The 113,342-nt window shown below is 70.0% G+C and carries 111 protein-coding genes and 7 pseudogenes (1 of these 118 only partly in view); 70 read left to right on the forward strand and 48 right to left on the reverse strand.

The features are described from left to right. The 4 genes in view from I8N68_RS16965 to I8N68_RS16980 are tightly spaced (each overlapping or abutting the next) and all read left to right on the forward strand, a layout consistent with a single transcriptional unit that may run on beyond the window. On the forward strand, positions 1-782 hold the 3' portion of the coding sequence (locus I8N68_RS16965) for a lipopolysaccharide biosynthesis protein (RefSeq protein WP_200210970.1). It extends 562 nt beyond the left edge of the window; 782 of the gene's 1,344 nt are visible here — the last part of the coding sequence; its start codon lies off the left edge, out of view; its stop codon occupies positions 780-782. Then, a complete protein-coding gene (locus tag I8N68_RS16970) occupies positions 779-2,620 on the forward strand; it encodes a hypothetical protein (protein ID WP_200210971.1) in 1,842 nt (613 codons plus the stop codon). Before I8N68_RS16965 ends, I8N68_RS16970 begins: the two co-directional genes overlap by 4 nt. Next, positions 2,617-3,048, forward strand: a complete 432-nt coding sequence (locus I8N68_RS16975) for a hypothetical protein (protein WP_200210972.1) — start codon at positions 2,617-2,619, stop codon at positions 3,046-3,048. The genes I8N68_RS16970 and I8N68_RS16975 overlap by 4 nt, the downstream gene beginning before the upstream one ends. Then, the gene (locus tag I8N68_RS16980) at positions 3,045-3,257 is read left to right on the forward strand and encodes a hypothetical protein (RefSeq protein ID WP_200210973.1); all 213 of its coding nucleotides are present in this window, start codon (positions 3,045-3,047) and stop codon (positions 3,255-3,257) included. The genes I8N68_RS16975 and I8N68_RS16980 overlap by 4 nt, the downstream gene beginning before the upstream one ends. A 134-nt stretch (positions 3,258-3,391) precedes the next feature. Here the strand turns inward: I8N68_RS16980 and I8N68_RS16985 are convergent, their stop codons facing one another. After that, on the reverse strand, positions 3,392-4,222 hold the full coding sequence (locus I8N68_RS16985) for a trypsin-like serine protease (RefSeq protein ID WP_200210974.1): 831 nt from the start codon (positions 4,220-4,222) through the stop codon (positions 3,392-3,394). A gap of 243 nt (positions 4,223-4,465) precedes the next feature. Here I8N68_RS16985 and I8N68_RS16990 point away from each other — a divergent pair. The 3 genes and pseudogenes from I8N68_RS16990 to I8N68_RS34490 form a co-directional block, all read left to right on the forward strand. Then, positions 4,466-4,828: pseudogene (locus I8N68_RS16990) on the forward strand (pre-peptidase C-terminal domain-containing protein); the annotation flags it as partial. 375 nt (positions 4,829-5,203) lie between these two features. Continuing rightward, positions 5,204-6,142, forward strand: coding sequence for a cyclase family protein (locus tag I8N68_RS16995; protein WP_200210975.1), 939 nt, complete (start codon positions 5,204-5,206; stop codon positions 6,140-6,142). A gap of 455 nt (positions 6,143-6,597) precedes the next feature. Next, positions 6,598-6,777, forward strand: coding sequence for a DUF7662 domain-containing protein (locus tag I8N68_RS34490; protein ID WP_443673260.1), 180 nt, complete (start codon positions 6,598-6,600; stop codon positions 6,775-6,777). Positions 6,778-7,747: 970 nt separating this feature from the next. On the opposite strand, the pseudogene I8N68_RS32870 reads toward I8N68_RS34490, so the two are convergent. From I8N68_RS32870 to I8N68_RS17010, 3 genes and pseudogenes are all read right to left on the reverse strand, one after another. After that, a pseudogene (locus I8N68_RS32870) lies at positions 7,748-7,930 on the reverse strand (cold-shock protein); the annotation flags it as partial. Between the two features lie 242 nt (positions 7,931-8,172). After that, positions 8,173-8,355: a hypothetical protein gene (locus I8N68_RS17005; RefSeq protein WP_200211131.1), complete on the reverse strand. Its 183-nt coding sequence runs from the start codon at positions 8,353-8,355 to the stop codon at positions 8,173-8,175. 393 nt (positions 8,356-8,748) lie between these two features. Continuing rightward, positions 8,749-10,182, reverse strand: a complete 1,434-nt coding sequence (locus I8N68_RS17010) for an RNA-guided endonuclease InsQ/TnpB family protein (RefSeq protein WP_307812851.1) — start codon at positions 10,180-10,182, stop codon at positions 8,749-8,751. Between the two features lie 216 nt (positions 10,183-10,398). On the opposite strand from I8N68_RS17010, the gene I8N68_RS17015 reads away from it, so the two are divergent. Then, on the forward strand, positions 10,399-10,905 hold the full coding sequence (locus I8N68_RS17015; RefSeq protein ID WP_200210978.1) for a DUF2231 domain-containing protein: 507 nt from the start codon (positions 10,399-10,401) through the stop codon (positions 10,903-10,905). Between the two features lie 344 nt (positions 10,906-11,249). Here I8N68_RS17015 and I8N68_RS17020 read toward each other — a convergent pair whose 3' ends face one another. Continuing rightward, entirely contained in the window at positions 11,250-12,302 is a 1,053-nt protein-coding gene (locus tag I8N68_RS17020) for an FAD-dependent oxidoreductase (protein WP_200210979.1), read from the reverse strand. 339 nt (positions 12,303-12,641) lie between these two features. Here I8N68_RS17020 and I8N68_RS17025 point away from each other — a divergent pair, with 339 nt between their 5' ends. The 15 genes from I8N68_RS17025 to I8N68_RS17095 all read left to right on the forward strand — a co-directional run bounded on the left by I8N68_RS17025 (position 12,642) and on the right by I8N68_RS17095 (position 33,840). Next, a complete protein-coding gene (locus tag I8N68_RS17025; protein WP_200210980.1) occupies positions 12,642-14,456 on the forward strand; it encodes an MBL fold metallo-hydrolase in 1,815 nt (604 codons plus the stop codon). Then, positions 14,453-16,273, forward strand: coding sequence for an alpha-amylase family protein (locus tag I8N68_RS17030; protein ID WP_200210981.1), 1,821 nt, complete (start codon positions 14,453-14,455; stop codon positions 16,271-16,273). The genes I8N68_RS17025 and I8N68_RS17030 overlap by 4 nt, the downstream gene beginning before the upstream one ends. Beyond that, positions 16,257-17,375, forward strand: a complete 1,119-nt coding sequence (locus tag I8N68_RS17035; RefSeq protein ID WP_200210982.1) for a LacI family DNA-binding transcriptional regulator — start codon at positions 16,257-16,259, stop codon at positions 17,373-17,375. The genes I8N68_RS17030 and I8N68_RS17035 overlap by 17 nt, the downstream gene beginning before the upstream one ends. A gap of 228 nt (positions 17,376-17,603) precedes the next feature. Beyond that, on the forward strand, positions 17,604-18,953 hold the full coding sequence (locus I8N68_RS17040) for an ABC transporter substrate-binding protein (protein WP_200210983.1): 1,350 nt from the start codon (positions 17,604-17,606) through the stop codon (positions 18,951-18,953). Then, the gene (locus I8N68_RS17045; RefSeq protein ID WP_200210984.1) at positions 18,953-19,912 is read left to right on the forward strand and encodes a carbohydrate ABC transporter permease; all 960 of its coding nucleotides are present in this window, start codon (positions 18,953-18,955) and stop codon (positions 19,910-19,912) included. The genes I8N68_RS17040 and I8N68_RS17045 overlap by 1 nt, the downstream gene beginning before the upstream one ends. 2 nt (positions 19,913-19,914) lie before the next feature. Further along, entirely contained in the window at positions 19,915-20,850 is a 936-nt protein-coding gene (locus I8N68_RS17050) for a carbohydrate ABC transporter permease (protein WP_200210985.1), read from the forward strand. 7 nt (positions 20,851-20,857) lie between these two features. Continuing rightward, the gene (locus tag I8N68_RS17055; RefSeq protein ID WP_200210986.1) at positions 20,858-21,829 is read left to right on the forward strand and encodes an ROK family protein; all 972 of its coding nucleotides are present in this window, start codon (positions 20,858-20,860) and stop codon (positions 21,827-21,829) included. Next, positions 21,826-22,419 carry a D-sedoheptulose-7-phosphate isomerase gene (locus I8N68_RS17060; RefSeq protein WP_200210987.1) on the forward strand — a complete coding sequence of 198 codons (594 nt, stop codon included), beginning with the start codon at positions 21,826-21,828 and terminating at the stop codon, positions 22,417-22,419. Before I8N68_RS17055 ends, I8N68_RS17060 begins: the two co-directional genes overlap by 4 nt. Positions 22,420-22,557: 138 nt before the next feature. Continuing rightward, a complete protein-coding gene (locus I8N68_RS17065) occupies positions 22,558-25,020 on the forward strand; it encodes an alpha-mannosidase (RefSeq protein WP_200210988.1) in 2,463 nt (820 codons plus the stop codon). Continuing rightward, positions 25,017-27,554 carry a glycoside hydrolase family 2 protein gene (locus I8N68_RS17070; RefSeq protein WP_200210989.1) on the forward strand — a complete coding sequence of 846 codons (2,538 nt, stop codon included), beginning with the start codon at positions 25,017-25,019 and terminating at the stop codon, positions 27,552-27,554. The genes I8N68_RS17065 and I8N68_RS17070 overlap by 4 nt, the downstream gene beginning before the upstream one ends. Then, positions 27,554-29,434: a YyaL domain-containing protein gene (locus I8N68_RS17075; protein WP_200210990.1), complete on the forward strand. Its 1,881-nt coding sequence runs from the start codon at positions 27,554-27,556 to the stop codon at positions 29,432-29,434. Before I8N68_RS17070 ends, I8N68_RS17075 begins: the two co-directional genes overlap by 1 nt. Then, positions 29,431-30,789: a GH1 family beta-glucosidase gene (locus I8N68_RS17080; RefSeq protein ID WP_307812852.1), complete on the forward strand. Its 1,359-nt coding sequence runs from the start codon at positions 29,431-29,433 to the stop codon at positions 30,787-30,789. The genes I8N68_RS17075 and I8N68_RS17080 overlap by 4 nt, the downstream gene beginning before the upstream one ends. Beyond that, positions 30,786-32,045: a 6-phospho-beta-glucosidase gene (locus I8N68_RS17085; RefSeq protein WP_200210991.1), complete on the forward strand. Its 1,260-nt coding sequence runs from the start codon at positions 30,786-30,788 to the stop codon at positions 32,043-32,045. Before I8N68_RS17080 ends, I8N68_RS17085 begins: the two co-directional genes overlap by 4 nt. Next, positions 32,045-33,049 (forward strand): N-acetylglucosamine kinase, encoded by a 1,005-nt coding sequence (locus tag I8N68_RS17090; RefSeq protein WP_200210992.1) that lies wholly within the window; start codon positions 32,045-32,047, stop codon positions 33,047-33,049. The genes I8N68_RS17085 and I8N68_RS17090 overlap by 1 nt, the downstream gene beginning before the upstream one ends. Beyond that, on the forward strand, positions 33,046-33,840 hold the full coding sequence (locus I8N68_RS17095; protein ID WP_200210993.1) for a 6-phosphogluconolactonase: 795 nt from the start codon (positions 33,046-33,048) through the stop codon (positions 33,838-33,840). The genes I8N68_RS17090 and I8N68_RS17095 overlap by 4 nt, the downstream gene beginning before the upstream one ends. Here I8N68_RS17095 and I8N68_RS17100 read toward each other — a convergent pair. Genes I8N68_RS17100 through I8N68_RS17120 form a run of 5 tightly spaced genes read right to left on the reverse strand, consistent with a single transcriptional unit; the run spans position 33,830 to position 38,946 of the window. Continuing rightward, entirely contained in the window at positions 33,830-34,486 is a 657-nt protein-coding gene (locus I8N68_RS17100; RefSeq protein ID WP_200210994.1) for an aspartate/glutamate racemase family protein, read from the reverse strand. The two genes, I8N68_RS17095 and I8N68_RS17100, sit on opposite strands and share 11 nt — an antisense overlap. Next, the gene (locus I8N68_RS17105; protein ID WP_234039994.1) at positions 34,483-35,274 is read right to left on the reverse strand and encodes a hydroxypyruvate isomerase family protein; all 792 of its coding nucleotides are present in this window, start codon (positions 35,272-35,274) and stop codon (positions 34,483-34,485) included. Before I8N68_RS17105 ends, I8N68_RS17100 begins: the two co-directional genes overlap by 4 nt. Beyond that, positions 35,274-36,164 carry a hypothetical protein gene (locus I8N68_RS17110; RefSeq protein WP_200210996.1) on the reverse strand — a complete coding sequence of 297 codons (891 nt, stop codon included), beginning with the start codon at positions 36,162-36,164 and terminating at the stop codon, positions 35,274-35,276. Before I8N68_RS17110 ends, I8N68_RS17105 begins: the two co-directional genes overlap by 1 nt. After that, the gene (locus I8N68_RS17115; protein ID WP_200210997.1) at positions 36,161-37,624 is read right to left on the reverse strand and encodes an FGGY-family carbohydrate kinase; all 1,464 of its coding nucleotides are present in this window, start codon (positions 37,622-37,624) and stop codon (positions 36,161-36,163) included. Before I8N68_RS17115 ends, I8N68_RS17110 begins: the two co-directional genes overlap by 4 nt. Continuing rightward, positions 37,621-38,946 (reverse strand): four-carbon acid sugar kinase family protein, encoded by a 1,326-nt coding sequence (locus tag I8N68_RS17120; RefSeq protein WP_200210998.1) that lies wholly within the window; start codon positions 38,944-38,946, stop codon positions 37,621-37,623. The genes I8N68_RS17115 and I8N68_RS17120 overlap by 4 nt, the downstream gene beginning before the upstream one ends. A 133-nt stretch (positions 38,947-39,079) precedes the next feature. On the opposite strand from I8N68_RS17120, the gene I8N68_RS17125 reads away from it, so the two are divergent. Continuing rightward, a complete protein-coding gene (locus tag I8N68_RS17125) occupies positions 39,080-39,883 on the forward strand; it encodes a DeoR/GlpR family DNA-binding transcription regulator (RefSeq protein ID WP_200210999.1) in 804 nt (267 codons plus the stop codon). Here I8N68_RS17125 and I8N68_RS17130 read toward each other — a convergent pair. Then, positions 39,880-40,899 carry a class I mannose-6-phosphate isomerase gene (locus I8N68_RS17130; protein WP_200211000.1) on the reverse strand — a complete coding sequence of 340 codons (1,020 nt, stop codon included), beginning with the start codon at positions 40,897-40,899 and terminating at the stop codon, positions 39,880-39,882. The two genes, I8N68_RS17125 and I8N68_RS17130, sit on opposite strands and share 4 nt — an antisense overlap. A 174-nt stretch (positions 40,900-41,073) precedes the next feature. Here I8N68_RS17130 and I8N68_RS17135 point away from each other — a divergent pair. Continuing rightward, a pseudogene (locus tag I8N68_RS17135) lies at positions 41,074-41,238 on the forward strand (DDE-type integrase/transposase/recombinase); the annotation flags it as partial. A 235-nt stretch (positions 41,239-41,473) separates the two neighbouring features. Here the strand turns inward: I8N68_RS17135 and I8N68_RS17140 are convergent. The 3 genes from I8N68_RS17140 to I8N68_RS17150 form a co-directional block, all read right to left on the reverse strand. Beyond that, positions 41,474-41,809, reverse strand: a complete 336-nt coding sequence (locus I8N68_RS17140; protein ID WP_200211001.1) for a cupin domain-containing protein — start codon at positions 41,807-41,809, stop codon at positions 41,474-41,476. Between the two features lie 132 nt (positions 41,810-41,941). Continuing rightward, a complete protein-coding gene (locus I8N68_RS17145) occupies positions 41,942-42,376 on the reverse strand; it encodes a hypothetical protein (protein WP_200211002.1) in 435 nt (144 codons plus the stop codon). 41 nt (positions 42,377-42,417) lie between these two features. Continuing rightward, positions 42,418-43,206: a helix-turn-helix transcriptional regulator gene (locus I8N68_RS17150; protein ID WP_372433746.1), complete on the reverse strand. Its 789-nt coding sequence runs from the start codon at positions 43,204-43,206 to the stop codon at positions 42,418-42,420. A 49-nt stretch (positions 43,207-43,255) separates the two neighbouring features. Here I8N68_RS17150 and I8N68_RS17155 point away from each other — a divergent pair, with 49 nt between their 5' ends. The 5 genes from I8N68_RS17155 (at position 43,256) to I8N68_RS33635 (ending at position 47,364) form a co-directional block, all read left to right on the forward strand. After that, positions 43,256-44,059 (forward strand): DUF2249 domain-containing protein, encoded by an 804-nt coding sequence (locus I8N68_RS17155; RefSeq protein WP_200211004.1) that lies wholly within the window; start codon positions 43,256-43,258, stop codon positions 44,057-44,059. Positions 44,060-44,186: 127 nt separating this feature from the next. After that, on the forward strand, positions 44,187-44,486 hold the full coding sequence (locus I8N68_RS17160) for a hypothetical protein (RefSeq protein ID WP_200211005.1): 300 nt from the start codon (positions 44,187-44,189) through the stop codon (positions 44,484-44,486). A 182-nt stretch (positions 44,487-44,668) separates the two neighbouring features. Continuing rightward, complete coding sequence (locus tag I8N68_RS17165) at positions 44,669-45,724, forward strand: ATP-dependent DNA ligase (protein WP_307812853.1); 1,056 nt, start codon at positions 44,669-44,671, stop codon at positions 45,722-45,724. Positions 45,725-45,904: 180 nt separating this feature from the next. After that, positions 45,905-46,741, forward strand: a complete 837-nt coding sequence (locus tag I8N68_RS17170) for a DUF4352 domain-containing protein (protein ID WP_234039936.1) — start codon at positions 45,905-45,907, stop codon at positions 46,739-46,741. A gap of 488 nt (positions 46,742-47,229) precedes the next feature. After that, positions 47,230-47,364, forward strand: coding sequence for a hypothetical protein (locus I8N68_RS33635; RefSeq protein ID WP_267909600.1), 135 nt, complete (start codon positions 47,230-47,232; stop codon positions 47,362-47,364). A 19-nt stretch (positions 47,365-47,383) separates the two neighbouring features. On the opposite strand, the gene I8N68_RS34250 is transcribed toward I8N68_RS33635, so the two are convergent. The 4 genes from I8N68_RS34250 to I8N68_RS17185 form a co-directional block, all read right to left on the reverse strand. After that, positions 47,384-47,713: a transposase gene (locus tag I8N68_RS34250; RefSeq protein WP_372433747.1), complete on the reverse strand. Its 330-nt coding sequence runs from the start codon at positions 47,711-47,713 to the stop codon at positions 47,384-47,386. A gap of 78 nt (positions 47,714-47,791) precedes the next feature. Beyond that, positions 47,792-47,923 (reverse strand): hypothetical protein, encoded by a 132-nt coding sequence (locus I8N68_RS33640; RefSeq protein ID WP_260428364.1) that lies wholly within the window; start codon positions 47,921-47,923, stop codon positions 47,792-47,794. Between the two features lie 572 nt (positions 47,924-48,495). After that, positions 48,496-49,299 carry a sugar phosphate isomerase/epimerase family protein gene (locus I8N68_RS17180; protein WP_200211007.1) on the reverse strand — a complete coding sequence of 268 codons (804 nt, stop codon included), beginning with the start codon at positions 49,297-49,299 and terminating at the stop codon, positions 48,496-48,498. Then, positions 49,296-50,108 (reverse strand): DUF993 family protein, encoded by an 813-nt coding sequence (locus I8N68_RS17185; protein WP_200211103.1) that lies wholly within the window; start codon positions 50,106-50,108, stop codon positions 49,296-49,298. Before I8N68_RS17185 ends, I8N68_RS17180 begins: the two co-directional genes overlap by 4 nt. 17 nt (positions 50,109-50,125) lie before the next feature. Here I8N68_RS17185 and I8N68_RS32875 point away from each other — a divergent pair, with 17 nt between their 5' ends. After that, complete coding sequence (locus I8N68_RS32875; RefSeq protein ID WP_307812854.1) at positions 50,126-50,638, forward strand: LacI family DNA-binding transcriptional regulator; 513 nt, start codon at positions 50,126-50,128, stop codon at positions 50,636-50,638. Here the strand turns inward: I8N68_RS32875 and I8N68_RS17195 are convergent. From I8N68_RS17195 to I8N68_RS17225, 7 genes are read right to left on the reverse strand one after another with little or no spacing between them, the layout of a single operon-like run. After that, positions 50,610-51,539 carry an SMP-30/gluconolactonase/LRE family protein gene (locus I8N68_RS17195; protein ID WP_200211008.1) on the reverse strand — a complete coding sequence of 310 codons (930 nt, stop codon included), beginning with the start codon at positions 51,537-51,539 and terminating at the stop codon, positions 50,610-50,612. The genes I8N68_RS32875 and I8N68_RS17195 overlap by 29 nt on opposite strands. A 17-nt stretch (positions 51,540-51,556) precedes the next feature. Further along, entirely contained in the window at positions 51,557-52,498 is a 942-nt protein-coding gene (locus tag I8N68_RS17200; protein ID WP_200211009.1) for a sugar kinase, read from the reverse strand. Continuing rightward, positions 52,495-53,118: a bifunctional 4-hydroxy-2-oxoglutarate aldolase/2-dehydro-3-deoxy-phosphogluconate aldolase gene (locus I8N68_RS17205; RefSeq protein ID WP_200211010.1), complete on the reverse strand. Its 624-nt coding sequence runs from the start codon at positions 53,116-53,118 to the stop codon at positions 52,495-52,497. The genes I8N68_RS17200 and I8N68_RS17205 overlap by 4 nt, the downstream gene beginning before the upstream one ends. Beyond that, positions 53,115-53,999, reverse strand: a complete 885-nt coding sequence (locus tag I8N68_RS17210) for a hypothetical protein (RefSeq protein WP_200211011.1) — start codon at positions 53,997-53,999, stop codon at positions 53,115-53,117. The genes I8N68_RS17205 and I8N68_RS17210 overlap by 4 nt, the downstream gene beginning before the upstream one ends. Continuing rightward, positions 53,993-55,138, reverse strand: a complete 1,146-nt coding sequence (dgoD, locus tag I8N68_RS17215) for a galactonate dehydratase (protein ID WP_200211012.1) — start codon at positions 55,136-55,138, stop codon at positions 53,993-53,995. The genes I8N68_RS17210 and dgoD overlap by 7 nt, the downstream gene beginning before the upstream one ends. Beyond that, positions 55,135-55,845 carry a FadR/GntR family transcriptional regulator gene (locus tag I8N68_RS17220; protein WP_200211013.1) on the reverse strand — a complete coding sequence of 237 codons (711 nt, stop codon included), beginning with the start codon at positions 55,843-55,845 and terminating at the stop codon, positions 55,135-55,137. The genes dgoD and I8N68_RS17220 overlap by 4 nt, the downstream gene beginning before the upstream one ends. Positions 55,846-55,879: 34 nt before the next feature. After that, positions 55,880-56,626 (reverse strand): SDR family NAD(P)-dependent oxidoreductase, encoded by a 747-nt coding sequence (locus I8N68_RS17225; protein WP_200211014.1) that lies wholly within the window; start codon positions 56,624-56,626, stop codon positions 55,880-55,882. 160 nt (positions 56,627-56,786) lie between these two features. Here I8N68_RS17225 and I8N68_RS17230 point away from each other — a divergent pair, with 160 nt between their 5' ends. The 4 genes from I8N68_RS17230 to I8N68_RS17245 are packed head-to-tail and all read left to right on the forward strand — an operon-like array spanning position 56,787 to position 61,985. Continuing rightward, entirely contained in the window at positions 56,787-58,079 is a 1,293-nt protein-coding gene (locus I8N68_RS17230; protein ID WP_200211015.1) for an ABC transporter substrate-binding protein, read from the forward strand. Beyond that, positions 58,079-59,014 (forward strand): carbohydrate ABC transporter permease, encoded by a 936-nt coding sequence (locus I8N68_RS17235; RefSeq protein WP_200211016.1) that lies wholly within the window; start codon positions 58,079-58,081, stop codon positions 59,012-59,014. Before I8N68_RS17230 ends, I8N68_RS17235 begins: the two co-directional genes overlap by 1 nt. Then, positions 59,011-59,835, forward strand: a complete 825-nt coding sequence (locus I8N68_RS17240; RefSeq protein WP_234039938.1) for a carbohydrate ABC transporter permease — start codon at positions 59,011-59,013, stop codon at positions 59,833-59,835. The genes I8N68_RS17235 and I8N68_RS17240 overlap by 4 nt, the downstream gene beginning before the upstream one ends. Continuing rightward, positions 59,832-61,985 (forward strand): alpha-galactosidase, encoded by a 2,154-nt coding sequence (locus I8N68_RS17245; RefSeq protein WP_307812855.1) that lies wholly within the window; start codon positions 59,832-59,834, stop codon positions 61,983-61,985. Before I8N68_RS17240 ends, I8N68_RS17245 begins: the two co-directional genes overlap by 4 nt. A 247-nt stretch (positions 61,986-62,232) precedes the next feature. Here the strand turns inward: I8N68_RS17245 and I8N68_RS17250 are convergent, their stop codons facing one another. Both I8N68_RS17250 and I8N68_RS32880 read right to left on the reverse strand, forming a co-directional pair. After that, on the reverse strand, positions 62,233-64,464 hold the full coding sequence (locus tag I8N68_RS17250) for an NPCBM/NEW2 domain-containing protein (protein WP_200211017.1): 2,232 nt from the start codon (positions 64,462-64,464) through the stop codon (positions 62,233-62,235). Between the two features lie 884 nt (positions 64,465-65,348). Then, on the reverse strand, positions 65,349-66,959 hold the full coding sequence (locus I8N68_RS32880; protein ID WP_234039942.1) for a ricin-type beta-trefoil lectin domain protein: 1,611 nt from the start codon (positions 66,957-66,959) through the stop codon (positions 65,349-65,351). A gap of 357 nt (positions 66,960-67,316) precedes the next feature. Here I8N68_RS32880 and I8N68_RS17265 point away from each other — a divergent pair, with 357 nt between their 5' ends. From I8N68_RS17265 to I8N68_RS17280, 5 genes are all read left to right on the forward strand, one after another. After that, on the forward strand, positions 67,317-68,372 hold the full coding sequence (locus I8N68_RS17265) for a CapA family protein (RefSeq protein WP_200211018.1): 1,056 nt from the start codon (positions 67,317-67,319) through the stop codon (positions 68,370-68,372). Between the two features lie 95 nt (positions 68,373-68,467). Further along, entirely contained in the window at positions 68,468-69,121 is a 654-nt protein-coding gene (locus tag I8N68_RS17270) for a hypothetical protein (RefSeq protein ID WP_200211019.1), read from the forward strand. Between the two features lie 203 nt (positions 69,122-69,324). Continuing rightward, positions 69,325-69,489, forward strand: coding sequence for a hypothetical protein (locus tag I8N68_RS17275; RefSeq protein WP_200211020.1), 165 nt, complete (start codon positions 69,325-69,327; stop codon positions 69,487-69,489). Positions 69,490-69,538: 49 nt separating this feature from the next. Continuing rightward, positions 69,539-69,817 (forward strand): zinc finger domain-containing protein, encoded by a 279-nt coding sequence (locus I8N68_RS34495; RefSeq protein ID WP_428833252.1) that lies wholly within the window; start codon positions 69,539-69,541, stop codon positions 69,815-69,817. Between the two features lie 903 nt (positions 69,818-70,720). Next, positions 70,721-71,188 (forward strand): SAM-dependent methyltransferase, encoded by a 468-nt coding sequence (locus I8N68_RS17280; protein ID WP_200211021.1) that lies wholly within the window; start codon positions 70,721-70,723, stop codon positions 71,186-71,188. Positions 71,189-71,343: 155 nt separating this feature from the next. Here I8N68_RS17280 and I8N68_RS17285 read toward each other — a convergent pair whose 3' ends face one another. Next, positions 71,344-71,841, reverse strand: a complete 498-nt coding sequence (locus I8N68_RS17285) for a YcxB family protein (protein ID WP_200211022.1) — start codon at positions 71,839-71,841, stop codon at positions 71,344-71,346. Between the two features lie 31 nt (positions 71,842-71,872). Here I8N68_RS17285 and I8N68_RS17290 point away from each other — a divergent pair, with 31 nt between their 5' ends. Continuing rightward, positions 71,873-72,163: a hypothetical protein gene (locus I8N68_RS17290; RefSeq protein WP_200211023.1), complete on the forward strand. Its 291-nt coding sequence runs from the start codon at positions 71,873-71,875 to the stop codon at positions 72,161-72,163. A gap of 252 nt (positions 72,164-72,415) precedes the next feature. Here I8N68_RS17290 and I8N68_RS17295 read toward each other — a convergent pair whose 3' ends face one another. From I8N68_RS17295 to I8N68_RS17305, 3 genes are all read right to left on the reverse strand, one after another. Beyond that, on the reverse strand, positions 72,416-72,925 hold the full coding sequence (locus I8N68_RS17295; RefSeq protein WP_200211024.1) for a hypothetical protein: 510 nt from the start codon (positions 72,923-72,925) through the stop codon (positions 72,416-72,418). 279 nt (positions 72,926-73,204) lie between these two features. Further along, complete coding sequence (locus tag I8N68_RS17300; protein ID WP_200211025.1) at positions 73,205-73,828, reverse strand: dihydrofolate reductase family protein; 624 nt, start codon at positions 73,826-73,828, stop codon at positions 73,205-73,207. A gap of 214 nt (positions 73,829-74,042) precedes the next feature. Next, a complete protein-coding gene (locus I8N68_RS17305; protein ID WP_307812856.1) occupies positions 74,043-74,942 on the reverse strand; it encodes an alpha/beta hydrolase in 900 nt (299 codons plus the stop codon). A gap of 85 nt (positions 74,943-75,027) precedes the next feature. Here I8N68_RS17305 and I8N68_RS17310 point away from each other — a divergent pair, with 85 nt between their 5' ends. The 4 genes from I8N68_RS17310 to I8N68_RS17325 all read left to right on the forward strand — a co-directional run bounded on the left by I8N68_RS17310 (position 75,028) and on the right by I8N68_RS17325 (position 78,746). Continuing rightward, entirely contained in the window at positions 75,028-75,783 is a 756-nt protein-coding gene (locus I8N68_RS17310) for a PIG-L deacetylase family protein (RefSeq protein ID WP_307812857.1), read from the forward strand. A 465-nt stretch (positions 75,784-76,248) separates the two neighbouring features. After that, complete coding sequence (locus tag I8N68_RS17315; RefSeq protein ID WP_200211027.1) at positions 76,249-76,710, forward strand: hypothetical protein; 462 nt, start codon at positions 76,249-76,251, stop codon at positions 76,708-76,710. Positions 76,711-77,058: 348 nt separating this feature from the next. After that, positions 77,059-78,000 (forward strand): ATP-binding cassette domain-containing protein, encoded by a 942-nt coding sequence (locus I8N68_RS17320; RefSeq protein ID WP_200211028.1) that lies wholly within the window; start codon positions 77,059-77,061, stop codon positions 77,998-78,000. Continuing rightward, positions 77,997-78,746, forward strand: coding sequence for an ABC transporter permease (locus tag I8N68_RS17325; protein ID WP_200211029.1), 750 nt, complete (start codon positions 77,997-77,999; stop codon positions 78,744-78,746). The genes I8N68_RS17320 and I8N68_RS17325 overlap by 4 nt, the downstream gene beginning before the upstream one ends. Here I8N68_RS17325 and I8N68_RS17330 read toward each other — a convergent pair. From I8N68_RS17330 to I8N68_RS17360, 7 genes are all read right to left on the reverse strand, one after another. Continuing rightward, entirely contained in the window at positions 78,730-81,858 is a 3,129-nt protein-coding gene (locus I8N68_RS17330) for an ATP-binding protein (protein ID WP_200211030.1), read from the reverse strand. The genes I8N68_RS17325 and I8N68_RS17330 overlap by 17 nt on opposite strands. 537 nt (positions 81,859-82,395) lie before the next feature. After that, positions 82,396-82,974, reverse strand: coding sequence for a hypothetical protein (locus tag I8N68_RS17335; RefSeq protein ID WP_200211031.1), 579 nt, complete (start codon positions 82,972-82,974; stop codon positions 82,396-82,398). Positions 82,975-83,055: 81 nt separating this feature from the next. Then, positions 83,056-83,622 carry a suppressor of fused domain protein gene (locus I8N68_RS17340; protein WP_200211032.1) on the reverse strand — a complete coding sequence of 189 codons (567 nt, stop codon included), beginning with the start codon at positions 83,620-83,622 and terminating at the stop codon, positions 83,056-83,058. Between the two features lie 180 nt (positions 83,623-83,802). After that, positions 83,803-84,183, reverse strand: coding sequence for an acyltransferase family protein (locus I8N68_RS17345; RefSeq protein WP_200211033.1), 381 nt, complete (start codon positions 84,181-84,183; stop codon positions 83,803-83,805). Next, positions 84,180-84,824, reverse strand: a complete 645-nt coding sequence (locus I8N68_RS17350) for a M15 family metallopeptidase (RefSeq protein ID WP_200211034.1) — start codon at positions 84,822-84,824, stop codon at positions 84,180-84,182. The genes I8N68_RS17345 and I8N68_RS17350 overlap by 4 nt, the downstream gene beginning before the upstream one ends. Next, a complete protein-coding gene (locus tag I8N68_RS17355) occupies positions 84,821-85,996 on the reverse strand; it encodes a UDP-N-acetylglucosamine--N-acetylmuramyl-(pentapeptide) pyrophosphoryl-undecaprenol N-acetylglucosamine transferase (RefSeq protein ID WP_200211035.1) in 1,176 nt (391 codons plus the stop codon). The genes I8N68_RS17350 and I8N68_RS17355 overlap by 4 nt, the downstream gene beginning before the upstream one ends. Beyond that, the gene (locus I8N68_RS17360; RefSeq protein ID WP_200211036.1) at positions 85,996-87,024 is read right to left on the reverse strand and encodes a D-alanine--D-alanine ligase family protein; all 1,029 of its coding nucleotides are present in this window, start codon (positions 87,022-87,024) and stop codon (positions 85,996-85,998) included. The genes I8N68_RS17355 and I8N68_RS17360 overlap by 1 nt, the downstream gene beginning before the upstream one ends. Before the next feature lie 101 nt (positions 87,025-87,125). On the opposite strand from I8N68_RS17360, the gene I8N68_RS17365 reads away from it, so the two are divergent. Next, on the forward strand, positions 87,126-88,049 hold the full coding sequence (locus I8N68_RS17365) for an RNA-guided endonuclease InsQ/TnpB family protein (RefSeq protein ID WP_200211037.1): 924 nt from the start codon (positions 87,126-87,128) through the stop codon (positions 88,047-88,049). A 12-nt stretch (positions 88,050-88,061) separates the two neighbouring features. Then, on the forward strand, positions 88,062-88,235 hold the full coding sequence (locus I8N68_RS34255; protein ID WP_372433755.1) for a zinc ribbon domain-containing protein: 174 nt from the start codon (positions 88,062-88,064) through the stop codon (positions 88,233-88,235). Between the two features lie 118 nt (positions 88,236-88,353). Here the strand turns inward: I8N68_RS34255 and alr are convergent, their stop codons facing one another. Beyond that, on the reverse strand, positions 88,354-89,532 hold the full coding sequence (gene alr, locus I8N68_RS17375; RefSeq protein WP_307812858.1) for an alanine racemase: 1,179 nt from the start codon (positions 89,530-89,532) through the stop codon (positions 88,354-88,356). Between the two features lie 23 nt (positions 89,533-89,555). After that, positions 89,556-89,723: a hypothetical protein gene (locus tag I8N68_RS32885; protein ID WP_234039948.1), complete on the reverse strand. Its 168-nt coding sequence runs from the start codon at positions 89,721-89,723 to the stop codon at positions 89,556-89,558. A 179-nt stretch (positions 89,724-89,902) separates the two neighbouring features. Between I8N68_RS32885 and I8N68_RS17380 the strand changes: the two genes are divergently transcribed. Further along, positions 89,903-90,643 carry a response regulator transcription factor gene (locus I8N68_RS17380; RefSeq protein ID WP_200211040.1) on the forward strand — a complete coding sequence of 247 codons (741 nt, stop codon included), beginning with the start codon at positions 89,903-89,905 and terminating at the stop codon, positions 90,641-90,643. 260 nt (positions 90,644-90,903) lie between these two features. Further along, positions 90,904-92,295 (forward strand): sensor histidine kinase, encoded by a 1,392-nt coding sequence (locus I8N68_RS17385; protein WP_307812859.1) that lies wholly within the window; start codon positions 90,904-90,906, stop codon positions 92,293-92,295. Positions 92,296-92,303: 8 nt separating this feature from the next. Here the strand turns inward: I8N68_RS17385 and I8N68_RS33925 are convergent. Next, positions 92,304-92,537 (reverse strand): annotated as a pseudogene (locus I8N68_RS33925) (NF041680 family putative transposase); the annotation flags it as partial. Positions 92,538-92,682: 145 nt separating this feature from the next. On the opposite strand from I8N68_RS33925, the gene I8N68_RS17390 reads away from it, so the two are divergent. Both I8N68_RS17390 and I8N68_RS33930 read left to right on the forward strand, forming a co-directional pair. After that, entirely contained in the window at positions 92,683-93,348 is a 666-nt protein-coding gene (locus I8N68_RS17390) for a nitroreductase (RefSeq protein WP_200211041.1), read from the forward strand. A gap of 301 nt (positions 93,349-93,649) precedes the next feature. Continuing rightward, positions 93,650-94,624: pseudogene (locus I8N68_RS33930) on the forward strand (transposase); the annotation flags it as partial. Between the two features lie 8 nt (positions 94,625-94,632). Here I8N68_RS33930 and I8N68_RS17395 read toward each other — a convergent pair. After that, positions 94,633-95,253, reverse strand: a complete 621-nt coding sequence (locus tag I8N68_RS17395) for a TMEM175 family protein (RefSeq protein WP_200211042.1) — start codon at positions 95,251-95,253, stop codon at positions 94,633-94,635. Positions 95,254-95,539: 286 nt separating this feature from the next. Continuing rightward, complete coding sequence (locus I8N68_RS17400) at positions 95,540-96,025, reverse strand: winged helix-turn-helix transcriptional regulator (protein ID WP_200211043.1); 486 nt, start codon at positions 96,023-96,025, stop codon at positions 95,540-95,542. A gap of 141 nt (positions 96,026-96,166) precedes the next feature. On the opposite strand from I8N68_RS17400, the gene I8N68_RS17405 reads away from it, so the two are divergent. Continuing rightward, a complete protein-coding gene (locus I8N68_RS17405) occupies positions 96,167-97,171 on the forward strand; it encodes an NADP-dependent oxidoreductase (RefSeq protein WP_200211044.1) in 1,005 nt (334 codons plus the stop codon). Positions 97,172-97,668: 497 nt separating this feature from the next. Here the strand turns inward: I8N68_RS17405 and map are convergent, their stop codons facing one another. Next, positions 97,669-98,487 (reverse strand): type I methionyl aminopeptidase, encoded by an 819-nt coding sequence (gene map, locus I8N68_RS17410; protein WP_200211045.1) that lies wholly within the window; start codon positions 98,485-98,487, stop codon positions 97,669-97,671. A gap of 103 nt (positions 98,488-98,590) precedes the next feature. On the opposite strand from map, the gene I8N68_RS17415 reads away from it, so the two are divergent. The 5 genes and pseudogenes from I8N68_RS17415 to I8N68_RS17440 all read left to right on the forward strand — a co-directional run bounded on the left by I8N68_RS17415 (position 98,591) and on the right by I8N68_RS17440 (position 101,041). Next, positions 98,591-98,857 carry a helix-turn-helix domain-containing protein gene (locus I8N68_RS17415; RefSeq protein WP_200211046.1) on the forward strand — a complete coding sequence of 89 codons (267 nt, stop codon included), beginning with the start codon at positions 98,591-98,593 and terminating at the stop codon, positions 98,855-98,857. A 94-nt stretch (positions 98,858-98,951) separates the two neighbouring features. After that, positions 98,952-99,413: pseudogene (locus I8N68_RS32890) on the forward strand (IS5 family transposase); the annotation flags it as partial. A 326-nt stretch (positions 99,414-99,739) separates the two neighbouring features. Next, positions 99,740-100,021 carry a hypothetical protein gene (locus tag I8N68_RS17430; protein ID WP_200211049.1) on the forward strand — a complete coding sequence of 94 codons (282 nt, stop codon included), beginning with the start codon at positions 99,740-99,742 and terminating at the stop codon, positions 100,019-100,021. Continuing rightward, complete coding sequence (locus I8N68_RS17435) at positions 100,018-100,323, forward strand: hypothetical protein (protein ID WP_200211050.1); 306 nt, start codon at positions 100,018-100,020, stop codon at positions 100,321-100,323. Before I8N68_RS17430 ends, I8N68_RS17435 begins: the two co-directional genes overlap by 4 nt. Positions 100,324-100,486: 163 nt before the next feature. Next, complete coding sequence (locus I8N68_RS17440) at positions 100,487-101,041, forward strand: DUF4192 domain-containing protein (RefSeq protein WP_307812864.1); 555 nt, start codon at positions 100,487-100,489, stop codon at positions 101,039-101,041. A gap of 401 nt (positions 101,042-101,442) precedes the next feature. Here the strand turns inward: I8N68_RS17440 and I8N68_RS17445 are convergent, their stop codons facing one another. The 3 genes from I8N68_RS17445 to I8N68_RS17455 form a co-directional block, all read right to left on the reverse strand. Continuing rightward, entirely contained in the window at positions 101,443-101,913 is a 471-nt protein-coding gene (locus tag I8N68_RS17445) for a UPF0158 family protein (protein ID WP_200211052.1), read from the reverse strand. A gap of 314 nt (positions 101,914-102,227) precedes the next feature. Next, positions 102,228-102,728 carry a CHRD domain-containing protein gene (locus tag I8N68_RS17450; protein WP_200211053.1) on the reverse strand — a complete coding sequence of 167 codons (501 nt, stop codon included), beginning with the start codon at positions 102,726-102,728 and terminating at the stop codon, positions 102,228-102,230. A 97-nt stretch (positions 102,729-102,825) separates the two neighbouring features. Continuing rightward, complete coding sequence (locus tag I8N68_RS17455) at positions 102,826-103,101, reverse strand: hypothetical protein (protein ID WP_200211054.1); 276 nt, start codon at positions 103,099-103,101, stop codon at positions 102,826-102,828. Between the two features lie 246 nt (positions 103,102-103,347). Between I8N68_RS17455 and I8N68_RS17460 the strand changes: the two genes are divergently transcribed. From I8N68_RS17460 to I8N68_RS34260, 11 genes and pseudogenes are all read left to right on the forward strand, one after another. Continuing rightward, positions 103,348-103,632 carry an SHOCT domain-containing protein gene (locus I8N68_RS17460; RefSeq protein WP_200211055.1) on the forward strand — a complete coding sequence of 95 codons (285 nt, stop codon included), beginning with the start codon at positions 103,348-103,350 and terminating at the stop codon, positions 103,630-103,632. 873 nt (positions 103,633-104,505) lie between these two features. Next, a complete protein-coding gene (locus I8N68_RS33645; RefSeq protein ID WP_267909602.1) occupies positions 104,506-104,628 on the forward strand; it encodes a hypothetical protein in 123 nt (40 codons plus the stop codon). Between the two features lie 57 nt (positions 104,629-104,685). Further along, on the forward strand, positions 104,686-104,994 hold the full coding sequence (locus I8N68_RS17465; protein ID WP_234039952.1) for a VOC family protein: 309 nt from the start codon (positions 104,686-104,688) through the stop codon (positions 104,992-104,994). A 31-nt stretch (positions 104,995-105,025) separates the two neighbouring features. Further along, entirely contained in the window at positions 105,026-105,226 is a 201-nt protein-coding gene (locus I8N68_RS17470) for a bleomycin resistance protein (protein WP_200211056.1), read from the forward strand. Further along, a complete protein-coding gene (locus tag I8N68_RS17475; RefSeq protein ID WP_200211057.1) occupies positions 105,223-105,669 on the forward strand; it encodes a GNAT family N-acetyltransferase in 447 nt (148 codons plus the stop codon). Before I8N68_RS17470 ends, I8N68_RS17475 begins: the two co-directional genes overlap by 4 nt. 335 nt (positions 105,670-106,004) lie before the next feature. Then, a complete protein-coding gene (locus tag I8N68_RS17480) occupies positions 106,005-107,801 on the forward strand; it encodes a helicase-associated domain-containing protein (RefSeq protein ID WP_307812860.1) in 1,797 nt (598 codons plus the stop codon). Between the two features lie 16 nt (positions 107,802-107,817). After that, positions 107,818-108,315, forward strand: coding sequence for a DUF6933 domain-containing protein (locus tag I8N68_RS17485; protein ID WP_200211058.1), 498 nt, complete (start codon positions 107,818-107,820; stop codon positions 108,313-108,315). Positions 108,316-108,359: 44 nt separating this feature from the next. Further along, positions 108,360-108,533: pseudogene (locus tag I8N68_RS17490) on the forward strand (IS630 family transposase); the annotation flags it as partial. Between the two features lie 795 nt (positions 108,534-109,328). Continuing rightward, entirely contained in the window at positions 109,329-109,652 is a 324-nt protein-coding gene (locus tag I8N68_RS17495; protein ID WP_200211059.1) for an ArsR/SmtB family transcription factor, read from the forward strand. A 38-nt stretch (positions 109,653-109,690) separates the two neighbouring features. Further along, positions 109,691-110,131, forward strand: coding sequence for an SRPBCC family protein (locus I8N68_RS17500; protein WP_372433751.1), 441 nt, complete (start codon positions 109,691-109,693; stop codon positions 110,129-110,131). A gap of 1 nt (position 110,132) precedes the next feature. After that, positions 110,133-110,348 (forward strand): SRPBCC family protein, encoded by a 216-nt coding sequence (locus I8N68_RS34260; RefSeq protein ID WP_200211061.1) that lies wholly within the window; start codon positions 110,133-110,135, stop codon positions 110,346-110,348. Here the strand turns inward: I8N68_RS34260 and I8N68_RS17510 are convergent. Then, complete coding sequence (locus I8N68_RS17510) at positions 110,252-110,860, reverse strand: TetR/AcrR family transcriptional regulator (protein ID WP_200211062.1); 609 nt, start codon at positions 110,858-110,860, stop codon at positions 110,252-110,254. The genes I8N68_RS34260 and I8N68_RS17510 overlap by 97 nt on opposite strands. A gap of 204 nt (positions 110,861-111,064) precedes the next feature. Here I8N68_RS17510 and I8N68_RS17515 point away from each other — a divergent pair, with 204 nt between their 5' ends. Then, positions 111,065-111,799 carry an alpha/beta hydrolase family protein gene (locus I8N68_RS17515; protein ID WP_267909606.1) on the forward strand — a complete coding sequence of 245 codons (735 nt, stop codon included), beginning with the start codon at positions 111,065-111,067 and terminating at the stop codon, positions 111,797-111,799. After that, positions 111,784-112,971: a YbfB/YjiJ family MFS transporter gene (locus I8N68_RS17520; protein WP_307812861.1), complete on the forward strand. Its 1,188-nt coding sequence runs from the start codon at positions 111,784-111,786 to the stop codon at positions 112,969-112,971. Before I8N68_RS17515 ends, I8N68_RS17520 begins: the two co-directional genes overlap by 16 nt. Positions 112,972-113,342 lie beyond the last annotated feature (371 nt).

A 113,342-nucleotide genomic window follows, 5' to 3' on the forward strand; every position in this document is an offset into this window, starting at 1 on the left:
TCGGGACCATCAAGATCGCGTTGCTGGTGCTGTTTGCCGGCGCCGTACCGGGCCTGGGCATCTTCGTCTCGTGGAACCTGGCGGTCGTCGCGACTCTCATCCCCGTCAACGTGCTGGTCTTCCGCCGGCTGCTGCCCCGGCTGCGGGCGCGCCGCACCGAAGCGACGCTGCCCCACCGTCGGGTGCTCGCCCGGTTCGTGGCGCTGGACTACGTCGGATACCTGTTCATGCAGGCCGGCACGAACGCCCTGCCGTTGATCGTGACCGCCCGGCTGGGCGCGGAGGCCAACGGGATCTTCTACGTGGCCTGGCTGCTCGGCGGCTCCCTGGAGCTGGTGGCCTACCACTTCGGCACCTCGCTCACCGTGGAGGCCGCCGCGGACGAGTCGCGGCTCGCGGCGTACGCACGGCAGATGCTGCGGCGGGGCCTGCTCCTCTTCGTACCAGCGGTGGTCCTGCTCTGCGTGTCCGCGCCGCTGCTGCTGACCCTCTTCGGCAGCGACTACGCCTCGACCGGCTCGGACACCCTGCGGCTCTTCGCCGTCGCGGTGCTGCCCAAGCTGGTGCTGACCGTCTTCGTCGCGGTGTGCCGGGTGCAACGCCGGGTGGGACGCATCATCGCCGTACACGCGTCCACCAGCACCCTGGTCGTGTCGCTGGCGCTGGTCGCGATGGCCGAGATCGGGGTCGCCGGGGTCGGCGTCGCGTACCTCGCCGGACAGGTCGTGGTGGCGGGCGCCGTCCTGCCGTCGATGGTGCGGCTGCTGCGGGGCTCGTCATGAGTGGCGACGCGGCCCTGCTGGCCGCCCCGGCCGCAGCCCGCCAGCGGGTACGGGACGGCCTGCCCGCCGTCGCCCAGTGGGCCGCGCCCGCGACGGCGCTCGCCCTCGGGGTCTGGGCCCTGCGGCGGGGGGACGTCGCCGACATCGGGTCGCTCGGGCTGGTCACCGCGCTCCGGCCCGAGCTGTACGTGGCTCTCACCCTGCTGACCGCGAGCTTCCTCCGCGGCGTCTTCCGCACCCGACCGGCTGCCGACACCCTGCTCGCCGCGCACGTGGTGGTGCTCGTCGTCCTGCTCTTCGGCGCCGCGCCGATCATCGAGCCGCTACCGCGCGTCATCTCGGGTTGGCTGCACGTCGGCTTCGCCGACTACATCGCCCGTACCGGGGAGACGTTGCCGCAGCTGGACGCCCGATTCAGCTGGCCCGGGTTCTTCGCGCTGACGGCCATGGCGACGCGGGCGGCCGGAATACCGGACGCCATGCCGCTGCTCGCCTGGGCGCCCGTGGGGTTCAACCTGCTCTACGGCGCCGTGGTGTTCCGGCTGGCCCGGCTGACGTCGGCCGACGCGCGGACGGCGTGGCTCGCCCTCTGGCTGTTCTTCCCGGCCAACTGGGTGGGGCAGGACTACCTCGGCCCCCAGGCGATGAACTACCTGTTCTACCTGATCCTGGTGATGGTGCTGCTCCGCTGGTTCCGCCCGATCTGGTACGGCGGCCGGCACCGCGCGCGGCCCCCGAGGAGCCCGGTCGGTCTGCTGCTGCGCCTGCTCCGACTCCCGCCGAGGCCACTGCTGCTCGAACCGGTGGCGCAACGGGCCAGTTCGGCCTCGCTGGTCGGTCTGGTCGCGGTGGTCCTCGCCCTCTTCGCGGCCAGCACCGTGAGCCACCAGCTCACCCCGATGGCGATCGTGGTCTGTGTCGGCGCGTTGGTGCTGGTCCGCCGCTGCACGCTCCGTACGCTGCCGGTCCTGCTCGCCGTCATGCTGATGGCCTACATCAGCTACGGCGCCGTCACGTACTGGGCGGGGCACCTGGACGACATGTTCGGCTCCGTCGGAAACGTCGGCGGCACCATCAACCACGGGGCGGTCCAACGGGTGCGGGGCGACGAGGGGCACCAGATGGTGGTGCTGCTCCGACTCGTCCTCACCGTGGTGGTCTGGGTGCTGGCGGCCGTCGGCGCGTGGCGGCGGATGCGCCGGGGACAGGGCGACCTGGGGCTCCTGATGCTCGCCGGGGCGCCGTTCCTCCTCCTGGCGATGCAGAGCTACGGCGGCGAGATCTTCCTTCGGGTCTACGCCTTCGCCCTGCCGTTCATGGCGATCCTCCTGGCCGCGCTGCTGGTCCCCGTGTGGCCGGCGCGGCGTCACGCCCTCGCGGCCCTGACGGCGGGCGTGCTGAGCATCGTCCTCATCGGCGCGTTCTTCGTCGCCCGGTACGGGAACGAGGCCTTCGAGCAGGTCCGGCCGGCCGACCACCGGGCCGTGGAGTGGCTCTACGCGCACGCCCCGGCGGGCGTCTCGTTCGTCTCGGTGACCTCCAACGTCCCCTGGCGGGCGCAGGGCATCGAACGGTACCGGTACCGACCCATCGGCGAGGACCTCGGGCCGACGACGGTCACCGCGATCGACGAGGAGATGCGGCGCAACCCGAAGGGCGCCTACCTGATCATGACGAAGGGGCAGTACGTCTTCGCGGAGTCGTTCCTCGGCAAGCCGCAGGGGTGGGGCCCGGACCTGGAACGCGAAGTCGTCGACTCAGGACAGTTCCGACTCGTCTACACCAATCCCGAGGCGAGGATCTACGTCCTCGGCAACAGCGAAAGGGGCGACCGGTGACGGAGATCGTCGAGTCCGCGGTCGATGCCGATCCACGAGCCTCTTCCTCACCGGCAGATTCCCCATCGCGCACGCCGTGGCCCGCGCTGGTGACGCTCCTCGCCGGCGGCGGCGTCCTCGCCCTCGTCGTCTCGGACGGGCCGAGCATCCTGCGTGCCGTCAGTGTCCCCGCCTACATCGCCGTGGCGCCGGGACTGGCCTGCGCGCGTCTGATCCGGATACCGGACGGCCTCAGCCGGTTCGTCATCGGCGTCGCGCTCAGCCTCGCCCTCGGCGTCCTGGTCGCACAGGGAATGATCCATCTGCACCGATGGTCACCGCTGCTCGGGCTCTCCACCCTCACGGCGGTCGCGTCGCTCGCCTCCCTGACCGAGCTGGTCCGGAACCGGCTGGGCCAACATCCGTGGCGAGAGGTGGGCGCCGAATGACTGCCATTGCTCTCAACGTGGCCCGCTCCGGACCCGCCCAGGCGGCCGTGCTCACCCTGCTGATGCTGGCGCTCATCGCCGGGATCGTGGTGCAGCTCACCGGGCGGCCGGCGCGACGGCAGGCCCTGCGGATCCTCGACATGGTCGCCGCGCCGCTGCTCGTCGCGTTCGTCATCATCATCATTCAGCGGTTCCGTGACCTGAGCTGACCCTGGCGCAAGATCTGTTCGCGGAGGTACATGGGCAAGCTTTTGAGCCCCGAAATGGCGGCGGCTTGCAGCCCGGTATGGGCGGATCAACGCCGGCAGCCGGCGGGAAACCCGACCGGCCGTCGACGTCGTTGTTACGGCAGGGTGACGAACGGCGCGAGGAAGCTGCGAGCGCTCGCGGTGTCCATCCGGTACGCCACGTTGGTGGCGTAGCAGGGCGTGTCTCCGGTGATGGTCGTGCCGGCGAGGATGAGCTTGTTGTCGAGGGTGACGAAGTTCGGCCCACCCGAGTCGCCGTAGCAGGCGCCTCCGAGGTCCCGGCTCTCGTTCATGCCGAGGCGAACCCAGGTCGGGTTGATGGCCTCGAAGTCGACCGTCGCCTTCATGCGCACGCCGCCGCCGGGGTGGGTCTGGCCGCCGGGGCCGTTCACCGCTTCCTGGGTGCCGTACCCCATGACCTGCCACGTCGCGGCGTCGAGCGCGCGCGCGCCGAGCGCGGAGAGCTGACCGGCGGTGGGCAGGGTCGCCGGGACGAACGCCCAGCGGCTGGCGAGGTCGGCGGCCTGCGCCGAGCTGAACTTGACGACCGCGATGTCGTGGGCGTCCGCCTGGTTGCCGGGGTAGGTCGGGTCGAAGTAGGCCGTGCCCGGGACGCCGACCCGCAGCGCGACCTCCTCCGGCGCGCCGCCCTGGGCGGCCGAGGCGTCGATGTCGGCCTGGACGTTCTGCGCGAGCGAAACGTAGAACTTGGTGCCAGCGGGCCGGTTGTCGATGCAGTGCGCCGCGGTGAGGAACACGTCCGGAGCGATCATCGTGCCCGAACAGCTCCACCGGACGGTGTCGGGGGTAGCGGGGTCATTGTCGCGATCAGACTGCACCACGAGCGCGCCGACCTCGGTGCGCTCGGGCGCCGGCTGCTCGTTGTACGAGTTGATCGCCGAGGCCGGAGCGGCGACGCTGAGCATCGTGACTGCGGCCGTGGCGGTGAGAGATGCCAATAATGCTGGACGCAAAGTCTTCCTCCACAAATGTGGTACGGATGGCGTTGTCAGGAGCACACCACACGGGGCGGAGGATTGGAAGACGTCCCTGCCGCGCCGACAGTGTCACGACCGGACCGTTCGACACCAACAACCCGGTTGTGGGTGCCGGTACGAAGGTCTACCACGTGACGGTTCCGAACGACACCAAGGCGGGCCCGGTTCGACCTTGTCTCCAACGACAAGACGGCCGACCTCGACCTGTTCGTCTACAAGGCGGGCACGCTCGTGGTCCTGTCGGCCTCCGGCTCGTCGGACGAGCGGGTGACACTGACGGCACCGGCTCCGGGCACGTACGACGTCTACGTCAACGGGTTCACAACGCCCGGCGGCACGACCTCATACGCCCTCAGCAACTGGGTGGCGCCGAACAGCGCCGCGGGCAACCTGAATGTCAGTGACAGCCCGGTTACCGCCGGCGTACCGGTGACGCTGACCGCGACCTGGACGGGTCTCGAGCCGGCCAAGCGGTACTTCGGTGTGATCTCCTACGCCGGCGCCACCAACGTCACCTTCATCACGGTGGGCTGACCTCGGCAGGCACGAAACACGCAGGGGCCCGGCAGCTTCAGCTGCCGGGCCCCTCTCTGCCTGTCAAGCCCTCGGGTCACCTGTGGAGCTGCGCGCCCCAGCCGCCGGGGGTGTCACCCGACTTGGCACAAATTGGTGCGCACCTTGGGTGATCGCGGCGCCGGCGGTGCGAAGGTCGTCGGGTAGTAGGTCGGTGGTGGTGATGGTGTGGTTGCCGGCCTGAATTTTTGATGACCCGGTAGCGGCCGGCGGTGCGGACGAGTCGCCTGATCGACCAGTCATTGCGGTCTTCATCCAGCGGCGGGATACGCTGCCTGCTGTGCCTCGAACCCCGTGACGGGAGGAGTCGATGCTGGGATGACGGCAGGGCGACCGATGCCCACACAGGACGACGTGCTCGGGTACTTCAACACGCTGTCGAACTGGGGACGGTGGGGCGACGAAGACGAGCTCGGAACTCTGAACCACATCACCGACGACGTCCGGCTGGCGGCGGCGCGGGCCGTGCGCCACGGCAGGAGCGTGTCCTGCGCATGGGAGGTTGCCGTACCGGAAGACATGGAGCGGTCGACGACGACGTGCCCGTGCGCCGCCGACATGCCGGGTGCCGAGAACATGCCGGTGCCCGGCTTCCACGCCGACCGGCGCTGGGGCTTTTCGTCTGAGCGGCTCGGCATCACGTTCCACGGCAACACCCTCACCCACGTCGACTCGCCGTGCCACATCTTCTGGGACGGCACGATGTACAACGGGCGGTCGCACTCGTTGGTCGACGCCGCAACGGGATCGGCGTGGGCGGCCGTCACGGCGGCGGCGAACGGGATCATCACGCGTGGTGTCCTGCTGGACATTGCGAGTGCCCGCGATGTGCCGTGGTTGGAACCGGGGCAGGGTGTGTTTCCCGACGATCTCGAGGCGGCCGAGCGTCGCCAGGGTGTACGGGTGCGATCCGGCGATGCGGTACTCCTGCGGACCGGCTATGGCCGCGTCCGGCACGAGGCCGGTGAGGCCAGCGGTTTCACGCGGGCCGGCTGGCACGCGTCCTGCCTGCCGTGGCTACATGAACGCGACGTCGCGCTCATCGGCGCTGACACCCCCCAGGACGTTCAGCCGTCGGGGTACGAAGACGTGTTGATGCCGGTTCACGCCGTGAGCCTTGTCGCGATGGGTCTGTGGCTGCTCGACAACTGCGACCTTGAGGTGTGCGCGACAACGGCTGCCGAGCTCGGCCAGTGGGACTTCCACCTCGCGGTCGCGCCGGTCCGCTTCGCCGGTACGTCCGGCAGCCCGGTCAACCCGATCGCCACATTCTGACCGCGGTTTCACGAGGGGGTGCGATGCCATGAACGGCCCGGCCCGCACCCTGGAACGCTCGGGCTGGCAGCCGCACTGGCCGGCGTGCCCGGCATCTGACCGACCCGACGCTGGCAGCGCAGGTCAGCCCGCGCGCTAGCGGCGCTGCTCGGACCCGACGGGTGGGCGGCGTCTTTGTGTCCGAGGACCGATACGGATCGATTCCCAACGCGGGCTACGCATTTTCGGCGCCATCCCGCTCGACTGATAGCCGCCTACCTGGACTGGATGGGCCTCGGGCTGTAAACCGGGGCCCATCCGGTGCCGGAACTCGTTCACTGACACCGCTTTAATGGGAATAAGTAGCCGATGTGGGCGCGGGCTTTCGGCTGCTGGCGGCTACAGTCAGCCGACGCCGTCGTGACCCCCTTAAGCAGCAAGCGCGAACCACGTCGACGAGCCGGGAGAGCTTCGTCATGGCGAAGTACGACCCTCTGACCGCCTTCCTCAAGCGGCACGAACGAGCCGAGATCCGGATGTCATTCCAGCGGCTTGAGGAAGTTCTCGGTGCGCGCTTGCCGGCAAGCGCACGGTCCGACCGGACCTGGTGGGCAATACCTTCAACCGGACACGCGATCAAGCACACGCATGGCTGAACGCCGGATGGAAGGTTGACGCGCTCGACCTGACGCGCGAGCTGGTGACCTTCTTCCGAGGCAGGTCGTAGCACTCGCCCCGGCAGGCTCAGACGTCCGCACATGCCGATGTGAAGGGCACGCCAGCTCCAAGTCTGTATGTAGTCGAAGTTCATTGCAGATAATTTTCTGCCGCCGTAGGCTCAAGCGATGTTACTGCAGCACTGAGAGCCTGCAGGGCCTCGCGAGGCCGCATTTGAATCTCGGGATAACGTTCGAGAGCGCGGATTTCCAGTTGGGACAGCGATCTCATCAACAAGACGGGCCCACGCTCGTCCTGATACTTTATGAGCAAAATTGACCCGGCCCGGAGGCATGCCTGCGGAATCTCGTCGAGGCTGGCGATAAGCTGACCAACCGTCTCACCTATCTTGCTATCGACGTCAGCCTGCTTGGAATCAAGGTGCTGCAACTCGATCGCACGCTCAACTTTGATCAAGCGATCTTTGACCTCATCGGATCCAACCGCCTTTCTCATCCATGCGCTTGCCTGTCGCCAGAAGGATCCTCGCCGAACGGTCTCATTTTCCGGTCGATCGTATCCGAGTATTTCTACAAGGTCGTCCAGCGCGTCAAAGACTTTGCGCGCTATCGCCGGGTCGGATGTGTCCAGCCATGCCGCTACCGCCATGGAAGCTTCAACTGCGGCCTTCTCCAGGAGCGGCTGTTCAGCGTCGACACTCGGTTCCACCAGAACGACAAGTCCTTTGGGGCTCGGATGGAAGCTACTTACTTCGTATGGTGCAGCGGACTGACGCGCCCGCTTCCCGTCCGGGTGGCCGGCCTTGCTCTGAGTGGAATCATCGGCAGTCGCCCCGGAACCCACGCCTCCAACTGGGGGGACGTGCCCGGTGGGATTGGAACCAGGCATCCCCGGCTGGCCTGTTCCAGGTCCCTGCGATCCCCGCCCGACCACAGCCACTGCTGCAGCCGCCAAGGTGCCGCGAGAATCCTGGGAGAACTCGAACTCGACAATCTGCCCCTCTTCGAGGGCTTCGAGTCCTTGGCCCTTGAGCGCGGAAATATGAACAAAGACGTCCGCCCCTCCGCCCTCGGGGGAGATGAAGCCGAATCCCTTATCTGCATTGAACCACTTCACGACTCCTCGCGCCATCAGTGCTCCCTCAGTGCGATAACCAAGTACGTCGGAAGTGAAGTCGACTGAACCATCGGGGACATTGTTGCACACGCAGTCGAGGTCAACGAAGCCCGAAAGCGGGTACTTGTGCTTCCCAATCGCCGGCGCGGTCGGTGCCGTGCGCAGATATGGCGGCAGGTCCCGTAGACGTCCAATTCTCCGCGGCACCCATGCTCAGCATGGGCGCCCATATCGTGAGCTTCGCGCCGACCAACGGGTCAAGCGGTCAGCGCGGTGGCGAGCCGGCGGGCCTCGGTCACCAGCCGGCTCGCGCCGCCGCGCGCCACCACGTCGGCCAGCCCCGGCACCTCGACGCGCACGCCGGTCGCGCCGGCCGTCTCGACCGCTTGGCTGAGCAGGTCGGGCGTGCCGCAGGGCGGCCTGCCGCGAATCACAACCATCCCTGGCCCCACCCATTGCCGGCAGCGTGGAGCGCCCAACTAGACGAGCGACAACCACTGCCCTACGTCCGGTCCGAAGGTGCTACGGCAGCAGCCGGAAGTACTGGGTGTAGCCGGCGACTTCGAGACAGAACTCGAAATTCTGACCCCTCGCCGTGCCACAACGGCTCGATGTCCCACGCCCGTTCGAACACCAGCGTCGCGGGCGCTACGTCAGATTCAAAGTCCGCGAACCCGAACCCCAGCGAGACGAGCGGTTCCATCTGCGAAGCCAGAACCGCCTGCCGTCGCGTTCGAGACCGAGGCCCTCCTGGCCGGCACCACCTCAATGACCGACCTCACCGTCACGCCGAAACCCGTGACGCCACCCCCGATCCATGTGCGCGGCAAAGATCATCTAGTGCGGTGTCCACTAACGTTCACCGGGTTTGCGGTGGGTGTTGTGGATCCTCGCCGTGGGGGCGAGCGACTCCCCACCGGGTGGTGGGGCGGGCCTCCGCGGGCCAACTGATCCTCGCGCCGCCCATGCTGGGCGGCGGGGGTCACGTCGGGACCGTCCGGCACCAGGGAGGTGCCGGCCGGCTCGACGGTGCGTGACCACCTCCGGCAGCACAACGGCTGCCACGGTGGTCCGCCGCCCGGAGTACGGGTGGCGATGCTGGCGGCCGCGACCAGGTCGCGGTGCCCGGAAAAGCGGCAGTGCGGGCAGGACAAGGTCCGGCCGCGGGGTTTCGGCACCCGCCTTCGACAGGCGGGGCAGGTCGACGACGTGCCCCGTTCGTCGACCAGCCGTACGGTGATCCCGGCCAGGACAGCTTTGTCGGTGAGGACCTGCAGGAGCCGGGCGATCTGCCACTGCCGCAACCGCAAGTTGTGCCGCCGCCCCGCGTCGATGTCGAGCACCCCGCGGGGATCACCGACGTGCAGCACACCCACCCGCTGCTCCACCGCCCACGAGACGACGCTGCGGGCGGCTTCATGCTGGGCCTGACGGACCCGGCGCCGGTGCCGGCCCTCCACCAGCCGCGCCCGACGCCGGTACTGCCGCCACCGCCGCGACCCCTTCTGACCAGGCCTGGGGGCCCGACGGGCCACGGCACGGCGGCGGGCTTTCGTGTCGGCCAGGTGCATGCGATGTTCGGCGCGGATCGCCCGCCCCGACACCAACAACCCCTCCCCGTCCGGGCCGGCCACGGCGTAGGGGTGGATGATCCCGAGATCCACCCCGGCCACCCGGGCCGGATCCGGTCCCTCACCCGGCGGGTAGACCGCCACCGGCACCTCGGCGGTCACGTCGAGGAACAGGCGGCCGCCCTCACACAGCAAGGTGACCGAGCGGACCTGCTCGGCCGGATACGGCACCTCCCTGGCTAGGCGCACCCACAACGGCGCAGTGCCTCTGGCGGTGGGGATCCGGACCCGCTGCCCGTCGACCGTGAACGTGCGGTGATACCAGCGCACCGGCACCAACCCCCGCCTGCGACGCGGGAACCGCGCCGACACGTCACCGGCGCTGCGGCGTTTCGCCGCCGCGAACCACGAATCCGAAAACCGGCGCAACACCGACCGCGCACCCGTCGAGTCCAATTCCCCGAACGTGCCCGGCCCCGACGCGGACAGCTCCCGACACAACTCCTGATAGCCGGACAGCGGCGCGTCCCGCCGCCGGCACCGCCACCCGTTGACCTCCAACACACACGCCCACACATCACCGGCCGAGCGCAGCAGCCCGAAACACCGCCGCCGCTGCCCGGGCGTCACCCGCAACGCGACACGCGCGGTGCGATGCACAACCGGCGGGGCCGCGGGATCCCGACGACGAGGCACGAACCGAAGCCAACACCACCCCTACGACAATTCCCCAACCCCGACCAACCCGGGCCGGACGTGTCACCCACGCCACCAGGGCCGAGACCGCCGTCCGAGGCTGCAGGCGCTCGCGGCCAAGCGCCGGCACTGACTCGGCCGGCGCTCCGACGGCAAGGTGTAGCGGCCGCCGGAGTGGGGATGCGGCCCCGCCTGGGGGGAGACGGGAGAACTGCCATGGAAAGTCGCGCCAAGTCGATGGGGCACGCGATCCACCCCATCCTGATCGTGTTTCCGCTCGGCCTGCTGGCCACCTCGGTCATCTTCGACATCCTGTATCTGATCACCGACCGGACCGGCTTCCAGATCTCCGCCGCGTACACCATCGGCGCCGGGATCATCGGTGGCCTGGTCGCGGCGGTGTTCGGCCTGATCGACTGGAGCGCCATCCCCCGCGGTACGCGGGCCAAGCGGGTCGGAGCGGCGCACGGGCTCGGCAACGTGGTGGTCCTGCTGCTGTTCGCGGTGAGCTGGCTGCTGCGGCGGTCGGAGGAGAACTGGGACCCGAACGCCCTCGCCTTGATCTGCAGCTTCGCGGGCATCATCCTGGCCGGCGTCACCGGCTGGCTCGGTGGTGAGCTGGTCGAGCGGCTCGGCGTCAGCGTGACCGACGGGGCGGGCGTCAACGCGCCCAGTTCGCTGTCGCGCCGGTCCGCCGGGCGGCCCGGGACCCGCGGCGCCTGACCGCCCGGCGGCGTCCGGCCGGTCAGGCCAGCCCGATTTTCTTCCTGAACACGGTCCGGGTCGGAGCAGACCGTGCCAGCGAACGCCTACTGCATTTCGATGAGGTCCCCTCCCCTTCCAAGACGAAGGCGCGTCACGGACTCGCGACGTGCCAACTGCGCCGAGAGTCGATGCCGGTCCGCCTGACGCGCGCCGCTAGAGGTTTCGACCGGGCCGGCCGATGGTGACCGGACTGGCGGGATAGACGGCGCTGGTGATCGGCGCAATCAGCCGGCTGCATCACCTGTTGCTCGAACTCGTGCCGGTCGGAGCGAAGAAGTTCCTGCCCGCCCGCAGGCCCGCGGTCAGGCCGGGGCGGGCGCCGCGAGAAGCGCGCGCAGCTCGCGGACCGCTGCCCGCCCAGCGCGGTTCGCGCCGACTGTGCTCGCGGACGGCCCGTAGCCGACCAGGTGGATCCGGGGGTCGGCGACGACCCGCGTGCCGTCCACGACGATGCCGCCGCGGGGCCCCCGCAGCCGCAGCGAGGCCAGGTGGTCGAGCGCCGGCCGGAAGCCGGTGCACCAGAGGATGACGTCCACGTCCTCTGCCGCGCCGTCGCGCCACCGCACGCCATCGGGGACGATCCGGTCGAACATCGGCCGGCGTAGGAGGAGACCGCGTTCCCGGGCTTCGAGCAGCTGCGGTGTCCACGACAGCTCGGTCGCGCTGGCGATGCTTCCCGGAGGCAGGCCAGCCCGTACCCGTGCCTCCACCTTGGCGACCACCTCGCGTCCGTAGTCCGGCGTGAACGGCCCGTCCCGGAACACCGGCGGCCGGCGGGTGACCCAGGTCGTCGTCGCCGCGACGTCGGCGATCTCGACCAGGAGCTGCACGGCCGACGTTCCGCCCCCGACGACAACCACCCGCTTCCCTGCGAATTCCGCCGGCCCCCGGTAGTGGGCGGTGTGCAGCTGCCGCCCGTGGAACGTTTCCTGACCGGGGTAGTACGGCACGAACGGACTGGTCCACGTGCCAGTGGCGTTGATCAGTGCCCGGGCGGTCCAGGTGCTGCTGCCGGATTCGACGAGGAGCCGTCCGTCGCGGGCGTTCCGGACGGCCGTGACGGCGACGGGCCGCTGCACGTCGATGCCGAATTCCCGCTCAAAGGCGGCGAAATAGGCCGGCACCGCGTCGGCGGCTGGTTCGTCCGGCGGCGGAGGCGTGAAGCGCATGCCAGGCAGGTCGAAGATCCCGTGCACGGTCGCCATGCGCAGCGTCGGCCACCGGTGCTGCCAGGCCCCGCCGGGCGCCGGGTTGCCGTCCAGGACGGCGAAGTCAAGACCGGAGGAGCGCAGGTGGTACGCGCTGGACAGCCCCGCCTGTCCGGCCCCGATAACCACCACATCCGTCTCCCGCATGTGCCGGACAACGTCTCAGGCTCACCCGGGCCTTCCGACGGGCGATGGATGTCACACCGCCCGGACATACCCGCCGAACCCGGCCCTGGCCCGCTCGGTTCTCCGCGGCGACTCGGCGGTCGACGTCGTCCACCACGGCGCCGACCTGGGTTCGCTGTCGGCGGTCAGCGCGCCGGTCCCCGGCGCGGTGGGCAGAAACACGTGCGCGTGGCCGAAGCGGGATCGGCGGGATCGCCCCGCCTGCACAGGTTGGTCGGCCCGCGACCCGGCTGCTAGGTCGAATGATCTTTGGACCTCGGCGTACTTCCCAGAGGTTCGCCCGTGTGGAATCGTTGCCACATGCGCCTCACGGACAGCGTGCGCTTGCACCACGACACCTGCAATGTCTACCTCCTCATCAGCGGGACGGACGCCGTCGCCATCGACTTCGGGTCCGGCACGGTCCTCGACCACTTGGCCGACTACGGTGTCGAGCGCATCACGGATGTGCTGATGACCCACCACCACCGTGACCAGGGGCAGGGCCTGGCGCGGGCCGCCAGCGCCGGTATCCGCATCTGGGTGCCGTCGACGGAGCAGGACCTGTTCGCCGACGTCAGCGCGCACTGGCAGATGCGCACACTCGACAACAACTACGACCTTCGGCAGGACAGGTTCTCACTGCTGGACGACATACCGGTGCATGGCATCGTGCCGGAATACCGGACCACCCGGTTCGGCGGGATCACCCTCACCGCACTGCCTACGCCGGGACATACCCTGGGCTCGATCAGCTACCTCGCAGAGCTGGACGGCAAGCGGATGGCGTTCACCGGTGACCTGCTGCACGGTCCCGGAAAGGTCTGGTCGGTGTCGGCGCTGCAGTGGAGTTACAGCGGACTGGAAGGCGCCGCCGCGTCCGTGCTGTCGCTCGACCTGCTCGCCGACCGCGAGCCCGACCTGGTGCTGCCGTCGCACGGTCGACCCATCGCCGAGCCCGCACCGGCGATCGCCGAGACCAGGCACCACCTTCAGGCCCTCGTGGACTTCCGGCGCGATCTGCCCTGGGACCTGACCTCCTGGCTGCGTCAACCGTACGAGGAGATCAGCCCTCACCTGCTGCGCAACCGCACGTCCTTCGCGACGAGCTACGCTCTGCTTTCCGACTCCGGCGTGGCGCTGCTCATCGACTACGGCTTTGACATGGTCACCGGCCTGCCCTCCGGCAGCGACCGGTCGTCGCGCCGGCCATGGCTCGCGTCCCTGGACGCGCTGAAGGGCAAGTACGGAATCGACCGCGTCGAGGTGGCCCTGCCCACCCATTACCACGACGACCATGTAGCCGGTTTCGACCTGTTGCACCAGGTGGAGGGCACCCAGATCTGGGCGGCGGACCTGATTGCCCCGATCCTGCGCGACCCGCTCCGGTACGACTTGCCGTGCCTGTGGTACGACCCGCTGCCCGTGCATCGGGTGATACCCACCGGCCTCCCCGTGCGGTGGCACGAGTACGAGCTGACCATGTATCCGCTGCCGGGCCACACGCTGTACGCGGTGGCCATTGCGTTCGAGGCCGACGGCAACCGGGTGGTGGCCACCGGGGACCAGCAGGACGGCGGCTCGGTCACCGGGCAGCGCACGGAGACGCCCAACTTCCAGTACCGCAACCGGTTCCGCATCGACGACTTCATCGACTCGGCGCTGCTGTACCGGCGGCTGTCCCCCGATCTCATGATCAGCGGTCACTGGCAGCCCCGCCTGGTCGACGACGCCTACCTGGACATGCTGCTCGCCAAGGGCGAGGAACTGGCCCGCCTGCACCGGGCGCTCCTGCCGCTGGACGAGGTGGACTTCGGTGCAGAGGGGTTCGGCGCCCGGATCCTGCCGTACCGCTCGGTCGTGACCGGCGGTGAGAAACTGCAACTGGAGGTGGAGGTTCGCAATCCGTTCCGGCGGCCCAGCGACTTGCGGGTCGACCTGGTGGCGCCGCACGGGTGGCAGGTGTCGCCCGGGCACCGCCAGGTCGAGGCCGAGGCGCTCGGCGAGGAGTGCGTGCGGTTCACCGTGCTGCCCCCGCCCGGCGTGCCGCAGCGGCGGGCGCGCGTGGCGGCCAACCTGACCGCCGGCGGCCGCGACTTCGGGCAGCAGGCCGAGGCGCTGGTGGACGTGCGATGACACCCCAGATCGAGGTCGACGAGACGAGCGGACACCTGGAGATCCGCACGGCGCAGTACACGGCCCGGATCGATCGGCGACGGCTGCTGGCGGACGTGACCGGAGCGGACGGCGGTTCGTGGGGGCGGCTACGACTGCTCGCCTCCGTGCACGCGCTCGACGGACCCGATGAGACGGTGCAGGTGGAGCGGATCGAGCACGAGTTCCACGACGGCGTCGTCCGGGTCACCGTCGCCTGCACCAGTTCGCGCTGGTCCGGTCGTACCCAGGTGACGGAGTTCCGCCCGGGTGCGATCACCTTCCGCGCGACCGTCCGCGGCCACGGCCGCGTCACGACCGTGCACCTGCTCGGCGGGGCACGCCTGCCGCAGGGCATGCTGCCCAGCGGCGCGGGGCACCGGACGGTCTTCTCGCCGAACCCCGACCATCCGTGGCGGATCGCCCGACCGGCGGTCGAACCAGCGGTGATCAGCGTCAATGGTGAGGGCGGCGAACCCGGGGTGGGCCGTTGGTTGTTCACCCCCGCGCCGACCTGCTTCGGATTGTCGCGCCAGCCCGCGGACGACGATCGACAGCTGCCGGCCGGGCCGTGGCTGATGGTCGGGCTGGCGACCGAACGGCGTCCCTTCGTGGAGTTCGGATACGACCCCACGCCGGGCGGGTTCAGCCTGCGCTGTGAATACCAGGGACACACCCTGGTCGAGGGCGCCTTCACCACGCCGACCGTGCTGCTGCTGTTCGGCGCCCGCGATCCGTACGAAGGGTTGGGTCGCTACCGGGACGAGCTGGTCGCGCGCGGCCTGACCCCGCCGGCCACCACACGGTCACTCGCCGACCACTGGCGCCAACCGATCTTCTGCGGTTGGGGGGCACAGTGTGCACTGGCGACCGACGGCGATTCCTCCGCGCCCGACCTGTCCCGGCAGGCGCTGTACGACGAACTCCTCACGACGCTGGCGGCCAACGGCGTCGTACCGGGCACGGTCGTCGTGGACGACAAGTGGCAGGCGGAGTACGCCAGCTGCCGGCCCGACACCGGAAAGTGGCCGGATCTAGCGGGGTTCATCGCGGCCCGCCACGCCGAGGGGCAGCGGGTGCTGCTCTGGTGGAAGGCGTGGGATCCGGAGGGCGCGCCCGACGAGGCGTGCGTCCGCGATCCCGACGGCAGGCCCGTCGCGATCGATCCCGAGAGCCCGCTGGGCCGGTCGGTCATCGAGGACGCCGTGGCCCACATGCTGGGCCCGGACGGGCTCAACGCGGACGGACTCAAAATCGACTTCACGGGCCGTACGCCGTCCGGCACGGCGCTTCGTCACGCCGGCCCCTCGTGGGGTTTCGACCTGTTGCACGAGTTGCTGGCGGTCGCCTACCGGGCTGCGAAGCGGGTGAAGCCGGACTCCCTGATCGTCACGCACACACCCGATCCCGGGTTTCTCGACGTGACGGACATGATCCGGCTCAACGACGTACTGCACCTCGACCACCCGGAGGGGCGGACACCACCGCCCGGGGTAAACGGCTCCGCTGTGGTGGAGCAGATGACCTACCGGGGGCGGGTGGTACAGGCGGCCTGTCCGGAGATGCCGGTGGACACCGACGGCTGGTGCCTGCCTGGCCAGGAGGACCTCGTCGCGTATGCCGCGGCCGCGCCGACGTTGGGCGTGCCGGCGCTGTACTACGCCGATCAGATGGATCTCGAGCGTGGCCCCGTCGTCGAGGCGACGTGGGCGGCGATCGCGGCCGCGTGGGCGGCCTACCGTAGACTGCACGGGCTGGTGTTCCCGCATAGACTCCAGTCTTATGGTGGGGAAACGTGAGGGTGGCGGCGAGGGGCGCGCGGAAACTCGCGCCTCGCTCCGGCGCCGCCCCACGATCCAGGACCTGGCCCGCGCCGCCGGCATCTCGCCCTCCACCGCGTCACGGGCCCTCAGCGGCAACGGTTACGTGTCTGCGGAGGTGCGTGCCCGGGTGCTCGCGGCCGCCGAGGAGATCCGCTACGTCCCCGACAGCATCGCCCGGTCGTTGCGCAGCCGCACCAGCCGCGCGGTGGGCGTGCTGATCTCCGACATCCGTAACCCGTTCTACGCCAACCTGGCGGCCGGGATCGAGGAGCGACTGCGCTCGGCGGGCTACCACGTGATCGTGGTCAACAACGACGGCGAGGCCGACGCCGAGGTCGAGGGGGCCCGGACGTTCCTGGCGGTCCGGGTGTCGGCGGCGATCGTCACGCCGGTCTCCGACCGCGCGGTGCGGATGCTGATGAGCGACGGTGTTCCGGTGGTCCAGGCCGACCGTCTGGTGGACGGACTGAGCTCGGATGCCGTGCTGGTCGACAACGTCCAGGGGGCGCAGGAGATCACGAGTCACCTGGTCGACCTCGGTCACCGGACCATCGCGCTGCTCATCGACGAAACGGACTGGACCTCCGGCGCCGGTCGCCTCGCCGGATACCGCGCAGCGCTGCGCGCCGCGGGCATCCCGATGGATCCTGCCCTCGTGGTGCCGACGAGGTTCCAGCCCGACGCGGCACGCGAGGCCGTCGACGCCCTGCTGGACCGGCGTCCCGACGTCACCGCCCTGTTCGCCGCGAACAACCTGCTGGCGGAGGGCGCGTTCCAGGCGCTGCGGCTGCGCGGGCTGCGGGTGCCGGAAGATCTGTCGCTGGTGGCCTTCGACGACCTCCCGTGGATGTCGATGGTGTCGCCCGGGATCACCACCGTCGACCAGCACACCGACGAACTCGGGCGGACGTGTGCGCAGTTGGTCGTGGACCGGATCGCCGGTTCCGAGTCCGGCGAGGCGACCGTCCGGTACATCGAGCCGTCCATTGTCATCCGCAGCTCCACGGCGACGCCGCGTGAGCCATCCGTGCCCGTCGCTCGCGCGGCATCCACACAGGCCGGTTCCGTCACCATCTGATCCCTGATCCCTGATCCCGGGAGCGGAGCCGTTGCAGGCTGGTAACACGACGGCAAACAACTCTTGACAGTCCTATGGGTCGGAAATATGGTCCAGGTCACTGTGGTAACGATGCCACATTCGATGTCCTGGTTCTTGGTCCCGGGTGGCGCAGCGCCGAAGCGGCAGATCAGGGCTGCGGTTCTCGCCCCAGGGGTCCCGGACATCCGCCGTCTGTGAGGAGTGACGATGACGATCACCCGACGGGGTCTTCTGGCCGGTTCGATGGGGGCGCTCGCGCTGGGAGTGAGTGCCTGCGGCGGGGTCAACAAGAGCAGCAACAACGACGCGACCAAGGGCGGCGACAGCGGGTCCTTGTCGACAATGGGCTTCGGCAAGCCGGACGACGTCGGCCAGGCCCGCATCGACGCGTTCAAGAGCGCCTATCCGAAGGTTCAACTCAACATCAACGAGGGCGACTTCGACCCGCAGCAGTTCCTCTCCGCGGTCGCCACCGGCAACGTCCCGGACCTGGTGTACCTCAACCGTGAGTTGGTCGGCAGCTACGCCTCTCAGGGTGCCATCCAGCCACTGGACGACAAGATGGCCAGCGCCGGGATCAAGAACAGTGGCTACCGTGAGGCCGCGATCAAGGAGGTCACGGTCGACGGGAAGGTCTACGGCATTCCCGAGTTCTACAACACCCGTAACATCCTGGTGAACGGCAAGGCGCTACAGGAGGTCGGGCTCACGCTGCCGGACCTGAGCACCAGCGACTGGGACAAGCTGCACGCCAGCACCGTGAAGCTGTACAAGGCCAACGGCGGTCGGATCGCCCGGATCGGGTTCGACCCGAAGCTGCCGGAGTTCCTGCCGTTGTGGGCGAAAGCCAACGGCGCCGATCTGGTGAACCCCGACGGCTCGCCGAACCTCGAGGACCCGAAGGTCATCGAGGCCCTGGCGTACGCGCTGAGCCTGATCAACGAGCAGGGTGGCTGGTCGAAGTTCAAGGCCTTCCGCGACACGTGGGACCTCTTCGGGTCGGGCAACCAGTTCGTGAAGAACCAGGCGGGCGCATTCCCCTGGGAGGGCTGGCTGGTCAACGTCCTGGTCCAGGCCTCGCCGAAGGTCGATCTGCAGTCGCTGCCGTTCACCGACCGGCAGGGCAACCCGGTCAGCTTCCAGAGCGGCAGCGCCTGGTGCCTGCCGAAGGGCTCCAAGAACCCGGCTGCGGCGGTCAACTGGATGAAGACCATGACCAGCACGGAGACCTGGCTGAAGGCCGGTGAGGCACGCCAGGCGACGGTGGAGAAGAACAAGTCCAAGTTCACCGGCCTCTGGACCGCCAACCCGGAGGCCGACCAGCAGATCAAGGCGAAGTACGTCAAGCCCGGCCAGACCGGGTTCGACAAGGCGATCGAGAACTACTACGCGTCCACCGAGTACGCGTTCGCCGTCGTTGGTTCCAAGGCCGGCAGTGAGATCAAGACGGCCTGGCAGGACGCGGTCAACCGGGCCCTCTCCGGCCAGCAGAAGCCCGACGTGGCGATGAAGCAGGCGCAGGCGGAGGCGAGCAAGGCTTTCAGCGCGGCGAAGTGATGGCCGCGCCGACATCGGTCGCCGCCACCCGCAGAATGACTGCGGGTGGCGCGCGCCGCACCAGAAACTGGCGGGAGATCCGTGCCGCCTACGGTTTCATCTCGCTGTGGATCATCGGGTTCCTCGTGTTCACGCTCGGCCCGATGATCGCCAGTTTCGTGCTGTCGTTCACCGACTACAACGCGATCGACTCCCCGCAGAACGTGGGGCTGGAGAACTACCGCCAACTGGCGGAGGATCAGAAGGTCGCCAAGGCGCTCGGCAACACCCTGGTGTACGCAGCCATGTACGTGCCGGCGTCAATGGCCGTGGCGCTCGCCCTCGCGATGGTGCTCAACCGGGTGGGGCGCGCGTCAGGCTTCTTCCGGACAATCTTCTACCTGCCCAAGATGACGCCGACGGTCGCGGTGGGCGCGCTGTTCCTGCTGCTGCTCAACGGTCAGGAAGGCCTGCTCAACCGCACGCTACGCCTCTTTGGCATCGACGGCCCCAACTGGACGACGGACACCCACTGGGTGAAGCCGGGACTGGTCATCACCACGCTGTGGAGCGTCGGCGGGACGGTGGTCATCTACCTCGCGGCGCTGCGCCAGGTGCCGAAGGACCTCTACGAGGCCGCCGAGCTGGACGGTGCCGGCAGTTGGACGAAGTTCCGCAAGGTGACGATCCCGATGATCAGCGGTGCGCTCTTCTTCACCCTGATCGTGCAGACGATCGCCGCGCTGCAGATGTTCAACGAGGCCTACACCATGTTCTTCGGCGGGCAGCAGAACAGCACCTATTCCAACGAGGCCGCGCTGTTCTATGTGATCTATCTGTTCCAGCAGGCCTTCCGGTTCCTGCACATGGGATACGCCTCCGCGCTCGCCTGGCTGCTGTTCGTGATCATCATGATCATCACCGCCGTGCAGGTGCGCGTCTCGCGCCGGTTCGTCTACTACGAAGGCGAAAGGGATTGACGATGACCGCTTCGCCTCCGCACCTGACCGCTGCGGCTCCGGCTGCCCTTGACCCGTTGGGCAACGATCGCGTCGCCGGCGCCCGTTCCCAGGCCGGCGGCCGCGATCAGGGGCCGTTCTGGAAGCGTGCCCCCTATCTGATCGTGCTCGCCCTCGCCAGCGTCGTGTTCACGTATCCCTTCGTCTGGCTGATCAGCGCTTCGCTCAAGCCGCGCACCGAGGTGTTCGGCAGCGCCCTGATCCCCCGCAACGTGCAGCTGTCGAACTTCGCCGATGTCTGGGACTACGCGCCCGTGCTGGCGTGGATGAGCAACAGCGTGGTGGTGGGAATCGCCGCGGCCACGACCGTGACGATCAGCAGCGCCCTCGTGGCGTTCGGCTTCGCGTACTTCCGGTTTCCCGGGCGCAACGTGTTGTTCGGGCTGGTGCTCGCGACGATGATGCTGCCGCAGGCCGTCACCCTGATCCCGGTCTACCTGATCTGGAACAAACTCGGCCTCGTCGGGACCCAGGTGCCGCTCTGGGCGCAGAACATCTTCGGTTCGGCGTTCTACATCTTCCTGCTGCGCCAGTTCTTCCTGTCGCTGCCCCGCGAACTGTTCGAGGCCGCCCGGGTGGACGGCTGCGGCTTCCTCGGGTTGTTCCGGCGCATCGCCCTGCCGCTGTCCAGACCGGCCCTCGCGATCGTGTTCGTGTTCGAGATCCAGGCGAGCTGGGACGACCTGCTCCGGCCACTGATCTACCTGCAGGACACCTCCCTGTTCACGATCCCCCGCGGACTCAAGTCGGTCATCGACACCTTCGGCCAGGGCGGCGAACAGCACTGGGAGATCATCATGGCGGCCAGCCTGATCGCCACCCTTCCCATGATCATCATTTTCGCCGTCGCCCAGCGACACATCATCGAGGGCATCGCCACCCAGGGTCGGAAGGGCTGACGTCAGCGTGCCGTTCTGCGATCACGTACTCGCGCTCGACATCGGTGGCACCAAGCTCGCGGCAGGTGTCATGAATCGCACCGGGAAGCTCCTCTCCTTCGTGCGGGTACCCACGAGGGTCGAGGAGGGGCCGGACATCGTCATCGAGCGACTGCTGAAACTCGGTCACGAAGCGTTGGCGGCGTCCGGCCACAGCCAGGGCGACATCGCGGCGATCGGCATCGGCTGCGGAGGCCCGCTCGACCCGGTGACCGGACGGGTGCAGGGCCCGCCCGGGCTGCCGTACTGGGACGACGTGCCCATCGTCGAGCTGGTGACCGACGCCTACGACCGGCCGGCCTTCCTGGAAAACGACGGCACGGCCGCCGTACTGGGCGAGTACCACTTCGGGCCCTGGCGTGGTGTGCGGCACATGCTCTACCTCACGGTGTCCACGGGCGTGGGCGGCGGCCTGATCCTCGACGGCCGGGTTCACCGGGGCGCGGCCGGCAACGGTGGCGAGTTCGGGCACGTGATCATCGACTGGAACGGGCGCGTCTGCGGATGCGGCCAGCGCGGCTGCATCGAGGCGTACGCCTCGGGCACCTCGATCGCACGCCGGGCCGTCGAGGCACTCGACGCCGGTCCGGCGTCGTCCATGCGCGATGTCGCCGTGGTGACCGCCGAGACCGTGTCGACGCACGCGGCGCAGGGTGACCGGCTGGCGCGGCAGATCTGGGACGAGACCACGGCCGCGCTGGCGCGCGCCATCGCGGTGATGATCAACGTGGTCGAACCGCAGCTCGTCGTCCTCGGCGGCGGTGTCACCCGCGCCGGCAACGCCCTGCTGCTGCCGGTGCGCCGCGCCGCGCTCGCGCAGGCCATGCGACCAGCCGGCGCCGCCGCCCGGCTGGAGCTGGCCTCGCACGGTGACACCGTCGGCGTCGTCGGCGCGGCGGCATCCGCACTTGTCCACCTCCAGCAGGGAGCACCCTCGTGACTGTCGATGACCGGTCCCCGCTCGTTCACCACGTCGACGAACACCTCACGGTAATCGAATCGGTCCGCAAGCTCGTGGCCGACGTGGAGATCCTCGGCGACGAGCTCTGCGAGCGCCTGAGCCACGGCGGAACCGTCTACTCCTTCGGCAACGGCGGGTCCGCGGCAGACGCCCAGCACCTGGTGGGTGAGCTCATCGGGCGGTACTGCCGTGAGCGGCGGGCGTTGCCCGCCGTGGCCCTGTCCACCGACCCGACCGTGACCACCTGCATCGGCAACGACTACTCCTTCGAGGACGTCTTCGCCCGGCAGGTCTCGGCACTGGCCCGCACCGGCGACGTGGTGGTGGCCTTCACCACCAGCGGCCGGTCCCCCAACGTCGTCGCCGGCCTTCGGGCCGGCCGGGACGCCGGCGCCCTGACGGTCCTGTTCACCGGGCAGCCGGAAGCCGGCGGTGGACCCGCCGCACGGTACGCCGAGCACGTCTTCGCGGTGGCGTCCGAGCGCACGGCCCGGGTTCAGGAGGCGCACGTCCTGCTCCTGCACCTCCTCAGCGAACACATCGACCGCTGGGCCGTCACCCCCGATTAACCAGACCGCACCGCACCACGGGAAAGGGACTCCTTCCACATGCTCCGCGCACAACCGCAGTCCGACACCCGTCGGCCGTCGGCGATCCCCCGCCCGTCGGCACCTCCAGCCGGCCGGGCCACCCGGGGTCAGCTGCACATGATCGGCAACGCCCACATCGACGCGGTGTGGTTGTGGCCGTGGCAGGAGGGTTACCAGGAGGCGCGCGCGACGTTCCGCGCCGCCCTGCAACGGATCGACGAGTATCCGGACTTCATCTTCACCTGCGACTCGGTCGGATACCTGGCCTGGATCGAGGAGCACGATCCCGAGCTGTTCGCGGCGCTGCGGGAGCAGGTCCGTGCGGGCCGGTTCGAGATCGTCGGCGGTTGGTGGGTCGAGCCGGACTGCAACATTCCCGGCGGTGAGGGATTCGTCCGGCACGCGCTGTACTCCCAGCGGTACCTGGCCGAGAAGTTCGGGAGGACGGCGTCGGTCGGTTGCAACGTCGACCCGTTCGGGCAGAACGCCACGATTCCCCAGTTGCTGGCGAAGTCCGGTATAGACAGCTACGTGTTCATGCGGCCACAGCCGCACGAGACCGCGCTGCCCGGACCGACGTTCTGGTGGGAGGCAGCCGACGGGTCACGGGTGCTGGCCTACCGGATCCCGCACGAGTACTGCAGCCCCGCGGGGCATCTGGGCGTACACGTCGGCAAGGCGCTGGCCCAGCTGCCGCACACCACCGACCCGCTGATGTGCTTCTACGGCGTCGGCAACCACGGCGGCGGCCCGACCCGGGCGAACATCGACAGCATCCGGGAACTGGACGGCAGCGACCAGTTCCCGCAGATGCTCTTCTCCACGGTCCGGGCATTCTTCGACGCGGCCCGCGCCACCGGACGGGACCTGCCCGAGTTCTCCGGCGAGATCCAGCCGCACGGAGTGGGCTGCTACTCCGCGCACTCCGGCATCAAGAAGCTGATCCGGCACACCGAGCACGCGCTGCAAGCCGCCGAGAAGTGGGCTGCGGTGGCGAGCGCGGCGACCGGCGTGCCCCGCGCGACCGACCAGTTCGAACACGCCTGGCGACAGGTCCTGCTCAACCACTTCCACGACACCGCGGCCGGCACCGCGCTGCCCAGCGCGTACGACGACGCGCGCGACCAGCTCGGTGAGGCGCGGGCGATCGCGGCACGCCTGCAGAACCAGGCGATCCAGAGCATCAGCCGCCAGATCGACATCCCCGACGAGGAGCGGATGACGCCCCTGGCGGTGTTCAACCCGCACCCCTGGCCGGTGCGGACCACCGTCGAGGTCGAGTTCGGCAGCTTCCTCGGCAACGGCGGGATCGTGGCCGAGGACGATGCGCAGAACCGCATCCCCGTACAGTCCGCCCGCTCGACGACGGTGACCGGCGGTCGCCGGCGGCTCGTGGTACCGGTGGAGCTGCCCCCGCTCGGCTACCGGCTCTACCGGATGTATCCCGATCACATCACTGTCCCCAGGCCGGCTGCGGAGACCGACACGGTGCTGGAAAACGATCACCTGCGGGTGGTGGTCGACCCGGCGACGGGGTGGCTGTCGAGCCTCGTGTGCAAGGCCACGGACGCGGAGCTGATCAGCGGCGACGGGGCGCGGTCGCGGCATGCGGTCGTGCTGAACGACCCCACCGACACCTGGGGCCACGGGGTCGTCTCCTATCGGGACGTGATCGGGGCCTTCACACCGGTGTCGGTGCGGCGGATCGAGACCGGCCCCGTCCGGCAGGTGCTGCGGGTATGCAGCAGTTTCGGCGCCTCGACGCTGACCGAGGAGTTCGTGCTGGCCGCGGGTGCGCGACACCTCGAGGTCAGGGTCACCATCGACTGGCACGAACGCCTCCGGATGCTCAAGCTGCGCTTCCCGACCAACCTGACCGAGGTCACCGCGACCCACGCGATCCCCTACGGGCACGTCGAGCGGGTCGCCGACGGGCACGAGACGGTCAGCCACTCGTGGGTGGACGTGTCCGGCACGCTGAGCGGGCGTGCGGCTGGCCTGTCGGTCCTCAACGACGCCAAGTTCGGTGTCGACGTGACCGGGGGCGAGATCGGCCTCACCGCGCTGCGCAGCCCGGCATACGCATGGCACGCCCCGCAGCCCCTGCCCGCCGACGGCGACTACGAGGTCATGGACCAGGGGGTGCAGCGGTTCACCTACCGGCTGCTGCCGCATGCCGGTGACTGGCGGGCCGCCGGGACCGTGCGCGCCGCGGCCGAACTCGACCAGGCGCCGGTCGCCCTGCTGGAGTCGTGCCACGATGGTCCACTGCCCCAGCAGCACTGCTTCGCCGCCGTCTCCGACGCCGACAACGTGGTGATCACGGTGATCAAGCAGGCCGAGGAGCAGACCGGCGACTACGTGGTCCGGGGCTACGAGACGGCCGGTGCGGCGGCGAACGCCACCATCGACCTGCCGTTCCTCGGCCGCACGATCACCGCCGAGTTCGGCCCGCACGAAATCAAGACATTGGTCGTCCCGCGCGATCCCGCCCGGCCCGCCGCCGAGGCTGACCTGTTGGAGCGGCCGACGGCGGCCGAGGCCGTGGCCACGGACGAGCCGGAAGGTGAGCGGGAATGACGTCCGTGACCGCCTTGACCGAGGGCTGGCGGCTGCGCGGCTTCCTCGGCGACGACTGGCAGCTGCACCGGGCCCAGCTGCACGCCCGCGACAGCCAGGACGACGAGCGGCGGTGGATCCCCGCCCGGGTCCCCGGCAGCGTGCTCGCCGATCTGCTCGCCGCCGGCCAGGTCCCCTCCCCCTACGTGGGCACGCAGAGCCTGCTGTCGGAGTGGGTGCCGCAGCGGACGTGGGTGTACCGCACCCGCCTGCGCACCGCCGGGCTCGCGCCCACCGAGCGTGCGTTCCTCGAATTCGACGGCATCGACTACTCCGCCGCGGTCTACCTCGACGGCGAGCGGATCGCCGTGCACGAGGGCACGTTCGTCTCCCGCACGGTCGAGGTGACCGGACGACTCGGCCCCGGCGAACACACTCTCGCCGTGGTCGTCGATCCCGCGCCGGTGAGCCAACCACAGGTCGGCTACACCGCCGAGGTGAACGTCCACAAGGGGCGAATGGGCTACGGATGGGACTTCTGCCCCCGGATCGTGCACCAGGGTCTGTGGGCGCCGGTCCGGCTCCGGACGACCGGACCGCTGCGGCTGGCCGACGTGTGGGCGCGACCCACGGTGACCGGCGCCGCGGGCCGCGTCACGGTGACCGTGTCGGTGGACGGCGAGGCCACCGGCGCGAGCGCGGAGTGCACCCTGCACGACCCGGCGGGCGCGACCGTCGCCAAGGGCACCGTGCCACTGGACGGCGCAGCCACCGAGGTCACCCTCCAGGTCGAGGCACCCCTCGAATGGGAGCTCAACGGCCGTGGCGAGGCCCACCTGTACGCGCTGCGCGTGGCGCTGCACGACGGCAGCGGAACGCGCAGCGACGACCGCCATCTGCGGCTGGGTTTCCGGGACGTACGGTTCAGCCGCGACGCCGGTGCGCCCGCCACCGCCCTGCCCTACCGGCTGACCGTCAACGGCCGGGCCAGCGACATCAAGGGCTGGAACTGGGTCCCCGCCGACGCCCTCTACGGCGCGGTCGACGAGGCCCGACTGCGCCACCTGCTCGGGCTCGCCCGCGACGCCGGGGTGACGATGCTGCGGGTGTGGGGCGGGGGCCTCATCGAAAGCACCCTCTTCTACGACCTGTGCGACGAGTTCGGGATCCTGGTCTGGCAGGAGTTCGCCCAGTCCAGCTCCGGCATGCGCAGCGTGCCCAGCGACGACGAGAGCTTCGTGGCCCGGATGGTCGCCGAGGCCGAGCAGATCGTTCCCGCCCGCCGTAACCATCCCAGCCTGGCCATCTGGTGCGGCGGCAACGAGTTGCAGCGGGCCGACGGGGTACCGCTGACCGACGCGGACTCCCCCGTGCTGGCCGCGCTGCACGACGTCGTCGCACGCCTCGACCCCAACCGGCAGTGGCTGCCCACCTCCCCGTCGGGGCCGGTGTTCGGCAACACGCTCGACAGCGTACGGACCAGCCCGGAACAGCACGACGTGCACGGACCCTGGGAGCACCAGGGCCTGTCCGACCACTACCGGCTCTACGACTCCGGCCGAGGGCTGCTGCTCAGCGAGTTCGGCGTGGAGGGCATGAGCAATGTCCGGGCGATCGAGTCGGTCGTACCGGCCCCGGAGCATGCCCTTCCCACGGCCGGCAACCCCGTCTGGGACCACCTCGGCCGGTGGTGGAACAACGAACCGCTGGTGCGGCAGGCGTTCGGCGACGCCCTCACCGACCTCGCCGCGCTCTCCCGGGCCAGCCAGTTCCTCCAAGCGGACGGCCTGCGCTACGCCGTCGAGGCCAACCGGCGCCGGCCGGAGAGCTGCGGGGTGCTGCCCTGGCAGCTCAACGAGTCCTTCCCCAACGGCTGGTGCACCTCCGCCGTCGACTACTTCGGCGAGCCGAAGGCCGCCTACCACTACGTGCGGCGCGCCTACCGCCCGCTGCACGTGTGCGCCGCCCTGCCGGCGCCCCGCGTCACCGGCGACGAGTTCGCCGCGACCGTGTGGGCGTGGTGGGACACCGCGTCCGGGCCGGGGAGCGTCACCGCCCGGGTGATACGCCTCGGCGGACGCCAGGTCGCCGAGGCGCACTGGGCGACCGAATTCGTCGAGGGCCGGCCCCAGCCGCTCGGCGAGATCCGGTGCCCCGCGGGTGAGCTGGGCGCACAACCGTTCCTGCTGGATCTGTCCGTGCACGCCGGAACCGACTCGCGGGCGAACCGCTATCTGCTCACCGCCGGCCACGACTTCCAGGACCTGCTCGCCCTGCCACCGGCCGGCATCTCCACCCGGCTGCACACCACCGGCGCGACCTGGACGCTGCGGCTGCGCCACGAGACCGGGCCGGCCATCCCGTTCCTGCGGCTGCTCGACGCCCGCCACGCGGCCGAGCCCGGCTGGCTGACCTGGGACGACAACGCCATCGACCTGCTGCCCGGCGAGGAGCGCGTCCTGCACGGCCGGTGGGACGGCGTGGCACCCGAGGACCGGCGCGTACGGCTCGACGGCTGGAACGTGTCCGCTCAACTGATCACCGAGGCCGGCTGATGGCGGCGACCTTGACGAACGCGCCGCTGCACGTCAGCGGCCTCGACCCGCACCTGTTCGAGGTGGAACTGCGACGGGCACCGACGGCTTCGCCCGCCGGGGGCGTGTCGGCGACGATCACGGCCACGTACCGGGGCACGGTGCCGGTGGAGGCACGGCTGCGGGTGTCCGCCAGCCTCGCCGACGCCGGTGATCCGTACTGGCTCATTCCCGGGCTGTTCTACGGCGACAACCGTCCCGCGGACAACCACCGGCTCTACCCGCGCTTCGCCCGCACGGTCGACGAGCCCGCCGACCCAGGGCGGTACGTCTCCCCCGCATGGAGCTTCCGTGCCGACCGGGCCGCCACGCCCGCGGTGTTCGTCTGGGGAGCGTCCGGTGGCCTGGCGCTCGCCGTCGACGAGCACAGCTCGCTGGGCCTGACCGGGATCGGGTTCGCGCACGAGGGCGACATCGCACAGCTGCACGCCGATTTCCCGTACCGTGAGGAGCCGGTCAGCTACGTCGGCAGTCAGGAACCCACTGCGCCGCTGGCGCAGACGCACGTCTGGCAGCCGGGCGAGCGGCACGTCGTGGAGCTGAACCTCTACCGGCTGCCCGCTGACCGGCACGCCTATGTGCCGGTGCTGCGGGAGCGGCACGCCCGGTCGGCGACGGAGCCGCTGCGCCCGTGGGTCGACGTGACGGAGGCGGCGGACCTGGCCGCGTACGGCCTGCACCGCTGGCACTTCCGCCCCGACCCGGCGGTGCTGCTGGAGACGGCGGCGTTCGACCGGGAGTTCAACGACAACGTCCAGGGCCTGGGTGACCGGGCAGCGATGCACGTCGCGTGGATCAGCGGAATCCCGTACGCCCACGCACTGCTGGCGCACGGCCGCCGCCGGGGACAGGACGACCATGTCGCGGCCGGTGCGGCGGTGATCGACCACATCTGCGGCAACCTCGCGCCGGCCGGGACGTTCTGGGGCCAGTGGACCGCGGCGAGGGGTTGGGGCCAGAGCTGGACGCCGGTCCGGGGTGGCCTGCACGCCCGTACCCTCGCCGAGGCCACCTTGTTCCTGCACCGCGCCGTCCGCGCCGAGCAGGCCGCCGGCGTGGACCGCCCGGGGTGGCGGGCGGCGGTGCGGAGCAACCTCGACGTCGCGGTACGCAACCAGCGCGCGGACGGCAACCTGGGCAGCCTGCTGCACGCCGACGACGGCCGGGTGCTGTCCTGGGCCGGTGCCGCAGGGCTGACCTGGGTCACCGCGCTTGCCGAGGCGGGCGACCTCGACCCGGGCCTCCTGGAGGCCGCGCGGCGCGGTGGCGACTACTACGCCCGCTTCGTCGAGGAGGAGTTCCTGCACGGCGCCCCCGAGGACGTCGATCTGGCGCCGACGTCGGAGGACGGCTACGCGGCGGTGCTGGCGTATGTGGCCCTGTGGCGCGCCACCCGCGAGTCGCGCTGGTTGGAGTTCGCACGCCGGGCCGCGGACTGGATGTTGACTTTCCGCTACAGCTACGACGTGCGCTTCGACGGGCACACCCTGCTGGCGCAGTACGACTTCCGCAGCCGCGGCGCCGACCAGGCCTCCCCCAGCAACCAGCACCTGCACTCGTACGGCCTGATCTGCCTCCCGGAGATGGTCGAGTTGTCCGCCGCCACCGGCGACCGGCACTACCTCGACCGCACCCGGGAGAACCTGGCCTGCTTCCGGCAGTTCATCGCCCGCGCCGACGGCGACTTCAACGCCTACCGGGGCATGGCCAGCGAACGCTACTACCAGACCGCCTGCTTCCAGGCCAAGGGCATGCTGCTCACCTTGTCGCACGCGTGGAGCGTCGGCGTGCTGCTGCTGGGCTGCGAGGCGGCGCTGAGCCTGCCGGAGGTGAACTGGTGACGAGTACCTTCCCACCCGACTTTCTGTGGGGCGCCGCGACCTCGGCGTACCAGGTCGAGGGCGCCGTCGACGAGGACGGCCGCGCGCCGTCCATCTGGGACACGTTCACGGCCGAGCGCGGGATGGACTCCGGCGCGGACGCCTGCGACCACTACCACCACTGGCCATCGGACGCCGACCTGATGGCCCAGCTCAACATGAACGCCTACCGGTTCTCGCTGGCCTGGCCGCGCATCATCCCCGGAGGGACCGGCCCGGTGAACCGGGCTGGGTTGGCGCACTACGACCGGATGGTCGACGGTCTGCTCGAACGTGGCGTCACGCCGGTACCGACGCTGTACCACTGGGACCTGCCGCAGCGGTTGCAGGAGCGCGGCGGCTGGACCAACCGCGCGACCGCCGAGGCCTTCGCCGCCTACACGGACGTCTGCCTCGACCTGCTCGGTGACCGGATCGACACCTGGCTCACGGTCAACGAGCCGTGGGTGGTGTCCGTCCTGGGCTACCGGCTCGGCCTGCACGCCCCCGGTGAGAAGGATCTTCGCACCTCCATCCTTGTCGGCCACCACCTGTTGTTGGCGCACGGCCTGGCGACGGACCGCATCCGCGAGCGCCGCCCCACCGCCCGCGTCGGCATCCCGCTGAGCCTCTTCCCCAACTACCCCGCCACCGACGATCCGGCCGACGTCGCGGCATCGTGGGCCTCCGACGGGTACACGAACCGCTGGTTCCTCGACCCGGTGCTGCGCGGCCACTACCCCGCCGACACCGCCGAGCTGTTCGAACGACTGATCGGGCCGATGGACTGGGTGCGCCCGGGCGACCTCGACATCATCGGCAACCGGCCGGACCTCATCGGCGTGAACTACTACACCCGCCGGCGGATCACCGCGAGTCAGGACGAACTGCCCTGGCGGGTGCTGCCCGCGCAGGAGGGCGTCCCGGTCACCGACAGCGGCTGGGAGAGCGTCCCAGAGGCGTTCCACGAACTGCTGGTACGCCTGCACCGCGACTACGACGTGCCGATGCTGATCACCGAGAACGGCGGGGTGTGGAACGCCCAACCGGACTCCGACGGGCGGGTGCGGGACACCGGACGCGTGCACGCCCTGCGCGAGCACCTGCGCGCACTGTCCCGCGCGATCGACGACGGCGCACAGGTGCTCGGCTACCTGCACTGGTCGCTGCTGGACAACCTGGAATGGGCTGAGGGGTACGCCCAACGCTTCGGCCTCATCCACGTCGACCGGTCGACCCAGCGACGCACCGTCAAGGACAGCGCTCGCTACTTCGCGGCGGTCATCGCCGCCAACGCGGTCATCGACGTCTCCGACCAGTCGGAAGGAAGATCGTGAAACTGACGATCATCGGCGGCGGATCGACCTACACGCCCGAGATCGTGGACGGGCTGGTACGCCTGCGTCGCCAGCTCGACATCACCGAACTCGCCCTGCAGGACGTCTCGGCCGACCGCCTGGCCGTGCTCGCCGCCATGAGCCGGCGGATGCTCGCCGCCGGCGACCATCTGGCGACGGTCAGCACGCACACCGACATCGCATCCGCCGCGGACGGCGCGGACATCGTGCTGGTGCAGTTGCGCGTCGGTGGGCAGGCCGCGCGGCTGCAGGACGAGACGCTGCCCCTGCAGTGCGACTGCCTGGGACAGGAGACCACGGGTGCCGGCGGGCTGGCCAAGGCGCTGCGCACCGTGCCGGTGATGCTCCAGGTCGCCAAGGAGGTTCGGGCGGTCAACCCCACCGCGTGGCTGATCGACTTCACTAATCCCGTCGGGATCGTCACCCGGGCCCTGCTCGAGGCGGGACACGAACGGGTGGTCGGGCTGTGCAGCGCCGCGGTCGTCTTCCAGCAGCACTTCGCCAAGGTGCTCGACGTCGCCCCGCGGCGCATCACCCTCGACCACGTCGGGCTCAACCACCTGACCTGGGAGCGTCGGGTCCTTCTCGACGGGACCGACGTGCTGCCGCAGCTGCTCGCCGAGCACGGCGACCGGGTGGCGCGCGCCACCGGGCTGCCCACGGAGCTGGTCCGGCGCCTCGGCACCGTTCCGTCCTATTACCTGCACTACTACTACGCGCATGACGAGGTGGTCGCCGAGCAGAAGACGCACGGCGTCCGGGCCCAGGAAGTCATGGAGATCGAGAGCCAACTCCTGGCCCAGTACGCCGACGAGCAGGTGACCGGCAAACCCGACCTGCTCAGCCGGCGCGGCGGCGCCTACTACTCGCAGGCGGCGCTGGATCTGATGGCGTCGCTGCGCCGAGGCGACAGCCTGGTACACGTGCTCAACGTCCGCAACAGCTCGGCGCTGCCGTTCCTCCCGCCGGACGCGGTCGTCGAGGTGGCGGCCACGATCACCCCGGACGGCGCCGTCGCCCAGCCGGTCGAGCCGGTCGAGCCGCTGATCGCCGGCCTCATCGCGCATGTCACCGCGTACGAGCAGCTGGCGCTGGAGGCCGCGGTGCACGGCGGCCGCGAACGGGTGTTCCGTGCCCTGCTGGCGCACCCGCTCATCGGCCAGCACGCCATCGCCGACCGGCTGACCGACCTGCTGATCGCCGGCAATCGCGAGCATCTGCCCTGGGCCCGGTGATGCCGCGTCTCGTCCTGGCGGTGGACGGCGGCAACTCCAAGACGGACGTCGCGCTGATGAACGCCGACGGACTGCTGCTGTCCTGGGTGCGCGGTCCCGGCAGCGCCCTCGGCGCACAGCGCACGGCCGCCCTCGTCACGCGGCTGGCGGGCATCGCGGCGCGCGACGCCGGCCTGGCCACCGACGCGCTCGCGCGGGCGCACGGGGCGTACTACCTGGCCGGCGCCGACCTGCCCGTCCAGGTCGACGCCCGGCGCGAGGCAATAGCCGCGCAGCAGGTCCTGACGTCGGTCGAGGTCGGCAACGACGCGTGGGCGCTGCTGCGGCTGGGCGTCGCCGCCGCAGCGCCTGCGGTGGTGGTCGTCTGCGGTGCCGGGCTCAAGTGCGTGGCCCGCGCCGGCGACGAGCGGTACGAGTTCCCCGGCCTGGGCTGGCAGACCGGCGACCTCAGCGGCGCCGGTGACTTTCTGGCCAGAGAGGCTGTCCGGGTGGCGGCACGCGCCGAGGACGGGCGGGGCCCGGACACCGGGCTGCGGAAGGTGATCCGCGAACAGCTCGCCGTGCCCAGCGTCCGGGCGGTCGCCGAGCGGATGCTCGCCGGGACGCTCGCGGAGCATCGGCTCGGCATCCTCGCCCCCGCCGTCCTGGACTGCGCGCGCGACGGGGACGCCGTCGCATCCGCCGTGGTGGACAGCCTGGCGGTGGAGGTCGGCACACTCGCCTGCACCGCCCGCCGTCGCCTGCCCGGGAGCCAGCGCGACTGGACACTGGTGTTGGGCGGGGGGCTGTTCGCCGATCCGGACGAGCGGCTGCTCGCCGCCGTCCGTGCCGCCGCACCGCAGCTCGACACCGACTTCACCGTCACCGTTCCTGCCGAGCCGCCCGTGGCGGGTGCCGCGCTGCTCGGCTTCGACCATTTGGGGTTCTCCGCCGACGAGGCGGTACGCGCGGGGTTCCGCGACGCGGCCCCCAGGCTGGTCTGCCCTGAGGAGCTGTCGCCATGACCGCGCTGCGTGTCTTCCCGGACGCCGATGCGCTCGGCGCCGCCCTCGCCGTCGAGATCGTCACGGGCATGACGGAGGCGGCGCGGGAGGGGCGCCGGTATCTGCTCGGCTGTCCCGGTGGGCGCAGCCTGATCAGCACGTACCTGGCCGTGGCCGCCCGGCTGCGCGTGGCGCCCATGGACCTGGCCCACGTCGTGATCGTGATGATGGACGACTACCTTGACGACACGCCGGGGCCGGCGCGCCGCGTGCCGGTCGAGGTGCTCCACAGCTGCGAGCGCTTCGGTCGCCGGCAGATCGCCGAGCCCTGGAACCGGGCGGTGGGCAGCCGTCCCGGGGTTCCCGCCGACCAGGTGTGGCTGCCCGACCCGCTCGACCCCGCGGGCTACGACGAGCGCATCGCCGCGGCTGGCGGCGTCGACCTGTTTCTGCTGGCCAGCGGCGCTTCCGACGGGCACGTCGCCTTCAACCCGCCGGGCTCGGACATCGCCGACGGGACCCGGGTGATCGCGCTCGCCGACACCACCCGACGCGACAACCTGGCCACGTTTCCGCACTTCGGGGCGCTCGACAAGGTACCGAGACGGGGGGTCAGCGTCGGGCCGGCGACGATCGCCCGGCTGTCGCGGCGGGTGCGGTTGGTGGCGACCGGGCCGGCGAAGGCGGCCAGCGTCGCGCGCGTGCTGGCCGTCCGTGGATGGCAGGCGGACTGGCCGGCGACCCTGGTGCACGCCTGCCGCAACGGCGAGCTGTGGACCGACCGGGCAGCCGTCGCAGTGCTCAGCCCGTAGCGAAGGGGCGCAGCTGCCGTACGCCGGAGCGGGGTGAGGTGAGCACCGGCACCGGTACCTGCTCGGCGGGCAGCCGGTCGACCACCCGCGCCATGCTGGCCTGGGCGAGGACGAGCACGTCGACCTCGGCGGCGAGGCGGCACACCTCGGCGGCGACGATCTCGTCGTGCCGGCTGGCGTCGCCGTCGCGCAGCGCGTCGAACGCGCCGGGGCAGACCGACTCGCGGATCTTGCACGGCTCGCCGCGCTCGCCGGCCGTGCGCCGCAACAGGTCGCGCGTGGGCTGCAGGGTGGCGGCGAGCGTCGCCAGCACTCCGATGCGACCGCCGGCAGTGACGGCCTGGGCGGCCATCGGTTCGTCGACCCGGTAGATCGGGATGCCTACCTCGGCGCGGGCCTGTTCCGCCGCCTCGCCGATGGACGAGCAGGTGACCAGCACCGCGGTGGCGCCGGACTCCTCCGCGAAGGCCGCGTACGCAGCCACCCGCCGGCGGGTGCGCGCCAGCATGCCGTGCTCGATGGTGTCCCGCAGCAGCGTTTCGTCCACGATGTTGACCGCGTCCACCGGGCCCACCTCGGCGCGGAGCAGGTCGGCGAAGACGGCGGGAAGGCCCGTGACGGTGTGCAGGAGGCAGACCCGGTTCATCGGATCGGCCCCAGTCGGGGGTACCGCGCCGCGACGGCGCGCAGGCTCGCCGCCGACGGCAGGGTGGGCACGTACTCCAACGCGAGCCCGCCGTCGTATCCGGCCGCACCCAGCGCCGCGAGCAGCGCGTCGACGTCCAGAGTCCCGGTGCCCGGCTCGTGCCGGCCGGGGAAATCCGCGATCTGTACGTGCCCCAGCACCCCTGCCGCCGCCGCGACCGTCTTCGTCACGTCATCGCCCATGGCGGCGACATGATAGGCGTCCAGCTGCAGTTCGACGACGGGCCGGCCGACCTGGTCGAGCAAGGCGATCACGTCCGAGACGCGGGGCAGCAGGTAGCCGGGAATGTCGTGGTCGTTGATCGGCTCGACGACCAGCTTCAGCCCGGCAGCCTCGGCCAGATCCGCCGCCCAGCGCAGGTTGTCGGTCAGGCAGCTCAACTGGTCGCGCTCGTCGAGCTCGGGCAACCGCCGCCCGGCGAGCACGTTCACCAGCGGGCAGCCGACGTCCCGGGCCAGGTCCACCGCCCGTCGCAGGTCGTCGCGCCAGCGTGCGGTGCGGCGTGGATCGTTGGTGTAGCCGCGCTGGCCGGCGGCGAGGTCGCCGGCGTCCATGTTCAGCAGCGCGACCTGTACGCCCGCCGCCCGCGCCAGCCCGGCCACCTCGTCCGGCGGCAGCGGGGGCCACGGGAACTCCACCCGGTCGAAGCCCGTCTCGGCTGCGGCGGCGAAGCGTCGCCGCCACGGTAGCTCGGTGAACAGCAGCCCCAGATTGACGACCGGGTACATCACGCCGCCTCGGTCCAGGGACGGCCGTACCGGTCGACGATGTCGGTGAGCCGCCGCAGCCGGGCCACGGATTCCGCGCGCAGGGCCGCCGCCGGGTCTCCGGTGGCAAGGGCGTCACGCCACAGCGCGCGCCCGGCCAGCATGCCCGACGCCCCTCCCCGGCATGCCGCTTCGACCGCAGTCGGGAAATCCGCCGCGTCCACCCCGTTGGAGAGCACCACCCAGGGCCGGGCAAGCTGCCGGTCGAGCTTCTCGCAGGCGGCCACGAGGTCGCCGAGGTCACCGCGCCCCCGGCGCGGCACCTGCGCCTTGTAGAGGCTCGGGCCGAGCGGCCCGAGCGCGGCGGCGGCATCGAGGATGCCCGCCTCGAGGTCGAAGTCCTGCTGCCCTGGTGCCGGAACGGCGACCGGCTCAAGGACGGACAGCGGGCCGGCCTGCCGGCACAGCTCGACGAAGCGGTGGGCCAGCTCGACCCGACGTTCCTCGGCACCGTCGCGCTTCCAGATCACCAGCAGTTTCAGCGCCACCACGCCGTCCCGTCGCGCCTGCCCGAGGTCGACGTCGTCGTCCAACCAGGTGTCCTCCACCGGGCCGCCGGGCTGTTGGGACAGCGCGTCGACGGCGAGGATCAGCCCGCAGCCGGCCGGCAGCACCCGGTCGCGGACCAACTGGGCGTAGGCATAGTGCCGGTCGATCAGGAACGCGGAGGCGAGCGGCGCCAGGGTGGCGGCGACGTCGAGCTTGAACGAGGCCAGCGCGCCGTCGTCGGCGGGGTGGCCCTGCTCGGTGAGCATCGTCCGCAGGCTCTCGCGCTGGTCCATGGCGACCATGGCGAACGTCCCGGTGGGCCGGGCGAGCCGGTCCAGGGTCAGCGGCGGTGTGTCGTTCACGCTTGTTCCTTACTGTCGGGGGTGTCCACGTCGGCGGCCCGCACCAGCGGGAGGAACTGCGACCGGTACGTCGTTTCCCACTCGGGCGCCGACCCCGGATCCAGTACCAGCGGCTGTCCCGTCGGCGGCACGTCCTCGACGCCGATCGCCTGCCCGGCGAGCTGGGCGGCGCCGAGGGCTGCGGACTGCTGCCCGGGCAGCACCACGATCGGCACGGGGCTTACCTGGGCTTTGATCCACATCCAGGTGGGGTTGGCGGTGGGGCCGCCGAAGACCGTGACGGTGTCGGGACGGCGCCCGCTGATCCTCATCTGGCTCTCGAGCATCCAGCGCACCTGCATGCACAGCCCTTCAAGGACGGCGCGGCCGATGTCGGCGAGGGTGTGCTCGGGTCCGATGCCGTGGAAGGACAGCGTCCGGTGCGGGTCCGGCTCGGGGCTGGCCCGCCCCTGCAGGTACGGCTGCACGGTGATGCCGGTGGGCGGTCCGTTCGAGGGGTCGACGAGGTCGCTGAACCAGCGGTGCCGGTCGGGCTCCGTGACGGGGGCAACCCGGTCGAGCAGCCAGTCGACCAGGCCGCCACTGCTGGACAGGCCGCTGATGAGGCAGTACGAGCGGCCGTCCACGAAGGGGCCGACCGAGGTTCCGGTGGGCTGCGCGGACGGCGGCGGGGGCGCGGCGACCGGGGTGATGACGGCCTCCGCCGTACCCATGGAATCCGCGACCTGGCCGACGGCGCGCACGCCGGCGGCCCAGGCGGCGGCGAGATGGTCGTGTCCGGCGACGACGACCGGCGTCCCGGCCGGCAGCCCGGTGCGTGCCGCGGCCGAGGAAGTGACGTGTCCGGCGACCCGGTCGACGGCGACCGGGGGCATCTGGTCGGGCCGCAGCCCCGCCAGGTCGAGCAGCCCTGGCGAGTAGGCCTTCGCGGTGATGTCGAACGCGCCGGTGCGGGCGGCCAGAGTCGGGCCGGTGGCCAGGGTTCCCGTGAGGGCAGCCACGACCAGGTCCGCGGTGTTCGCCCAGCAGTACCCGCTTCGCAGTAGGTCTGGTTCATGCTGGCGCAGCCAGATCCACCGGGCCAGGGGCAGCTTCGCGCTGGGGTGCAGGCCGGTGGTGGCGAAAAAGGCCTCACGCCCGACGGCCTCGCACAGCTGGTCGGCCTGCCGGTGGGCCCGGCGGTCCCGCCAGTGCAGCAGCTCGCCGACCGGGGCGCCGTCGGCGGCCACGAAGGTGCCGGTCTCGGCCATGCTCGCGACTCCCAGGGCCAGCGGCGGGGCGCCGGCGGCGGCCACGCACTCCGCGAGCAGCCGCAGCGCGGTGTCGGGGATGGCCTCGGCGTCGGGTGGGGTGATGGCGTGTCGCTGTGCCACCGGCATGCCGTCCGCCCGGAACACCCCGGCCTTCGTGTGCGTGGTGCCCACATCCAGACCGGCCAGCAGCGGCTGCCCCGCCGTCATCGCCCGGCACCCTGATCGAGCAACGACCGCTGCGGGTCGGGGTCGGTGGAGATTCGGTCGAGGATGTCCCGCAGTGTGCTGTCGGTGCCGACGTTGCCGGGTACGACCACGTAGGACGGGGCGCCCTGCAACGTGCGCAGGTTCCACACCGGTACGCCGGGGAGGATCTGTCCCCGGACCCACGCGCCGTTCGCGCCAAGCGCGTCGGTGGCCAGCCGTGCCGACGTGATGCCACCCTTCGCCACGACCAGGTCCACCTCGGCGGCGAGACGCCGAACCGTCTCCACGAGTGTGTCCATGAGCAGCTCCGGCGCGGCGGGGATCTCGGCGTGACTGGGTGTCCGGTCGCTCGCCAGCAGGGCGTGGCCGTCCTGCTCGAGTCGCTCCCGTACGACGCTGGCCAGCAAGGCGTCGTCGCCGCGCTGCGCGCTGGCCGGTATCTCCACGCGTCGGTCCCACAGCCCACCCAAGGCCCGCAACTGCCGGGTGCTGGCGGCGGTGAAGGAGCCGCAGGTGACCAGGACGCGACCGGGCGGCGGCAGTTGGATGCGTTCGAGCGGCCGCGTGGACAGGCCAGCCAGGGCGGCGGCCAACGAGGCGGCGCAGCGGACCACCACCCGCGCACCCCGGTTCTGTGCTCTGATAAGGCCCGCCGCGATGGCCAGGATGTCGGCTTCGCTGACGCAGTCGGGAATGACGAACGCGTCGGGCCGCGCGCTCAGCAGCGCTTCGGCGACGGCTTCCGGTCCGTGTCCGCGTAGCCGTGCCAGCGGCACGGTTACCGCGTGTCGACGCCCGCCGCTGACCTCGCGCACCCAGTCGCAGAGGTTGGCGCTGCGGTAGGCGAAGACGGGGTCCCGGGCGAACTCGGTGTCGGCCACCGGGACGTTCCCGGCCGCGGTCCGCAGATAGTGGATGCCGTCCCGGGTGAATCGTCCACCGTCGAGGAAAGCTGGCACGAAGAGCACCGGCGTGTGTGGCGCGACGGCTTCGACCTCGGCAACCACGTGGCCGCGCAGCGTCGAGTCTCCCCGCAGGATCAGGGTCGCGGGACGCCCGGTGTCCCGGGCCGCCGCGTTGACCATGCGGGCGATGCCGCCGACCAGTTCGGCTGCGGGCCGCGCGGCGAGCGCCCGGCTGTTGGACAGGACGAAGGTTGCGGGCTGTGCCGAGGCGAAGAAATCGTCGAAGGCGGCACGGTGGGGTCGCAGAATGACATCCACATCGCTGACGGCCTGGGTCCCCGTCGGGTCGTCGTCGACGATCACCTTCGGTCGCTGGTCGGCTGCGACCTCGGCCCGCCAGGTAGCGAGATCCGGCACGCCTGCCCCCTTCGATCGGCTGGCCCCACCCACTCTGCGGCCGGGAGCAGAGGATGTCAACAGTTGGACAAATTGTGTCCAGACTTGGACGCCCAGCGGACAGGCTGCGTCGCCAGGCCGGTACCGTCGACCTGTGACCGCCCCACAGCACACCGGCGACCAGAAACTGCGCTACGACTCCGCCCCCAGACGCCGGGAGGAAATCCTGCGTCGGATGCGCAACGCCGGCTACGTATCGGCGCCCGAGCTGAGCGCCGAGTTGGCGGTATCCGAACGCACCGTCCGCCGCGACCTACAGAAACTCGCCGACCTGGGGCTCGTCGAACTCGTCTACGGCGGGGCGCTGGCGCCGGCCGGCGTCAGGCCCGGCTCCCCCTTCGGCACGCGCTCCGAGGTGCAGTCGCGACAGAAGCGTGCGATTGCCAGCCAGGCACTGCGGTTCGTCGAGGGCGGAGCGACCATCGGCATCGACTCCGGCACCACCACGCTGGAGATGGCTCGGCTGCTGCCGGCCGGAAGCGGTGTCACGGTGGTGACCCACTCGCTACCCACCATGGCAGCACTCGGCGAGCGGGACGACCTGACCCTCATCGGTCTAGGGGGTCTGCTCCATCCATCCACCCAGACGTTCACCGGACCAGACACCATCGCCGCGATCAGCCGGCTCCGGGTCCACACGTTCTTCCTCGCCGCGAGCGGTCTAGGCCGCGACGGGGCGTACTGCAGCACCCCCCTCGACGCCGAGGCGAAGCGAGCATTCATCGACATCGCCGAACGGGTCGTGCTGCTGACGGACTCGTCAAAGCTGCGGCAGATCGCACCAGTCCCGATTTGCGACTACGGCCGGCTCGACGCGCTCATCACCGATGACGCCATCACTGACGTCGACCGTTCGCATCTGACGTCCCGCACCCGCCTTCTGATCTCGGCAAGCTAAGCGCGCAGAGCGGGACGACAGCGGATCGCCTCCAACTCGCCGCGCAGCTCGCAGCGGCCTGCCCCGAACGGCACCACCATCGTGTCGCCCGCCGTGATCGGCAGTGTTCCCTCGGCGTACCGCAGCGAGCCGTGTCCAGACAACATCACGATGATCGAGAACCCCTCGTCGAGGTCGCTGACTGGATCAGGTCGCAGCCTCTCCGCGGCGAAGAACTCGTCGGCTTGCTCCGGGAAGAGACGCTCCACGCCCTGCCGGCCCTGCCGAGCATCCCGACGAGCCCGACTCAGGTCGGCCAGGCGCCCTTCGTTCCACGCTCCCCGATCCACACACGCCAACGCCTCATCCATGCCAAGGCCCAGGTAGGCGGACGATTCCGACACCGGGAACCCCTCGCGCTCCAGGAGCACCGAGAAATCGGTGGGCTCCTGCACCTCGACAAGGAAGATCCCAGGGCCGATGGCGTGCGGCAGACCGGCCGGCACGAGGACCGCGTCACCCCGCCGCACCGGGACATGATTCGTCGCCGCGAGCATCGGCGCAATCTGCTGAGTCCTGGCCCAGCCGGTCAGCTCGTCCGGCTCGACGTCGCGGGCGAAGCCGAGATGCACGACCGCGTCCGGCACCGCATCCACGATCACCCACGCCTCTGTCTTGCCGTAGGGCGAGGCCAGGTGATCGCGGCCGAATCGCCGGTCGGGATGGACGTGGAGCGGCAGCCGCTCGCCGGCGTCCAGCAGCTTGACCAAAATCGCCGGGTCCGGCCCGAACCGCGCCACATGCTCCGGGCCCAGCCAGCGCACCGGCTCCGCCGCCATCTCCTCGGCCAGCGTGCGCCCCTCGTCGAGCACAGTTAGGCCTGCGGGCGCGGACCGATAACGCGCCGTGGTCGAGCCCACCCAGTCCTCGGGATAGTAGGCGTCAGCCGGCACGGGTAGCCCCCGGAAGCGATGGATGCGCCCAGTGCCGCGATAGAAGGAGCGTGGGGTGTTCGCGGCAAGGCGCAGGGGTCGCATCGGTGGTCTCCTTCGAGCGGACGCTGTTGTGCATGTCGCCATAGTCTCGCCGTTGCCGTTGCACAATCTGGTCGGGAGGCGCGGTACGCCCGGGTCGGGCCTGCGGTCAGGTCACCCCGGCGAGTTCACTGAACGCCGGAACGACTCGGAGCTTGGGCTAGTAAGCCCGCCGCGATGGCGGCGCGGCCCGGCGCGTGGCACCACGTCGAGCAGTACGCGAACAACCCGATGAAGGCTGATCACAGCCAGCTCAAACAACGGTTGAGACCGATGCGCGGGCTACGAACGGACAGGACAGGACAGGTAATCATCGCTGGCCACGCGTTCATGCAGAACCTCCGACGCGGCCACTACGAAATCGCCATCGGCACCCCGCCTACCAAGCGGGCCGCCGCTGGGGGGCGTCCCCCGCGGCGCGAAGCGAGCGATCCGACGGTGGGCACGGACGGTGACGAGCGCGCTCGCGGACGCCGCGCTTTGTCATCGGCAGATGAATCTGTTGACTCTGCACGGTCCGCTGGTGGACAGTCGCTACCGGCGGATCGTCTCGCTGTCGAGGGCGGACCGACCGTCTTCACTGACCGAGCTTCGCCACTGTCAGCAACACCACCGCGTCCTCGTGAGCGACCAGGCGATGCCGCTCCGATGGCACGAGGATCAGGTCCCCCTGGCGTCCGGTCCAGCTTGCCGCGGAACCGATCAGTTCGACCCGCCCCCGCAGCACCAGCACTGTCGCCTGGCCCGGGTTCTCATGCTCGCTGAGCTCGACCCCGCGACGCAACGCGATGATCGTCTGTCGCAGCGTCAGTTCATGTCCGCCGAAGACGGTCTCGGCGCTGCGACCGGACCCGGATGCCGCCGCTCGCTCGCTATGCTCGCGGGCCAGCGCGTCCAGGCTGAGTTTCTGCACCTGTCGCCCACCTGTCTGTTCAACCGGAACGACGCCACCGCCTTGTGGATGCCGGAACGTCGTACCTGACGGCGTCGGATAGAGCGAGAATACCGATCTCGGGCCGCCAGCCGGTGGGGTCGGCGGAAGTCGTCAGCGCAGCCGTAGGACCAGCGAGATGCCCAACCACGCCACCGTGACCAGCTTGATCGCTTCCATGGCGATGTACACCACGTGCAGGTGGGAGGCGGCTGGTTGCCCACCGGCGATGATCTGCTGCGCCCGTACGTCAAGCAGCGGCCGCAGGACGAACGCCTGGGCCAGCAGGACCGCCCCGGTGACCGCGACGAGCGTCCATCGAACTGCCCCGGCACCAGCGCCGACCAGCGCCAGAGCAAGCAGGAGTAACAGCGTCAGCTCCGCCACATTGAGTGCGCGGAACACCAGGCGTCCGATGCCGAGCCCGAGAGCACGGGTGACCCCGGGAGCGCGGAACTTCAACGGCGCCTCGATCAGGGAAATGGCCACCACCATTCCGAACCAGACGAACGGGATCGCAACCTGCGCAACGAGTCGTAACCTGTCCATGATTTTCTCCGCTCTTTCCTACTGCGACGGCACGCCCGGCGTCACGACCGGTCCGGACCGCTCGATGTCCGCGGCAGAGAGAGCCGCACCACACACGCGGTGGGGGCGCCGAACGGTTCGAGCACCGCCGCGCCAGCCGGGGCGCCGCCCTGCTCCAGCGCCCCGCGGATCACACCGGCGTGCAGGCCGCACATCGCGTCCGGGTTGCGCCCAACCAGCTCCAGGAACGGGCAGGAGTGCAGGTGGACCTCGCTGGTGACGACGACGCCGCGGCCAGGGTGCCCCTCCCGGGCGGCCGGATCGCCCTCGCCTAGAGCGGCCGGTGCCGCCTCGGGGGCGTCCGGCGCGAGCCTCGGGTCGAACCCGAGGCCGCGCAGCACACCCAGGACGGTGCCGACGGGACCGTTCGTGTTGTCGACGGCGGCGGCGAGATGCCGCCCCCACTGCTGCCCGGCGCTGGCCGCCGCGACCCGGCTGTCTCCACCGGCCCCGGCGAGGTGGTCGAGCAGGGCAGCGGCCAGCGCGCGGTACGGCGCCGGGGCGGGCGCCGCATCGCCGTTGCCCGTCGGGCGGTAGCGCCAGGCGGGCCGGCCCGGCGACCCGCCGCTCGCCCGCGCCTTCACCAGCAGTCCCGCCTCGACGAGCCGGTCGAGGTGAGCGCGGACGGTGGAGAGGTGCAGCCCGGTGCGCTCCCCCACCTGCCCGGCGGTCATGCCGCCGTCAGTCGCGCGGACCAGGTTGAGGATCGCCACCCGACTCTCGGTGCCGAGGGCCCGATGGCGGGGAGTGTCGATCGTCTCCCCAACCGGCCCTTCTCCACGGGTTCTCACGGTGCTTAACGTTACAACGTCAAACGGCATCAAAACCCGGGAGGGCTCCATGTCACATTCGGAAGCGACCGCCGACCGCCAGGCGGCCGAGGCGGTCGTACGGCACCACGCCGCACTCGCCACCACCCTCGACACGCTGACCGGCCACCTGATGGAGGCAGCCGACCGTGGCGACGATGCGGAGGCGATGCGCGCTCGCGACGAGCTCGTTCGTTGGCTGCACGCCGAGCTGCTGCCGCACGTGCACGCTGAGGAGACCGCCATGTACCCCGCCGCGGCGGCACTCGCCGAGGGGAAGCTGCTCGCGGACGGCATGCTCGGTGAGCACCAGGCGATCGTCGGGCTCGTCTCCGAGCTCGCGGTCGTCACCCGCGCGGTCCCCGCGGCAGCGGCCGCCCGCGCCCTCGCCGCACTGTTCGCGGTGCACCTCGACAAGGAGAACGACCTCGTCGTACCGCTCCTGGTCGGGGCCGCGGACGTGTCGCTCGCAGGGTTGCTCGCCGGCATGCATGACCTGCTCGGCGCGGCGGCGACGGCCGGCGGCGGCGGGTGCGGCGGCTCCTGCGGCTGCGGCGGGGACGCCCCGGCCAGCGGAGGCGCGGCCGAGGTGCTAAGCATCGACCCACGGCTGGACGTCCGGGACCTTCCGCACGGGCAGCGGCACGCCACGGTGCTCGCCGCCCTGGACCGGCTGCAGGCCGGTGACGCGCTGGTCCTGGTCGCGCCCCACGCGCCCCGGCCGCTGCTCGCCGAGATCGACCAGTGCTACGGCGGCGCGGTGACGACCGAGTGGCTGCAGGACGGCCCGCAGGTGTGGCAGATCCGGCTGAGCCGGACGCCCGCACCCGTCTGAGCTGACGAGACGACGGGTTCGCGGGGCGCCGGGACGGTGGGGTGGCCACCGCGCCGCCACGCCCAGCGCCTCGCCCACCCCGTCACCGAGCAGCTCGCCGAGCTACACGCCGAAGCTGCCGACGACGATGACGGACGAGGGAGGCGACTGCATCGACGACAAGCCCGACAAGTGTGGCTACTACGTCGCCGGGTCCAGCTGCAAAAACGTCGAGTGGTGCGAGAAGGATGACCACGTCGAGCCGGGAACGTGGGCGACCGACGGAGGCACGGGCCCGAGCGACTGCAGGTGGGGGCTGTCCCTGCCGCCAGAATACGGCATGGATGGCGGCGGCTACGCGACGTCCTACACGGAGGTCCAGGTGCCCAAGGGCGCCATCTTCGAGACCCACGATTGCGTCGCCGATTGGAAGTGGCTACACCCATAGCCGGCACCCCGAGAACACGACGACATCCCCCGGTTCGTGCGCGGGGGCCGTCGCCGTGTTCAAGGTGCTGAGCCATTTGCCCTGCCCGATCTGCGCCCGCGGCGCCATGCCGGTCCGGCACGATCGCGGCAGGGGGGCCGGATGAGCACGGTGCGCAGCCAGGGCGTCTCGGCCCGGCCGGGGTGAGCTTCGGCAGGGCCGATCCGGTGCTGCGGCGGCCGGTCGCCCCGATGCTGTCGGCCCCGGTGGACGCGGTGCCGCAGGGGCCGCGCCTGGCGTACGAGCCCAAGTGGGACGGGTTCCGCGCCCTCGCCTTCGTCGAGGCGGCCGGCGTCTACCTGCAGTCGCGCGCCGGCAAGAACCTGACCCCGTACTTCCCGGACATCACCCGGGCGATCCGCCAGACCCTCCCGCGGGGGGTAATCCTCGACGGGGAGCTGATCGTGTGGGAGCGGGGGCGGACCAGCTTCGCCCGACTGCAGCGCCGGATCACCGCCGGCCGGGGCCTGCTGATGATGGTGCGGGAACACCCTGCGCATTACGTCCTGTGGGATTTGCTCGCCGACGCTGGCGGCCAGGTCGTGATCAACGCGCCGCTGTTCGAGCGGCGGGCCCGGCTGGCGGAGGTGCTCGAGGATGCACCCGCGCAGCTGACCCTCACGCCGCAGACCACCGACATGGACGAGGTGGGTGATTGGCTGACCACGTACACGGCGGCCGGGATCGAGGGGGTGGTCGTCAAGCGGCTGGACGGCCGGTACGAGCCCGGCCGGCGCGGCTGGCAGAAGTTCCGGGTGCGTGCGGCGACCGAGGCGATCGTCGGCGGGGTGACCGGCAGCCTCGGCAACCCGAGCACGCTGCTCCTCGGCCGGTTCGATCGACGGGGACACCTGCGCTACACGGGAAGGACGCACCCGTTGGCGATGCCCCAGCGTCGGGAGCTCGCGCCGCTGCTGTCCCCACCACGGTTGCAGCGCCGGGGCATCGTCGCGCACCCCTGGCCGCAGCCGCTGCCGGCGAGCTGGAGCGGGCAGCTGGACCGACCCGAGCCGCTGCGCTACATGCAGGTGGAGCCGACGGCGGTGGCTGAAATCGAAGTGGACACCGCTTTCGAGCACAGGCGATGGCGCCACCGGGTGTGGCACGTGCGCCCGCGGCTGGAACTGTCGGTTTACGACGTGCCCCTGCTGCTCGGTGACGAGGCCGACCCGACCTGGGACGCCGCGGCCGGAGCGTGAACAAGTTGGTGGCTCAACGGCTGACGGCCGGGCCACCAGAGCGGGTGTTTCTCGAGCTGACCGGGGGTGTGGGTCAGGCCAACCGGAGGACCGTTGCCTGAGGCAAAAAGTGTCAGGGTGGAAAGTATTGCGCTCAACTAACGGGGCAGCGCGAATCAGGACCTGGGAGAACACCACTCAATGACCACCCCCTACGACCCTGCGCAGAACCAGCCGCCGGCCGGCCAGCAGCCGATGCCGCCCACCGCTCAGTTCCCGCAGGTGCCCGCCGGCCAGTTCCCGCCGCCAGCGCCCGGACAGTTCCCTCAGCAGCCCGGCCAGTTCCCGCCGCCGCCCGCCGCGCCGGTGCCCGCCGCCCGCAAGCGGCCGTGGCTGATCCCCACCCTCATCGGCGTCGGCGCGTTCGTGGTGCTGTGCTGCGGCGGCTCGATGGTGATCGGCCTGGTCAGCGGCGACGACAAGAAGACCGATGTGTCCGCCAGCAGCGACATCCCCGCTGCCAGCCCCAGCACCTCCGCCCCCGCGGCCGTCGCCCCGAGCACGTCGACCCCCACGCCGGCCAAGCCGGCGCCGGCGGAGACGACCGCGGCGCCGGCCCCGGCCAAGCCGAAGACCTTTGGCGTCGGCGACAAGGTGCGCGGCGGTGACTTCGAGTTCACCGTCAACGGCGTGAAGTGCGGGATCTCCCAGGTGGGCAGCCAGTTCCTGAACACCAAGGCGCAGGGCATGTTCTGCAAGGTCAACGTGACCGTCAAGAACATCACGAAGACCGCACACACCTTCCACGCCGACGGCACCCTCACCGCCCAGGACGCCACCGGCCGGGAGTACGAGGCCGACGGCGAGGCCGGGATCTACGGCAACACCGACGGGCAGGGTTTCCTCGACGAGATCAACCCTGGCAACTCGGTGAAGGCGAACGTCTACTTCGACGTGCCGAAGGGCACGAAGCTGAAGACGATCACGTTCGACGCCGGCCTGTTCACCCTCGCCGAGGACGCCGTCGTCACCCTCTGACCGGCCGCCGGCAGAGAAGCGTGACCTAGCGAAGACAGCCGACAGCCCCGGAGATCCTCCGGGGCTGTCGCTGATGGCCAGAGCCGGGGGGCGACCGGAGCAGTCGCGTCGCCGAGCACCTTCCCCTCGTGGCGCCCTGACTAAAGGCTGCAGCTAAGGAATGTTCCCATGATCCGACAGAACGTCCGACGAACCGTCACCATCGCGGCTACGGCCGTCGCCCTGCTTACAGGCGCGGGCTGCGCGGCGGGCAGCAGCACCAGGCGGTCGGGGCCACCAGCTCACCTTCGGACGCCGCCACCTCGGCCAGCCCTACGCCGTCCCCGACACCGTCGCCCACCCCTTCCGTAAGCCTGGGCCCAACACCGCCGCCGAAGCCGGTACCGGCGTGGATCCCGTGCGACACCTCTCTGGAGAGCTACGAGGGCGGCTGCGACAACGACTACCTGACCGGGGACACCTGCGACGCCGCGTACTACTCGAAGCAGGTGGGCGGCACCGTGCTCGACGCGTTCATCGAGAACAAGGACGACGTCAACGAGACGCGCCTGCGGGACTGCCCGCAGTTCCTCGCCAATTGGAAGAGGGCGAAGACCGGCTTCACTTCGGGGTGCACCCGATGACGTTGTTCAAGTGGCTGCGCTAGGCCGATAGCGACGCTGGCGCCGAGCCCGGGGTGACCGGCAGTGACTCGGCCGAATCGAGGCCGAGTTGGCTGCCGTGTGCTACTTCGCCCTCAACGGCACGGACCACGGGTCGCTCACCCGCGTCAGCCTCGGCCTGCCGGATCCAGTTCCGCAACGCCTCATGATGCACGCCAAGCTGCTCGGCCAGGCGCCGGATCACCGGCTTCGGGTCCGACCCGCGATACAAGCGCACAGCACGCTGACGTAGCTCATCGGGGCACTTCTTCGGTCCTGCCACCGACGACTTCCTCCCCACGGCCACTCCATGAAAGCGGGGGTGGCTCACTTCCAAGCCGTGTTAGCCGTCACCGAAGGTGACGGCTAACAAACGGTACCGGCGCCGGAGTGTCGACGATCAGGCAGGTCAGGTGACCCCGATGTTCAGGTAGAAGTGGCCGAGCTTGAGCGAAAGCGAGGCGCCTCCGAAGTGGTGAATGAGCAGGGCCAACAGGATGACGATCAAGATGCAGACGACGAGCCAGATCAGGAACCACACGAACCCTGGGATCCCGTAGCGACCGACGCGAGCCATTAGGCTCGCCCCCTCGCCGTTGGCGCTGCAGCACGCACCGCCACGCATGGACGTGTCGGCTGTCGGTAACTGCGCCCGACGCTCGCGGACGTCTCCATACAGCCTCCTTCATTGAGGTGTCCGCGAAATTTCCCTATCGAGGCGCGTGTCAAACCGGGACGGAGGAGCTCTCCGGATGCCACCGGTGCCGGGGCCGCGTCTGTGCTGTCGGTGAACGGCACGTTCAAGCGTGCCCCGGTCTACGGGTCCAGTGCCGAGGAGGTCGACGCCAAGCTCACCGAGATCAAGGCACGCTCCAACCGCGGGTTGCCGGCCGCTACGGCGCGACGGTCCGCAGCCAGGCGAGGCCACCGGCTGGACGGTCAAGGCGTACGCGGTCTACTGGCTCGATCAGGTGGCCACTGCGAAGGTCAGGCCGTCGACCCTGGCTCCCTACCGCGCGCAGCCGCCGACAGCGGCCGGTGATCGCAGCCGCAAGCGTCCCCAGCCGGGCGGTCGACCACCTTGAGCGTCGGCGCCGCGCCGATCGGTGGCGCTCAGGCCACGTGGGCGAGGTAGCCGGCGACCGCCTCGTCCAGCACCTCGCGGCCGGGGCGCGACCACAACTCCTCAGCGAAGACCTCCACCTCGATCGGGCCGGCGTACCCGGCGGCGTCCACGGCCTCCCGGAAGCGGCGCAGCTCGACGCAGCCGGTGCCGGGCAACCCCCGGCCGAGCAACACCCCGGCCGGCAGTGGCGTCACCCAGTCGGCCACCTGGAAGCAGGCGATCCGGTTCTCCCGCCCGGCCCGAGCGATCTGCGCCCACACCTGGTCGTCCCACCAGAGGTGGTAGGTGTCGACGACGACGCCGACCGCCTCCGGCGGGTACGGGTCGGCCAGGTCGAGGGCCTGGCCGAGGCTCGCGACCACGCACCGGTCGGAGCAGAACATCGGATGCAGCGGCTCGACGGCGAGTCGTACGCCCGCGGCGAGGGCGTGCGGCACGAGCGCCCCTAGCGCATCGCCGACGTGCGCCCGGGCGACGTCGAGGTCCCGGCTGTCGGCCGGCAGCCCCCCGGAGACCAGCACCAGCACCGGCGCGCCGACCGCCGCCGACTCGTCGATCGCCCGCCGGTTCTCGTCAAACCACCCGGGGGCGTCGAAGAACCCGCCCCGGCACAGCGAGGTGACGATGAGGCCGGCGTCGCGCACGCGCGCCGCGGCCTGCTCGATGCCGTACGCGGCCAGGTCCTCGCGCCACAGCCCCACCCCGGAGACCCCGGCGTCGACGCAGCCCGTGACGAGTTCCGGCAGCGGCCACCGCTTCGTGGTGGCCGAGTTCAGCGCGAACCGCTTCACTGCGTCACCCCGACGGTGGTCATGAACGACCGGGCCCGGTGCGCGGCCAGCTCGGCGTCGGGCAGCAGCCCGGCCGCGTCGGCGAGCCGGATCAGCCGGGCCAGGTGCACCGGCGACCTTCCGGACTGGAGGCCGCCGACCATGGTGAAGTGGTCCTGGTGGCCGGCGAGCCAGGCCAGGAAGACGATGCCGGCCTTGTAGTAGAACGTCGGTGCGCCGAACAGGTGCCGGGCCAGCGGCAGCGTGGGCGCGAGGATCTCCTCGTACGTCGCCAGGTCGCCGGCGTCGAGCGCGCGCAGCGCCGCCGCGGCCGGCTGCGCGATGGCGGCCAGCATGCCGAGCAGCGCGTCGGAGTGGCCCTCGCCGTCGCCGCGGATCAGGGCCGGGTAGTTGAAGTCGTCGCCGGTGTAGAGCCGCACCCCGGGCGGCAGCCGCCGGCGCAGCGCGACCTCGAAGTCCTCGTCGAGCAGCGACAGCTTGATGCCGTCGACCTTGCCGGTGTGCGCGCCGATCAGCGCGACCACCGTGTCGGCGGCCCGCGCGGGATCGGGGTCGCCCCAGTAGCCGGCGAGGGCCGGGTCGAACGCAGGGCCCAACCAGTGCAGCACGACCGGGCCGCCCGCCTCGTCGAGCAGCCGGCCGTAGACGTCGAGGTACTCCTCGGCCGAGCGGGCCGCCGCGGCCAGGTGCCGGCTGCACATGAGCACCGGCCGGGCCCCGGCGTCCTGCACGTCGGCGAGTTGTTCGGCGTACGCCTTGCGGATCTCGTCGAGGGTGGCCGGACCCGCCGGCAGCTGATCGGTGGCGATGCCCGCGCCTCGTCGACGTGGCCGAGCGCGCCGGGGTCTCGCTGGCGACCGCGTCCCGCGCCCTCTCCGGCCGCGACGGCGTCAGCGAAGAGGTAGCCAGTCGCGTGCGGCAGGTCTCGCGGGAGCTCGGGTACGTCGCCAACCCGTACGCCCGCACCCTGGCCGGCGGCGCCAGCTCCACTGTGGGGTTGGTGGTCCACCAGGTCGACGACCCGTACTTCTCGGAGATCGCCGGTGGGGTCATCCAGGTCGCCGCCGAGGAGGGGCTGCTGGTGCAGATCTGTCACTCGGGCATGGCACCGTATACCGGTACTTCGGGAACAAGCGCGACGTCGCAGGTGTTCGGCGTCGAGCCGATCTGCCGTGCCCTGCGCGAGCACGGGTGGCAGATTGCCGCCAGCACCTACCGGGCCGCCTGCCGCGCACGCCCTCGACCCGGACCCGCCGTGACGCCTGGCTCGCCGAGCAGATCCGGCGGGTGCACGCGGCGAACTACGGCGTCTACGGGGGCTGCTTCCCAAGTCGGATAAGGGAACCGCTACCCCTTGCCGGCGGACCCGATGGAGGAGCAGCTGATGCGGCGGGCAGGCCGGCGACCTCCACGTCGACGGCGAGTAGCGCACCGTCGACGGGGCCGCGGGGCGCCAGCCCCAGGGCGGCGGTGGTGACGAAGAGCCGGCGCAGGTCGGGGCCGCCGAGGCAGACGCTGGTCGGCTGGGCCGCGGCAAGGCGGATCTCGCGGTCCAGGCGCCCGTCGGGTCGGTAGCGGCGGACCGCGTGGCCGCCCCAGAGCGCCACCCAGAGATGCCCCGCGGAGTCAACGGTCATCCCGTCCGGGGCGCCCTCCCCGGGCGACAGGCGCAGGAACGGTTTCCGGGCGGACAGGGCGCCGGTGGCCGGGTCCACCGTGAACCGGTCCACCTGACCGAGCGGGGTGTCCGCCAGGTACATGACGGTGCCGGTGGCGTCGAAGGCGGGCCCGTTGGTGATGGTCAGCCCGGTCACCGCCGCCTCGGGCGGGCCGTCGACCGGCAGGCGGTAGAGGGTGCCCGCGCCCGGGGTGGCGTCGTACGCCATGCTTCCCGCCCAGAATCGGCCGTGCGGATCGGCCACCGCGTCGTTCATCCGGGCCCGGGCCGGGTTCTTTCCCTCGAGGTCCGCGACGAGTCGTGAGCCGCCGGCGCCCTCCAGTACCGCCACCCCGGTGCCGACCACGGCCAGCCAACTGCCGGGCCGCCCGGCGATGGGGGCCACCGCACCCAGCGGGGCGTCCACCTTGCACACTTCGCGCAGCGGCGCGGGGGCGTCGCCGGTGGTGTCCAGGAGCCGTCCGGCGAGGAGGTCGACGAGCACGAGCCTGCCAGCCACCCAGCGGGCGCCCTCCCCCAGCTCGAGGCGGTCACTGCTCCATGGGGTCGGTTCGGAAAGCACAGGTCTCCTCTCGGTCGTCAGCGGACGGCGCTGCCGGGTGCGTGGTCGAGCAGCGCCAGTTCGGCCCGGGTGGGCAGGCCCTCCCAGTCGCCCCGGGTGGCGACCGCGAAGGCGCCGGTGGTGACCGCCCGGTCGAGCCGGGCGTCGACCTCGGCGCCGTCGAGCAGACCGGAGAGCAGACCAGCCACGAAGGCGTCGCCCGCACCGACGGTGTCGACGACCGGCACCTGCCGGGCCGGCCGGTGCACGCTGCCGAGGTCGCTGTGACTGGTGGCGCCACCCGCGCCGTGCTTGACCACCACCTCCCGTACGCCGGCGTCGCGCAGGGCGCGGACAGGATCGGCCGCGTCGGTGAGCACGCCCAACTCGTCGTCGGAGGCGACCACGATGTCGATCGACCGCAGCAGCGGGCGCAGCGCCGCGGCGGCCTCGGTCGACGACCACAGCCGCGGCCGGTGGTTCACGTCCAGGCAGACCAGGGTCCCGGCGGCCCGGGCCCGGGTCACCGCCGTGCTGACGGCCTCGTACGGCCCGGAACCCAGGGCGCAGGTGATGCCGGTGACGTGCAGGACGCGGGGTGGCGCGCTGGCACCGGTGAAGGCGGCGGTCAGGTCCGACGCGGCCAGCCGGGAACCGGCCGATCCGGTCCGGTGGTAGGTGACCCGGCTGATGTCGCCCACCCGTGACTCGAAGAGGATCAGTCCGGTCGGGGCGTCCGGGTCGATCCGGGCCAGGGTCAGGTCGACGCCCTCGGCGCGCAGTGTGCGCCGGATCAGCTCGCCCGGTTCGTCCGCGCCGGTGACGCCGATCCAGCGGGCGCGGTGCCCGAGTCGGGCCAGGCCGATCGCCACGGTCGACTCGGCGCCGGCCACGGAGAGCTGGACCGGGCCGCCCAGCCGCAGTGGAGCCGAGGCCCGGAAGGCCGCCATGGTCTCGCCGAGGGTGAGGACGTCGGTCACGACGGCGCCACCCCGGCGCGGAACGCGGCGGCCCGCTCCCGCAACGCGCCCAGGTCTCCGCCGCGCACGGCGTCGCCGAGCAGCGGTGAGCCGACCCCGACCGCGGTCGCGCCCCGGTCGAGGTACGCCCGCGCGCTGTCCGCGTCGACCCCGCCGACCGGCACGAACGCGGTCCGCGGGAACGGGTCCCGCAGCGCGCCCAGGTAGGCGGGCCCGCCGAGCGAGGCGGGGAACAGCTTGACCGCGGCGGCCCCGCTCGCGTCGGCCTGTACCACCTCGCTCGGGGTCAGCGCGCCGGCGAGCACCGGCAGCCCCAGCCGGCCCGCCTCGGCGATGCTCGGTGCGAGCGCTGGGGTGACCAGGAAGGTGGCGCCGGCGTCGGCGGCCCGCTGGGCATCCTCGGCACTGAGCACCGTGCCGGCGCCCAGTTGGGCGTCGGCGCCGAGTGCGGTGCGGGCCCGGCGGATCGTGTCCAGCGCGTCGGCGCCGCTCAGCGACACTTCGATCAGGGCGATGCCGGCGTCGGCCAGGGTCAGCACCGAGGCCAGTGCCGCCGCCGGGTCCGGGCCGCGGACGATCGCCAGCAGCCGGTGGGTCCGCAGGGAGTCGAGCAGGTTCATCGGGGACGGCCTCCGGATGATCGGTGTGCGGAGAGGGTCAACCGCCAGGTGACCTCGCCGCTCGGTGGGACTTCGGCGGCGTCGTCGGGGCCGGCTTCGGCGAGGTCGAAGGTGCCGCCGAGCAGGGGTTCGACGCCGATGCTGCGGTAGGGACCGTCGGTGGGCCAGCCGCGCAGGTTGCGCCAGAGCGCGGTGGAACGGGGTTGGCCGTCGCAGTCGAGGTGCAGGGTGAGCCGGTCGGCGCCGTCGTTCACCCGCACGGTCGGGCAGCCGAGCAGCACCGCGCCGACCGCGGTGCCGTCGTCGGGGCCGAGCTGGTCCAGCGGCAGTCCGGCCGGCGTGGGCCACGTCCCGGACAGCCACGGCCGGTCGGCCGGCCACCGGCTGGCGGGCAGCAGCGCGGCGGCTTCCGGGTAGAGCCGGGTCGGGGTGTCGGCGGGTGCGTCGAGCCGGGCGGCGGGAGAGAGGTCGAGCAGGGCGTGGGCCGCCCAGATGAAGCGGTAGCCGGGATCGGCCTGGAGGCGGTAGTCGGCGACCACCACGCCGGACCGGTCGGTGAGCCGCCGGGTCAGCGTGAAGTCCGGACGCTCGATGGTCGCGGCCCCCGGGCCGATGGTGCGCCAGGGCCGGGACCAGACGTCGCCGTGGTCGGGTCGGCCGCGAACCGTCGGCAGGCACTCCTCCAGGCCGCCCGCGTCGACGAACGGGTCACCGGCCCGTACCCCGTCCCGGCCGGTGTCCGGCCGCCGCCAGAGCCACTCCCGGCCGCCACCGCGCAGGGTCGTCCACCGGCCACCGCGGGGGTCGTCCGAGCCGACGCGCAGCGGCACCCGGATCTCCGTCGCGGGGCTCTCCGGCAGCCGGTCGTCGGCGTTCACCATTCGGCGAAGGAGCCGTCGTCGTGGCGCCAGACCGGGTTGCGCCAGGCGTGCCCGGTCCGCGCCGCGGCCCGGACCGCCGCCTCGTCGACCGTGATGCCCAGGCCGGGCGCCTCGAACCGGTTGATGTGCCCGTCGACGAACTGGAACGGCGCCGGGTCGACCACATAGTCGAGGAGTTCGGAGCCGGCGTGGTAGTGGATGCCGATGCTCTGTTCCTGGATGAGGAAGTTCGGTGTCGCGAGGGCCACCTGGAGGCTGGCGGCGAGCGCGATCGGCCCGAGCGGACAGTGCGGGGCGAGCACGGCGCCGTACGTTTCGGCGAGGGCGGCGATCCGGCGGACCTCGGAGATGCCGCCGGCGTGGGAGAGGTCCGGTTGGACCACCGCTACGCCGGCCTGCAACGGTCCGAGGAATTCGGCGCGGCCGTACAGCCGCTCGCCGGTGGCCACCGGGACCGGGGAGGCGGTGACGATGTCGTGCAGGTGGTGGGCCTGTTCGGCGAGGACCGGCTCTTCCACGAACAGCGGTCGCAGGGCGGCGATCTCGGGCAGGATGCGACGCACGGCGGCGGCGCTGGCCCGGCCGTGGAAGTCCAGCGCGATGTCGCGGTTGTCGCCGAGCACCTCGCGGGCGGCGGCGACGCGGCTGACGACGGCGTCCACCTCGGCGGCGGTGGGAATCGCGGAGAGCCGACCGCAGGCGTTCATCTTGATCGCGGTGAGTCCGGCGGCGGCCTGCGCGGCGGCTGCCTCGGCGACCTCGCCGGGCTCGTCACCGCCGATCCAGGAGTAGACCCGGACCCGGTCGCGGACCGGACCGCCGAGCAGGGCGTGCACCGGGGCGCCGTACGCCTGCCCGGCGATGTCCCAGAGAGCCTGGTCGAGACCGGCGACGGCGCTGGACAGCACGGGCCCGCCGCGGTAGAAGCCGCCCTTGGTGAGGATCTGCCAGTGGTGCTCGATCCGGAGGGGGTCCTCGCCGATCAGGTACTCCGCCAGCACCTCGACGGCGCTGCGGACCACTTCGGCGCGCCCCTCCACCACGGGCTCACCCCAGCCGACCAGCCCCTCGTCGGTCTCCACCCGGCAGAACAACCACCGTGGTGCGACGAGGAAGGTCTCGATTCGGTCGATCTTCACCGGTTGCCCTTCTTCCCGCGTACCTTCTCGACGTCGCGCACCGCCTTCTCCAGCAGTCCCCGCATGGCCGTCTCGGCCGCGGTGGCGTCCCGCACCCGGATCGCGTCCACCACGGCCCGGTGGCTCGGCACCGGGTCGTCGTGCGGTTCGCCGCCGTGCACCAGGCGGTCACGTTCGGCGAGGCCGGTCTCCATGACCACCTCCATGCGCTCCAGCAACTCGTTGTGCGTGGCGGCGAGCAGCGCGCGGTGGAAGCTCAGGTCGGCGGCGACCGCGGCGGTCGGATGGCCCTTCGCGGCGGCCATCTCGTCCAGCGCGCCGTCCAGCGCGGTCAGGTCGTCGTCGGTGGCCCGGCTGGCCGCCAGCCGGACGGCGGCCGGTTCGATGATGCTGCGGACCTCGTGCAGCTTGTCGAGCAGCCGCGGATCGGCGCCCTCGGCGAACTGCCAGCGGATCACGTCACCGTCGAGCAGGTTCCAGTCCGCGCGGGGGCGGACGAACGTGCCGCGCTTCTGCCGGGCGTCCACGATGCCCTTGGCGGCGAGCACCTTGAGCGCCTCCCGCAGCGCGGTGAGGCTGACGTCGAGCTCCGCCTGGAGTGCGGTGATGTCCAGCGTCGCGCCGGGGGCGATCTCTCCGGCGAGGATTCGGCGCGCGATGACCTCGACGGTCTGCCCGTGCAGGCCGCGGCGTGCGTACGTTGTCAATGCTCTTCGCACCTATCGCTCGTGTATCGATCGGTCAGGCCGAGGCTTTCACCGCGGTCCAGCCGCCGTCCACCACCAGGCTCGCGCCGGTGATGTAGTCGGCGTCCGGCGAGGCGAGGAAGGCCACGGCGGCCGCCACCTCGTCCGGCGTGCCGAACCGCCTGGCGACCGTCGCCGCGACGCTCCGCTGTCGGTCCGCTTCGGACACCTCGTCCCAGGCTGGGGTGAGTATCGGGCCCGGCAGCACGGTGTTCACCCGGACGTCCGGCCCGTACTCGACGGCGAGTTGCCGGCCGAGCGCGACCAGACCGCCCTTGGCGGCGGCGTAGGCCGGCCGGCCGGGTAGGCCCACCAGCGCATGCACCGAGGAGACCACCACCACGGCGCCGTGACCGGCGCGGAGATCGTCCAGGCAGGCCCGCACGCCGAGGAAGGCGCCGGTGAGGTTGACCGCGAGCTGGTGATCCCAGGACTGTCGGCTGGTCTCGTGGGCGGGGGCCGCCTCCACCGCGCAGGCGTTGCTGACCAGGATGTCGACCGGCCCGAACGCGCGTCGCACCGTTGCCACGGCGGCGGTCCAGTCGGCCTCGTCGGAAACGTCGGCGACGACGGGAACCGCTCGACCGCCCGCGGCGGTGAGTTCCTCGGCGAGCGGCGCGGGATCGCGTACGTCCATCAGGCCGACGGTCGCACCCTCTGCCGCGAGCCGCCGGGCGGTGGCCGCGCCTATCCCGCCGAGCGCCCCGGTGACCAGTGCGGTCCTGCCCTCTAGCCGTCGCATGTGGTGGATCATCTGTCCGCCGAACCTCGAAGATCTAATCATTAATTAGTAATACATCTTGACAGGTACGGGCGGCGGATGCAACCTTCTGGCCACACCGTTCACATGACTGACACAACGCGTTGTCACGCATCGTGTCACTGAGGAAGGGACCACCCCCGTGAGCGACTTCGACCCCAGTCGCCGCCGATTCCTTGGGCACCTCGGCCTCGCCGGCGTCGGCGCGCTCGGCGCCAGCTCGTTGCTGAGCGCGTGCGCCAGCTCCGCCAGTGGCCCGGTGGACAAGGCGTCCGGCGCGATCAGCCTCCAGTCGAACCTCTCCTCGCCGCAGGCGAAGGCGGCGATGGAGAAGATCATCGAGAACTTCAACAAGCAGGGCAGCGGCAGGGCGACGGTGAACACCATCGCCTCCGAGACCTACCGCACGCAGCTGCCGACGTATCTGACCTCCGCGAACCCGCCGGACCTCTACACCTGGTACGCCGGCTCGGTCGCCAACAACTACGCCAGCAAGAATCTCCTGCTCGACGTCTCGGACGTCTGGCAGGGGCTGGGCGACTACCCCCAGTCGCTGCGGAACATCTCCACCGACCCGACCGGCAAGCAGATCTTCGTGCCGATGACCAACTACTGGTGGGGCTTCTTCTACCGCAAGTCCAACTTCGCCAAGTGGGGCGTGCAGGAGCCGAAGACCTGGGCCGAGTTCATCACGCTCTGCCAGACGCTGAAGAGCAAGGGCGTCGCGCCGATCGGCATCGGCCTGGGCGACACCCCCTGGGTCGCCTCGGCCTGGTTCGACTACCTGAACATCCGGATCAACGGCGCCCCGTTCCACCGGGAACTCCTCGCCGGCAAGCAGCGCTTCGACGACCCGAAGGTCAAGGCGGTCTTCGCGCGGTGGCGCGAGGTGCTGCCCTACTTCGACCCGAAGGGCAAGGCCTACCCGTTCCAGGAGGCGACCACGGCGCTGCTGGCGAACAAGACCGGGATGTTCCTCATCGGCACCTTCTTCGCCGACGCCGCACCGAAGGACGCCCTCGGCGACCTCGACTTCTTCCAGTTCCCGATCATCGACCCGGCGGTGCCGGTCGCCGAGGAGGCGCCGACCGACGGCTTCTTCGCCAGCGCCAAGACGGCGAACCCGGCCGGCACCAAGGCGCTGCTGACCTACCTGGCCTCGGTGCAGGCGCAGGAGACGTACATCCAGAGCAGCTCCGGCATCGTGCTGCCCGCGCACCCGAAGGCGAAGGCCGCCGACAGCCCGCTGGTCGTCAAGGGCAAGGCGATGCTGGACAACGCCAAGGAACTCACCCAGTTCTTCAACCGCGACTCCAGCGACGCGTTGCAGCCGACCGCGGACACCGCGCTCACGAAGTTCATCGACAAGCCCGACCAGATCGACGCGATCCTGCGCGAGTGGCAGACCAGCGCCGAAAAGGTCTTCAAGGGCTGATGTCGACGCTCGCACCAGCCACCTCCCGCACCTCAGCGGCGGGACCAACGCCCAAGCAGCGGCGGCGCCGGGCCAACCGGCCGTCGCCGCTGCTGGTGGCGTTCGTCCTTGTACCCTTCGCGGTCGAGAGCATCTGGGTGTTCTGGCCCGCCCTGCAGGGCTTCTACTTCTCCCTCACCCGGTGGGACGGCCTCGAACCGCCCACGTTCATCGGTTTCGGCAACTACACGGAGCTGGCCGGCGACGCGGTCTTCCGGGGTGCGCTGGTCAACACCGTCATCTGGCTGGCGCTCTTCGGCGGGCTGTCGGTCCTCGGCGGGTTCGGGATGGCGCTGCTGCTGCAACGCGAGCGGCGCGGGGTCGGCTTCTACCGCGCCGCGCTGTTCACCCCGGTGGTCTTCAGCCTGGTGGTGACGGCGCTGGTCTGGCGGGTCTTCTACCAGCCCGACGGGCTGGCCGACCAGTTGCTGCGCGCGGTCGGACTGGAGCAGCTGATCCGGCCCTGGCTCGCCGACCCGCAGACCGCGCTCTACGCGGTGATCCTGCCCGCCCTGTGGCGGCAGATCGGCTACGTCATGGTGCTCTACCTGGCCGGGCTGAAGGCGATCGACCCCGCGCTGCACGAGGCGGCCCGGATGGACGGCGCCAACGCCCGGCAGCGGCTGCGGCACGTGACCATCCCCCAGCTGCGCGGCGTCAACGCGGTGGTGCTGTCGGTCATCGTGATCGACTCGCTGCGTTCGTTCGACATCGTCTGGGCGTTGACCCACGGCGGGCCCTACCACTCGTCCGAGCTGCTGAGCACCTACATGTACTCGGCCGCCTTCCAGAGCCTGCGGCTGGGCTACGGCTCCGCCATCGCAGTGGTGATCTTCATACTCGCGCTCGCGGTCATCCTCGGTTACCTCGTCCGCGCGTTCCGGGAGGACGCATGATCCGCGCACTGCGCACCGGCGCTTTCCACACCGGCATGAGCCTGCTGGCCCTGCTGTGGCTCGGCCCGATCCTCTGGGTCGTGGCCATGTCGACGAGGACCTTCGACGACATCGCGGCGCACGGGGTGGGTAGCCTGCCACACTCGTTCACCCTGGACACCTACCGGCAGGCCTGGACCGACGGCGGTGAGCTGCGCGCCCTGATCAACAGCCTGCTGGTCACCGTGCCCGCTGTCGCCCTCAGCCTGGTACTGGCGGCGCTGGCGGCGTTCGCGCTCAGCCGCTACCGGATTCCCGGCCGACGGGTGATCCTGCTGCTCATGCTCGCCGGGAACCTGCTACCGCCGCAGATCCTGCTGATCCCGGTCAGCAAGTTCAGCGAACTGACCGGCCTGTACGACACCCTGGCCGCGCTGATCGCGGTGCAGGTGGGCTTCGGGCTGGGCTTCTACACGTTCGTGCTGCATGGCTTCATGCGGGACCTGCCGGGCGAACTGCAGGAGGCCGCCACGGTCGACGGGGCCGGACCGGGGCAGATCTTCGCCCGGGTGATCCTCCCGTTGACCCGTCCGGCGCTCGCCGCGCTCGGCGCGCTCTCCTTCACCTGGATCTTCAACGACCTGCTCTGGGCGATCACCGTGCTGCGCACCGACGATAAAATGCCGGTGACCCCCGCCCTGCTCGGGTTGCAGGGCCAGTTCGTCTCGTCGTGGAACGTCATCGCCGCCGGCACGGTCATCGCGGCGGTACCGACGCTGCTGGTGTTCCTGCGCTTCCAGCGGCACTTCGTCTCCGGCCTGGCGCTCGGAGCCGTCAAGTGAGCGACCCGGCCACCGGCAACATCTACGAACGCGCTGCGGCGCGGAACGCGACCGACGCGGGTGAGGACACGGCCCCGCTCGCCGGCCCGTGGACGCTGCGCGGCGTGGCCACCGAGTACACCGTCGTCGTACCCGCGCACGGCCGATGGCTGGAACTGGTCAGCTGGGGTCCGCCGGGAGTCGCGCACGGACCGTCGCCTGCCTGCTACACCGGCCCCACACCCTTCCTCACCGCCGGGGACTTCGCGCCGGTGGAGTACGCGACCGACGCGGTCCGCCCGTTCACGGGCGCCGACCTGGTCGTCGAGACGGCGACCGGCGACCGGCGGATCTCCTGGCGCTACCAACAGGCGGAGACCGACGGCGGTCAGCTTCGGGTGACCTTCGCCGACCCGGTGACCGGGTTGCGCGCGGCACACTGCTACCGGATCCCGGCCGGCACCGACGTGGTGGAGCGGTGGGTGGAGCTCACCAACACCGGCGAGGCTCCGCTGCACCTGGCCCGGGCCGGCTCTGCCGGGTTCTGCGTGCCAACGCCGCACGGTGCCCGGCTGAGCTACCAGTGGGGCCAGTGGGCGCAGGAGTTCCAGCTCGCGCACCTCGACCTCGGCCACGGGCAGTTCTCCATCGGCAGCTCACAGGGGGTACCGGGGCACAGCTTCGTACCGTGGCTCGCGGTCCAGGACCGGGCCGAACCCGACGGTCCCACCTGGGGCGTGGCGCTGGCCTGGACCGGCTCGTGGCAGATCGTCGCGGAGCCGGACACCGGCGGGCTGACCCGGGTCCGGGTCGGTCGCCGTCTGGTCGACGGCGGGCTGGAGCTGCCCGCGGGCGGCGGGATCACCCTGCCGATGGTCGCCGGCGCCCACAGCGACGCCGGGCTGGCCGGACTGGCCCGGGCCTGGCACCGCTACCAGCGGCAGCTCGCCGGCGACCGGCTCCACCGGGCCCGGCCGGTGCTCTACAACTCGTGGGAGGCGACCGAGTTCGCCGTCGACGCCGACAACCAGCTGGCGCTGGCCCGGATCGCGGCGGAGCTCGGCGTGGAAACCTTCGTCGTCGACGACGGCTGGTTCATCGGGCGGCACGACGACCGCGGCGGGCTGGGCGACTGGACCCCGGACCCGGTCAAGTTCCCGGCCGGTTTCGACGCCTTCATCGCCCAGATCCGCGCCCTCGACCTCACCTTCGGGCTCTGGGTCGAACCGGAGTCGATCAGCCCGGCGTCGCGCCTGTACGCCGAGCATCCCGACTGGGTCTACGCGATCGACGACCGGCCGATCACCCCGATCCGCAACCAGTACCTGCTCGACCTCGGCCGCCCCGAGGCCGCCGAGTTCGTCCACTCCACGCTGGACGGCCTGCTCCGCCGGCACGACATCGGATACCTGAAATGGGACTTCAACCGGCCGCGCACCGAGCCCGGCCGGCCCGGCGCGGCCACCCGACTGGACCTCGACGGCGCCCACGTCGCCAACCTCCACCGGATCTACGCCGCCCTGCGGCGGGACCACCCGCACGTGACGATCGAGGCGTGCGCCGCTGGCGGCGCCCGTACCGACCTCGCCATGGCCGCCCACGCGGACGTCTTCTGGCCGAGTGACAACACCGGACCGCTGGACCGGCTCGCCATCCAGCACGGCTTCCTGCACGCCAACGCCCCGCACCTGCTCTCTTCGTGGGTGACCGACGCGGTCGGGCTGTTCGACCAGCGGCCCCGCTCGCTGGCCTTCCGGTTCGTGCTCGCGATGGCCGGCGTGCTCGGCATCGGTGCGGACATCCGGCACTGGACGCCCCGACAGCGGGCCGAAGCGGCCAGCTGGATCGGCCGGTACAAGCAGATCCGCGAGGTGATCACGCACGGCGAGGTGCACCTGATCGGCGGGCCCGACCAGCCGCGCTGCGCCGTGCAGTACACCGCGCCGGACGGCGACACCGTCGTCGTCCTCGCCTGGCACACCGGCCGGCTCGACGGCCATGGCCTGCTGCCGTCCCGGCCGGTCCGGCTGCCGCTGCGCGGCCTGGCTACGGACGACACCTGGCGGCACGGCGACGACACCTACTCCGGCAGCCACCTCACCGCCGTGGGCCTGCCGGTGCGGTGGACCGCGGACCACGACGCGGAACTGTTCGTCCTGCGCCGAGCCTGACGGCCCATCGGCCGGGCCGGGGACCGCAACCACCTGATCCGATCGGTGACCCCGCCGCCCCACGCTCTCGGCGTCGGGCGGCGGGCCTGCCGGGCCCACACCCCGCGGACCTGCCGGAGCGGGGACCCAGAGCCGCCGTTCGTGGCAGCGACGTGAGCCCGACCGGGATGCCTCGTTCGCGCGGGTGATCGACCTGGAGAAAACAGTCGCACCCAGACGAGGTCACCTGGATGCGACTGTTTCCGGTTCAGCAGGTGGCGTTCAGGCCAGCCCAGTCGGCCCGGTCGTTGTATCCCCCGTCGCCCGCATCCCCGACCACCAGGTCGAGCACCCGGACGCCGGTCAGGTCGACGTCGACCTGACGGATGTCGTCGCGGGTCAGCACGCCGCTGTCGAACAGCACCTGGCCGTCGCCGATCACCTGGAAGGTCGCGGTCGCCCCCTCCGGTCCGACGTTGCGCACCGCGTCGTCCAGACCGACGACCGCGGTCAGCCGGCTGCACTCCTTGCCGACGTAGTACCGGACCGTGGACGGCGAGGCTACGCCGATGCCGGTCGGGTACACCTGGCCGAGCATGCTGATCGGCGACCAACCACCGACACTGAGGTCGACCGTCGGGCTCATCCAGCCGCTGGTGGCGCTGACCCACCGGTGATGCGACAACACCACCTCGCCGTCCGGCGGCGCGGGCGCCACCACCACCGCCGAGACCGTCGTCTGCCGCAGCCGTCCGTGCCCGAGCACCTCGTAGGACGTGGTGGCGGTCAGGGACGCGGCACCGGGTTCGGCCGAGGGCGGCAGCGCCACCGCGAAGGCGTAGGTGGCGGCGCGGCCGGGAAGCAGTTCACTCAGCGCCTCGCTCAACGGGCGGACCGTCCAGCCTGCGGGCGTTGCCAACCCGACCTTCGGCGCGAACACCGGCCGCAGCCCGTCGTTGCGGACGACCACCTCGACCCGCGCCTCGTCGCCACCGGCGACCATCGGCACGTAGCCGTCCGGCACCGGGTCGGCGCCGACCCGCGTCACCTGCGGCAGGCCGGCGGTCACGTGCGGCACACCCGGTACGCCCGCGGCCGGGCCGACCCGGAACAACGCGGCGCCGTGGGCCGGAACAGCGGCGCTGATGGTGCCGGCGCTCTCGGTGATCTGATCGGTCCAGGCGTTCTCGACGGTGAACCGCGCCCCGGACAGGCCGACCGAGGCGGCCGTCGTGGTCAGCACCTTCGGGCTCTCGCCGCGGTTGAGCAGCACCACGGCCCGGTCGCCGTCGGCCAGGCGCTTCACCCACGTCTCCGTGGTGCCCGCCGGGCCGACGCGGACGGCCTGGACACCGGCGGCGTCCTGGTTGATCGCCAGCATGTCGGGGTCGGTGAGGATGTCGAGGGAGGTTTGGCTCAGCTTGCGTACGTCGCTACCGATCACCAGTGGCGCCGCGGCCGCCGCCCACAGCGTCATCTGGGTCCGGAACTCCTCGTCGGTCATCCCAAGTCCCGGGGCGAGGTAGTCCGGGTCGTTGTAGTGGCCAGGCCCGGCAACCTCAGGATGCCGCGCGTTTGCGTCGTAGTTGCGCAGCACGTCCTTGAACTTGATGTCCCCGACGAAGCCCACGTCGGTGTAGGTCCGCCAGGACTGCGCGATCTCCGGTGCGTACGTCCAGGAGTACGTCGACTGCTGCTCCTCCGGGTACATGCCCCAGTCGGGCGAGGTCACCGGGTTGCACAGGTTGAAGATGATCGGACGGCCGCTGGCGTTGTTCCGCAGCGCCCGGGCGAACTCGGTGTAGACGGTCTTCGGGTCGAGGTTCGCGGCGATTCCGCAGAGGAAGTCCACCTTCACCGCGTCGAACTCCCAGCCGGCGAACTGGTCCGCATCGCGCTGGTAGTAGCCGCCGCTGCCGAGTCCGCACTTGCCGGGAATGTACGGTCCGGCGTCGGTGTAGATGCCCGCCCTCAGGCCCTTGGCGTGGATGTAGTCCACCAGCGGCTTCAACCCGTTCGGGAAACGGGTCCGGTCGGCCTGCAGGTCGCCGGCGGCCGTCCGTGGCTCCGGGTCCTGCCAGCCGCCGTCGAGCCAGACGATGTCGTAGCCGGCCCGAGCCAGGCCGCGGGAGACCAGGGCGTCGGCGACCCCTTTCACCGACTCCTCGGAGAAGTTGCCGCCGAGGCCGAAGTAGGTGTTCCAGCCCTGGTACGGCGTCGGGCTGAGCAGCTGCTGAGCTGCTGACTCCACGCCGGCGACAGTGCCGGCCGCCGGGCTGGCGTGAGCGGGTGTGGATGCGGTCAAGAGACTAACCGTGACGGCGAGCAGGGCGGTGGGTACAAGTCGTTTCACATCGGATTCCTTCGCTGCCGAGGAATGGGCGGGTGCCGCGTCGAGCTCCGTGCCGGCCGCCTTCTGGACCTGCTCGTACTCCGGCTGGACCTCGCCTCCGAGCCGGTGGGCGGCCAGCCCACCGGCCCGGAAAGCCTGGAGCGGCACCGCGCGATCCGCGGCCGGTGCCGCGGGCACGACGGTCCTGCTCGAGTCGGACACCTTCAGCGGGAGGCTGGAAATGTCCGACGTGGAGGTGACGCAGCCGTCGATGTGGGTCGCGGCGACCGGACACTCCGAGTCCGTTGCGGACGGCCCCCGATCGGCTGCCAGACCAGTCATGCCCGTACTCCTGAGGTTTGTTTCCGGGATCTTGCCCCTGGTCACCGCAAGCTGTCAATATTAATTCCTAAATTATTATTTCTCAATCGCCTGAGCCCCGTCCACATCCGACCCATGACCTCCCATGACCAGGTGGGGAGGACCGTAGGACGGCGAAGACAGCACCCAGGGAGGGAAGCGGGCCGAGGTGTGCCTGCGGGGTGGTCTTCGGCTGCCAGGCGACTGGTGGCGAGGGTCGCCAGGAGCGCGGCAGTGATTTCGGCATGGGCACCCCCCCATGACCAGCAGGGCGTTGTCGCGCACTCTCGGCAGCACACCGGTGCTGAATTCGCTGGCCAGGGTGTCGGTGACCGCCGCCCCGCACCCATGCCACGACCAACGAACCAGACCCCGCCGCGCCTACCGAACACGAATCAGCCACTACGCGCGCTGCGCCGCGACCTGCGTGCCGTCTGGGCGGCCGGGCTACCGCTCACGGGGCCCGCCCGCGATCTGTTCGCCATCGCCACCTGACCGGCCCCGGTCCGCGCCGGTGGCGCCTCGTCGGCGCGTACGCCTTACCGGTCCGGCGCAGCACCGGCGCAGACGGGCTCGGCTCCGGCCTGCCGGTGTGGCCCGGCGCGGAGTCGGGTCACGCCGGGCCGGATCGGGCGATGGGCGAATCGGGCCGCCGCCGGCGGTAATGACCGCGGCTGGCCCTGGCGGCGTGGTCAGGACGGGTTGTCGCCGTGGGTCAGGGTCTCCCAGGCGACGAAGAGGTTGTTGCTGCCGGCGGGGCGCTGCTGCAGGGTCAGGGTCTGGGTGTTGGCCATCGCGTAACCGAGGCGGTTGGCCATTGCGTTGTAGCCGACCTCGGTGATCGGCCCGAGACCCCGGTTGAGACTGCCGGCGCAGAGCCAGGAGGGTGCCGGCTCGCCGAGCTGGTACTTCGAGTGGAAGCCGAGGGCGTGCCGCAACCGCTCACCGACCTGCGGATACAGGTCCCGTCCCTGGATGCGGGAGGTCTCCGCAACGTGCGAGATGGCGGAGATCCCGTACCCGGTGTGGGTGAAGTCGCGGCAGGTCTCCTGGGCGAGGCCGGCGACGAAGGTCGACTGGCCGTGCCAGTAGTTGATGATCTCGCTGCTGGTGTCCAGCCCGCTGCCGGGCACCGTGTACGGCAGGGTGCCGTCACTGGGCAGGTAGATGAAGGCCCGGGTGCGGTTGAGGTAGCGGGTGACCGCCGCGTCGTAGCTGGCCTGGTCATCCAGAAAGACGGAGATGCCGACCGCAGCCTCAATCATGGTCAGCTCCCAGTTGCCGTTGCTGTTGGAGCCGTTGCGGACCACCGGCAGGTAGACGTTGCGCAGCATGGTGGCGAACCGGGTGGCGTTGGGCCAACTGCCGTACGTGTACCGGATGAGGTCCGCGGCCCGGGGCCAGACCGAGCCCGCCCAGCCGGTCTGCAACGGGGCGTTGCTGCCGGTGTGTGAGGTGATCGTCGCCGACCAGGCGTCCATGATCTGTATTGACTTTTGGGCGTACCGGCCGTCCCCGGTGAGGTACCAGGCGAGCGCGGCGGTGTATGCGGCGATGGCGTCTTCGCGCTCGTCCGTGCAGCCGTAGTTGGGGTTGGAGTAGGAGCCACACTCGACGACCGAGCGGGGCGCCGGGTTTCGCGACAGGTTGGCGTACCAGCTGCTCATCATCTGGTTGTAGGCCGAGGCCCAGGGCTGCGCGCCGGCCTGCACCCGGGACCGGACGAAGTCGAGCTGGCCGCGGCTGACCAGTACGCCGGGGTGCGTGAACCCGCCCGAGGGGGGTGGGGTGCCATCGCCGGTGGGCAGCGTCCAGCTCTGGTTGGCGGCGCCGGTGCAGGTCCAGATCTGCAGCGGGGTGCCGTCGGCCGAGCTCGGGCCGGTCGCGTCGAGGCACTTGCCGGAGGGCGGGTTTATCAATTGTCCGCTCGCGTACGACCACTGCTGCGCGCCGGTGCCGTTGCAGTCGTAGATCTGCACCCTGGCGCCGTTGGCGGTGCCGGCTGCGGCCACGTCGAGGCACTTTCCGAGCGCCCGCATGGTGCCGTCGTCGGCGAGGGTCCACTGTTGCGCCGCAGTGCCGTTGCAGGTGTAGAGCTGTACCTGGGTGCCGTTGGCCGGGTTCGCCGCGGCGACGTCGGCACACTTGCCGCCGTACCCGGTGATGGCCCCCACGACGGCCGCGGATGCCGCGGGCATGCCGACCGTCAGGCTCGCGGGTATGACGAGCGTGGCCGCGGCGAGCGCCGCGGCCAACCGGATGCGGGGCCGAGGGGAAGCGGCCCCGGCCAATTGTCGCGCCATGTCCTGGTCCTTTCCGTGCGAAGCGGTCGATGCGGGACGGTCCGCCGAGGCGGCAGGCCAGTCATCGGGTTGGGCCGTAGCGGGTTGGCCTGTCGGTCGGTGGCGGGGAGCTCGGACGAGACGGAGGAGTAAGCTGTTAAGGAAGTTAATTATTGCGACAGACTCGATCAGTATCAATGTCTGGAGCGAGGGCATCCGCCATGGAAGGGCTGCCGCGAAGCGCCTTGGGGCGTGAAGCGGCTGCCTCGAACGCGGAGTCGTTGGCCCAGGCCGTGACCGCTTCGAACGCGGGAGAGGCCGAGGGCAATCCTGGCCAAGTAGGCCCAGGGTCGGGCGGGTTTCCGTACGCTGCGCTGAGTGAGATGGGCACGTTCCTTCGTCGCGCTGGCGGCGACCCTGACTGTTACGGCGTGCGATGCCGCCCGGACCCCGCCGGCCGGCGCGCCCACCCGCTCCGCCCCTGCAGGCTCCCCCTCGCACCCCGCCGAGATCACCTTGGCCTTCGCGGGCGACGTGCACTTCGCCGACCGCACGGCCGATCTGCTGGGCGACCCGGCGACCGCGTTCGGGTCGATCTCGTCGACCCTGTCGGCCGCAGACCTGGCGATGGTCAACCTGGAAACGGCGGTCACCACACGCGGGACTCCCGAGCCGAAGGAGTTCCATTTCCGGGCGCCGGCAAGCGCGTATGACGCGGCAAAGGCCGCCGGCATCGACGTCGTGTCGATCGCCAACAACCACGTGTTGGACTACGGGCGGACGGGGCTGGCCGACACCGTGGAGGCAGCCAGGGCCGTCGGGATGCCGGCCGTCGGGGCGGGCGCCGACGCGGCGGCGGCGTACACGCCGTGGATCACCGAGATACGCGGTACCAGAATCGCTGTCCTCGGCTTCAGCCAGGTCTCCGAGCTGTGGTCGGAGTGGAGAGCCACCGGCACCCGGGCCGGCATCGCGATGACCCGGGACTTGCCGCGCGCCGTCGCGGCGGTGCGCGCCGCCCGGCGCCAGGCCAGCGTGGTCGTCGTCTACGTCCACTGGGGCACGGAGGGCGACGCGTGTCCGCCCGCCGAGGCTCGCGCGTTCGCTGGCGAGGTGGCCGAGGCGGGTGCGACGATCGTGGTCGGCACCCACGCCCACCTACTGCTCGGCGACGGATGGCTCGGCAAGACTTTCGTCCAGTACGGCCTCGGCAACTTCCTATGGTGGCGTGACGACGCGTACAGCAACGACACGGGGGTGCTGCGGGTGACCCTCAACGGTTCGGCGATCTCGAAGACGGAACTAGTGCCCGCGACGATCTCCCGACACACCGGTCGACCCGAACTCGCCGGCCGGGAGGACACGGCCCGGATCCGCCAGGAGTACGCCGGCCTGCACGCCTGCACCGGACTTGCCGGGAGCCCCGCCACATAGTCTGCAGCCCGTCTCACGCCACTCCCTCAGCGCCCGCAAGAGGTGAGCCGCCGGGTGGGCCCAGCAGGCAGTCTGGCGCCAACCGGCCTCGGGGTATGACGACGCCGCCCAAGCTCGCCGAGATGTGGGCCCCGATGGGATACGCGATCATCGGGGTCAACGTGTGCAGCAGCAGCCAGGTGAAGTTCCAGCCCGGTGTACGCCTCTCCCCCTGTCGCCGTCGTGAGTCGTCCGCGCTGAAGGTGTGCGTCACGCTGGTGACACAGAAGGACCACCGCTCGGAGGGCCCTCGTATGCACACGTCGTCGGGTTTGCAAGATCTTGTTCTGTTGCTGGTGGTCGTCGGGTCCGCGGCGATGACATTCGTCGTCCCCAGGCCGCGACTGTTGTGGGCATCCCTGCTCGCGGCCGTCTGCGGGTTCTGCGAAGGGCAATTGGGCACCGTCTGGGATGCCATGTTCGGCGCAACGGCTCCGGCTTGGCCGCTGCTGCTACCAGCCGTTGTGTTGGGGGCGGGATTCGCGTGGCGGGTGCCTGGTTGGGGCACCATGGCAGGCGGATGGCTGGGGATCCCGTGGGGGCTCGCGGTGACGGTAGGCGTGTACTGGGGCCTCCCCTGCTGGAACTGCGGCGAGTCGTACTACGGATATTGGGCGCTCGGCTTTAGCATGGTCGGAGTCGTCCTCACCATTGTGGGCGCTGCGCTAACCGTGGCCCTTCGAGTCCTGATCCGCCGATTGCGGTCCTGACCAATGGCCGGCTTTAATGTTGGCCCGCTCAGTGCCGGGCCGATGATGGCCCCCCTCCAGATCCTGGATGCCGCCCTACAGCTCCGCCCGCTGCCGCTACATCAAAGAATGGGTCACCACGAAGATCCGCTGGCGGCTCACCGTCGACACCGCGGAGAAGAACGCCCTCCTGGCTGAACTGGATCGAGGCCGAGTTCGCTGCCGTGCGCTACTTCGCCCTCAACGGCACCGACCACCGCCGCCACGCCGAGCAGGACGCCGCCATCTGCGACTACATCCGCTGGCGCAACCGGCGCGCCAAACCGAAATCCGCATTCGCCGCCGGCTCCAAGATCCGCCATCCGGATTACCCGTTCAAGGCTGCATGACGGGGCACTAGCCGGTTTCATCGCCGCACTACCGGGAAGCGGGAATGGCATGTCCTCTTATCCGGGCGAGTCAGCGAGGCGCACGCTGGAGCGAGCGCGAGAGTCAGTTCAGAAGATCCACCAGGCCGCCATCCGGCACCGGGACCCGAACCTGCACCAACTGGCTGACGAGATCAGCGAGGTCGCCCTGACCTTGGGGCACGACGCCGGCCCGGTCCAGGAGTGGCGTGCCTGCCCAGTGTGCGGGGCCGAGCCAGGATCACACTGCCTTCACAAGCCGGGTCACGAAATGGTTGACGGGATGCATCCGGAACGGACCAGGCTATAAAAGGAGTTTGTCCGAGTAGGGATAACCGGTCTGGCCTGACTGCGGGAGACCACGTCTGCGTCTTGCACGCCCGTCCGGCGCGGGCGTGCCGATCCCGCGTCTGAGGGCGACCAGACGCTCGACGCATCGTCGGCCTGCTCTGGGACGTGGGCGCGGGACCGGCGCCGCTGACCCAGGTGACTAGTGTCGGCACCACAACCGCCGGATCCATGTCGAAGTCCGCCATCCTGCCAGCAAGGTGAGCGGGATCGCAGCCCGCCGCGAGCGCAATGCTCGAGAGCAGCACCAGCCCCACCGGGTACCGCCACAGGCGCACTTTGATCGGCCGACGCGAGAACCAGGTCACCGCCGAGGCCAACCTGCGTGCGTGTCGGCGGGATCGGGGGCGCGGAGCACGGTGATGTTTCCCAGATTTCCACGATGCGGCGGATCTCGTCCGGGCTCATGGTCCGACGTCCGGTGAGGCGCGATTCCCAACACGGGCTACGCCTTCTCGGCGCCATCCCGCTCGGCTGACAGCCCAATCGCCGGGACTGGGCGGGCTGCGGACGGATCATCCGGGGGCCCGCCATGGTGGCGCAAGCTCTTCAGAACCGGTCCCGGGTTCCAAGGAGGGCGTTGTGTGCGATGCGGCGCCACGTAGCGAGTTCGGTGTCGATCTCGGCCAACGGATGTCGGCGACGCAGAGGGCTCCGTCGGCGCCAGGCAGGGCCTCGATCAGCCGCATCCGCTGGTCTTCGCTCGGATGGGTGCTCCACAGATCGGTGGTTCGCCGGCTGAGCTGACGGGCCAGCGGTGGGTGGGCGGCCAGGCGTTGCCGGGCTTCGGCGGCCCAGGGCGTGGTCGACGGCGGGGCCGATGGCCTCGACGCTGGTTTGGGCGCGGTGCGGATAGCCTCCAGCCATGCTGATCTTCGAGATCACTCCGATAGGTACGGTCCGGAACGACCGAACGGACGTCCAGCACACGGACAACTGGGGTGCCGTCCGCAGCACGATCACCATCGACGAGCGCTTCGGCGAAGCGTGCCTCCAGGGTCTGGAGGGGTTCTCCCACGTGGAGGTCCTCTTCATCTTCGACCAGTTCCCGGAGCATGGCGATTACCGCGAACCCCGCCCCTACCGCGGCCGCTCCGACCTCCCGCCCGTTGGCGTATTCGCTGGCCGCGCCCCCCGCAGACCGAACCGCATCGGGGTAACGTGCTGCACCATCGAATCCGTCCATGGCCGCGAATTGACGGTGGTGGGCCTCGATGCGGTCTCGGGCACCCCGGTCATCGACCTCAAGCCGACGATGGCGGAGTTCCTCCCGGTCGACATCAAGCAGCCGGAATGGGTCAGCCGCGTGATGTCGGAGTACTTCCAGCCGTAGCATGATTCCGGTGCCACGGCCTGCCGCACCCGCGCGATCGCCTGACATCGGAGAAGCGCCGTGAAGAAGGTCAGGTGCGCGCACATCGACACGTTCGGATGCAGGCACCCGCGACCCGGTTACCTTTCGTGACCAGCGCTTCGCGGCAAATGAGTTCACCGAAGCTGGAGCAGCCCACGTTTAGCCATATGGGCTCGCAACGTCTCGGCGTCCTCGGCGGACATCAAGCGGCGTGGGATCACGGTCGCCGGCATCCGGCCGACGTACACGATCCAGAACTCAGGGGTGCCCCTTACCTGAGCGACCCCGTCCCAGGCGATGCCGCCGGACTCCGAGCCGCTGCGCATCATGATGTTGTCGTCGGTGATGTCGTAGGCGCCCTCGACAGCGTAGCGACTGGAGCGGCGCCGGGCGCGCAACCGCACCCACGGCGAGTACAGCATCGACAGCAGGCCACCCACGACCATCGCCATGCACAGCGGCGAGATCTGGTCGCCCAAGGCGAGCCCCCGAGAGACGGCGAAACCGATCGCCCCGACCGCCGCCAGCACCGCGCCGATATAGCCGTACTTGCGCAGCCGAACACTGCTGAGCGCAGCGGCCACGCGGCCCGGGTAGGCGGGATCGGCTGGGACGTCAAAACGGATGTGCACGCCAGAACGATAGGCACCTGACCGGCGCGACGTGTGGCTGGTCCGCGAGACGCGCTCGACGGTGATGGCCCGGGCCGAGGACAGGGAGTCCGGGAAGGTGCTGCGCTGGGAGTTCGACTCGGAGCCGGAGGCCTTGCAGATGGTTGATCGTCTGCTGCGCGCCGGCACCGCCGGCCGGTGGCGGGAGCAGGACCGGCACTCCCCCGCCGGCTGCTGGCGCCAGGTGAGGCGCGGCAGGCCACGGAATGACGACATTGATTACGCCCTGATGCTCCTGCCGCGCTGCCTCAGGCATGTGGACGTGCCGCATACGAGCATCTGATCCGTAGCTTGGGCCACACTGTCCGACTCGGTGCCGGAGGCTCCACAACTACTGGTCGCAGCGCTTCAGTCGTCCGCTGCGGCGTCGGCCCGTCCAGCGCCGCTGCTGTCATCTGTTGCTGTCACCGCCCTTGCGGCAACAAACCTCTCGCCCGATGGCCCGCCTTCCGGGCATCGAGTTTGCGAAGCATCCGACCTGGCGGGGTGTGACGCCCCGCAGCCCGTCACCGCCGGAAACGATCAGTTGCCGACCTCAGTACGGCAGGTCGACGCCCCGGCGGCGGGCGAACTCGCGGTGGGCGGTGATGATCGTGTCGAGCCAGCGGGCGAGCATCTCGTCGGCCCGGAGCACGCAAGCCAGCCGAACCTCGAAGTACTCGCGGTCGTAGTGGTAGGCGGAGTCGACATCGGGCTGCACGGCGAGCGCCTCCTCGAGCAGGTCGTCAGGGTCGGGCTCGTGGCTAGGGACGAAGCCGGGCTGGACGAGGTATCCCACTTCGTCGTCGAAGCTCAGCCCCCAGTTCAGGCCGTCGTCGGTGCCGACCGAGACTTGAGCGCAGAGGTCGGGGCGGGTGATGGTGAGGGTGTGACCCGGCCACACCTCCTCGATCGTCGTCAGGACCGCCGGGATACGGTCGAGGACGGCGGCGACCGGTGCGCAGGTGGCGAGCTGGTCGCCGCGGTAGCTAACGCGCCGCGCGTCATCGGGGCCGCGTAGGGGCTTGACGTCGGGTACCGTGTAGGCGGGCAGTGGAGAGGTCATGGGCTCAGTCCTTATCACAACCCGATCCGCCCACCGTGCGAACGCCGCATGGCACGCCAATTGCACCCGGCATGATCGTTGATATTGGAACGTCGAAGGCCCTGGTGACGCAAACGACGTCGACCCGCTGCCAGGCCCCAGCGCAGCCGTGTGACGGAGACGAGCCCAGAGCCCCTGCCGGCCTTGACGGCCCAACAGCATCCGGGACCGCCGTCGGACGCGCCCCCGGTTCGTCGACCCCTGCGTGCCCTGCGGGTGGGCCTCCCCGCCACGACGGGATCAGCGCACGACGGCGTACCGCACATGAACGGCGTACGGCGAGTGGTAGACCGAAAGGATCTTGAGGTTGATATCGCGGTCGAAGCCCTCGAAGAGCCGCTTCCCTCGACCGAGGACGACCGGAGCGGTGGTGATGCCGAGTTCGTCGATGACCCCCGCCGTGAGCGCCTGCCGGATGATGTCAGCGCCCCCACCAATGGCGACGCCGCTGTCGCCCGCCGCCCGCCGGGCTGCCGCCAATGCCTCCTCGAACCCGTTGACCATGAGGAAACCGGTGCTCGGGTCGGGCTGGTCGGCGGTGCGATGGGTGAGCACGACCATGGTTCCTCCGAACGGATTCCGGCCGCCCCAGGCCCCGGCGCTGTCGTACATGCCCCGGCCGCACAGGCCGGCGCTCGTCCCCTCCAGCAGCGCGTCGAAGTACGCACGGTCCGCGTCGGTCATGCCGGTGCCGGGTTCGCGCTCCGTCTCGTAGGTCCACGGGCCGCCCATCACCCAGTAGTGGAGCCGCTCGCCGCCGATGCCGAGCCCCTGGCCCTCACGATCGTCGGGACCGGTGACGTAGCCGTCCAGTGACACGGTGATGGCGGCCTTCACCGGGCCTCGCTGCTCGGTGGTGCTCATGATTCCTCCTGTGACGGATATCGGAGACATCGGACGTAGCAGAGACTGCCCGCCGGCGCTGGATTCATCGGTCCGCCTCGTCGAGCTTGGGTCAGATCGAGCTTGGGCTGTGCATTCTCGGCGCCGTACCGCTCGGCTGATCGCGACTGGGCCGGGAATGTCCTGGTTGCCGGTTCAGCCTGCCGGATATGGTTTTCGGCCCGTACTGACTCTTTCACCAACGGTGCAGCACAGCGGCCAACTGGGCCAGGGCGATATGGGCGGCGTCGAACAGGGCCAGCTTCCGCGGGAAGTTGTGGATGAGTCCCTGGTACCGGGTCGCGGTGACGGCAACGCCCGCCGCCAGCAGCCCGGCGGCGTACCGTTCACCCTCGGCGGACAACAGGTCGAGCTCGGCGGTGATGACCACGGCGGGGGGTAGGCCGGTGAGGTCAGCCCGCAGTGGGTCCAGATCCGGCTGGGTACGGTCCACGCCGGGTGGGGCGAACGCGTCCCAGAAGAACCGCATCTCCTCCCGGTCCAGGCCGTACTCGTCCAGGGCCGGATAGTCGGCCGCCGGGTCGATGACCGGGCAGATGAGGATCTGCCCCGCAAGACGGATCCCCGCATCCCGGGCGCGCCGAGCGGTCACCGCCGCCAGGTGCCCTCCCGCGGAGTCACCGGCCACCGCTATCCGACCCGAGTCGAGGCCGTGCCGAACCGCCCCGGGCCCGCGCAGCCAGGTGAGCGCGCGCGCCACGTCGTCCACCGCGGCCGGATACGGATGCTCGGGGGCGAGCCGGTAGTCCACGGAGAGAACGGCCCAGCCGGACGCGGCCGCCAGGTGCCGACACAGCCCGTCGTGGGTGTCCACGTTGCCCATCACCCAGCCTCCGCCGTGCGCGTAGAGGACCACCGGCATCGCGTCGTGATCGCCGTCGCGGTAGAGGCGGGCGGGCACGCCACCGGCGTCGACGGTCACGACTGACCGGATCGCCGGTGCGCTGCCCACCTCGGCCGGAGTCGCCTGGACCATGCTCAGCCGTGCCGCCGGCAGGGTCGCCCGGGTGAGCGGGACACGCTGCTGGACGTGCATCGCCGCCCGCGCCTGCGGGTGGAGCCGGCTGGGGTCCACCCGGTCAGTATCGCTCGCTCGGCGAATGTCAGGGTTGCCGACACGGCGGTGCCGGATGGGCGAAGAGGCCGCTACGGTGTGGACCGTGGACGAGCTTCTACCGGCACTGCCGGAGGACTGGGACCGCTGTCTTGCCGTGGCCGCACACCCTGACGACATCGAGTACGGCGCAGCCTCGGCGATCGCCCGCTGGACCGCGCAGGGCAAGCAGGTGACCTACCTGCTGGCCACCCGGGGCGAGGCCGGGATCGACGCCATGCACCCGGACCAGGCCGGGCCGTTGCGCGAGGAGGAGCAGCGCGCCGCGGCCCGGGAGGTGGGCGTGGACATCGTTGAATTCCTCGACCACCGCGACGGCGTCGTCGAGTACGGCCCAGACCTGCGCCGCGACATCGTGCGGTCGATCCGCCGCCATCGGCCCGAGGTCATCGTCTCGGGCGGCTTCACCGTCCGCATGGTGGGCGGGATGACCAACCAGGCCGACCACCGGGCGGTGGGGCTGGCTGCGCTGGACGCCGCGCGGGACGCGGGCAACCGGTGGATCTTCCCAGAACTGGTGGACGAGGGGCTACCTCCCTGGGACGGCGTGCGCTACGTCTGCTTCGCGGGCGCCGAGCGCCCCACGCACGGGGTGGACGTCACCGGTGAGCCGCTGCAGCGCGGTATCGCCTCACTGGCCGCGCACGCCGAGTACACCAGGGGCCTGGGCGTGGCCGGCCCTGAACCCGGGCCGTTCCTGACCTGGGCGGCCCGCCAGGGCGGGCCGGCGCTGGGCGTGGAGGCGGCGGTCCTGTTCGACGTGCACACCCTCACCTTCGAGGGCCCACCACCCTGGCTCTGAGCTCTGGCAGAACTCTCTCCGGCGAACGTGTCGCGCGCTCGTGAGCCAGTCCGGCGGCGCGCCAATGACCACCGAGGTGGAGAGTTCTCCCGGCTTCCCTTGGACGGCTCTCATCGGGGCGAGCCAACCGACTTGTTCGCATAGTCGCTGGAGCGGTGTGCCGTCCAGGTCGCCACCGATTGTGCGGTAGTTGACCAGGTGCCAGCCGTCGTTGGTGGGGGTCCATGAGGCGGCGGCGATCTGCCGACTCTTGAGGTCGTCGGAGTTGCACAGGCTGGGCGCCCGGCATCGGAGCCGGGAGCGAGGTTCGGGTCGCTAATTGCCTCCGGTGACTCCTTCAGCGGGCACGCCACGGACACGGCACGGGACAGCCGGGCGCTTGGGCTGCTGGCATGATTCGCGCCGTGGGCCTTCTTTCTGGCCGCTTCTTGGCTGCCACCGATGAGTCTGCCGCTGCAGTAATGGATGTTCTCGCTGGTCCGCGCGCTGCCTCAGGTTCGTGGTGCTGACGTGACCGAGGTCCAACAGCGTCGTGCCGGCTGGTGGTTTGGGCGTACGTGCCTGGTGGCGGCGCTGGTCTTGTGGGTCAAGTTCGTACTGATGCTGATCATCGTCGGGCCGGAGGCGTATCTCAGCTCCACCCAACCCGGGGGGACGTTCCTCGCCCTCGGGTTGGAGTTCTTCCTTTCCCTGGTGCCCACAGTGCTACTTCTGGCGTTATTGGCGGTGGTGGGTCGAGCGCTCGGAATCGGCGTCGCGTTCCGCGTGCTCGCCGTGGTGCTGCTTGCCGCGGTCGCGGCCCTGCCGGTCGTGTTCGTCGGCTGGTGGGTCTACGCGATGATCGAACTCCTCGGGCAGCTCGTGGTGGCTGCCGTCGCGGTTCGGTACATGAATGCGCTGCGCCCGCCAAGCAGCTCCGTCGAGTAGGCGTCCATTGCCCGGGCGGTGGCCGGGCGGAAGATTCCCTTCCGACCGGCCACTGCCGGCGTTCACGTCCTCGACCCATCCCCCGCCGGGCGCGGCGGCCAGTCTCCTCCTGGACAGGGCCAGCTTGCTGACGCGGCGGTGAACTGGGATCACGCGCCCCTCGGTAAGCGGCGAACTGCCAGATCGGCTTGAAGTGGGCCCGCAACGTCAGAATGCGAAACGCCCGATCATGATCGACGGCGATCCACTGCGGCGGCTACGCAGCGTCCTGACCTGGCAGGACGAGGGCGAAAACCGTGTCAGGAGCGTGTCAGGGGGGTGACAGGCCGGATCCCGATAGTTGGCCGCATGACAACTTCAGCGATTGCGGTCTCAGGACTGCGAAAGGCCTACAAGGACAAGGTCGTGCTCGACGGCATCGATCTTGATGTCCGCGCGGGAACGGTGTTCTCCCTACTCGGCCCGAACGGGGCGGGTAAGACGACGACGGTGAACGTGCTGACCACGTTGATGAAAGCCGACGGTGGGACGGTCCGCGTCGCTGGCCATGATGTCGCAACCGAGGCCAAGGCGGTGCGCGCGGCGATCGGAGTCACCGGTCAGTTCGCGGCGGTGGACGAGCTGCTCACGGGGCACGAGAACCTGCAGTTGATGGCGGATCTGAACCGGGCGGTCTCCGGCGACGGCAAGCGGATCGTCACGGAGCTGCTGGAACGCTTCGATCTGGTGGAGTCGGCGCAGAAGCCCGCGTCGACCTACTCCGGGGGTATGCGACGGAAGCTCGACCTGGCGATGACGCTCGTCGGCCACCCGAAGATCATCTTTCTGGACGAGCCGACGACGGGACTGGACCCGCGCAGCCGCCGCACGATGTGGTCGATCATCCGTGCCCTGGTCGCCGACGGCGTGACCATTTTCCTCACCACCCAGTACCTCGATGAAGCCGATCAGCTCGCCGACCGCATCGCGGTACTCGATCAGGGCCGCCTGGTCGCCCAGGGCACTCCCGACGAGCTCAAACGCCAGATCCCCGGGACCCACGTCCGGCTCCGGTTCACCACCGCCGCCGAACTCGACGCGGCCGCGCGGGTCCTCACCGACTCCACGCGGGACAACGAGGCACTGACCTTGCGGGTTCCCAGCGACGGCGGCACGAAATCGCTTCGGGCTCTGCTGGACCGGCTCGATGAGTACTCACTCAGTGCCGAGGAGTGCTCCGTGCACACACCCGACCTCGACGACGTCTTCCTCGCCCTGACGGGCCACACCACGGAGGTGAACGCGAAATGAGCGCCCAGTCCCACTCGTTGGTGATGTTGCGTCGCAACTTCAAGCACATTGCCAGGAACCCGACCTCGGTTTTCAACGCGGTCCTGATGCCGATCATCATCATGTTGATGTTCGTGTACATGTTCGGAGACGCTTTCAACGTCGGTGTCGATTACATCGACTACGCGACGCCGGGACTGATCCTGCTGGCCGTCTGTTACGGGCTGGGGGCCACCGCGACGTCGGTGAACTCCGACATGACGAAGGGCATCATCAACCGGTTCAAGGTGATGGACGTCTCCCGTGGTGCGGTGCTGACCGGTCACGTCATCGCCAGTGTGCTGACCAACGTGGTCGCCATCGCGGCGCTCATCGGGGTGGCCTTCCTGCTGGGATTCAGCCCGTCGGCGAGTCTCCTCGCCTGGCTCGGCGTGGCCGGCATGATAGTGCTGCTCGGATTCGCGGCCGGCTGGCTCACGGTCGCCTTGGGACTGGCGGCAAAGTCTCCAGAGACGGCGGGTCTGGCCGCCGTGCCGCTGGTCATGCTGCCGTTCTTCAGCAGCGCGATCGTCCCGGCGGAGAAGATGGGGCCGGGCCTCAGGCAGTTCGCGGAGTACCAGCCCTTCACGCCGATCATCGAAACCATGCGCGGGTTGCTCAACGGCGTACCGGACACCAGCGACGCGGTCATCGCCGTCGCCTGGTGCGTCGGGATTGCTCTCGTCGGATACCTGTGGGCGCGTTCCACGTTCAAGAAGCGAGCGTGACCTCGACCAGCTGACTCCAGCTCGTCTCCGTGCCATCCCGAGCCGCCTCGGCGAACCCCGTGTCGCCGAGGCGGCTTCGTGCTGCCCGCTCGATCCGGGCCATGTCCGGGAGCGACCGATCCCGCAGTCCGCGCACGGCGTCGCTCGCCGCCAGCAGCCGCGCGGCCTGCTCGGGCTGGTCGCGGCGCAGTGCCAGGTCCGCTACCCCGACGAGAACCTGCGCGATCATGGGCGCGTGCCCCGCCTCGGCCGCCGCCCGGTAGGCCGCGGCATGGTATTCACCGGCCTTGTCCAGATCGTCGGCGAGGTAGCCCAGTAGGTCGTGCGTCACCGCGCGGAGCTTCTCCGCTTTGTCCCCCAGCATGGTCGTTGCGACATCGAGTTGCCGGTGAGCCTCCTCGGCGTCGCCGCGCCAGCGAGCGAGTTCCGCCTTCGACAGGGCCAGCTCCGCCAGCGCCTCCGGCCAGGTGACCCTCTCGGCATACCGTTCCGCCTCGACTACCGCGGCCTCGCTGGCGTCCTCATCACCGAGCAGCCAGTACAGCTGAGCCTGTCGCGACCGCATCCGGATGACGTCCTCGATGGCACCGACCTCGGTCACAACCTCGACCGCCTGTTCGTAGTACTCGCACGCACCAGCGAACTCGCCCCGCGTGGCGATGCGGTCCGCCAGCTCGGTCAGGGCGAACGAAATCCCGAACCGTTCGCCGAGTGTCCGAAACTCGGTGACGGCCATTTCAAGGTGCGCGTCCGCGTCCCGCCCGGCGTGACCCAGCATGACCCGCGACTTGCCGAGGTGCAGCCGAGCAAGCGCGCATACCCAGGGGTCCTCGTCGTCCAGCAATGATTCCCACGCGGGCAGGAACGCGTCCGGTGCCTGCAACATGCGTTCCAGCGGGACGACCAAGGCCAGCACGGGGTTGCGGGACTGGCTGCGCTGGGCGAACCGGTACGCCTTGTGGATCCACTCCGCCACCTGGTCTTCGTCGGCCGCCCGCCCGGAGCTGGCGAACGTCACAGCGAGCCCGTAGACGATGGCCCGGGTCTCGTCGCCCACCTCGCCGGGAATGTTGGTGGCCGCGGTGATCAGCTCCATGCCTTCGGCCCTGTGCCCGCTGAGCCACCAGTACCAGCCGGTACCCGCCGCGAGCCGCATCGCCGCCTGCGCCTCGCCGGCCGCGAGCGCACCACGCATCGCGGAACTGATGTTGTCGTGCTCGGTGTCGAGCGTGGCGAGCCAGGTCAACTGCTCAGCGCGGCGAAGGTGCGGGTCCGCGGTCTCGGCGAGTTCGGTGAAGTAGGCCAGATGCGCGTGGCGCGCCAGGTCCGACTCCCCCACCTCGGCGAGACGCTGCGCGGCGTACTCCTTGATCGTGCCAAGCATCCGGTAGCGCGGTGCGCTGTCACCCGCGGCGACCAGCAGCGACTTCTCAGTCAGCGCCGTGAGCAACTCGAGCACCTCTTCCGACTCGACCGCGTCGCCGACGCAGACCCGCTCGGCCGCTTCCAGGCTCGCCCCGCCCGAGAACACCGAGAGCCTGCACAGGACCACCCGTTCGGCGTCGGTCAGCAGCTCCCAGCTCCAATCGACCATCGCACGCAACGTTCGGTGCCGTGGCAAGGCGGTACGGCTGCCGCCGGTCAGCAGCCGGAACCGGTCGTCGAGCCGGTTCGCGAGCTGATCGATCGACATGGTGCGCAACCTGGCCGCGGCCAGTTCGATCGCCAGCGGCATCCCGTCCAGCGCCCGGCAGACGCGCGCCATGGTCGCCAACGTGTGGGCGTCGACCACGAGATCCTTGCGCACCGCGCTCGCCCGGTCCAGAAGCAACCGGACGGCCGGCGCGGACTCGATCTCGCCGGGGGTGGCGTTCCCGTCCGGCAGGGCCAGCGGCGCGACAGGCCACAGCGCCTCACCGGTGATGCCGAGTGGTTCCCTGCTGGTCGCCAGGATCCGCAGCCGCCGGCATTCCCCGAGCATGCGATGGGCGAGCTCGGCGGCCGACTCGATCACGTGCTCGCAGTTGTCCAGGATCAGCAGCATCTCCCGCTCGCGGATCGCGGCGATGAGCCGGTCCCTCGGCTCCAGGTTCGACGGCTCACCGAGCAGCGCGTCGCGGAGGCCGAGCGCGGCGAGCGTGGCCTGCGCCACGTCGGCGCCGATGGCCGCGAACTCCACCATCCAGGCCCCGTCGGGCAGGTCGCCGACCAGACTGCGCCCGGTTTCCGTGGCCAGCCTCGTCTTCCCCGATCCACCCGGCCCGATCAGGGTGGTGAGCCGGCGCTCGGCGACGAGTTCGGCGACCGCGGCCACATCGGCGTCCTTGCCGATGTAGCTGGTCAGCTCGGCCCGCAGGTTGGTGTTCCGGTTCTCCTCCCGCCGGCCCGACTCGCCGCGCAGCAGCGCGACGTGCAATGCGGACAGCTCCGGTGAGGGGTCGACGCCCAGCGCGTCGGCCAAGGCCTCTCTCGTACGCTGGTACACCAGCAGGGCCTCGGTGTCGCGACCGGCCGCCACGAGGGCCCGCATGAGCGCGCCGACAAGCCGTTCTCGCACCGGGTGCGCGGCCACGAGGTCGGTCAGCTCCGTGACCAGCTGCGCACCATGGCCGAGCCTGATCTCCGCGTCGAACCGCTCCTCCATGGCCGTAAGGTGCAGCCTCTCGAGCCGGGTGACCGCGGCGTCGAAAGCCGCACTGTCGGGCAGACCGACGTCCTGCATGGCCGCGCCGCGCCACAACGCGAGGGCCTCCCGCAGGCGCCGGACCCGCTGCGGGCCCTCGTCGTCGCGCGCCCGGCCCACGAGGCGTTCGAAGCGCACCGCGTCGACGGCGTCGGGTTCCACCGTCAACCGGTAGCCGTCCGTCTGCCCCTCGATCAACCCTTCCGGCAGCGCCTTCCGGAGCCGGGAAACCAAGCGGTGCAGGGCATTCGTCGCGTCGGCGGGCGGATGTTCACCCCAGATCCAGTCGAGGAGCGTCGCCTTCGAGACCACACGACCCGGTTCGAGCGCAAGGGCAATCAACAGCCCGCGCAGCCGCGCGCCCGGCACGTCGGCGACGGTGCCGTCGTCCGTGCGAACCTCGAACGGTCCGAGCATCCCGATCTGCACCCAACAGATCCTGCCATGCACGAAGATCAGGCCTCCAATCACCGACGCGGCGTCAAGACCCGGCCACGGCTTGGCCCGGGCCGCAGCCACGCAGCCGGTGCGGACCGAACCCGGGACTTGGTCATCGACCGGCTGCGCCGAGAGAGATCGACGCCCAGCAGGCATTACGCGAGTTGGAGGTGGTGCCCGGGGCGGTGGAGTTCGACCGGGTCGTGCCGCCCAGCGGGAACCTGGAAGTCGCCGGGAAACAGCTCTGGCTTGGCCCCGCCCGCTCCGGAGTCACGGTTACGTTCTGGGCCGACACCGACCTCATCCACCTCCAGGTCGCCGGCACCCGGATCAAGACGATCCGGTCCCACCTGTCGGTGGCGGACCTGGCCGTGCTGCTTCGTCAGGGTGGCCGATCCGCCGGCCCGTCTCCGCTGCCACTGGACACGGCCGGACGTCCCGGCGTCGTCGAGGTCGACTGCACCGTCAACCGGGACGGGAAGACCATCGTGACGGCGCCGAGGTCACGTGGCGTAGAGCGACCAAGGACTACGCGACCGGTAGCCCGAGGTCGACCAGGATGTTGATGAGCCGACGGTCCGGTGCCTCACCATCGGACCTCGGCTCGTGGGCGTGATCAGGGAATCGAAGCGTCTCGGGTTGCCCTGAATAGCTCCACGCCTGCTTGACGGACGGGACCCGCTTACGGCTGTGGCGTGCGGCTTCCTCGCATGCGGCGATCTCGGCGTCTCGCTGGTTCGCCAGCCAAACAGGCAGCGCCGGTCCAGCTACCAGGAGGTCCCGCAGAGCGGTCCGCGGGTCGTTCAGCCGTCGATGGACGATGCAGCCGCGAAGCCAGAGCATTGCCGCCCGGTCCTGCGCACCGGGGAGCCAGAGGCCGACAGCCAGATCAATGGAGTGGACGGCGTCTCTTGCCTTCTCGCTTGTGAGGGTGGAGGCCACGTAGACGAGCCAGGGCTCGATGTGGGTGCCGCCTCCGGATCCGATCCAGCCCTTCGCCCATCTGTAGGCGCCACGCCAGTCACCGGTTTGAAGACAGGTCAGGGCTTGTTCACAGAATTCTGATGCCGACGGTGGCATGGCTGTCGGCGGCTGGGGCTGAGACACCTGGCCAGTATGCGTGCCGGAGGAACAGGCTCCTTGCCCCACGGCGGCTGGCCCGCCGCCAGACTCAACGGACGCGGGGGATCAAACGGCGGGGTGCCGCGTTACGTCGTACAGGTCCCGGTCGAGGTTCCAGAAGGATTGGAGGCCGTGGTCACGGATGTATTGCCCCTCGGCCTCGTGGATCGGGTACATGCCGACCAGATGGACGATGTCGTGCCCCTCGTGTCCGGGTCCGCCGACATCGATGCGGCAGTCTGCGGCCTCAATGACGCTTGGCGGACCGACAACGAACACCGTCATATCCGACTCGGTGGAAATCCGCTCGCCGAAGTCGATGATGTTGCCGTAGCTGAAGGGACATGATCCGCGGAGGCTCTCTCCGAGGTGACCGACCGCCCAAGCCCACCGGTCATCCTCCGAGCGGACACTGATGCACAGCTCCGGGCTTCCGAGCTTCCAGTCCGGGTGTTCTGCCAGCGAGACGCCGTAGGTAAGGGCCGTCGCCAGGTCGTCGGGTAGCTGCTGGTAAGCGATAAGGGTGACACCCTTCAGGCCTTCCTTGGTGGAGGCAACCGGTAGGAACCTGGGTTCGATACCCCCGCTGAGACGGTCAAGATGGGCGAGGTAGTTCTCTACGCGACTGGCCACGCGCCGATCATGCCCCAAGCCGCCACCGCCTGAACCGCCAGCAGTCACACCGCTGGGCAACGTATGTGGGCCTGCTCACACGGCGTCTCAGGCTGCCATCGTTGATGGCTGGTTCACGACGCTTCACAGTGTCTTGTGCCCCGTGTGTGCCCCACACTGCCGCGAGCGGGCAAGGCTGGTTCAAGATTGCCCGACACCGCCGAGCGATCCACTGGGCGTACGGAGCGGCGGTGCGCCAGCAGACCGGCGACGAGGCCGACGAGGGCCGGATGTCGGCCGGCCCTCTGCCCGCTCTTCATCGGCTCCTCGACGGCGCTCTCGACACGACTCGGGAGACGACGAACTCCCGGGCCTGCGGTCCCACGCGGACAACAGCACGCCGAACCCGCTGATCACAAAGAACAGGTCAACGTTGAGATGACCGTACCGGGAGACCTCGCCGAGCGCCGGGAACGAGACCGGTGAATGCCCCTGCGTCCAGCCGGAGAAGGTGTAGTGGAAGACCACCACCGCCAGGGCTGCGATGATCCGCAACAGGTCGATCTCGTACAGCCGCCTCACGGCAGATCCACCGGCCCGTACCGGGTCCGGGCGGCCCCGGTGCTCAGCGCCCAGTAGCGGTCGCCGAACGACCAGTGCCACCATTCGGTCGGGTAGTTGACCATGCCGGCAGACGACAGCGCCTGGCCCAGGATGCCGCGATTGGTGCGGGCCCGCGGGGAGATGTGGGGTGATCCCGTGAAGCAGGCGTTGGCGCTGTCCACCGGGCTGGCGTTGACGATCGTGCCCAGGTCCAGTTCGATCCCGTCGGCCGTACAGAGCGTGAGGTCGATCGTTCCGCCGGTACTGTGCGGAGCCACCTCGGGCGGCGAGATGTACTTGCTGGCCTCCACGTGCCGGCGCGCCGAGTCCCACTCCGGGTACCTGCGGCGCAGTTCGTCCTGGTAGCTCTCGAAGTAGGTCGTCTGCAGGCTGAGCGGCCGGTACCCCTCGATGACCAGCAGCCGCAGCCCTCCGGGCAGGGTCCGCTGGGCGGCGAGCAGACGCTGCACGGTCGCCTCGCGCAGGTGCGCGTACGCGCCGGCCTCGTCGGCCAGCCGGTCGTCCACCCGAAGGTCCGCTACCTGGCGTACGTCGACCAGGGCCTCCCCGTTGTCGCCGAGCGGGATGGCCGAGATTCGCCGATCAGACAGCAGGATCATGACCGGTACCGCCCAGCGGCGTCGATGATCGCGCTGGCCACGGCCGTGGCCGCATGGGGCCGGCCGTGTTGACGGGCGGCGTTGGCCAGCTCCTGGCGTCGTTCCGGGTGGTCGAGCAGCACCATGATCTCCTCGTAGAAGCGGTTGGCGGAGGCGTCGGGGCCGGCGAGCATGCGGGAGGCACCGGCGTCGGCGAGGTGCCGTGCGGTCCGCCGCTGTTCGTCGCCGCCGGTGGGGATGAGCGGGATGAAGACGCATGCCTTGCCCAGGGCGGTGAGTTCGGCGACGGTGCCGGCGCCGCTGCGCGCGACGACGATGTCCGCGGCGCTCAGGACGTCGGGCAGCTCGCCGTGGACGTAGTCGACGACCCGGTACCTGCTGCGCAGGTGTTCCGGGAGGGCGGCCGCGACCTGCCGCATCCGGTCGAGGGAGTAGTCGCCGCACTGGTGCAGCACCTGACATTTCTGCAGGAGTCCGGGGAGGATGTCGGCGATCAGGTTGTTGACCTGGACGGCGCCCTGGGCGCCGCCGGTGACGTACACCAGCGGCAGGCGCGGATCCAGGTGGTACGCGGCGAGCGCCCGGTCGCGGTTGCCCGTGAGGATCTCGGGCCGGATCGGGTTGCCGGTGACCACCGCGCGGGTTCTCGCTCGGACGGGCAGATGGTCGATGGAAGACTCGTGACTCAGCAGCACCCGATCGGCGAGGCGGGCGAGGATCCGGTTCGCCAACCCGAGCGTGAGAATCTGCTCGTGCATGACCAGCGGACGGCGGGTCATCCAGGCGGCGATCCCGATCGGGACGGAGACGTATCCCCCGGTGGAGAAGACCACCTCGGGCCGGGTGCGCACCACGATCATGATGGCCTGGAAGACGCCGAGCGGCACGCGGAAGGCGTCGGCGACGTTGCGACCCCACTCGTGCAGGTTCGGCGAGCGGCGCAGTTTGCCGGTGGTGATCGCCGTGAAGGGAATGCCCTCCTGCCGGGCGATGCTGGCCTCCAGTCCGTGGGCGACGCCCACCCAGCGGACGTCCGGTGCGGTGCCGGCTGCCGCCAGCCGGTCGCGGAGCGTACGGATCGTGGTCAGCGCCGGGTAGGTGTGCCCGCCCGTTCCCCCGCCCGTGACGATCATACGGAGACCACGAAGATGTTCCGCGGTGTAGACGGCCATCAGCAGGGACTCGGGCAGCGGGAGGCGGTGTCGCGTCGGTGCAGTGCGCCCTGGATGAGGATGTCGAGCAGTGCGGAGTAGCCGACGCCGGCCCGCTGCCAGATCTGCGGGTACTGGGAAGCGGCGGTGAATCCGGGGAAGGTGTTGACCTCGTTGATCACCGGCTCCCGGTAGTCTCCGCTCCACCCTGTGCCGTGGTCGCCGTCCGGATCCGGGAGGAAGAAGTCGACGCGCAGCAGCCCACGGCAGCCGAGCGCGTGGAACGCCTGCACGGCCCGGTCCTGCAGTAGTCGGGTGGTGCCGGGGTCGAGCTGGGCCGGAATGTGGAAGACGGCACCCCCGTCGTACTTGGCGTCGTAGTCGAAGAAGGCGCCGTTCGCCACCCGTATCTCCAGCGGCGGCCCGGCCTCGACGCGACCGTCGAGGTGCTGAAGGACGCCGACGTCGATCTCGCGCCCGCGCACCGCGCGTTCCACGAGAACCTTCGCGTCGCTCTCGCGCGCGAGCCGCAGAGCGGCGGGCAGTTGCGCCCATTGTTCGACCCTGGAGACTCCCAGGCTGGAGCCGGCCCGGGCCGGTTTGACGAAGACGGGCAGCCCCAGCCGCTCCTGATCCCGCGACGACAGCTCCTCGTCGGGCCGCAGCGTCACCCCGTCGGCCACGCGCAGGCCGTCGGCGGCGAGGAGTTTCTTCGTGACCGGCTTGTCCATCCCCGCGGCGCTGGCGAAGACACCGTTTCCGACAAACGCGACGCCGAGCCACTCCAGCATCGACTGGACGGTGCCGTCCTCACCGTACGGGCCGTGCAGCGCCGGGAACACCACCTCCTGGTCGCCGAGGGTCCGCAGCGCCTGCGCGAACGTGGCCCGGTCGCCGTTCACCCGCCACTGGCCGTCCCGCTCGATCAGCACCTCGGTCACCCGGTAGGCGGCGGGGTCGAGGTGGGCCAGGATGCTCTCCGCCGAGCGCCGGGAGACGTCGTGCTCCCCGCTGCGCCCACCGAACAGCACCGCCAAACGAACAGTCATCAGAGTTGCGGCGTGGAAACCCGGCCGCCCAGGGCCGGGAGGAAACGCCGCTCCCTCCCCTCAATGATCGTGTTATACAGTGGACTGCTAGAATGGGAAATGTGAACGGAGTGGTGAAGCGGACGTACAAGTACCGCTTCTATCCCACTCCTGAGCAGGCCGAACAACTCAATCGCACCTTCGGGTGTGTGCGCTTGGTATACAACAAAGCCCTCGATGAACGAACCCGCGCATACGCCACGGAACGCCGCTCGATCAGCTACGTGGAATCGTCGGCAGCCCTGACCGAATGGAAACGCGGCGAGGATCTGGCATTCCTCAACGAGGTATCCAGCGTTCCGCTGCAACAAGCGTTGCGGCATCTGCAAGCCGCCTACGCCGCGTTTTTCGCCAAGCGCGCCCGATACCCCCGTTTCAAGTCCAAGAAGAAGTCCCGGGCCAGCGCCGAGTACACCCGGTCGGCGTTCACGTGGCGTGACGGGCGGCTCACCCTGGCTAAGCAGGCACAGTCGCTGCACATCGTGTGGTCGCGTCCGCTGCCCGACGGTGCCGTACCGTCCACCGTCACCGTGTCTCGAGACGCGACCGGTCGCTGGTTCGTGTCCCTGCTTGTCGAGGATCCGAACGTCCAGCCGCTCCCATGGGTTGACACGGCGGTCGGCGTCGACGCGGGCCTGACCAGCCTGGTGGCTCTGTCCACCGGGGAGAAGGTCACCAACCCCCGTCACGAGCGGGCTGACCGACGGAAACTCGCCAAGGCCCAGCGGAACCTGGCCCGCAGGGAGAAAGCCTCGGAGAATCGGGCCAAAGCCCGACTCAAGGTCGCCAGGCTTCACGCCCGGATCGCCGACCGGCGACGGGACCACCTGCACAAACTGTCGACTCGGCTCGTCCGCGAGAACCAAACGGTCGTGATCGAAGACCTCGGCGTTCGCAACATGCTCCGCAACCACCGCCTGGCCCGCGCCATCTCCGACGCCGCTTGGTCCGACCTGCGGGCCATGTTGGAGTACAAGGCCGCCTGATACGGGCGCACTCTGGTGGCGGTGGACCGCTGGTTCCCGTCGTCCAAGCTGTGCTCGGACTGCGGGCGGCTGACCGAACCCCTGCCGTTGAACATCCGATCGTGGCAATGCCCATGCGGTGCGACCCACGACCGGGACATCAACGCAGCGAGAAACCTTCTGGCCGCCGGGCTGGCGGACAGATAAAACGCCTGTGGAGCTGGTGTAAGACCCCAACGGAACCCTCCGGGCGGGCAGTCGGCGATGAAGCAGGAAACCCCACGGGCGACCGGGGGAATCCCGGCCCTTCAGGGCCGGGAGGATGTCAAGATGTTGCCGCTTCCCCGCGTAGGTGTACGCGCGCCACTCGCGCGCCGATTCCGGTCAAGACTTCGTGCGGGTTGGTGCCGGCCCACCGCGCCCACTCGGCGGCCGTCGGCTCGGCCGGGTCGGGCGAGCCGGGCTCGGCGCCGGGACCGAAGACGATCACCGGATCGCCGAGCGCCACCGGCAGGTCGCCGACGTCGACGACGCACTGATCCATGGCGATGCGGCCGACGATCATACATCGTCGACCAGCGAGCCAGACCCACGCGCGGCCCTCGGCGGTGCGCGACAGACCATCGGCGTACCCGAGCGGCAGCAGGGCGAGCGTGGTCGGCCGATTGGTCACGTGGTCGGGCCCGTATGAGACGCCCGTCCCGGCGGGCACGCGCTTCAGGTTGATCACCCTTGACCGCAGGGTCATGGCGGGTCGCAGGCGGAAACGGCGGGGACCGGTCGCGCCAAAGGGGTCGATGCCATACATGGCCAGGCCGATCCGACAGAGATCGAACCGGGTCTCCGGGGCGGCCAGCGCCGCCGCCGAATTGGCCAGATGCACCACCTCAGGGTCAAGCCCGGCATCCCGGGCGATCCGCAGCGCCTCCCGGAACGTTGACAGCTGCCGGGCGATGCTCGGGCATCCAGGCTCGTCGGCGTTCGTCAGGTGGGACCACACCCCGTGTACCTGGACGCTGCGCTCCGCCTCGTGCTTGCGAGCCCAGGCGACCAGTTCGGTCCATTCGTCGCCGCTGGCACCGTTGCGTGACAGACCGACGTCTGCCTTGAGTTGGACCGCGGCGGGCAGACCGAGATCGGTGGCCGCGGTGGCGATCGCGTGCAGATGGGTCAGGGTCGACACCCCGATGTCGACGTCGGCGGCGATCAGGCGGGTGAAGTCCTCGTCCGGCCGGTGCAGCCAGCTCAGGACGGGTGCGTCGATGCCCGCCGATCGCAGTGCCACCGCCTCCGTGGCCGAGGTCACGCCCAGCCATGCGGCGCCGGCGCCCAACGCAGCCCGCGCCACCGGCACCGCACCGTGCCCGAACGCGTCGGCCTTCACCACGGCCATCAGCCCGGTGCGTGCGATCGCCGCGATCGTCCGGATGTTCTCCGCGATCGCCGCAAGATCGATCACGGACTCGGCCAGCTGGGCACTCTCGTTGATCACACCGGTCGGCACACGGCGATCACGCGTACCCGGCGTCACCCGGCAGCCTCGGGTTCGACGGGTGGTTGATCCGGCGGTTCGGCGGCCCCGTGCCCGCCGACCGCGGCGGCCCGGCGCACCGCGAGCGTCTCCCGGATCCGCCGCCGGGCCGCCCGCCGCTGTTGCTCGTCGCGGTGGCCTGGGTGTGCTGGTTCGAAGATCATGTCCGACTCTTGACTGACATGACGGGAACGGTAGGCAGCCGGTGGTGAAGAACTCTTGAAGAAGCCGTGGGCCAGCTGTGCGGATATCCCGCTCGCCGCCTCCGGAGCCTGCCCACATCAGTTCTTCACGGGTTTCGGGTTTACTTGAACCCCGCCACCACCAGGCAGAATGGGGAAACATGAGCGCGCGGATCCTGGTCGCCGAGGACGACCCCAAGCAGGCCAACCTGGTACGGGTCTATCTCGAACGCGAGGGGCACAGCGTGCTGCTGGTCGGCGACGGGCGGGCCGCGCTGGACCAGTGCCGGTCCCGCCGGCCGGACCTGGTGGTCCTCGACGTGATGATGCCGGTCCTCGACGGCCTGGACGTGTGCCGGATCCTGCGCGCCGAATCGGAGATTCCGATCCTGCTGCTGACCGCCCGTACCACCGAGGACGACGTCCTGCTGGGTCTCGACCTCGGTGCCGACGACTACCTCACCAAGCCGTACAGCCCGCGGGAGCTGGCCGCCCGGGTACGGGCGCTGCTGCGCCGGGCCCGGGTGGTGAGCGCCGACAACCGGGCGGTGCTGCGCGTCGGCGACCTTGAGGTGGACGCCGGCCGGTTCGAGGTACGCGTCGGCGGCCGGCCGGTCGCCCTGACGGCCAAGGAGTTCGGCATCCTCGAGGTGCTCGCCGGCGAGCCCGGGCGGGCGTTCACCCGGGCGCAGATCATCGACCGGGCCTTCGGATTCGATCATTTCGTGCTTGAACGCACCGTCGACGCGCACGTGATGAACCTCCGCCGCAAGATCGAGGACGACGTTGCCGAGCCGCGGTACGTGCAGACCGTCTACGGCCGCGGCTACCGGCTCGCCGAACCGGAGCCGGAATTGGCGGCGGCGCTGACGCCCGAGGGCACGCCCGGAGCCGGCCGGTGAGTTTTCGGCTACGGGTGCTCTGGCTGGTCGTCCTCGTCGCGGTGAGCGCGACCGCGGCGACCGCGTGGCTGACCCTGCGGCAGGCCTCGCAACAGATCAACGACTCGGCCACCACCGACCGGGCGCAACTCGATGAGGTCGTCGGCCGACTCACGACGTACGGCAGCCGGCACGGCACCTGGGAGGGTGTGCCCGACCTGGTGCGGGACCTGCGCGCCCAGACCGGTCAGCGGATCCACCTGGTCGCCGACACGGGCCAGGTGATCGTGGACACGGACACCCAGGAGGACCGCACCGCCCGGCCGCTCGGCACGATGGTCGGGGTCGTCGACCCGCGGCCGGTTTTGAATCTGGCCGCACTGCCAGCGGAGCCGGCGAGCCGGCAGAAAGGTGTGGCCGGTGCGATTGCCGGCTACCGCACCGGCGTGCGGTTCGCGGCCTGCCTGACGCGGGAATCCGTCCCTGTGGTCGCCTCACTCACCAGCACGGGAGTTCCGCAGTTCGACGCCGACCTGGGCGCGGCCGACGTGCGCGATCGCCCTGGTGCCGCTGAGATCGTCGACGGCTGCGCCGACGTCGCGGCAGAGCCGGGCCGGCACCTGGCAGACGCTGCCTCGGTGCAGGTGTGCGGCACCTCGACGGTGGAAGCACTGGATTCCTGCCTGGCCCAGGCCTTCACCAACGACATCAGTGACGTCGCGCCGGTAACCGCCCGGGTCTACCTCGGCGCTCGCGGCGATCCGGCGTCCGTGTTGACCGCTGGTCCACTGCTCGCCGCGGCAGCGGGCGTCGCGGCGGTCGCGGTCATCGGCACCGTGCTGCTGAGCCGGCGGGTGCTGCGCCCCATCGACACGCTCACCGCGGCCGCTCAGCGGCTCGGCCGGGGCGACCTCACCGGACGGGTGCCGGTGTGGGGCAACGACGAGCTGGCGGAGTTGGCCCGGTCGTTCAACCGGATGGCCGACTCCCTGCAGCGCGGGGAGGAGCGGCAACGCCGGCTGGTCGCCGACGTCGCACATGAACTGCGCACCCCGCTGGCCAACCTGCGCGGCTATCTCGAGGCGCTCTCCGACGGCGTGATCACGCCGGACCAGGACCTCTTCGCGTCACTCCATGAAGAGGCGATGCTGCAACAGCGCATCGTTGACGACCTGCAGGACCTGGCCCTGGCTGAGGCCGGCAAACTGGCGTACCACCGGGTCACGGTGGATCTGGCCGAACTCCTCGAGACCTGCCGCACCGCCCACCACGCCCTGGCGGAGTCGACCGGGGCGTCGTTGCGCGTGGCGGCCGAGCCGGTTGCGGTACACGCCGATCCCGACCGGCTCCGCCAGGTGGTGGGCAATCTCGTCACCAACGCACTACGGGTGACCGCTGCGGGCGGCAGCGTCCGGCTGGTCGCGAGCCGGACCGACACGCTGGCGATCGTCCGGGTAGTCGACACCGGCTCGGGAATCGCAGCGGACGCGCTGCCGCATGTGTTCGACCGGTTCTGGCGGGCCGACTCCGCACGGGGCCGCCGTACTGGGGGCAGTGGCCTCGGCCTCGCCATCGCCCGACAGATCGTCACCGATCACCAGGGCACCATCACGGTCGCGAGTGAGGTCGGCGTCGGGACGACATTCACCATTACGCTTCCCCGCGCCGACTAGGTTGATCTTCAACCTGTGCGGCGCGGCCTGGGATTGACCGACTTCTTTTTTCTGGAAGTCGTCTTCCCGGCCTCGCTGCTGGTGCTGCTGTGGACGTCGTAGCGGCGGGCGGGGTAGCGGTTGGTGCGGCCGGGTGGTCGTCCAGGGCTTGGCCGGGTGGGTTTCGGTGCGCTCGCGGGACAGGTGGTTGTCGTGAGTAGGTGGCGAAACCCGCGGCGGACCCCGGCTGCGGTGAGCCGTTCTCACGGCCGCACCCAATACCGCCGTCACCGCCGACCAGGTGCCCCCTGCCGCAGATCGAAGTGCGATCCGGATCATCTTGTTGCCTCTTGCGCGTGCTGGAGACGGTAGAGAGGTGGTTGGCGCTGAGTGAGGGGACGAGAAGGCGTGGACGTGTATGAAGCCGTGGACAGTCGCCGGGCCGTGCGGGCGTTCAGCGATGAGCCGGTATCCAAAGAGATACTCGAAGAAGTGCTGGCTGCAGCGACGCGGGCCCCGTCTAGTGGGAACCTCCAGCCGTGGCGTGTGTATGTCGTGACCGGCGAGCCCTTGGCCGAACTGAAGAGGCGCGCGACGGCCAGGGCACTGGCGGGAGACCCGGGTGATGAGCGGGAGTATCCGATGTACCCGGCCGAACTGACCTCGCCGTATTTGGACCGCTTTTCCGACGCGGCCGCCCAGCGGTACAAAGCGCTGGGAATCGAGCGCGACGACCCCGACAGGCCCATGAAGATCGCCGCCTTGAACTCGGAGGCGTTCGGGGCGCCCGTCGTCCTGTTCTGCTACCTCGACCGGACGATGGGGCCCGGGCAGTGGGGGGACGCGGGGATGTACTTGCAGACGGTCATGCTGTTGCTAAGGGCGGAAGGGCTGCACAGCTGCCCCCAGGTGATGTGGACGATGCATCGCAAGACCGTCAGCCAGATAGTCGAAGCCGATGACGGGCTCGTACTGTACTGCGGTATCGCGGTGGGATTCGAAAAAGGAGGCGTGCCACGGCCGCGTACCGGGCGGGCGGTCATGACAGAAACAGTGAGCTTCATCGGGGTGTGACCGCTAGGCGGTCAAGATTCACAGGACAGACCCGATGAGCCGCGCGGCCCCTCATAGGGCGGACCCTCTACCGCCTCCTGTCCCCGCGCGTACGGACCCCCTGCCGGTGCTCAGCTTGACCTTTGACCCCGAGAGTCCTGTGGGGACCCGGGTCGATCACGGAACCATCCCTTGGTTGATGATCTTCTTGTCTAGGGAAGAACATCAATGACCAAGGGCTGTTCTGGTGACCAGTGTGCGTGACCGTGGTCGGGCTGATGCCGTCGGAAGGTTGACGGGGTTCCGGCGAAAGTTCTACGGCCGTCTGACTGCTCGGGCGGACGCGTTGTTCGACCTGACGGACGCGCAGTTGCGGGACATCGTGGGCCGCTGATCGCGACCGGGCAGTGGCAGGCCGGTGACCTGGAGATCCTGGTCGTGGCCGACGCCGGGACGACGCACCCCGACTTGCGTTCCTCCCACGTGATCTGCCCGCGCAGGTCCTCGCGCGGATGCGCTCAGACCGGGTACTGCGCCGGGCAGTGCCGCCCGGCAGCCCGGGACGATCGGTCGACCGCGCAGGCACGGCGGCGAGTTCGTCTTCGGTGATCCGGCCACGTGGGGTGAGCCGGACGCGGCCACCGTTGCCGACACCCGCCTCTACGGCACGGCGTGGGCCCGAGCCTGGGACCGGTTGCACCCACGGTTGACCTACCGATCCGCCTGGATCGACGCAGCGAAGGTACTGCCGGTCATCGAGGGACTGTCATCCGCTTGGACGTTGGGCACCTGCCAGCGGCGCGTACCCCGAAGCTGGTGTGGCTGTGGTGGTCCGGCGTCGACGCCACCAGCGCCGACGTCGACCGGCTCTGGCAGACGTTCCTGCGCCGCTTCGACATCGAACACACGTTCCGCCTGTTCGAACAGACCCTCGGCTGGAACTGTCCCAAGATCCGCACCCCACAGGCCGCGCTGGACCTGGATGATCCTCGCCGCCTACACCCAGCCCCGCCTCGCCCGCGCCCTCGCCACCGACCTGCGCCGCCCCTGGGAGAAACCCGCACCACCCGAGCGTCTCTCGCCCGCCCGCGTCCGCCGCGGGTTTCGGCATCTGCGCGCCACCTGCCCGGCCGGTGCACCCAAACCCTCCCGGCAAGGACCAGGGCGGCCACCCGGCCGCCGCAACAACCACCCCACCCCGCGCTACGACGTCCACACCGCGACCACCACGAACGCCAAGAAACCGGCCGCAAAGAAGACGAAGTCTGTCAATCCTCGTCCACGCCGCACAGGTTAAAGATCAAGTTAACGAGGGGTCGTGATGCCGGTGTAGAGCGGTACGGCGAGAAAGAGCGCAAACGCGATCCAAGGTGAGACGTACCCGAACAGGCCCCCACCGAGAAAGAGCGCGGTGCCGATCATTGCCTTGGTCCGCTCCTGCCGGAGGTACTTGCCGGCGCCCGCATGGATCAGCTCGGGGTGCCGGACGGCGTACTGGTAGAAGATCCATGCGCTGGTTAGCATCAGGGCGCCGACGAGGGCATAGAGGGCGATTGCGGTCTGGATGTCGCCCTGATTGCCGGCCTTCAGGAATCGGGCGACCACGGCGGTCGGAAAGGGTACCAGCGCTGAGCTGAACAATATGGCGAGGTTGGCCCAGTTCAGCGGCGGGCTGGTTGCCCGGATGCGCTCGAACACGTAGCGATGCGCCAGCCAGATCGCTGCCAGGTTGAGGAACGACGTGGCGTACGCCAGGTACGCCGGCCATTCTTCGAGCAGCCCCCGCAACAGGTGGCCGGGCTCGATCTGGGGCGGCTTCAGGTCGAGCACGAGCAGGGTGATGATGATGGCGAGCACCGCGTCGCTGAACGTCTCTGTTCGCTCGACACTCCTGGCTGAACGCGCCTCGTCTTCTGCCGCACCCAATCCTGATCTCCCATCCAACCACCCGCCGACTGCCGTGGCCGGATTTCGCTACCTCGCTCAACGAGTGAGGCAGGTCCTGGACGTCGAGCCGTCGGGCTCGGCGCCGACGTCCAGACCGGATGGCAGTAGATCCGGCGCCCCTGTCCTGATACTCCAGCCGTAGATCTTGATCTTTAGGGTGTTGGGCTGCTTGATGCCGGTAGCGGCCTGGTCCGGGCGCGGGCTTGGTGGCGGCGTCGCCGGGCGCCATCGTGGATGCACAGGCGAGCGTTGAGCGCTGGTCACATCACTGGTCCGCCTTCATTCGAAAGCCTGGGCCAGGTGCGGCTTGGATATCGTCCGCCTGGACGTGGTGATCGTGCTCGCATCGCACCTGCACGGAGAGTTGGGCGCCGCACCTGTCGTGGCGGGTGATGATGGCCGGGCCCGCCGAGTCGGCGCGGTATCGGTCGCCCCACTGCATCAGTCCTAGCACTGCCGGCACCAGATCGGTCCCCTTGGGTGTGATCACGTACCGGAGTCGGCTGCGGGAGCCTGCCTCCTGGTATGGCTCGGTGGACAGGATGCCGTGCTCGACGAGCTTGCGGAGCCGCTCAGCGAGCAGGTTGCGGGGACATCCCAAGATGCGTTCGAAGTCGCTGAAGCGGGCTGCGCCGTACCAGACCTCTCGAAGGATCAGCAGGGTCCACTTCTCGCCCACCACCTCCAAGGTCCGGGCGATCGAACAATTCGTCGTGTCCCGGTCAAAGAGCATGTCGACACCAGCGTCCATGCACCCATCGTACTAGCTGAGTTTACTTCTCGATACTCAGGTCGTAGTGTTCTTAGCTGAGACGAGGCTTGTGGTTACAGAGCGCTGACGGGCGGGGAGTCTTGCGCTGCCGCCTGCGGCGCCGCGAGGACGGAGAGAACGATGAAGGCCTTTGTTGTCGAGCGCTACGGGGATGCCAGCGCTGTGCGCGCTGGCGATGTGCCAGATCCGCAGGTGGGCGATCAGGACGTCCTCGTTCGGATCCACGCGGCGAGCGTCAACCCGCTCGACCTCAGGACCCGGAACGGCGACTTCAAGGTGATCCTGCCGTACCGGGTGCCGTTCGTCCTGGGCAATGACCTGGCCGGCGTGGTTGTCGCAGCGGGTGCGGGCGTAACGCGATTCACGGTAGGCGACGAGGTCTACGCACGTCCGGACAAGGACCGGATCGGCGCGTTCGCGGAACTCATCGCGATTCAACAGGACGACGTGGCGACCAAGCCGACCACGCTGACCATGGAGGAGGCCGCGTCCATTCCCCTGGTCGGCTTGACCGCTTGGCAGGCCCTGGTGGAGCGAGCGAACGTGCAGGCGGGCCAGAAGGTCCTCATCCATGCGGGCTCCGGCGGCGTGGGCACCATCGCCATCCAGTTGGCGAAGCATCTGGGGGCGAGCGTGGCCACGACCGCGAGCACGTCAAAGGTCGACTTGGTGAAGGATCTGGGCGCGGACGTCGTCGTCGACTACAAGAAGCAGGCTTTCGAGACGGTCCTGCACGACTATGACGTTGTTCTGGACACTCTCGGTGGCGAGACGCTCGACAAGTCCCTGCAGGTGCTGAAACCGGGTGGGAAAGTCATCAGCATCGCGGGGCCGCCCGATCCCACCTTCGCCAAGGAACTGGGAGCGAATCCCCTCGTCAGGCTGGTGATGACCGCTTTAAGCTTCCGAACCCGGCAGCGTGCGCGACGCCGCCACGTGACGTACTCGTTCCTCTTCATGAGGGCCAGTGGTGACCAACTGCGCGAAGTCACCTCCCTCATCGAGGCCGGGACGATCCGGCCGGTCGTGGACCGAGTGTTCCCATTCGAGTCGACCCGGGAAGCCCTGGCGTACGTCGAGGAAGGGCGCGCCAAGGCCGGCAAGGTCGTCGTCCGGATGAAGTGATCCCACCTGCCGCTCTCAGATAGCCGTGAACCGTCAGGCTGCGGCGGACCGAGCGCGCCACCGAAGGATGCGCCAATCCGGGCCGTGTCGGTAGATGGCGTGGACTTTGTGTATCGGCAACTCGGTCCAGAGAGTGGCGGCATGACATCCGCCGGTGGCCCGGGCGGGTGGCGCGGTGTCTACGCGTCGTGGCTACCCCTCTGACCTGACCGACGCCCAGTGGGCGCTGTTCTCGGCTTCGCTGCCGGAGCCGATCACGGACGGCCGGCGGGAGAAGCACCCGCAGAGTAGGTCGACTGGTACCACCACCACCGCTTGCACTCCGCGATCGGCCACCGCCCGCGCAGTACGAATCGATGTTCTACGCTCACCGACAGCCCGACTAGCCGGAGCTGGTCGCAGTCTGAGGACTCCACCAGACTCGGGGCGGTCCAACCCACCACGATCGGGCCCGAGGGTTGCTCCGTCCGACCGCGCACGCCCCAAAGCAGCGCTCGTCAGGACGTCGCGGCCGGCTGAGCGCTGCGGTTGCCCGGCCTTGTGTCGTGCCCGGGGCGGCGGGTCAGCACCTGGGGGCCGGCCTTGGTGATCGCGACGGTGTGCTCGGAGTGGGCCGAGCGCGAGCCGTCCGCCGACCGGATCGTCCACCCGTCCTTATCAAATTTGATCTTGTCGGTGCTGCGGCAGAACCACGGCTCGATCGCGATCGTCAGGCCGGGCTTGAGCTTCATGCCCCGGCCGGAGCGGCCGTTGTTGGGCACGTGTGGGGCCTCATGCATGGTGCGGCCGATGCCGTGCCCGCCGAATTCGTCGTTGACCTGGTAGCCGTAGCGGCGGGCGACCCCGCCGATGGCGGCGGAGATGTCGCCGAGCTGATTGCCCGGCCGCGCGGCGTCGATTCCGGCCTTCAGCGCTACCTCGGTGGCCTCGATCAGCCTCAGGTCATCCGGGTCGGGGATGCCGACGATGACGGACAGTGCGGAGTCGGCGACCCAGCCGTCGATCCCGACCGCCATGTCGATGCTCAGTAGGTCACCGTCGCGCAGGGCGTAGTTGTGCGGCAGGCCGTGCAGCACGGCGTCGTTGACCGAGAGGCACAGGACGTTGCGGAACGGGCCGCGGCCGAACGACGGCGTGTAGTCCCAGTAGCAGGACTCGGCGCCACGCTCCTTGATCCGGCGGCGGGCGTGGTGCTCGAGGTCCATCAGGTTGACCCCGACGGCGGCGAACTCATGCAGCTCCGCCAGCAGCTCGCCGACGAACTGGCCGGTCACGGCCATCCGATCGATCTCCTCGGCGGATTTAAGTTCGATCACGATCAACCCTTCCCACTCCGTTGCGGTATATTTATACCACGCTGGTCGGGGCGCCCGCCGGGTCGGCTTTGCCGGTCCGAGAAGGCGGATCTATCCTGCTGACATGGTTCGCCCACCGCTCACGCCGGAACAGATCGCAGCGGGGCAACGTCTCGGGGCGGCGCTTCGGGTCGCGCGAGGTGGCCGCAGCCTCGTCGAGGTGGCCTTGGCGGCCGGCATCTCGCCGGAGACGCTGCGCAAGATCGAGGTGGGCCGGCTCCCGGCACCCGCGTTCGGCACTGTGGTCTGCCTCAGCGAGGTCCTCGGCGTCGCGCTCAGCGACCTAGCCGAGGTGTGGCTAGCCGACCTACGCGCCCGCGAAGCGTCCTAAGGGCTTGCTTGAGATGGTCTGATGTGGATGGCGTGGTGGCGTGACATCCAGGTGGGTGGCGGGCAGTGTGACCCGGATGTCTCCTCGCCGTGGCTACCCCTCGGACCTGACCGATGCCCAGTGGGCGTTGATCGAGCCGCTGTTGCCGGAGCCGAACACGGACGGCCGTCGGGAGAAGCATCCCCGGCCGGAGATCGTCAACGGGATCCTGTACGTCGTCCGTTCGGGGTGCCCGTAGCGGTATTTGCCTGCGGATGTACCACCATGGCAGACGGTGTACTGGCACTTCACCCGGTGCAAAGACGCCGGGGTGACAGACAAGCTCCTGGCCGCGCTGCGGGTCAAGGCCCGGGTGTTGCAGGGTCGGGATCCGGAGCCCTCGGCGGGGATCATCGACTCCCAGAGCATGAAGCGCGCCGACACTGTCGGCCGGGACAGCCGGGGCTACGACGCCGGGAAGAAGGTCAAAGGCCGGAAACGGTTCATCGTCACCGACACCCTGGGTCTGCTGGTGACCGTGTTGGCCGCAACATGGCAGGACCGCGACGGGCCAAGACCGCACTCCTCGGCGCCGTCCACTATCGGCCGGGCCATCCCCGCCCGGCCCACCACCGGCACGTGATCGAGCGCTGTCGTCCGTCAGCGTTGCTACACGAGCATTCCAACGCAGTTTGGCGCTCTTGCCTGCAGTTCAGGGCCATTCAGTGCACCGCACTGCTCCCGTCCTGCTCCCCGATGCCAATGCGTGGCCGCATCGACGGGACGCCGGCGCCGGATACCCAAGGGCGCGACGGGGCCCGGTGAATGATCATGGCAGCGGCGGGCCTCAGATCCCTGGGCGAGTGCTCCCTGACGTGGTGTCTACAGATGTATACTCGATCCGTGGATGAGGAATACCGCTGGGACGACGAGAGCTACAAGGCCCTCGCTGCCAACAAGGTGACCTGGCAGGACGTGGTCTACGTCCTGCGCTACGCCCATCCCAAGATCCGCCAGCACATCGGAGCCATCCTGCGGATCATCGGCCGTGGCCGCGACGCCCAGCTCCTCGCGGTAACCCTCATCGAAGAAGGCGACGACCAGTACCTGGTGGTCACCGCTCGACACCTTACCGGCGCAGAAATCACCAGCGCCGAGGCACTGCTGAACAGGGGTCAACCATGAACCGTGACGACGCGCTCAGGCTCTCCCAGGAACCCATCGACCTCACCGGCGCCACCGTGGAACGGGAGGCGCGGCCCGTGAGAATGACCTACTCGGTCAGGATGCGCAAGCAGGACGAGGCGCTGGCCCTCTGGCTAGAAGAGGAAGCCGACCGCCGCGACCTAACCCCCAGTGACCTACTTCGCGAGTTGGCCGACGAAGCCCGAATCAGGGCAGCCCAGGACGAGGACAAGGTCATCACCGTGCGCGTCGGCGAGCTACACCGCATGATCGACCGCATCGCGGAGCGGCCCGCCGCCTGAACACCACGCAACAGGCCGGCCCCCAGGGATGCCCCCGGGGGGCCGGCCTGTTGCTGTGACTGCTCCCTAACCTCGGGCTTTCATTTGCGCGGCCGTTCATAGCTGCTGTTCGATGAGTCCGGTTTGGGATTCGGGTGTCAGTTCGGTGGCATGCTGACGGGGTATCCTCGCCGCCGAAGCGACCCTCGCCGGGATGGTCGCCCTGCCCAGCCGGACCGACCTCGCCGCCCAGATAGCCGCCGTTGACGGCGACGCCCGCCAGCGCATGAGCGACGCCACCACCAGGGCGCTGTATGAGATGGCGGCGCTCGAGCGCGACGCGGACCTGACCGAACGCGGATACGCCACCGTCCGCAACGCCCACCAGTGCTACGAGGACGGGCGAGCGCTCAGTGACGACGAGGCCGCCTGGCTCACCATCCTGCTGCAGCACCGCGAAGTCCGGGACTACGCCGGCGCCCGCACCAGCGACCACCCCAGCCGGCTCACCTTATGGACCGACATCACTCGGCGCGCCGAACCCAGGCTGGTCGCTGCACCCGCCAGCCAGCTCGCCTACACCGCCTGGCAACACGGCAACGGCGCGCTCGCCCTACTCGCCCTCGACCGGGCCCTTGATGCCGACCCCACCTACACCCTCGCCCACCTCATCGGGAAGGCGCTGCAGGCCAGCATCCCGCCCAGCGCCATCAGCGGTTGGCCGGCGGAGCGCTCGTGACGCACCGGTCGGGTGCCGCTGCTGGGATAATCGTGCAGGCTCCAGCAACCGGAGACGTCATCAAGATCAGCCAATTGGAGGGATGGGGTCGTGACATCGTCGCCATTCGGCGGCTCATTTGATAGCGCTCGCTGCGGAAGCAATGAGATCGCCGAGATCGCGACAGCGCCGGCCGGTACGACGACGCGATTGCGGCGTTCGAGGCGCCACCGCACAGTGCGAGTGGCTCGACGTCCGGGTACATGCCGCCCGGAGCCGGTTCGGTCGGACAGGTGCACTCGCCGCATTGGACCGCATCACCGAGCCGAGCGGACGACGCCCGAGCAACTGGCAGTCAGGCTCAGCGAAGAGCGCAGCCAGGCTGCCTCCACCCGGCGGCAAACAGCTGAATGCCGGTCGTCTCACGGCACGTCCGGGTCGGGATGCTGTGTCCGGCAGCTGCTCGCTGCGGCGTCATCGATGAGGGAGTTGTCGAGGAGCCAGTCGATGGCCCGGCGGGTTGCCCGGGCGTGGTGGAAGGCGTGCCAGGCCGGCAGCAGGTGCGGGTACTCCTCGTACAGCTCGTCCTTGAACCGGCGGAAGGCGCCCCTGCCCTGGATCGCCCGCAGGAGCCTGCGTCCCGCTCGCTCATCGCTGACCCGCTCGGCGAAGTCGGCCATGTCGCGGTGCCAGACGGAGGACGGTAACCCCTCGATGGGAACCAGATCGAGTTCATCGAGGTCCACCGGTGTCTTCCCGTCGATCCCGCCGTCGGCCGTCCACATCATGATCTCTCCGCTGGCCGGATCGATGAGCCAGCGGTACTCGTACGCGCTCTGGTCCTGCAGCGCGGTGGCGATCTCCTCGAGATCGAGGTCGCGTACATCGAGCATCTGTCCACTCCCGGATGCAGTGGTCCTCCGCGACCACGGTAGACCCGCGCCCACCCGGCCGTGAAGCTACCGGCCCGTTCCTTCATTGGCACGGGACCGACGCCGTGGTGCGGGCTTTCTGCCCGCGGACGGGATCGGGAGGCCGGTCACCTACAGCCCGCGGCGTCGAGTGTGCTGAGAAACGTCGGCCGGCGTCTGTGCTTCCGCCGGACACCGCACGCTCCGCTTCACCCAGGCTGGCCGCATCGTCGAACTCGTACAAGCGGGTGGTGGCCGGCTGCGCCCGCTGGCCACCACCCCTCGGGATGACACGGTCAGTGATGGTGTCCGAGTTGGGACCTGATCTCGCCGCCCGGGTACTTGGTGCTGTGGACGTTGACGTAGGTGGTGCCGACGCGCATCGCGTTGATGAGTTCGGCGAACTCTCCCGCCGCAATGCCCTGCCCGGCGGGACCGATGACGTCGGCAGGCCGGAGGGTCCCCGAGATCGTGGCCGGCGCGGGTGGGCAGACCTGGGTGCCCGCCGGACCGTTGCCGAGGTTCGAGCAGAGGAAGACGCTGATCCCACCGGACTGCGACGGACTGCCCAAATGGATGTGCGCTTGGGTCACGGTGCCTTCGAGACTCGTGTAGCTCAGCTCGTACGAGATCTCCTGCCGCCCCTCGTCGAAATGTACCTGGACTTGACCGTCGCCGGTCGTCGACAGCGCGAGCGGCGTTTCGTTGTAGCCGGTGAGTTGCTCGTGCAGGGTGTTCCCGGTTGTGCCGTCCGGATCGGCGAGGGCCGCGCTCCCCGTGGCGGTGCCCGTCACCACGACGCTGACCGCGGCCGCGATCGCGAATCTCCGTGCCCGTCCTGTCATGACATCGTCCCCCTCTTGTAGACACACGGTCTCCCTTCGGGTACACGTGTCAGCCGCGGACCGGGTTCAATCCGCGAGGCAGCCGTTTAGGTCCACGACGCGGTCCTGTGCTCGGTGGGGCGGTGCGGCCGCGAAACTCGTCGATGAGGCGGGCGATGTCGGCGAGGTTCCACCACAGCCGGTAGAGGGCCAGACCGGCGGCGTTGACCGGCCGGCCGGTGGCCCGGGTGTAGCCGACCAGTACCTCATCGGTGTCGCCGCCGACCATCCACAGGTCCCGTTCCGGTGGCGCGATCTGCACGGCGTCCCGGTCGATGAGCCGCACACCGAGGGTGCTCCGGATCAGGTTCCGGGGTGCGGCTCGCCGTGGGCGCACGACAACCGGCAGTCACGGCCAGCGCGGCGTTGCGCAACGCCGCGACGCCGTACCTCGGCGGCGGTACGTGCCCGTAGCGGCCTGCGTTGCTCGACGTACCCCGGGTGCCGCTGCCTGACCGACGACGCTGCCGGTGTGGCCGGCGCACGATTTCAGGGAACGGCGCAGAAGCAGCCCACACGATAGGAGATTGCAATGTCAGCAGAAGTGATGAGCTTCACGGTGTACGCCCACCCGTACCCGGGATGGTCGGACGGGCACGGTCCCTGGAATGGCGGGGGACCGGGTTGGTGGCTGGTCTTCCCGATCCTGTTCTGGGTCCTCGTCCTGTCCGGGATCGGGTACCTGATCTACCGCAGGTCGCCCAAGCAGTCCGCCCGCGGCGCCGCCGAGCGCACGCTCGCCGAGCGGTACGCCCGCGGCGAGATCGGCGAGGACGAACTGAAGCAGCGCCGCGCCGTCCTGCGCGGCAAGTCGTAAGCGCGCCGAGCAGTGAGGCGCCGGCGCTCCGCCTGGCGCCGACGGACCGCCATCGAAGTTGGGAGGTGAAGGCCGGCCGGCCGTGCGTGGTAACGGTGGAGGGCGAAGCCGCCGTACTCGGCTGGCTCCTCGGCCGGCAGCAGGCTGATGGACTGCTGGTGCGAGGAGCCGATGAAGCTCCCGATCCGCCGATCTGGTTGTAGGGCTCGGTTGTCCCCAGCAGGCGGTCGCCTCGGCGAGGGACTCGTCGGCGACACGGCGCAGGGTCGCGACGACCAGGTCCAGCGCGTCGACCTCCGCGCCGACGACGGTGAGCCGCTGCTCGGCGGAGCGCCGGGGCGCGGGGATGAACCGGTTTGGCTGGGATACGGCCGCCTGCCACGCTCGCTGCCCGGTCAGCAGGTTCCCGTCCGGGGACAGGAACACCGCGCTGGGCAGCGCGGGCACGCCGTCGAACATCAGCGGTGACCAGCTGCCGTCGGCCACGCCACCACCGCGGTGGTGCTGGCGCTACCGCAGTCGATCGCCGGCCGCACCTCCCCCGCTCGCATAGACTTCAATCAAAACATGGGGATCAACGTCACGTCACCCGTGAATTAATCGGTCAACTTCAAGGGATCGATGCTCGTACGCAGTCAGGGTCGTGAGGCGGCCGCCGGACGGAAACCCGGCGAGGGCAAAGACCACACAGCTACGGGCGTTCGCCGAGGTGGGACCGTGTTGCGCCAACAGCCCTCATCGGCGGTGTCCGGCAAGCCACAATTGTCGTATCAGCCGGTCACGGATGACCCGGAGCCGGCGCTCAGGTCCCCGGCCGGTGGAGGCTCATCCAGGGCCATGAACCGAACCGGGCATCCGTCACGGGAGGTCGACATGAGCACCCCGCAGGAAGATCAGGGCGGCGCAACGGACGTCGTCAAGGAGCCGACCACGCCCACGAAACTCGAGGTCGTCGTCATCCCTGTGGCTGACGTCGACCGCGCCCCGCGCCTCTAACAGGGCTTGGGGTGGCGGCTCGATGCGGACTACGAGGCCGGCCCGAAGTTCAGGATCGTGCAACTGACGCCGCCGGGATCGGCATGCTCGATCCACCTCGGCCGCAGGCTCACCCCCGCGGCGCCTGGCACTGCCCAGGGCACCTACCTCGTGGTCTCCGACATCGATCAAGCCCGCGCCGACCTGACCAGCAGGGGCGTCGAGGTGAGCGAGGTCTACCACAACGTCTACGACACCGGCGACCAAGAACGGGTGGACGGCCCCGCCCCAGACCGTCGCAGCTACGCCTCATTCGCCTCGTTCACCGACCCGGACGGCAACGGGTGGCTGCTGCAGGAGGTCAAGGAGCGGCAACCCGGACGGTGACGAGTCCGCACGACCGAGGAGGTTCTGACTGATGGACGTTGAAGGCCCTGCGCAGCTCCTGCATGAGACGGCCGAACACCACGGCTCGTTTGATGCGGTCGCCCCACCGCACGACTGGTGGGACTGGTACGACATGCGTGCGCGCGAAACCGGGAGCCCCCCGGACGATGCCTCCGCGGCCGCCCGGCGCTACATGGCAGAGGCCAAGCACGTTGTCGTCTCACCCGCTTGACGCCCGCACCGGTCGCTGAACGTCGGCTCTTCTGGCAACAGCCGAGCTCGTGGCACTTCCGCTGGCTCAACAACAGCTTCGGCGGTCCGGCAACGCTGCGCGACGACTCTCGGTCCATCCCCGCAAAATGCGACGATCCGGTTTGGTACCGGCCCATACCGTCCAGGTGCCGGCAGGCGGCGCGCCGCCATCGTCCACCGGCCGACCTGGCGGCCCAGTTGATGGAAGCCGGGATCAGGTGGGCATGCGACAACACCAACGCTTCATGGCTCACCCTGGGCGTACACGAGGACAACACACGCGCCCGGGCCTTTTGCCGGCGAATCGGATTCACCGAAACCGGCAAAATCGTGCCCTACTCCCTCGACCCGTCCAAGAAGCTCTACATCATGGGCTACGAAGACTTCAGCCAAACGCCCTGCCCAACGGTGCGCTCCAGCTGATCGGCGTGCGTGAGATTGCAGAGTGGGTCGTCTCGGCGTACCGGCGGAAGGCGAGCGGGCTGTTAACGTCGCCAGCGGGCCCACCAGCATGGAACACCTGCTCGCTGCCTGCGACTCCGCGGAGCTGGGGTAGGTCCCGACGCCCTGGCTACTCGCGGCCGAGGTGGACGACCCGTGGATGGGCGTTCCGATGTGAATCGCCGCGCCAGGCTGGGACACGGGCAACCGGGTCAGTCGCGCCGTCTTTGCCGTTGGCGGCAGGCGGGGGTCGCGTCACGGGATGCGGTTCGTGAGGTTGGATTCAGGGTGTCGCCGTGTGTCCTAGGAGCGCCCACGTGAATGCATACGATCAGCTTGCTGGCCTTGACCTGCCGACCCTTCAGGTGCTGGAGGCGGCTTTGGCGCTGGGTGGCGTCGTCACCGAGGCGGAGGTGTCGGCGTTGGTCGGCGCCGACGCAATGCCGTACCTGCAGCGTGCCGCCGATGCGGGGCTTGTCGCGCGGCTGCGGAGCCGGCTCGCGGTGAACGGCATCATGCGAGAGGTCTTCGCCCGTCCGCTGGGTGTCGGCCCGTCGGCTGGGCAGCTCGCCGCGGTGTTGAACATCGATGATCTGAAGGTCGTCTCGAGCAACCTGGGGCTGCCTACGAAGGGCCGCAAGGCGGACCTGCTGGAGGCGGTGGCGGAGTTCTTTCTCGATACGGACAACGTGCACGGTCTCGTCAAGCGGATGCCCACCGCGACGCGGGCGGTGTTGGAGGAGGCTGATCGCGACGGTGGACGGATCCGTCACTACGGCGGCAGCGGCATCGCACACCGTAGCCGGTATCCGAGCCACTATCGCCAGGTGCATCCGCTGGACTGGGCCGAGGAGCACGGGTTGGTCTACCGCGTGACTTGGGAGGACTATCAGGTGGCGGGTCAGGTCGCGCTCGCTTTGCGAGGACCGAACTACCGAACTCCGTTCCAGCCGCAGGAACCGCCGGTTGCCTGGCATACGCCGGATCCCGCGACAGTGCGCCGCGACGCCCAGGCGCAGGGCATTGCCGTGGTCGGGCTGTTGTCGGCGCTGCTGGACGGGGCTGGACGTGAACCGCTGGCCACAGTCAAGGCCGGCGGCGTCGGCGTGCGCGAGCTGACTCGGACGGCGAGGACGCTCGGCGTGACGGTTCCGACCGTCCGGCTGATGCTGGCGGTCGCCGAGGAGGCCGGGCTGGCCGAACTCGACGAACGGGTGATCCCGACCGGTGCGTACGACCGCTGGCTCAAGCTCGGTCTGGACCGGCGGCTGGCTGTGATGCTGAAGGCGTGGCGCGAGCTGGACTATCTGCCGTCGTCGCAGACTGGGCCGTGGGTGCCGGACTACGACGAAGCCTGGTCTGCGCACGCCCGGATGGCCGCGCTGCGGACGTTGGGTGACCGGGCGGCGACGGACCTCGAGCAGGCGGCGCATTGGATGTGGTGGCGGCAGCCGCTGGCCTTCGGCGGCGCCACGGCGGCGCGCGGCCTGCTGGAGGAGGCCACGACCTTGGGGGCTCTCGGCGCGGGCGCGATCAGCCCCGCCGGGCAGGCGCTGCTGGCCGGCAAGGACATCGCCAAGGCCGTCGGCGACCTGGGTGAGGTCGTCCGCACCGCCCGGCTGCAGGCCGACCTGACCGCGGTCGTGACGGGAACACCGAGCCCAGAGCTGGCAGAGCTCCTCGGTGCGACCGCCGTCGTAGAGTCCCGCGGCACGGCCACGATCTGGCGCTTCAGCCCAGCGGCGGTACGCGCCGCGTACGACGCGGGCTGGACCGAGCACCGCCTTACGAAAGCCCTGACGACGATCGCCGAAGGCGGACTGCCGCAACCGCTGGTCTACCTGCTGGCCGACGTCGCCCGCCAGCACGGGTCGGTACGGGTCGCGCCCGTGGCCAGCACTCTGGTCGGCGACGACACCGCGCTGCTGGCGCAGATCTGCGCCGACAAACGGCTGGATAAGCTCAACCTGCGTCTGCTCGCCCCGACCGTACTGGCCAGCCAAGCCAGCACGGCTGACACGATGGCCGCCCTGCGCAAGGTCGGCTACGCGCCCCGCCAGCAAGACGCAGACGGCCGCGATGTCATTGAGCAAGCCCGCCGCTACCGCGCCTGACGGGACGGAGAGCAAGATGCTGATCGTACGCGCAACCAAGAAGCTCCTCGGCCATACCAACCCGCCTCGGGCTGTCGAAGGAGACCAAGACACGACCCTGCTCGGCCCGTGGTACGCCACCGCGCTGTTCTGGCGGCCCCGGCTGGCCCTGCTGGTGAACGAGCGAACCCTGCTACCGGTCCTGCTGCCGCTGGCACCGGCACGCAGCCTTCCCGCCCGCATCCCCGAAGAGATCGCGACGGTGCTCGACGCCCACCAGGTGCCCGAGGCCTTCATCGCCGACGAGCTACGGCACATGCAGGACTGCCGCTTCGCCACGACGGCCAATCGCAGCGTCGTCGGGATCATGAACGAGTTCACCAAGCTCGCCGAGATCTACGCCGACGACTCAGCCCGCCCCAACCTCGCCGCACTGTCGCTGCGGCTGGCCACGACGCCATGCAGTCCGCTGTATGCCAAGAATGTAAGCCCCGACCGCGAACTGGCAACACTGGTAGGCTCCGCCGCCGCCTGATCAGGGACGGGACGGGTGACCAGCACAACCGGCCCAGCTCACGAAGCTACTTCCATGGCTGCTACAGCCTCGGCGACGACCAACTATGGGGGGTGATCCGTCGCCGCAAGGGCGGTGACCACACCCTGGCCGCGTTGAAGTCGATCCGCGCCGCCCGGCCGGACGGCGCCCCGATCTACGTGATCCTGGACAACCCGTCAGCGAACAAGACCCCGAGCAATGCTCAAGACCTCACCCAGCGACGGTTCGCCCCGGACTAATCGGGCAAACCTTGCACATGCATCGCTAACGGAGCCAGGAACGGAGCGAAGGCCCAGCTCAACGAGCCAGACCTTCACCTCGAACGAAATGTCCATATTGTATGGGTGGGCGATACTGGGATCGAACCAGTCACCTCCTCGGTGTGAAACGGGACGCTGCACCAGCTCTGACCTGCATGAACGGGCAGCGTCAGGTGGAAGCTCGTGCCGTTGCGTGCAGTTGAGCGCCACGCGATGCAGCTCAGCGCCAGAAGGTGAACCCCGCTGCTCCCAACCCGCTCCATGCGCACGTCGATAACGCGCAGGGGTCTATGTGGGTGGGGCAGGCCTCCCGAACGTCCCGCCGCCGAGGCCGACGATCACGTCGGCCCCCGCCGTGCCCACGAGCCGGTCCGGGCCGTCGGTGTGGACGATGGTGGGCTCCCGGCTGCTGGCCACGGCCACACGCAGGTGGAGCAGCCCCAGCCGCAGGCCACCGACGGTCCCCGCGCAACCAGCGGCGCGGGGACCGGCTGCACACGCGTACGTAGCTAACGAGCGTTTCCGATTTGCGTCCGCAGCCTTGCCGGCCGAGGCATACGGAGCGGTCGTAGCGCTCAATGCCTGGAGCGTCGGATCGGTGGACGTGCTGCTGCGCGGCGCGCCAGGTGACCGGCAAATCGACGGTTGGTGGTCCCGTCCCCTGACCATGGTGCTTCCTTCGCAAGCTCGGCGGTCTTGACTCAAGTATCTGTACGTCGTAGCTTACGGTTCGTGGCTACTTACCAAGCTGATGATGGCTGGGACGCTCTGGGGGATCCGAGCAGGCGCGCCATCGTCGCGTGCCTGGCCGAACGCCCCAGGGCTGTCGGCGAGCTCGCCCAGGAGCTGCCGATCAGCCGGCCCGCGGTATCCCAGCACCTGAAGATCCTCAAGGACGCCGGACTGGTCACCGACCAAGCGGCCGGCACCCGCCGGGTCTACCGACTCAACCCGGCGGGCGTGGCCGCGCTGCGCGACCAGCTGGAGACGTTCTGGAACCGAGCACTGGACAGCTATCAAGACGTCGCCGAACAACCGACCGAGGAGATCCCATGACCGAAACAACAACCGCGGTTGTCCGCAGGCAGATCGTCGTGCAGGCGCCGCTCGAACGGGCGTTCACCGTGTTCACCGAGCGGTTCGGCGATTTCAAGCCGCCAGAACACAACCTGCTCGGCGCGGCGATCGCCGAGACCGTGTTCGAACCGAAGGTCGGCGGCCACATCTACGACCGGGCCGTCGACGGCAGCGAGTGCCGCTGGGCACGCGTGCTCGCCTACGAACCACCGGACCGGGTTGTGTTCAGCTGGGACATCAGCCCGCAGTGGCAGATCGAGAACGACCCGGACAACACCAGCGAGGTCGAAGTCCGCTTCGTCGCCGAAACCCCGCACCGCACCCGGGTGGAGCTGGAACACCGCCACCTCGACCGCCACGGCCCCGGCTGGCAATCCGTCAGCGACGGCGTCGCCCACGACGAAGGATGGCCGCTCTACCTGACTCGATACGCCGCTTTGTTCACCAACAGCAGCTGAGATGCCGCCGATCACCGTCAGCACCGAGATCGACCCGCCGGCGGAGGACGTGTTCGCCTACGCCACCGACCCGACCCGCTTTCACCAGTGGCAGGCGGGCGTCGTCGGCGGCAGCGTGACCTACGGTCGCGGGGCGGGCGCTGGGGTTGTAATGGTGGAGCGGAGCAGGGCCAGGGCTGCCTGTTTGGCTAGGAGGGCGGCCTCGGTGTCGGCGTGATGGTCGGCCAGGACCGTGGCGCCCACTCGTAGGGCCAGGAACTGCTTGGCAAGGTGGGTGGGGTTTGGGGCACCTGCCCTGCGGGCTATGTCGGTGAGGACATCTAGCTGGCGGTCGAGGTGGTGGTGGGCCACGAGGCGGGCCGGGCCCTCGTGTTGCTGGGTGGCCGCGTTGAGGATGCCGCAACCCCGGAAGGTGGGCTCCTCGTGCCACTGGGCCAAGGCGTCGAAGACCGCGGCCAGCTGGGCGTAAGGCTCGTCGCTGGCCGCGGCCACGGCCTTGAGCACCCAGGCCATGATGCGCTGGCTGCGGGCCTCCAGGACTGCCCGCACCAGGCCCTCCTTAGAGCCGAAGTGGCGGTAAAGGGTCTCCTTCGACACTCCCATCGTGGCGCAGAGCTCGGCCACGCCGATGCCGTCGAGACCGCGCTGGTAGAGCAGGCCGGTGGCGGCTCGGAGGATGCCGGCGCGGGTCTGGGCGGGATCCAGGGTCGCACCCTTGGCAACAGGCATGAAGCAGATGGTACCGCTCGGTTCGAAGTGTCTGCTAGCTTATCGGACATCGAACCGAACGGTTCCATCTGAGGAGTGTCTATGACGGCCGACTTCCTTGCGACCGATCCGCCGAGCGCCGATGCCCTGGCTGGCGGCACCCCGGCGAGCACGCCGGCGCTGACGTTCGCCAGCGGGGGCTAGACGCTGCTGGGGGTCCTGCACCTGCCGGCCGGGGAAGGGCCGCACCCGATCGTCGTGCTACTGCACGGTTTTTCAGGCAACGAGCGCAACTTCGACCTCGCCCAGGCGCTGCGCCGGGCAGGGTACGCATCGTTGGTGTTCCACTATCGCGGCTCGTGGGGTATGGGCGGGTCCTGGTCGTGGGGCAACGTGCTCAACGATGCCGCCCGCGCGGTGGCCGCGGTCCGCGCGGATGCCATGGTCGCCGCCCATCGGCTGGACCCGGGGCGGCTGGCCGTCGTCGGGCACAGCGCCGGCGGGTTCGCGGCGCTGATGACCGCAGCCGGCGACCCGGCGGTTCGTGCGGTCGCCTCGGTGTCCGCGTTCGACTTCGGCGCCGCGGCGATGGCCATGGCCGGCGACCCGGCGGCCCGGGCGGAATACGTCACGTCGTGGGGCGGTGAGCTGGGCCCACTGCGGGGCACCAGCGGTGAGGCGCTCGTCGCCGAGATGGAGGCGGCCGGGCCGGCGTGGCGGCTGGCCGGGCTCGCGCCCAACCTAACGGACCGGGCGGTGCTGCTGATCGGGACCAGCCGCGACCCGGTCACCCCGGCCGATGTGTATCACTGGCCGCTGGTCGAGGCCTATCGTGCCCATCCGGTCCACCGGCTGGAACAGCGGGTCTTCCCGGCCGACCACGCACTGTCCGACCACCGGGTGGCGTTGGCCCGCACGGTCGTCGACTTCCTCGACCGGCACCTGTGGACACCCGCTTGACCGCGCCGGCGCGCCGGTCTGCCCCTGGCCCGGGTGCCGCACCGGTATGGCGGTCGGCGCGCCTCGCGCTGGGGACGGCCTCGGCGCTCGGGCTGGGACGCTTCGCCTACGGGCTGGTTCTGCCGGCCATGGCTGAGCGGCTGAGCTGGGATCTCGCCCGGGCCGGCACAATGACCACGGCGAACGGGCTCGGCTACCTGGCCGGGGCGCTGGCCACCGCCGCGCTGGCCCGAAGACTCGGGGTCGCGGCAACGTTCCGGCTCGGCATGGTGCTGTGCGCGGTCTCCCTGGCGGCGACCGCCACCAGCGCCCACTATCCCGCGTTGCTCGCCGGCCGGGCGGTGGCCGGGTTCGGCGGAGCCCTGGTGTTCATCGCCGGGGCCGTCCTCGCCCCGACCGCGGTCTACTTCGCCGGCACCGGCGCCGGCATCGTGCTCAGCGCCGCCGTACTCCCTCCCCTGCTGGACCAGCATCCGCAGCGCTGGCCGCTGGCCTGGGCGATCCTCGCGGCCGCCGCCGCCCTGGCCGCAGCGCTGAGCTGGACCGCCGCCGGGCCGGCCCCCGTCCCCGGCGCCGACCGGCCGGCGACCCCGGTCCGTCGACTATGGCCGGTCGCGATCGTCTACCTACTGTTCGCCACCGGCTACATCGCCTACATCACCTTCCTGTCGGCATACCTGGCCGACCGGCACGCCTCAACCGTGCAGACCACTGTCACCTGGGTCCTGCTCGGCCTCGCCGTGATCGCCGCCCCGGCCCTGTGGCAACGCCCAACCAGGCATTGGTCGGGCGGCCGCATCCTCGGGGTGCTGCTGGCAGGTATAGCCGGCGCCGCCGCGCTGGCGCTACTCGCGCCCGTCCCTGCGATCGTGATCGTCTCCGCCATCACCTACGGCGCGACGTTCATGGCCGTCCCGGCCGCCGTCACCGCCCTGGTCCGCGCCACCACGACACGCAAAGACCTGACCGGCACGCTGTCGGCTTTCACCATCATCTTCGCCGCCGGCCAGATAGCCGGCCCCTGGCTGGCCGATGCCCTGGCCGACCGCACTACCGCCGCCGCCACCTTAGGCTGGACTGCCGCACTATGCGCCGTAGGCGCCATCCTGGCCATCACGGCTGTGCGCGAGCGCCTGCCCCCGGACCACACGGAAGCGCCCGGCCTACGATGAGAAGCAACCCCGCCCACGAGCAACACCCGAACCGCTAACCGCGCAGAGATGGGCACAACCGGTTCGGTTCGCGAGAACCCGACTGTTGACCACGCCGAAAGCGGCGTCGAGTTTGGCACGTTATCCAGTCAATCTGGGGTAGACGTCGACCGTGTGAAGAGGACGAGCCGGCGCGCACGCAGTGGAACCTCACGTCTGAGTGCCGCATCCGGATCTGCCGCCGATCGTGCGCGCCGACAACCTGCGAGGTGTCTGGGCCTGGTGCGGGCAGGTGCGGACGCGGTGGCGAGACGTCGGCCGAGCCGGAGGGCTGTCGGCCGCCGAAGCTGCAGGTTCGGCGACCGGGGGCCTAGCTCGGGCCGCGGCCAACG

It is taken from the genome of Micromonospora coerulea (assembly GCF_016598485.1).
GTDB lineage: Bacteria > Actinomycetota > Actinomycetes > Mycobacteriales > Micromonosporaceae > Micromonospora > Micromonospora coerulea.

What these genes read in the sequence shown, in the direction of transcription:
- I8N68_RS16970 (WP_200210971.1), top strand. Translation starts at nt 779, where the DNA reads ATGAGTGGCGACGCGGCCCTGCTGGCCGCCCCGGCCGCAGCCCGCCAG.
- I8N68_RS16980 (WP_200210973.1), top strand. Translation starts at nt 3,045, where the DNA reads ATGACTGCCATTGCTCTCAACGTGGCCCGCTCCGGACCCGCCCAGGCG.
- I8N68_RS16985 (WP_200210974.1), bottom strand. Translation starts at nt 4,222, where the DNA reads ATGCTCAGCGTCGCCGCTCCGGCCTCGGCGATCAACTCGTACAACGAG.
- I8N68_RS16995 (WP_200210975.1), top strand. Translation starts at nt 5,204, where the DNA reads ATGCCCACACAGGACGACGTGCTCGGGTACTTCAACACGCTGTCGAAC.
- I8N68_RS34490 (WP_443673260.1), top strand. Translation starts at nt 6,598, where the DNA reads ATGGCGAAGTACGACCCTCTGACCGCCTTCCTCAAGCGGCACGAACGA.
- I8N68_RS17005 (WP_200211131.1), bottom strand. Translation starts at nt 8,355, where the DNA reads ATGGTTGTGATTCGCGGCAGGCCGCCCTGCGGCACGCCCGACCTGCTC.
- I8N68_RS17015 (WP_200210978.1), top strand. Translation starts at nt 10,399, where the DNA reads ATGGAAAGTCGCGCCAAGTCGATGGGGCACGCGATCCACCCCATCCTG.
- I8N68_RS17020 (WP_200210979.1), bottom strand. Translation starts at nt 12,302, where the DNA reads ATGCGGGAGACGGATGTGGTGGTTATCGGGGCCGGACAGGCGGGGCTG.
- I8N68_RS17025 (WP_200210980.1), top strand. Translation starts at nt 12,642, where the DNA reads ATGCGCCTCACGGACAGCGTGCGCTTGCACCACGACACCTGCAATGTC.
- I8N68_RS17030 (WP_200210981.1), top strand. Translation starts at nt 14,453, where the DNA reads ATGACACCCCAGATCGAGGTCGACGAGACGAGCGGACACCTGGAGATC.
- I8N68_RS17035 (WP_200210982.1), top strand. Translation starts at nt 16,257, where the DNA reads ATGGTGGGGAAACGTGAGGGTGGCGGCGAGGGGCGCGCGGAAACTCGC.
- I8N68_RS17040 (WP_200210983.1), top strand. Translation starts at nt 17,604, where the DNA reads ATGACGATCACCCGACGGGGTCTTCTGGCCGGTTCGATGGGGGCGCTC.
- I8N68_RS17045 (WP_200210984.1), top strand. Translation starts at nt 18,953, where the DNA reads ATGGCCGCGCCGACATCGGTCGCCGCCACCCGCAGAATGACTGCGGGT.
- I8N68_RS17050 (WP_200210985.1), top strand. Translation starts at nt 19,915, where the DNA reads ATGACCGCTTCGCCTCCGCACCTGACCGCTGCGGCTCCGGCTGCCCTT.
- I8N68_RS17065 (WP_200210988.1), top strand. Translation starts at nt 22,558, where the DNA reads ATGATCGGCAACGCCCACATCGACGCGGTGTGGTTGTGGCCGTGGCAG.
- I8N68_RS17070 (WP_200210989.1), top strand. Translation starts at nt 25,017, where the DNA reads ATGACGTCCGTGACCGCCTTGACCGAGGGCTGGCGGCTGCGCGGCTTC.
- I8N68_RS17075 (WP_200210990.1), top strand. Translation starts at nt 27,554, where the DNA reads ATGGCGGCGACCTTGACGAACGCGCCGCTGCACGTCAGCGGCCTCGAC.
- I8N68_RS17090 (WP_200210992.1), top strand. Translation starts at nt 32,045, where the DNA reads ATGCCGCGTCTCGTCCTGGCGGTGGACGGCGGCAACTCCAAGACGGAC.
- I8N68_RS17095 (WP_200210993.1), top strand. Translation starts at nt 33,046, where the DNA reads ATGACCGCGCTGCGTGTCTTCCCGGACGCCGATGCGCTCGGCGCCGCC.
- I8N68_RS17100 (WP_200210994.1), bottom strand. Translation starts at nt 34,486, where the DNA reads ATGAACCGGGTCTGCCTCCTGCACACCGTCACGGGCCTTCCCGCCGTC.
- I8N68_RS17105 (WP_234039994.1), bottom strand. Translation starts at nt 35,274, where the DNA reads ATGTACCCGGTCGTCAATCTGGGGCTGCTGTTCACCGAGCTACCGTGG.
- I8N68_RS17115 (WP_200210997.1), bottom strand. Translation starts at nt 37,624, where the DNA reads ATGACGGCGGGGCAGCCGCTGCTGGCCGGTCTGGATGTGGGCACCACG.
- I8N68_RS17130 (WP_200211000.1), bottom strand. Translation starts at nt 40,899, where the DNA reads ATGCGACCCCTGCGCCTTGCCGCGAACACCCCACGCTCCTTCTATCGC.
- I8N68_RS17145 (WP_200211002.1), bottom strand. Translation starts at nt 42,376, where the DNA reads ATGGACAGGTTACGACTCGTTGCGCAGGTTGCGATCCCGTTCGTCTGG.
- I8N68_RS17155 (WP_200211004.1), top strand. Translation starts at nt 43,256, where the DNA reads ATGTCACATTCGGAAGCGACCGCCGACCGCCAGGCGGCCGAGGCGGTC.
- I8N68_RS17160 (WP_200211005.1), top strand. Translation starts at nt 44,187, where the DNA reads ATGACGGACGAGGGAGGCGACTGCATCGACGACAAGCCCGACAAGTGT.
- I8N68_RS17170 (WP_234039936.1), top strand. Translation starts at nt 45,905, where the DNA reads ATGACCACCCCCTACGACCCTGCGCAGAACCAGCCGCCGGCCGGCCAG.
- I8N68_RS17205 (WP_200211010.1), bottom strand. Translation starts at nt 53,118, where the DNA reads ATGAACCTGCTCGACTCCCTGCGGACCCACCGGCTGCTGGCGATCGTC.
- I8N68_RS17210 (WP_200211011.1), bottom strand. Translation starts at nt 53,999, where the DNA reads ATGGTGAACGCCGACGACCGGCTGCCGGAGAGCCCCGCGACGGAGATC.
- I8N68_RS17225 (WP_200211014.1), bottom strand. Translation starts at nt 56,626, where the DNA reads ATGCGACGGCTAGAGGGCAGGACCGCACTGGTCACCGGGGCGCTCGGC.
- I8N68_RS17235 (WP_200211016.1), top strand. Translation starts at nt 58,079, where the DNA reads ATGTCGACGCTCGCACCAGCCACCTCCCGCACCTCAGCGGCGGGACCA.
- I8N68_RS17240 (WP_234039938.1), top strand. Translation starts at nt 59,011, where the DNA reads ATGATCCGCGCACTGCGCACCGGCGCTTTCCACACCGGCATGAGCCTG.
- I8N68_RS32880 (WP_234039942.1), bottom strand. Translation starts at nt 66,959, where the DNA reads ATGGCGCGACAATTGGCCGGGGCCGCTTCCCCTCGGCCCCGCATCCGG.
- I8N68_RS17270 (WP_200211019.1), top strand. Translation starts at nt 68,468, where the DNA reads ATGACGACGCCGCCCAAGCTCGCCGAGATGTGGGCCCCGATGGGATAC.
- I8N68_RS34495 (WP_428833252.1), top strand. Translation starts at nt 69,539, where the DNA reads ATGTCCTCTTATCCGGGCGAGTCAGCGAGGCGCACGCTGGAGCGAGCG.
- I8N68_RS17280 (WP_200211021.1), top strand. Translation starts at nt 70,721, where the DNA reads ATGCTGATCTTCGAGATCACTCCGATAGGTACGGTCCGGAACGACCGA.
- I8N68_RS17295 (WP_200211024.1), bottom strand. Translation starts at nt 72,925, where the DNA reads ATGACCTCTCCACTGCCCGCCTACACGGTACCCGACGTCAAGCCCCTA.
- I8N68_RS17300 (WP_200211025.1), bottom strand. Translation starts at nt 73,828, where the DNA reads ATGAGCACCACCGAGCAGCGAGGCCCGGTGAAGGCCGCCATCACCGTG.
- I8N68_RS17315 (WP_200211027.1), top strand. Translation starts at nt 76,249, where the DNA reads ATGTTCTCGCTGGTCCGCGCGCTGCCTCAGGTTCGTGGTGCTGACGTG.
- I8N68_RS17320 (WP_200211028.1), top strand. Translation starts at nt 77,059, where the DNA reads ATGACAACTTCAGCGATTGCGGTCTCAGGACTGCGAAAGGCCTACAAG.
- I8N68_RS17325 (WP_200211029.1), top strand. Translation starts at nt 77,997, where the DNA reads ATGAGCGCCCAGTCCCACTCGTTGGTGATGTTGCGTCGCAACTTCAAG.
- I8N68_RS17350 (WP_200211034.1), bottom strand. Translation starts at nt 84,824, where the DNA reads ATGATCCTGCTGTCTGATCGGCGAATCTCGGCCATCCCGCTCGGCGAC.
- I8N68_RS17355 (WP_200211035.1), bottom strand. Translation starts at nt 85,996, where the DNA reads ATGGCCGTCTACACCGCGGAACATCTTCGTGGTCTCCGTATGATCGTC.
- I8N68_RS17360 (WP_200211036.1), bottom strand. Translation starts at nt 87,024, where the DNA reads ATGACTGTTCGTTTGGCGGTGCTGTTCGGTGGGCGCAGCGGGGAGCAC.
- I8N68_RS32885 (WP_234039948.1), bottom strand. Translation starts at nt 89,723, where the DNA reads ATGATCTTCGAACCAGCACACCCAGGCCACCGCGACGAGCAACAGCGG.
- I8N68_RS17380 (WP_200211040.1), top strand. Translation starts at nt 89,903, where the DNA reads ATGAGCGCGCGGATCCTGGTCGCCGAGGACGACCCCAAGCAGGCCAAC.
- I8N68_RS17400 (WP_200211043.1), bottom strand. Translation starts at nt 96,025, where the DNA reads ATGGACGCTGGTGTCGACATGCTCTTTGACCGGGACACGACGAATTGT.
- I8N68_RS17405 (WP_200211044.1), top strand. Translation starts at nt 96,167, where the DNA reads ATGAAGGCCTTTGTTGTCGAGCGCTACGGGGATGCCAGCGCTGTGCGC.
- I8N68_RS17415 (WP_200211046.1), top strand. Translation starts at nt 98,591, where the DNA reads ATGGTTCGCCCACCGCTCACGCCGGAACAGATCGCAGCGGGGCAACGT.
- I8N68_RS17435 (WP_200211050.1), top strand. Translation starts at nt 100,018, where the DNA reads ATGAACCGTGACGACGCGCTCAGGCTCTCCCAGGAACCCATCGACCTC.
- I8N68_RS17445 (WP_200211052.1), bottom strand. Translation starts at nt 101,913, where the DNA reads ATGCTCGATGTACGCGACCTCGATCTCGAGGAGATCGCCACCGCGCTG.
- I8N68_RS17460 (WP_200211055.1), top strand. Translation starts at nt 103,348, where the DNA reads ATGTCAGCAGAAGTGATGAGCTTCACGGTGTACGCCCACCCGTACCCG.
- I8N68_RS33645 (WP_267909602.1), top strand. Translation starts at nt 104,506, where the DNA reads ATGAGCACCCCGCAGGAAGATCAGGGCGGCGCAACGGACGTCGTCAAG.
- I8N68_RS17470 (WP_200211056.1), top strand. Translation starts at nt 105,026, where the DNA reads ATGGACGTTGAAGGCCCTGCGCAGCTCCTGCATGAGACGGCCGAACAC.
- I8N68_RS17485 (WP_200211058.1), top strand. Translation starts at nt 107,818, where the DNA reads ATGCTGATCGTACGCGCAACCAAGAAGCTCCTCGGCCATACCAACCCG.
- I8N68_RS34260 (WP_200211061.1), top strand. Translation starts at nt 110,133, where the DNA reads ATGCCGCCGATCACCGTCAGCACCGAGATCGACCCGCCGGCGGAGGAC.
- I8N68_RS17510 (WP_200211062.1), bottom strand. Translation starts at nt 110,860, where the DNA reads ATGCCTGTTGCCAAGGGTGCGACCCTGGATCCCGCCCAGACCCGCGCC.